The sequence below is a fragment of the Pseudomonas sp. RIT409 genome (genome assembly GCF_003052515.2).
In the GTDB taxonomy this organism is placed as follows: domain Bacteria; phylum Pseudomonadota; class Gammaproteobacteria; order Pseudomonadales; family Pseudomonadaceae; genus Aquipseudomonas.
In genome coordinates this window covers 1-112,112 of record NZ_QARE02000014.1, presented here as the reverse complement: position 1 = coordinate 112,112, position 112,112 = coordinate 1, and the positions used below count along the sequence as shown (strand labels likewise).

Here is a 112,112-nt window from a genome sequence, read left to right as displayed (position 1 = left end):
CCGCTGGTGTCTTGCTGCCGATGTAAATGCCCATCGGGCCGTGCAGTCGGCGAAGCGAGGCATCGGTCTCCCCGAAATGCTCGATCAGACGTTCACGCCGCAGCTGGCTATTACGCCGCGATCCGATGGCACCGATGTAGAAGGCCGGGCTCTGCAACGCTTCCAGCAATGCCAGGTCGTCCAGCTTGGGATCATGGCTCAAGGCGACGATGCAGGTGCGCAGATCGACGGCGAACTCACGAACCACGTCATCCGGCATGCCTACCCGGCACTCGACCCCGGCAACGGCCCAGGTTTCGACGTACTCGGGGCGCGGGTCGCAGACCGTGACCTTGAAGCCATTGAACAGCGCCATCGTCGCCAGGTATTCGGCCAGCGCACCGGCACCGATCATCAACAATCGGTACCCCGGCCCCAGCGTGTTGAGCATGTGCTCGCCATCGAAGCTGAATTGCTCCGGCTGGGCGCTGTGTTCGAGGGCAATCGCGTTAGTGTCCAGGCGTAACCGCCGTCGCACCAACTGACCTGTGTCGAGCCGCGCCAGCAGTTCATCGAGGGAGCGCCAGTCGGGGGTGAACTCGAGCACCAGTTCCAACGTGCCCCCGCAGGGCAAGCCGAAGCGATGGGCTTCGTCGGCACTGACGCCGTAGCGCACGACGTCAGGCTGACGGTCCGGCAGCCCGCTGCCACCATAGGCCGTGGTGTAACGGTGAATCAGATCGTCCTCGATGCAGCCACCGGACACACTGCCCACCACCCGCCCGTCGTTGCGCAGCGCCATCATCGATCCCACCGGCCGCGGCGAAGAGCCCCAGGTGCGGGCGACGGTTGCCAACAAGACCCGGTGGCCCGACGCGAGCCAGTCGCGCGCGGTGCGTAACACCAATAGATCGATGCTTTCCATCTGACGTCCTCAACGCATGTGCAGAATGATCGGGCTGCTGCTGGCCGGATCGGTGTGCTCTCGCAGTTTGCCAACCGATTGTGCATCCACCGCCGTGCCGTGATTGCCCCAAGTGGTGCGAATGAACGTCAGGACCTCAGCGATTTGCTGATCCGACAACTGCTCGCGAAACGCCGGCATGCGATAGGCATCCGGTACCCCTGCCGCGACCACCCGTTGCGAGCCGTTCAACGTGATGTTGATCGCTGAAGCCGCCTCCTTCGCCAGCGCCGAAGTGGCGCCCGCCAATGGGGGCATCGCCTCAGGCTGGCCCTGTCCGTCCACCCCGTGGCACGAAGCGCAGCGGGTAACATAAGTGTGAGCGCCGGGCGTGTCCAATCGTTCCGCAGCGGAGACGGCCTGATACTGCCAAGGCGTGCCGTCACGCTGGCTATCCCCCGGCAGCGACTTGAGGTAGCGGGCGATGGCAGCAAGGTCGTTATCGCTCATGAACTGAGTCGAGTTGTTGAACGCTTCGGTCATCGAGCCGAACACCACGGCGTGCTGGTTGCGACCGGTTTTGAGGAACTGCACGATCTGCGCTTCGCTCCAGCGACCCAGCCCCGTGTTGGGGTCGTCCCGCAGGCTTGGCGCGTACCAGCCATCCAATAATGCACCGGCCAGGAACGGCTTGCCGGACTCATCCAGCGCCTTCTCATTGAATGCCAGGCCACGCGGCGTGTGGCAACTGCCACAGTGACCCGCGCCTTGCACCAGGTACGCGCCCCGATTCCACAGTTCATCCTGTCCGGACTTGGCCACATATGGCGTGGTGTCAGCGAACACACCATTCCACAGCGCGATCGGCCAGCGCAAATTCAAGGGCCATGGAATCGAGCTGGGGATATTGGCCTGCTTGACCGGCGCGACCCCTTTCATGAAGAAGGCGTACAGCGCACGCACATCGTCATCATTGAGCTTGGCATACGACGGATACGGCATTGCTGGATACAGGCGTCGGCCGCCCGGCGCGACACCGTGGCGCAGGGCCCGATCAAAATCGGCCAGGCTGTAACTGCCAATCCCGGTTTCTTTGTCCGGGGTGATGTTGGTGGCATGAATCGCCCCCAAAGGGGTGGCCATTTCCAGGCCGCCTGCGAAAGGCGCGCCATTCGGCACGCTGTGGCAGGCCACGCAGTCGCTGAGCCGGGCGACGTACTCGCCACGGCTCACCAGGGCAGGGTCGATGTCGGCGACCGCAGTGGGATCGTTCTGCAACGACGAGGCGGGTTCGCGGGTGACGTACCAGGCCAGCAGCATCGCCGCGACCAGGCACACCACGACCACTCCCCCAGCGGTTCTTGCGAATCGGCTGTTCTTCATAGGCATTGCTGTAGACGCTCCCTGCAGGTCAGGTAAAAGAATGTCGGCTCAGTGGCAGGCTGCGCACGCGCTGCCCGGTCAAGGTCGCCACCGCATTGGCCACGGCAGGCGCCACCGCAGGCAGCGGCGGTTCACCGATGCCGCCCATCTTTTCCCCACTCTCGACCACCTTCACATGCACCCGTGCCATGCGTGACGGCGGCAGGATCGGGTACAGGTCATAGTTGCGGCCTTTCGGTATGCCATTGACGTAAACCACCTCTTCCACCAGCGTCTGCGACAGCCCGAGTGCCACCGCACCATTGACCTGCGCCTCGACAATGGCCGGGTTGACGATGTTGCCAGGGTCAATGGCCTGCCAGATGTCATGCACCACGACCTGGCCGTCCTTGATGGACACTTCCGCGATCACCGCCGTCTGCGTCCCGAACGGTGACGCCATGGCGACCCCGCGCGCACGCCGGGTGCCGTCCTCGGCGGTGAACGGTCCGCGCTTCCAGCCGCCCGACAGCTCGCCGACCGCGGTGAGCAAGGTGGTCAAGCGTGAGTTGTCGCGCAGCAGATGCTTGCGCAACTCGAAGGGATCCTTGCCGCCCTTGTCTGCCAGTTCATCCAGGAACGACTCATAAAAGAAGTCGTTGAGTGAATTGCCCACGGAGCGCCAGTAACCCAGCATGACCGGGCCCTTGACGTAGATCTGCGCGATCCGTTTGTTGGGGATGGCGTACGATTTGCCCGCCAGGCCTTCGAGGGCGGTGGGGTCGATCTTGTCGCCCTGCTTGCCCGCCAGTGCTTCAGTCGGGCCTTCCGTCGCGCTCACCGCTTCGATTGCGACCGGCCAACCGTTTTCGTCCAGCGCTCCACGGAAATTGACCGCCGCGATGGGGCGCATTGCATCGCGCAAGAACTCTTCCTCGCGGCTCCAGATCAACTTCACCGGCCGGCCCACCGCCTTGGCCAACTCAATTGCCTGCGGGTAGGGGTTGGCCGATTCGTACAGGAAATGGCGTCCGAAAAACCCACCCAGCAGCGGCGAATGCAATGTGATTTGCGCCGGGTCGAGCCCGGTGCGTTTGGCAATGTCCGCTCGGAACATGTCCGGCGCCTGGTTGGGCAACCAGATCTCCAGCGAGCCGTCGGCGTTGAACCGCGCCAACGCCGAGGACGGTTCAAGCTGGGCATGGTTCAGGTACTGGTTGTGATAAGTCGCTTCCACTGTCGATTTGGCCTTGGCCAGGACGCCCGCGACATCCCCCTCTTTCTCGTCGTCGCGTGCCGGGCTTTTTTCCGCGGCCAGACGCTGGACGTACGCGTCACTGGAAAAGTCGGCGGGCATCGTGCGCCCGCTCGCATTGGCCGGGGCCTCCTGCCAGTCGACCTGGATGGCTTCCACCGCCCGTTTGGCCGTCCACCAGCGCTCGGCAACGACCGCTACAGCGCCGGGCAACCGGTGCACCGAGTGCACGCCTTTCATGGCCTTGACCTGCTCTTCATTGCGCAGATTGCCCACGGTCATGCCCAGGCGCGGCGCATGCTGGACCGCCGCATGCAGCATGCCATCGACCTTCATGTCGATGCTGTACAGCGCTTTTCCGGTGGATTTGTCGTAGGCGTCGAGACGCTTGACCGGTTTGCCGATCCAGCGGAACTGGCTTGGGTCGCGCAGTTGCACACTGGCGGGGTCGGGCACAGGCAGGTCCATGGCCCGCTCGGCCAGTTCGCCGTAGGTCACTGAACGGCCGGAGGCCGCGTGCACCACTTTACCGGGCTCGGTGGACAGCTCGCTCACCGGCACGCCGAGCTTTTCCGCCCCGGCCTGGAGGAACATGGCGCGGGCCAAAGCGCCCATGCGCCGCATAGTCGGGTAACTCATGCGCACCGACATGCTGCCGCCGGTGATGCGCATGCCGTTTTCCATCACGTAATAGGCATCACCAGGTGGCGCGGCGTCGACGAAGAAATTCGCCGGATCGACATCCAGCTCTTCCCCAACGATCTGCGCCATGGCGGTGAAGGTGCCCTGCCCGCCCTCGATGAACGGGCAGCGCAAGTGCACGGTGTTGTCCGGGCGGACTTCCAGGAAGGCCGGGACTTGCGTGCCCCGCTCCGTCGCGTTGCCGGCCGCGGCGGCCTGCACACGGGAGGCGCCCAACGGCAAGCCAAAACCCAGCACCAGGGCGCCGAGCGCGGAACCGGTGAGAAAGCGACGGCGGGAGAAATTAACCGGCCCCGTCAGTGGTTGACCCAGCGCCTGCTCGATGGCATCAAGACGAGCGTTCATCAGGCTTCCCCCTTCGCCAGATCGTGCACGGCGGCATGAATAGCGTTATAGGTGCCGCAGCGACACAGGTTGACCATGGCCGCCTCGATCTGCGCGTCGCTGGGTTTGGGATTGTGTTTGAGCAGCGCCGTGGCCGCCATCACTTGACCGGACTGGCAGTAGCCACACTGGGCCACTTGCTGATCGACCCACGTTGCGACGACGCGCTTGCCGACCTCGTCCGACTCGATTGCCTCGATGGTGGTGATTTCACGCCCCACCACCCCGGCAACCGGCGTGACGCAGGAGCGCACCACGTTGCCGTCCACCAATACCGAGCACGCACCGCATTGCGCCAGGCCACAGCCATATTTGGTGCCGGTCATACCCAAATCGTCGCGAATCACCCACAGCAAGGGCGTGTCCGCATCCGTATCGACCTGATAGGTCTTCTGGTTGATTCGTAGTTCCATGGTTCACCCGCTGATCATCGGTTATGTTGCGTTTTGTCATTCGTGACCCGCGTCGAGGCGGATCATCGGTCATACGGATTGCGGCCTAGGCCGTTTCACTGTCCAGGGACGATTCATCGACCCGCTGGCCCCGCCGTTGGGCGATATCCAACCGGGGGGCCGCGCCGAACAGGCGACTGTATTCTCGGCTGAATTGCGAAGGGCTTTCGTAGCCGACCGCGAAAGCGGCACGGGACACCTCGAGCCGTTCGCTGAGCATCAGGCGCCGCGCTTCATTCAGCCGCAGCCATTTCTGGTATTGCAGCGGGCTCATCGCGGTGAGCTGGCGAAAATGGTGGTGAAACGTGGGGGCGCTCATCTGCACCCGCGCGGCGAGCTCTTCGATACGCAGCGGCGCGGTGTAATTCAGCTTGAGCCAGTCGATGGCCTTGGCGATGCGGTAACCCTGTCCGTCCACGGCAGCGATTTGCCGCAAGCGAGCGGCCTGATCGCTGTGCAACAGGCGGTAGTGAATCTCCCGCAGCACCAGCGGCGCCAGCACTGGGATGGCTTGGGGTTCATCGAGCATTTCCAACAGCCGGGCAAGCGCCCCTTCCAGCACCGGCGACAAACGACCGATGCCCACGCCCGTCCCCGCAGCCCGCGCTTGGGGCGCGGGCGTGACGCCTGCGGCAATCACCTCGGTCAACAGGGTCACGTCGAGCTTGAGCACCAGTCCGACGCAGGGCTGCTCCGGGCTTGCAACGAGCACCTGACCATTGGCAGGCAGATCCAGGGAAGTCACCAGAAAATGCGACGGGTCATAGCTGTACGCTTCACCGCCGATCCACAATTGCTTCGCACCCCGTGCGACGAGAATCAGGCTCGGCTCGACCAGGCATGTCGCTGGCGGCACTGGCTGGTCGCGACGAAACAGCGCCAGCCCGGGGATCGACGTCTGGATGTCGCCCGGCTCGCGGATACGTGGGTCGATGAGCTTGGCCAGTGACGAGGCCTGGTGCACGCGGGGGTGAATCATCGTTCGAACTCCTTTGTGCAGACTCTAGTCTGCAATCCCGGCGTTTCCTATCCGTGCGCCTGCATTCTCAGAGGATTAGGCAAGCATTCCAGAGGATTGAACTACGGCTGGGTTGATCCGCATGAACGCACTGCACGCCACTCGAGGAATCAGTATTGCCGGGCTGTAAGCCCTGCCACCCATCAATCGCGTTGAACGCCTGACAGCGGTTCCGATCCATTGAGACAGCGGTTCAACCCACGCGGCCGCACGTTGCGGACCGCAAGAACCCTTTCTCGCTCATCACCCTCGGGAGTTTCCATGAACTATAAAACCTACCTGACTGCGTTTTCGCTCGTGGCACTGTGCGCTGTTTCCAGCATCAGCCAAGCGGCCGAGGAGCCCACCGTCAAGATGGACCGGCCTGGCGCGGGCGTTCGGGAGATCAAAAAGGGCGACAACGTGCCTGACGAGTATCAGCGTGAAAGTATGGCGATCAAGGACTGGAAAAGCCGCAAGCTGACAGCGCCAGGGGAGCATGAGCAATGGGTAGAGATCGGCGGTAAATACGCGCTGGTCAATATCCCGACGGGCACCATCAAAGAGATGGTCAACAAGAAATAGCGTCGTGGGTACACCACCCACAGGCTGCGGAGCTTTTGCGCAGCCGCGTGCCGCCTGCTGGTCAGGCGGCCTTCATTTCGCGATGGCTCAAGCGCGCCGACCTGTCCTTCTGCTCTCTCTGCCGTGGGTTTGGGCAAATCGAGTACGCAGTTGAGCCACCAACTCGGCAATGGCCCGACTGTTGTCCAGCGATGCGGCATTGATTCCACCTGTCACCAGGTTGGCGCCGGTGGCGGGATCGACGAGCTCGATCGTCAGTTCATTGGAGGCGCTTGCCGTGCACCGGCATTCCAGAGGCAGGAAGCCCGATTCGATGATGTGACGCAGTTCAAGCAGAGAAATAGCCATCGCGATTGTCCTTGTTATGTCGGCAGTACAGCGTCAGGTTCATCCCTTGAAATCTTTCGGCCCGGCTCATCGGGCACCGTTCGGCCTTCCGCTGGCCTTTATCGATTATTTATGTACCCGCCGTAGCATGGATGCGCATTGATCGGCATCAACGTCTTGGGCGGGGGAACTGTTTCAGCGCTGGGGTGGATGCTCCGAGGACACCGAGTTGTTGGCGTCTACGTCAGACATGTCCTCGTCCTCCAAAGCCGCCTCATCGTCCGGCTCGAGCGGAACATGGGCGTCCTCGGTCGCTGGATCGGGGATTACGTCCGGCCTGCCGGATTCGAGCGGTTCAATGGAGTCGACCGCGTTTTCGCTGCCACCGGGAATGCCTGTTGATGGGCTCATATACACCTCTTGGTTCAGGGTTGGGTCGTGCTTAATGGTTTCGAATCACCCCCGCCCCTGTCGTTCAACGAAGTTCCCGAACGGTCGTACCGAGCATGTTGCTAAACATGTCGCCAAACCTGTCCGAGCTTTGAGTCCGAGCTTTCAGTCCGAACTTCGCCCTGCCCTGCCCCTCAGATGAGGAAGTGGGCCAGTTCGAGAGGTATACGCAATGGGAGCGCTGAAAATTGCCACGTTCAACGTCAACGGTATTGGCGCGCGCCTTCCCAATCTGTTGCGGTGGCTGGAGCGTGAACAACCCGACATCGTCTGCCTGCAGGAGCTCAAGGCGCCAGACAAGGCCTTTCCTGCCCGGGAGATCGAGGCAGCGGGCTATGGCTCGCTCCACTTGGGTCAGCCTTCCTGGAACGGCGTTGCCATTCTGGCGCGCGACACTGAGCCCTTGCTGATCCGCAAGGGGCTGCCTGGGGAAGAAGCCGATACCCACGCGCGCTACCTCGAAGCAGCGGCTCACGGTGTCATTGTCGCGTGCCTGTATTTGCCCAACGGCAACCCCCAACCAGGGCCGAAGTTCGATTACAAACTCAGGTGGTTCGAACACCTGATCAAGCACGCCGAAACGTTGCAGGCGAGTGAACATCCCGTGGTCATGGCGGGCGACTTCAACGTGGTGCCCACTGACGACGACATTTACAACCCGCGTTCATGGCGCAAGGACGCTCTACTGCAACCTGAAAGCCGCGAATGCTTTCAGCGGCTGCTGGCCCAAGGCTGGATCGACTCGGTCAGGCATCTGTATCCGGAGGAGCGCGTCTTCACATTCTGGGATTATTTCCGGCAGCACTGGCAAAAAAACTCCGGGCTGCGCATCGACCATCTGCTTCTCAACCCCGTACTTGCCCCGCGTCTCGAAGACGCCGGGGTGGACGCGTGGGTGCGGGGAGAAGCGCATGCGAGCGACCATGCGCCTACCTGGATCCGCCTCGAAGGGCTGTAGTGGCGGGGTCGTCAAACGGGTCAGGGCTGGCGCTCGAGCGTATCGGTCTCGGCGTTCGTCACAGCAGGGCCCAGCAAGCGGTAATAGCGCATGTGAAACCGCGACTCCTCCTCACGCCCCTCAAGTCGCGCACGCAGGGCCGTATCCAGATGCCACTGGCGAATGCGGCACAGGCTTTCGATCTGGCGTTTGGATCGGGTGCTGTCACTCATCGGGCTCTCCTTGCCTCAATTCTTGGGGAAGTCGGCGGACGGCTAGACACTTGCCTTCAGCCCGTCGCAGTCGTAGGAATGACCTCGGTCCGTTCGCGGCGGTTCAGCCACGACTTCAGCCGAGACGACGGATGGCGCTCCCCGCCTGCCTAGCGCCTTCGCCGCTTGCGAAAGGACCGACACGAGCAGGCACCTCCAGGGTCGGCAGGCGCTTGCTCATGGCCTGAGCGATCAGGCGGCCGGTTTCAGGATGACCTTCGTCCACCCTTCATCCCGCGCATCGAAGTGCTTGTACGCATCAGGGCCTTCCTCCAATTTCAGGCTGTGCGAAATGATCTGCGAAGGCTGGGCGCGGCCATGGTGAATCAATGCCGCCAACCGCCGGTTGTAGGCTTTCACATTGGCCTGGCCGGTGCGTACCTGCTGACCCTTGAACCAGAACGTGCCGAAATCGAAGGCCATCTTGCCCTCCTTCGCCAGCGCGTTATTGGCGCCCGGATCCTGTGGAACGAACACGCCGACTGCGCCAATCCCGCCCGTGGCCTTGGTCGATGCCACGAGATTGTTCATGGTCAAATGATTCGCTTCGTGCCCATGCCTGTCACAGCATTGATAACCCACGCATTCACAGCCCCGGTCGGTGCCCCGCCCGTTGGTCAGATTGAGGATCTGCTCGACGGCCTCCTGCTCCAGACCGGAGATCGGGGTAGCGCCCATCTGCGCAGCGAGCTTGAGCCGGTCAGGGTGGGTGTCGACCACAAAGACTTGAGACGCCCCTTTGATCATCGCCGCATGGGCGGCCATGAGCCCTACCGGTCCGGCTCCGTAGATGGCAATCGTCTCGCCGGGCAGCAGACCGGCGAGCTTCGTGGCATGCCAGCCAGTGGGAAAGATGTCCGAGAGCAGGACGTAATCGTTTTCTTTTTCTTGCGCATCTTCAGGAAGCACCAGGCAATTGAAATCCGCGTAGGGCACGCGCAATAACTCGGCCTGCCCACCTTGGTACGGCCCCATGTCGGCAAACCCATAGGCGGCGCCCGCCGTTCCCGGATTGGCCGTCAGACAGAATCCCGTCAGCCCCTTTTCACAGTTCTCACAGAAACCGCAGCCGATGTTGAATGGCAGGCAGACGCGGTCGCCCACCTTGACTCGGTCGACACCCAGGCCGACCTCCACCACCTCCCCGAGGTTCTCATGCCCGAACACTCGGCCGGTTTCCATGGACGTGCGGCCTTCATACATATGCAGGTCAGAGCCACAGATGTTCGTGGTGGTGATGCGCACCACGACATCGGTGGGTTTTTCGATTTTCGCATCGGGCACGTTTTGCACGCTCACGTCGCGCGGCCCGTTGTAGACGATGGCTTTCATAAGACACTCCCGTTCAAACACCAAAAGGTTTGTCGGCTCACAAGGTATCTGTCCGGTGGGGGCGGCAATTGGGTCAACGATTCGTTCAGGCATATGACGAGTGGCGCTCTTTTTTTTTCGGCCCCGCGGCGCAACCAAGTGAATTTGCATCGAAAGCAGGGATCTATGATCGGATTGATCGCCGGCCGTTTAAGAAATAAACGCCTTATGCGCCGCAACACTTCGCCATGAAAACGCACAAGGACTGAACATGGATTCGCTCAAACGTGACGACCACTCAACCGCTGAAAGCGACGTGTGGTTTTTGTCGGATACCAGCGAAGTCTCAATCCTTCTGCGCCGCTTGAGTGCGCAGGATTGCCCTCTCGGCGCGCCCGCTGCCTGGTCGAGGAGCCTGCAAACCCTGGTCGCGACGATGTTGCCGGTCAAGGCCCAGATCGTGCTGTTTTGGGGGCCGGATTATGTGGCGCTTTATAACGACGCCTACGCTCCGACCATTGGCGCAAAACACCCGCGAGCACTGGGGCGTCCTGCGGTCGAGAATTGGAGCGAGCTGTGGGACGACCTTGAGCCACTGCTGCGCGGCGTGCGTGAAACCGGGGAGACGTTCAGCGCGAAGGATCGCCCTTTCTATATTCAGCGCAGTGCCCGGGGCGAGGTCGTGTACTTCGATGTGTCCTATTCGGCGGTGCGCGCCGAAGACGGCTCGATCGGCGGCGTCCTGTGCATCGTCACCGAAACGACCCAACGTGTTCAATTCGAGGAACTGCAGGCATTTCTCGTGCAACTTGGGCACTCGTTCCCCGCGTTCGTCGAGCCGGAACAGATCGAAACCCACCTGCTGAATGCGTTGAGCGCCAAGTTGCGGCCGGGGATGCTGTGCCTGGGGCGTACGGAAGACAATGGCGGTACATTCTTGCCGGCGCAGGTTCACGAAGGGGGAAGGCTGTTGCGGCACTGCGTCATGCCGGCCTGGCATGGCCTGAACCTCCAAAGGCTGCGCACCGGTCAGGCGCTCTACTATTGGAACGATGATGTGCACGTGGACGAATCGGTGCACGCCCCCTTCTTCCTCGAACAGGCCATCCCCGCGCGAATCGACATCCCGTTACTGCGGGACGGCCGGCTGGCAGGCGTGCTGACCTTCAAACCCGACCCGGCGAACGAATTCGGCCCTCATCAACTTCGCCTGGCCATCGAAGCTGCGGGGCTGGCCTGGCTGTGGATGAACCACGCCAGTGCAGAGATGGCGGTGCGTGTCAGTTCACGTCAGCTTTCAGCGATGTTCGATCAGGCAAGCGCTGGCATCGCGGTCTGCGATGTGAGTTCGAAACTCGAGCGTATCAACGAGCGTTACTGCCAGATGCTGGGGTGCTCCGGCGATGCGACGACCCTGGGTAGCCTGGACCGTTTGATGCGAGGTGAGGCGTTCAGCCCCATGCGACCGGAATTCGAGCGCGCGCTTTACAGTGGCGTGCCGTTCGAAAGCACACAACGCTACCGACGCCAGGATGGAACGGACGTCTGGATTCAGAACCATGTGACCCCCATCAGAGACGGCCGCGACCGCTATTCCCGATTGCTGTGCGTAGGCATCGACGTCAGCGCCCGGATCGAGGCGGAGAACGAACTGCGGCGGTTGAACGATGAATTGGAACGGCGCGTTGGTGAAATGGTGGCCGAGCGCGAAAAAGCGCTGGCGCAGTTGCACGAGTCTCGAAAGATGGAAATGGTGGGGCAGATTGGCGGTGGCGTGGCCCATGACTTCAATAACTTGCTCACCCCCATCATCACCTCGATGGAGCTGATCAAGCGTCGCGTCACCGACGAACGGATCTCCCGGCTGGTGGACGGTGCCTTGCAAGCGGCGGACCGCGCGCGGGTCCTGGTGGGTCGCCTGCTGACCTTCGCTCGCAGGCAGACGCTCAGACCCGAACCGACCCAGCTTGCGCGGTTGATCCATGACTTGACCGACCTGATCGAGCGCTCTCTGGGCCCCACGATCCCAGTGACCCTGAACATCGATGCTGAGCTGCCCAATGTGTTGGTCGACGCCCACCAACTGGAGCTCGCCATCCTGAATCTCGCAGTGAATGCACGCGATGCCATGCCCCAGGGGGGACACTTGGTGATTTCGGCGACCCACGCCACCGACGCCGCGAGCAAAGGGCTGGCAGACGGAGATTACGTCAAATTGTCCGTACAGGATAACGGCTGCGGAATGGCCGAGGACGTGCTGCGCAAGTGCGTGGAACCGTTTTACTCCACCAAGGGCGCTGGAAAAGGCACCGGGCTAGGCCTTTCCATGGTGCAGGGGCTGGCGCTCCAATCGGGCGGTGCGTTCGATCTGACCTCTCGGCCTGGCGCTGGCACCACCGTCAGCCTCTGGTTACCGACCACCTGCGAAGCGGTGAGGCCCGAAGAGCATCCTCAGGTCGAGGCTCCGACGGCGCAGGCCAAGACCCATATTCTGTTGGTGGACGACGAAAACCTGGTCAGGCAAAGCACCGCATTGCTGCTGCGCGACTTGGGCTATCAGGTCACCGAGAGCAGCAGCGCCACCGAGGCGCTTGCAAAGGTCGCGGACGGCCTGCTACCCGACCTGCTGTTGTCCGACCAGGTCATGGCGGATCGGTCGGGACTTCAATTGGCGCACCAATTGCGCGCGCAATTCCCGCACCTGCCTGTCCTGATCATCACCGGGTACACCCACATCGAACTGCCCCACGGTGAGGGGTTCGAACTGCTGACCAAACCCTTCAGCCGCGAGGACATCGCGTCGAGAATTCTTCATCTGCTCAAGGGGCGTGAAGCGGCGGGGTGAATGGCGCTGACACCGCGGATGCGGCAACGCCTGGTGCTCCAGAGTGCCGACGTGCAGGAGAATGACAAGCGTGTGGTACGCGCAGCCGCAGCGCTTATCACCTGAAGGTCGAGACAACATTGACAGCCCAAGGTCTCACTGGCTATAACTGCCTTGTTGTACGACAACATATGATTCAAAGCGACAACATTTCCAAAAAATAAAAACAGTGTCGGCCACCCCCATGAATCCAGACTGCTTGCTCATTAGCCCTAATCCCCGGCCTTTTCACGCTTTTTGGCGAAATGGCGAGCCTCCCGCAGTGAAGCCCCTGGCCAGCGCACTGCCCATTCCACCACCCTCCACTTGTTAGACGTCTGACTCCGAGAGCCTACTCGGGCCAATCTGCACATTCTCGGCACACGGCCGAGAGACCATCACACCTCCAAGAACAAGAGTGATGTCATGAACCTCAACGAGTCCACTCACCCGCAAAGCATGACCCAAGCGGCAACCCGTTCCATCGGCAAATACCGTTGGACGATCTGTGCGTTGCTGTTCTTCGCCACCACGGTCAATTATCTGGACCGCCAAGTGCTGAGCCTGCTGGCGCCAGACCTGTCCGCTCAATTCGGCTGGAGCAACACCGACTACGCCAACATCGCGTCGGTCTTCCAGTTTGTCTACGCTATCGCGATGGTCTTCGCAGGCCGAGTGGTCGACAAGATCGGGACGAAAACTGCGTACATGGTGGCCATTGGGGTCTGGTCGACGGGCGCTGTGATGCACGCCTTTGCGGTACCGCTGGGTCAAGGCATCGGTGCGATCGCCGGCGCGTTGGGCCTGGCGGCGATCCCGGTGTCCATCGCAGGTTTCATGTTGTCGCGGGCGGTGCTGGCGATCGGCGAAGCGGGCAACTTCCCCATCGCGATCAAAGCCACGGCCGAATACTTCCCCAAGAAAGAACGCTCATTCGCCACGGGCATCTTCAACTCCGGGGCCAATGTCGGGGCGATCGCTGCGCCCATCTGTGTGCCGCTCATCGCGGCGGCATGGGGTTGGGAAGCGGCTTTCATCGTGATTGGCCTGCTGGGTTTCGTCTGGCTGGGCTTCTGGCTGGCGCTGTACGAAAGACCGGATCAGCAAAAGCGCCTGACCGCCGACGAGTTGGCTTATATCCGCAGTGACGAAGCCGAATCCACCCAGCCCCTCCCGGCTTCGAACGTGCCTGGCCGAAAGGTCTCGTGGTTCAAACTGCTCACCTATCGTCAGACTTGGGCCTTCGCGTTTGGCAAGTTCATGACCGACGGCGTGTGGTGGTTCTTCCTGTTCTGGCTCCCGACCTACCTGGCTGCGCAGTACGGAATGAAAGGTCCCTCCATCGTGATGCCGTTGTTCGTGCTGTACAGCATGACCATGGTCGGGAGTATCGGCGGTGGCTGGTTCCCCAGCTATTTCATGGCACGCGGCGACAAACCTTACGACGGCCGCATGAAGGCGATGCTGGTGATCGCGCTGTTCCCACTGCTGGTACTCCTGGCGCAACCGCTGGGCTACATCAGCTTCTGGGTGCCCGTCTTGCTGATCGGCATCGGCGCGTCCGCCCATCAGGCATGGTCCTGCAACATTTTCACCACGGTTTCCGACATGTTCCCGCAAAAAACCGTGGCCTCCGTGGTCGGCATCGGCGGCATGGCGGGTGGCCTGGGGGGCGTGGTCCTGACCAAGATTGGGGGCTGGGTATTCGACTATTACAAATCGATCAACGATATCCACACCGGCTACATGATCATGTTCGCCATCTGTGCACTGGCGTACCTGGTGGCCTGGGGCGTGATGAAGACGCTCGTCCCGCGCCACAAGGAAATCACGGACCTCTAAGGTGCCCTGCCCGACCGATTACACGGCAATGCCGTACCGACACGCGGGGGTGTTCTGCCCCCGACGACAACAAGAAGGAAAGAGCGATGACCCGATACAAACTGCTGCTGGGCTTTCTGGGCGTGTTTTCCGGATATGTGTTCGCCGCGCCGTCCGCCGACGAGCAAGCCGTGGCCAAGGCGGTCGACAACATGACCCAAGCGATGCTGCACAAGGACACCAAGGCCCTGAGCGCCCTGACGTCCGACAATGTCACCTACGGCCACTCCAGCGGCAAGATCCAGAACAAGGCTGAATTCATCGCCGACATCGAGACCGGACGCAGTGGGTTCAAGACACTGCAGATGTTGAACCAGAAAATCACCCTGGACGGCGACGTCGCCCTGGTGCGCAACCACTTTTCCGCACAGGCCGTGAACAGCGGCGTGGAAGTCCCCACCGAGATCGAGAACTTCCAGGTCTGGCAGAAGCAAAAAGGTCAGTGGTTGCTGATCGGACGACAAGCCTTCAAGTTCTGACATTCCGCCCCGTATGAACTGATCGGCAGTGAGCAGTCAGCCTCCCTGCCGGTGAGTGCGTGCATCCTGAGTCTCCCGGCACCGACACCTCAGATCGGCGTCCCCCATACTCACGCCCGCGGCTCACACCGCCGCATCACCGATTTGAACGATCCGCCCTGCCGAGATATCGCCCACGATGGCACTGAGCCGACTTTCTTCGCGCTGGAACATCGCGATCATCCGCTGCAACGCCTGGGCATCCGGTTCATTGCCTGCCTGGCTCAACCGCTCGGCAATTCTGACCAGTTCTACCGCTGACCACTTGAGATCGGCTGCCAGACCTTGCAGGTCCCTGCGCAGCGTTTGCGTGGTGGTGTCCATCATGACGCTCCTGTTCATTTCTTCAGATGCATATCGGCAGCGAACCGAGAGGGTTGCATGTCCTTCGTCGGTTCGTAAACGCGAGGTTCACGCCTCGCGGCCTTGATCGCCTTCGCAGGGAGGGCGCGTGCCCTTCTGCTCGATGGCATGGCTGTACGCGGCGTCGGCGTAATCCAGCATTTCGTCGAGTTCGCTGGCCGTGATGATACCCAGCCTGGCCAACGCCATGGCATGCCCGGTGAGTTCGCCGCTCCAATGCTCAATCGCCAGCTCCCGACGCCCCTCGTGGTTCAACAATATGTTCCACAGTTCCAGCTCCCGGTCCCTGACCTGTTCATCCCCCATGACGCTTCCTCCTTCAATCAACGGGCCTGCACCACCAGGACTGGGCATACCAGACCTCCCCTTCGAGCTGAATGCCGCTGAGGGTGAACCCCTCCCGCGCCATGGCCGACAGGCTCGCGTCGTAAAGCTCCGGCAGCAGCAGCTTGAAATCACCGTGGGTCGCCCTGAGGGTGGCGACGTTCGAGTGCCGGTGCAGGGGCTCGCACACACGGTTGGTGATGGTGAGCTCGCCGTGGATCACGGTCGTGCGTTTGGGCGGAACCATCGGCAGCGCCTTGCCGTTGCTGCGTCGGGGGGTGATGAGAAATTGCATCGAAGTCACTGCCGCTGTACTGTACACATATACAGTTAACTAGACCCCTGAGCGGTGGTCAATGCTGTATGGCATGAGTGGCGTAATGTGAGGTGACCAACATGTGTGGCGGTGTCGAAGCGAAGGACAAGAACCGAGCGTATGAGCCCGTGCGCGTCTACTTCCCCAATCCGATGGCTGCGCTGCCGGTGGTGCTGGAAGATGGTACGGATCTTGGGTGGGTACGCTGGGGGCGACGCAAGGAGCAGCCGGGCTGGGGCCCACAGGGTGGCTGGGCGAAGCATGAAACCATAGAACGAGGCGGCTGGGAAAAGTATCACCCGCAACGTGCCATCGCGTTGGTCAGCCGCTTCATGGAAAAGGACGCTGAACGGGTGTCCCACTGGTTCGATATGAACGACGGCTATGGCCTTGAGTGCCTGGTGATCGGCGAGGCGCAGGAGCGACGGGTTTACGTGGTCACCCGCGCACCGCCTGCGGCGTACGAATGGCTGCACGACCGTTGGCCGGCAGTCACGCCGGTTCCTGGAAATGACCGTGAAATGTGATTTCGGCCGCTTGCCCCGCGTCAAGTGAGCTATTGCCCCCACCGCTGTCGGGGGACTGATGACAGGGCCCTCCATGCAAACGCTGTTGAACGACATTCTTGATGAAGTCCGTCCCTTGATCGGCAAGGGCAAAGTGGCTGACTACATACCCGCGCTGGCCGACGTACCGGCGCAGCAGCTAGGCATTGCCGTGTATGGCAATGACGGCAGCTACCACTGCGCAGGCGACGCGCTGGTGCCTTTTTCCGTACAGAGCATTTCCAAGGTGTTCAGCCTGGTTCAAGCGATCGGCCACTCCGGCGAAGCCATCTGGGAACGCCTGGGCCACGAGCCCTCAGGCCAGCCGTTCAACTCGCTGGTGCAACTGGAGTTCGAGGGCGGACGGCCGCGTAATCCGTTCATCAATGCGGGCGCATTGGTCATCTGCGATATCAATCAATCGCGCTTTGCGGCGCCGACGTTGTCGATGCGCGATTTCGTGAGGCGCTTGTCGGGTAATCCTCACGTCTTGATGGACGCCCGGGTGGCCGACTCGGAGTACCAATTTCGCGCGCGCAACGCGGCGATGGCGTACCTGATGCAGTCGTTCGGCAACTTTCATAACGAAGTCGAGACGGTATTGCGCAGCTATTTCAGCTATTGCGCGCTGCGCATGAGCTGCCTGGACCTGGCCCGTGCATTCTGTTTCCTGGCCAACGACGGCTTCTGCAAGCACAGCGGCGAGCAGATCCTGACGCGCCGCCAGACTCAGCAGGTGAATTCGATCATGGCCACCAGTGGGCTGTATGACGAGGCCGGAAATTTCGCCTACCGCGTGGGGTTGCCCGGCAAGAGCGGCGTAGGAGGCGGGATCGTCGCCATCGTACCCGGGCAGTTCAGCGTGTGCGTGTGGTCACCGGAGCTCAATGCCGCAGGCAATTCCCTCGCCGGAATGGCCGCGCTGGAATTGTTGAGTTCGCGCATCGGCTGGTCGGTGTTCTGAAGAGCGCCCCGGCTCTGTTCCGGGGCAAAGACAGCGCAGCGGGGGCGGGGCTGGTCGGTAACTATGGAAAGACTCACCGTCGGACGACCGTCTGCTTCTTCCACCCAGGCTCCCATTTCCCTGTAAAATGGTTGCACTTGGCCATGAGCATGTCGTGCATGGTGGGGCTACCAGGACGACTTATGAGTGATCACAAACCGCAACGCAGTTTCACCTCGATCAGCTGCGCTGAATGCCGGAATCTGAGTGACCTGGGTTTCAACTTCACGATGGCCTTTCAGCCTATCTTCGACGTACGCACCGCGCAGCCGTGGGCCTATGAGGCGCTGGTGCGGGGCATCAACGGCGAATCGGCAATGAGCATCCTGGCCCAGGTCAATGACGATAACCGGTATCGCTTCGATCAGGCTTGCCGGGTCAAGGCGATCGAACTCGCGGCTCAATTGGGTTTGCCCGCGCTTGCGGACTGCAAGCTCAGCATCAACTTTCTGCCCAATGCCGTCTACCGGGCCGAAACCTGCATTCGCGCCACGCTGGAAGCCGCACGCGCCTTCAACTTTCCAACCGAGCGCCTGATGTTCGAGGTGACCGAAGGCGAGCGGGTGGACGACCCCGAGCATTTGAAAGCCATCTTCAATGAGTACGAGCGGCAGGGATTTACCACTGCCATCGACGATTTCGGATCGGGCTATTCGGGCCTCAACTTCCTGGCGATGTTTCAGCCCAATGTGTTGAAAATCGACATGGCGTTGACCCGGAACATCGACTCCGACCCGGTGCGCAAAGCCATTGTGGAGGGCATCGTGCTCGTCTCGAGAAGGCTGAACATCACGGTGGTCGCCGAAGGTATCGAAACCGCTGAAGAACGCGATTCGCTGCTGGTCCTGGGCGTCAACCTCATGCAAGGCTACTTGTTCGCCAGGCCACAGGTGGGCGCGTTGCCGAAGATGCTGGCCCAATAAAGCCCTGCACCTCTGCAAGGCAGTGTCGCGAAACGTCATGCCCCGCGTCGCAGGCATCGAGAACGTTTACTGACGAAACAGGGTCACAACAGCTGACTGCACAGGGGTGACGAGAATGATGGTGAATACGCTGGTGTTTCTGACCACGCTGATCGGCATGGAAGGATTTGCCTTCGTCGCCCATAAATACATCATGCATGGCTGGGGCTGGGGATGGCACCGCTCCCACCATGAGCCCAGAACGGGGTGGTTCGAGAAGAATGACCTGTATGCGGTGGTGTTCGCCGCTTTCGCCATCCTCCTCATCGCAATGGGCAACCAGGGCGTGCACCCGCTGGAATGGATCGGCGCCGGCATGACGGCCTATGGGTTTCTGTACTTTTTGGCCCACGACGGGCTGGTGCACAAGCGCTGGCCCTTGCGCCACGTGCCGCGCAGCGGTTATTTGAAACGCCTCTACCAGGCGCATCTGATGCACCATGCCGTGGCGGGCAAGGAGCGGTGCGTATCGTTCGGTTTCCTGTATGCACCTTCTATTTCATCGCTTCGGGCTCAACTGCGGCGTTTGCATGGGGGGGCGCTGGAAAAGCGTGACGAGGACGCTGCCAACCGTCAGCAGGGCGGTCAGGCCAGCGACGGCCTCGGGAACTGACGGCGCGCCAAAGCCCGGTCACGACCAGCCGGAGCTTGTCAGGCTTCGACGTCGATACGCGGGTATCCCACGCCCGGCTGCCCCGCTCCTTCACCTTGACACCAATCTCCCGGTACACCCCGCTGGCCGTCGCCACTGCCCAGGCCGAGCGCCACGGCAAGGCCGTCAGACCGGCCTGGGCACTGGCGTAAAAAGGCTCGGCCAAGTCCACCAGGCGGCGGGCCAGCACGGCCAGCGCCGGTCGGTACTGGGGTTCGGCAAGGTGCTGCTCGGGAATCGACAGTTCACGCAACCAGTCGTCAGGCAGGTAACAGCGGCCAACGCTCGCATCTTCAATGATGTCGCGAGCGATGTTGGTCAGTTGAAAGCCCATCCCCAGGTCGCAGGCGCGATCCAGAGTACGTTCATCGCGGACGCCCATGACCTGCGCCATCATCAGCCCGACAACGCCGGCCACGTGATAGCAGTAGTCGAGCGTGTCTTCGATGCGCTCGTAGCGCCGCTGCTGAACGTCCATGGCGAACCCGGCCAGGTGCTCCAACGCATAGGTCTCGCGAATGCCATGGCGGCGCACCACCTCGCGGAACGCGGCGAATGCTTGACTGTGGACGGGCAGCCCGGCGTACACCGCCTGGGTCTGGGCCACCAGTGCCGCCAGTCGCGCGTTGACCTCTTCCTGCTCCACAGGCGCGGCCAGGTGCCCTGCCTCCTGGCCGTCGATCACGTCGTCGCAATGCCGACACCAGGCATAGAGCATGACTGCGCTACGCCGGGTGGCGGGGTCGAACAGGCGCGACGCGGCGGCGAAGCTTTTCGAGCCGACGGCAATGCTTCGGGTCGCATGATCGAGCAGGGCTTGGTCGTCATTTTCGGCAGCTATCATGGGTGCAAGTCCTCCAGCATGAGACCGGCAGTGGCCTTGGCGGACCCCACGACCCCCGGCACCCCCGCGCCGGGATGCGTGCCTGCGCCGACCAGGTAGACGTTGCCCAGCGCCGCATCGCGATTGTGCGGCCGGAACCAGGCGCTCTGGGTGAGGATCGGTTCGAGGGAAAATGCCGACCCGAGGTGCGCATTCAGCTCACTCTCGAAGTCCGCCGGCGTGAAGATCCGACACGTGACCAGATCCTCCCGCAGTCCGGGCATGTAGTGTTTCTCCAGGTAATCGAAAATCCGGTCACGGTAGCGCGGGCCTTCGATCGTCCAGTCGATGGGGGCATTGCCCAGGTGGGGTACCGGCGACAGCACGTAATGGCTCGAGCAGCCTGGCGGAGCAAGGCTGGGGTCCGTCACACAGGGCGCGTGAAGGTACAGCGAAAAATCTTCGGCCAGCGCCTGCCCGTTGAAAATGTCCTGGATCAGCGCTTGATAGCGTGGCCCGAAGCAGACGGTATGGTGCTGCAATTGAGGCTGCGGGCGCTTGAGGCCGAAGTGGATGACGAACAGTGAGTTACTGAACCGCTTGCGCTTGAGCCGGGCACTTTCCTTCTCGCCGCGGGCGTGCCCACCGAGCAAGGTGGCGTAGGTGTGGACCACGTCTGCATTGGAGGCGACACAGTCGGCGGCGAACTGTCGGCCATCCGCCAGGTGTACCCCGGTGGCGCGGTTGCCGACGGTGTCGATGCGGGCCACGTCAGCGTTGAGTTCGATGCGCCCACCGATGTCCTCGAACAGGCGGACCAGCGCGTTGACCAGCGCCCCGGTGCCGCCCCTCGGAAACCAGACGCCCCACTCTCGCTCCAGGGCATGAATCAGGGTGTAGATGGACGACGTGGCGAACGGATTGCCACCCACCAGCAGGGAGTGAAACGAAAACGCCTGGCGCAGCTTGTCATCCTCGATGAAGGCCGAGACCTTGGCGTACACGCTGCGCCACGCCTGAAGCCGCGCCAGTTGCGGCCCGGCGGCCAGCATGTCGCGGAACGACAGGAACGGGACGCTGCCCAGCTTGAGGTACCCTTCGCGGAACACGGCTTTGGAATAGGCGAGAAAGCGCTGATAACCTGCAACGTCCCTCGAGTTGAACTGGGCGATTTGCCGATCGAGTGCGGCCTGGTCATTGGCGTAATCGAAGCTTGATCCGTCCTCCCAGCGCAGCTGATAGAACGGCGCGACAGGCAGCAGTTCGACGTAGTCGGCCATCGTTCGACCGGCTGCGGTGAACAATTCTTCGATGGCCGTCGGGTCGGTGATCACCGTAGGGCCCGCGTCGAAGGTAAAGCCCTGATCCTGGTAGACATAGGCGCGCCCGCCGGGCTTGTCGCGCTTTTCCAGCAGCGTCGTCTGCACCCCCGCCGCCTGCAGGCGGATCGCCAAGGCCAGCCCTCCGAATCCGGCGCCAATCACAATGGCTTTTTTTGCCTCGGTCATTCTCGATTCTCGTACTGTCTGGGGTGGTAACGGAACATCGCGCGAAGCGCCTCGTCAACTGGCACAGGTGGCTTGCCGGAGACAATCCGCAGCTTGTCGGCGAGGCTGCTTTGTTCGGCATAGAAACGTTGGATCAGGCCCTCGGGAAGCCCATAGAAACGCTGCATCACCTTCCAACGGTGATCGGGCCGCCCCGCCAGAAACAGCATGCGGTTGAGCAAGCGATAGAAGCGTTGGCGGTGCCAGACCCGAGCGGCATGAGTCCGTATGCCCTTGGCCAGGATCCTGGCGTCAAGCTGGCGCTGTTCGGCGATCCAATCGGCCAGGCGTACGGCATGGGGCAACGAGTAACCGGTGGTGCAGTGGAACAGGCCTGCGCGCAGACCCGATAACGGCTGGCCCTGGGTGTCGCTCCAGAACCGAGAGAAATCACCGGCCAAAGTGATCGGCAGCACCCCATGCTCCTCACGCAGGCAAGCCGCGACAGCCCAGCCCCGAGCCTCCACATACTCGGCGATGTGGCTGCGCAACTGTTCGGCGGACAATGCCTGGCGATCCACATAGTGCGTATCTTCCACCAGCACCGTATCGGCACTGAACGGCAGGACATAGACGAATCGATACCCCTGGCCCTGGGGCACTCGGGCATCCATGATGATCGGCGCCTCCAGGCCATGGGGCGCGTGCAACTGCAGCAACTGCCCCAGGAACGCCTGACGACCCAACACCATCTGAGGACTGGCCTGAACGCCGCGTCCGTCGATGACCGCGCGGGCCTGCAGAGACTCTCCATTGGCCAGCGACACGGAAGTCGGGCTGAGCCGAGTGATCGCCACGCCCGTGCGCAAGTCATCCCCCAACGCGGCCCCAATGACGTCGGCAAAGCGCTCGGAATCAATGCTGGCGTAGCCCGAAGACAGGCGCCGGGATCGACCGGGAAAATGGACGTCGTAACACGGCCAGCGCTGCACCACCAGCGGAGCGATCCAGCGGTGTTGGGCCGGGTTCAGGTCGCCGTCGTGAAACGACCAGGTGTGGTTGCCGCCGATGCGCGGCTGCGCCTCGATGCACAGCACTCGCCATTCGGGACGCACGTGTTTCAAGCGCCAGGCGATCAGCCCGTTGGCCAGTCCTCCACCCGCCAGGATCAGGTCGTAGGTCATGGAATGGCCTCCACAGGCACAGGCTTGCCGGTCCGCACCACGGCTTCGACGATGTCGGCAGCCCGTGAAGTCCCCCCTGCCCGATCCAGCTCTGACGCCAGCCGATGCAACGCCTCTTTGGGGTGCTGCAACAAGTGGGTGAGCGCGGTGTGAATCGAGCCCGCTCGAGCCCGGCGACTGAGGCGCAAACCTATGCCCGCGTGGATGACCCGCGCGGCCACGCCCGGCTGGTCGAAGCCGATGGGCATCACCAGCACCGGCGTACAGGCCTTGACCGCATCCATCACGGTATTGAGCCCGCCATGGGTGATCGCGATATCGGCGTGTTCCAAGGCCCATTGCTGAGGAGCAAAATCGGTGACCCACGTCGCACCGCTGCGCCGTAGCCGCTCTTCTTGAGCCGTTCCAAGGCCGCCGCAGTGCGCGATCAACAGTTGAGCCCCGAGCCGGGCGCAGGCTTTGGCGATCTGCTGGAACATCCCCATTCGGCCACCCTGCAACGTCCCCAGGCTGGCGAACACGAAGGGGCGCTGCGGATCGATCGCCCATTGCCCCTGCGCCGGTGCATCGGAACTGCGCAAGGGCCCGACGGCGTGAAAGGTCGAAGGCAACTGCTGGCGAGGAAGGTCGAACCCGGTGATCGTCTGGCTAATCTGGGCGTAAGGCGACAGGCATTGGTGAAGACCGTCGCGGGGGGCGATGGCGAGTTGTTGGCAGGCTTGGCGAATGACCCCGCGCAAGGGCCACATCAGGCCATCGTAAACGCGCTGGCTGGCGACATACAGGCGACGGCTGCGCTCATCCTGGCCGTAGGCGAACGGCATCACAGGCAATGGGATGTCGGGCTCGCGGTTGACCGGCAATGCACAGGCCACCGACACGAACGGCATTCCTATGGCCTCGGCGACCAAACCGCCAGCGGCCTCCATCTGATCGCACAGCAACGCGTCGACCCCCGCGTGCGCGAGCGCCGTTGGCAGCTCGTGGCACAGCATCCGAGTGGTCCGGCATAAATCCCGGATCACGCCGCGCAAGCGCAGCGGGTTATTGGAGGTCGCCGCCCGCCGCAACACAGCGTCAAGGCTACCGGGTGGATGACTGACGGCGCCCAACGCATGAAACCCTATACGCGGGTCAGCCAGCCAACGCCGTGCGTCGGCCGGTTGGAAAAAGGTGACACGGTGACCGCGGTCGATCAACGCCGAGGCAAGCGCCTGCAGCGCCTGGGAATGGCTGTAGAAAGCGGGCGCTACGACGCCGAAGTGGCTCATGGGAACAGCGACAGTGTCGGGTCGGCTGGCAGCAGACGCGCGCGGCGTAACGCCGCGAGATTGGCCGAACCGGTACAAAAACACGCAATCCGAAGCTGCCGAATGACGATGCGGAAATGCTCGATGACCGCAGGCGTGGACAGCGTAGCTTCGCGCAACACACCCGCCGCCTGACCGATGACATCGGCGCCCAGGCAGATCGCTTTGGCCGCGTCGACGCCGTTGCGAATCCCGCCCGAGGCGATCAGGGGCATCTGGGGCAATGCGCGGCGGACACTCTGCAGACTGATGGCGGTGGGGATGCCCCAACCGCTGAACGCTTCAGCCACTCGCCGGTCTTCGGCCCGTACCGCCCGAGCGGCTTCGACCGCCGCCCAACTGGTGCCCCCCAGGCCGGCCACATCGATCACCTGCACGCCCGCATCGGCCAGCGCCACCGCTACCGGCGCGGAGAGCCCGGCTCCTACCTCCTTGACGACCACTGGCACGCCCAGCGTCTGGACCGTGCGTGCAATCGCCTCCAGCACCCCGCTCCAGTTTCGGTCGCCTTCGGCCTGCACGGCTTCCTGCAAAGGGTTCAGGTGGATGATCAAGGCATCGGCATGCAGGCTGTCCACTGCTCGGCGCGCCAGGTCCAGGCCGTCACGCTCCAGCAATTGCGCCGCGCCGATGTTGCCAAGCAAGGGAATGTCGGGCGCCAGCCGACGGAGTTCGCTCGTCAGCCCCTGGTCATTGCCACTTCTCAGCCCGACGCGTTGCGAGCCCACCCCCATGGCGATGCCCAGCTCCTGAGCGGCCCCGGCCAGATGCCGGTTGATGGCCGTTGCACGCTCGGCGCCCCCGGTCATCGAACTGATCAACAGCGGTGCGCGCAGCGTTTTCCCCACCAACGCGCTGCTCAGATCGATCGCGTCGAGGTTCAACTCGGGCAAGGCACAGTGTTCGAATTGCAGCGCATCGAGCCCGGTGCCCCGGCCACGAGGACCCGCGCGTCGGTCGAGCACGATGTTCAAGTGGTCATCCTTGCGTCTACTCAAATCGCTATTGCTCATTACAAGCCCCGACTGGCTGGAATCATTTCGTATACGGCGTGGTCATTTCATGAGAAAACTTATACAAACGCCTCGACAGTACACGTTTTGTACAAGATTGGCTCAACTGAGGCACCTGCGTTGCGAAGTCGTTCCCCGACTTGTAGCGTGACAGGTCTACGCAACCGTTCCAGTCGCGACAGTAAAGGAAGATACCCCGATGAGTACGGACTCCGCTGCCATCCTCGACCTCGGCTTCACCGAGCGTCTTTCTGTGGTGCGCGCCGCCATCGAGCAGCGTCTCGATGAATTGCTCCCAGAGAGTGGCAACGAACGCGATCTGGTGGCGCTGGCGATGCGTGATTCGGCGCTCGCGCCCGGCAAGCGGATGCGCCCGGTGCTGCTGATGCTCATTGCACAGGGGCTTGGCCATGAAGGGACGGCGGCGCTGGATCTGGGTTGCGCGGTCGAGCTGATTCACGCGGCTTCACTGGTGCTGGACGACATGCCGTGCATGGACAACGCGTCTTTGCGGCGTGGCAAGCCAACGGTGCACCTGAAATTCGGCGAGGACGTGGCGATTCTGACCGCGGTGGCGCTGTTAAGCCGCGCGTTCGGCGTCATCGCGTCGATCGCCGACCTGGCGCCGACGATCCGGACTCAACTGGTCGAGCTGGCTGCGAACGCAGTGGGCATGCAAGGGTTGGTGCGCGGCCAGTTCCTCGACCTGCGCGACGGGCAGCACAGCCGGAGTGCGGAAGACATCGCCATGACCAACGACCTCAAGACCGGTGTGCTGTTCGGTGCCATCGTCGACATGGCCTGGTTGATCAGCCACGGCGCCGAAAACGCCCGTGCCCCGCTGCAGAACTTTGCGATGGAACTGGGTCAGGCATTCCAGATGTATGACGATCTGTGCGATGGCTGCAGCGACACCGGCAAGGACTCGGGCAAAGACCTCGGCAAGTCGACCTTCGTCTCGGTCTACGGCGAGGAAAAGGTCAAGGCCCAGTTGCACCTTCACCTGACCAACGCCGAAACCCACCTGCGCCAGGTGTTCAATGACGCCCATATGATCGAGGGCTTCATGGCCATGGTGTTCAAGAAGCGGTTTTGATCAACCGTTCAGGGCTGGGGGCGCTCGGCGATGGCCTGCTTGAGCGCCGCGCCATCAGTGAACCGCTTCTCCTGCACCACTGCGCCGCCCTTGAGCGCCAGCCATTGGACCGACTCCCGATCCCCGTTGTACTCACTGGCGACCCGGCCGTCGCGATCCAGCAGAATCCGGTAGTTGGCCGAGCGCATCGCAGGCACGGCCACCAGCTTGATGACTGACGGCATTTTTTCGATGTCCGCGACATAGATCACGTGGCGCGACTCCAGATAGCCTGCGGGCGCGTCCTCGATCGCCGCGTTGACCATTTTCGCCGCTGCCATGCTGCGCGCGACCAGCAGCACCTGAGCCTCGTCATCGAGGGTGTAGGCCTTGTCGTTCTGATCCAGCAATGTCCATTTCCGGACGGGCTGATGAGCGTTGTCGGCCAACGCGCTGAAACACAGGAAAGCCCCTGCCACGAGAACAAGTCGGCGCATCGTAAAGACCCTGGATAGCCAAAAGGACCTCCATCTTAAGGCAGCGAAGACCTTTTGGCCCGCCCGGATCGAGTAGGTGCCTGTCGGTGGTTCCTTGGCTTTCCCGCGATCGCGATTGCTGAGTCAGAACAGGGTTGTCTGACACGCCGCTGTCGCGGGCAAGCGCGCTCCTACAATCGACTTCGGATCTGCGCTGTCGCCCTGCACGTTGGGCGCCGGTTTTGAAAAATGCCGGAATCTTCCCATGTAGACACGATCTTCCTGATAGCCATGAAGTCAGGTAATGGCGTTCGCCGTTGCCGGTTCATGCCACTCAAGCAGGGAGCACCGCATGCCAATGACACCCCCCTCATCCCGGCCAACGCTCAAGCGCGCCGTCACAGGTCCCATGCTGCTACTGTTCATCCTCGGCGATGTGCTCGGAGCCGGCGTCTATGCCCTGGCGGGCACCATCGCCGGCGAAGTGGGCGGGGCGATCTGGGTTCCCCTCCTGATTGCGCTGTGTTTTGCCTTACTGACGGCCGGCTCCTACGCCGAACTGGTGACCAAATACCCCCATGCAGGCGCTTCAGCGGTGTTCGCGGGCAAAGCGTTCAACTCACCGCTGATCGCCTTTCTGGTAGGTTTCTGCATGCTGGCCGCAGGCGTCACCAGCGCAGCGGGCCTGTCGTTGGCGTTCGCCGGGGACTACCTTTCGGCATTCGTGCAGGTTTCGCCGCCCGTTGCGGCCCTGGTGTTTCTGGGGCTTATCGCACTGCTCAATGCCCAAGGAATCAAGGAATCCCTGTCGGCCAATCTGGTGATGACCCTGATCGAGGTGTCGGGGCTGCTGATCGTGATGGTGGCGGCCCTCTGGTTTTTCCGCACGGGTGAGGCTGATCTTTCACGGGCGTTGTCCTTCAAACCGGGGGTCAACCCTGCGCTGGCGGTGCTGAGCGCCGCGTTGCTGGCGTTCTATTCGTTTGTCGGCTTCGAGACATCCGCCAACCTCGCGGAGGAAATCCGCGACGTGCGCAGGACCTATCCTCGCGCACTGTTCGGCGCGCTCTTGCTCGCAGGCGCCGTTTACATGGGGGTCGCCATAGCCGCTGCGTCGGTGATGCCTGTGGAGCGGTTGCTGACCTCGTCCGCCCCGCTGCTCGAAGTGGTCAAAGCCTCGGGCCTGGGCGTCTCCCCACGCCTGTTCGCGTTCATCGCGTTGGTGGCCGTGGCCAACGGCGCGTTGCTGACGATGATCATGTCGAGCCGACTGGCTTACGGAATGGCGCGCCAGGGATTGCTTCCACGCGCACTGACGCAGGTCTTCCCGCAGCGCCGCACCCCGGGCATGGCGATTCTCGCCACGTCGGTGGTTGCGGTGGCGCTGACACTGACAGGCTCCCTGCAGACGCTGGCGCAAACGGTAGTGCTGTTGCTGCTTTTCGTGTTCATCAGTACCAATCTGGCGGTCTTGGTCTTGCGCAAGGACAAGGTGCAGACGCCCCACTTCAGAGTGCCGACCTGGATGCCTGTGCTGGGCATCGTGTCCTGCCTGCTGCTGTTGAGCCAACAGAGCATGGGCACATGGCTGCGCGCCGGGGCCCTGATCCTGGTCGGCGTGGGGCTGCACGCGGCAGCACGGGCGGGCGGCGTGAAACCCGTGGTCCCTACCGACATTGAACCGGCCCACGAGAAAACATCATGAACCTTCGTCATGCCACGCACGGCCCTTCCCGCTTCAAACTGGCATACCTGAGCCTGGGCTTCGCTTCGCTGGCGGCGTGCGGATCTCACACGTCGCCTTCCCCCGTGGACGCTCCCGGCAAGCCCACCGCCCCCACGATCCAGGCCCTCGACACAGGCGCGCACCTGTTGCAAAGCCGACCGCCGATCGATCGACTGAATGCCTATCTGGACGGCTTCCATTTCTACAATGGCCACCAACAGGCGCAGATGGAGGCGCACCACTACTGTTCGGTGCTCAATGACGACGTGATCCAATGCGTCATCTTCGATGGCAACACCCAAGACGCGAAGCTGATGGGGGTGGAGTACATCGTCAGTGCCGCGCTTTTCGCCCGATTGCCCGAGGGGGAAAAGGCGCTCTGGCACAGCCACCGGCATGAAGTGACATCAGGGCAGTTGATCGCGCCGGGTATTCCCGAACCTGCCGAACATGCGCTGATGGAAAAGTTGGCGAGCACCTACGGCAAAACCTGGCACACCTGGCATACCGATCAGGACAAGACCCTTCCGCTGGGCATGCCGCAATTGATGATGGGCTTCGTCGCCGATGGTCAGGCCGATCCGCGCATGGTCCGCGAACGGGATCGCCGGTTTGGCGTCAGCAGTGATGCCAAGCGGGCCGCACGGTCAGACATCACGGCCCCTGAACCGCTCCCGGGCGCAGATGCCTGGCGTCAGGGCAACGTGATTCAGATCAATGACCCGACCGGCACGTCGCACGCGGGGCGCACGCAGGCCCCTTAGAACGGACAGAGAGGCGCCAGCACAGGCGCCCTGACGTGCACCCGAGTCGGCGATCAAAACGAGGGCGGATCGAAATACACCAGCTCGGAACTGGACAGTGTCGATTTGACCTGTACGGTGCCCTCATCGGCCAGGACCTCCAAGGCCCCGGCTTCCAACCCGGCATAGACTTTCCTGGCGACCAGATCAGGACTCGACTTGGGCATGTCGAACCCCTTGGTCATATCCGTGTCGAGGAAGCCCACATGCAGCGCGACGACCTGCGTCCCCTGGCTCTTCAACTGCAGGCGCAACGCGTTGGTCACGCTCCATGCTGCGGATTTCGACGCCGCGTACGCCGCCAGCATCGGAACGCTCAGCCAGGTCGCGTCGGATAGCACATTGATGAATGCGCCCCCGCCATTCGCGGCGAGCACAGGGGCAAACGCCTGCGACACCCGAATGATCCCGAAGTAGTTGGTCTCCATCAGCGTGCGCGACAGTTCGTCCATGTTCTGATCGAGCGGGCCGTTCATCAAACTGACGATGCCGGCGTTGTTCACCACCAGGGTGACGTCTTGGCACATCGCAGCGGCAGCCCGGACCGACGCATCGTCGGTCACGTCCAGTCTGACGGGGGTCAGACCGGGGACGTCAAAGCCCTCCGTATTGCGCATCCCCGCGTAGACTTTCGAAGCGCCCAAGGCGTGAGCGGCTTTGGCGAATGCCAGGCCGAGGCCCCGGTGGCATGCGTGCCTCATGCAGGGTGGATCGCTCGGCAGACCACCGCTGCCGAGCGAAAGCCCGCTCGCCCCTTCAAGGCTCAAGCGCTACAGGGCTCGGACCACACGAATAAGCGCGTCTTATCACTCTCATTGATAAGTATTATCGAACCGCTCGCCTGTGGCGCGCGGCAGGCTGAAACCTACAATCCTCGCCAGTTCGTCTCCCCGCTTCAGTGCCTGCTTTCAGGCCACATCTCCCACTTGGAACCATGCCCATGCCAAGCGCCAGCCAGGCCTCCCAAGGCCGTCCCGAACATGATCAACAAAACGTCAAACAGCAGTGGTTAGCCATCCTTTCCGTGGCCGTCGGCGCCTTTGCGCTGGTGACCAGTGAATTTCTTCCTGTCGGGGTACTCAACGATGTGGCCCGGGATCTGGGCATCAGCGCCGGCCATGCCGGTTTGATGGTGACCCTGCCCGGCATCATGGCCGCCCTCGCCGCGCCCCTGTTGTCAGTGGGCATCGGGGCACTGGACAGGCGTTTTCTGCTGATCGGCCTGACGCTGATCATGATCGTCGCCAACCTGACAGTGTCTTGGGCCAGCGATTTCAACCTGCTGTTGTTCGGGCGCGTGCTGCTGGGTATCAGCATTGGCGGGTTCTGGGCGACGGCCATTGCCCTGAGCGGGCGATTGGCACCGCGGGGCGTCAGCGTCGCGCAGGCGACCTCGATCATCATGGTCGGCGTGACCCTCGCCACGGTGCTGGGAGTGCCAGTCGGCACCTGGCTGAGTGAGCTGATGGGCTGGCGCATGACCTTTCTGGTGACCGCGCTGGTGGGCATACCAGTGTTGTTGGCGCAGCTCTTCCTGTTGCCACGCCTCAACCCCGACAAGGCCATTCGCATCAGCGACCTGCCCGCGCTGTTCATCAATCCGCAAGCGCGCGTGGGGTTGATCGCCGTATTGCTGATCGGCCTGGCGCATTTCGCTGCCTACACCTACGTCGCGCCGTTCTTCAAGCACAACGCCGGGTTCGATGGGCCCACCATTGGCTCGTTGCTGCTGCTCTACGGGGTGGCTGGGGTGTTCGGCAATCTGTTCGCAGGCTTCGCCGCCAATCGCAGTGTGCGCCATACGTTGCTGCTGGTGGGCCTGATGATCGGCATCAGCACCGTCCTGTTCCCGTACTTCGCCACTCAGCTGACGGGGGCAGCGATGCTGATTGCGCTCTGGGGCTTCGCCTTTGGCGCCTTCCCAGCGTGCGCCAGCATCTGGATGTTCGTGGTCGCGCCGCAGGACGTCGAACGCGGCATGCCCCTGTTCGTCGCCATGTTTCAAGTGATCATCGCAGTGGGTTCATTCTTCGGCGGCCAGATCGTCGATCAGATGGGCAGTTCGGTGCTGATGAGCCTGGCCACGGCGCTGGTCGGCTGTGGCCTGGTGACCGTGCTGGTGCTGGGCCGCCACGTCAGTAACCACCTGGCCGGCGGTGCTGACGATCAACGTGCCGTCATCAGCCATCATTGATGACGACGTGCCCCGGCCCCTCGGATTCGCTTTGAAGGGGCCGAGCGCGTCAGACAGCCCTGCGCTTCACTCTCGACGCCAGTTTTTCCAGGCCTCATAGCGATTCAGCAAAGGCTGCACGCTGATGCCGTGGATCACGATACTCAAGGCCACCACGGACAGCACCAGGTTCGTGCCCAGCGCCGCATCGCCTGCGCCCAGCCCATGATTGAGCGAATAGAACAGATAGTAGAGGCTGCCCACGCCCCTGATGCCAAACCAGCCGAGCAGACTTCTCTGCCGGAGATTCAACACCCCTTGGGAAGGCATCAAGACGCTGCTGACCGGTCGCAGAAACAGAAACAACGCGGCCGCCACCCACAGCGCCCGGATGTCCCAGTGCTCCAGCACCACGACGCCGAGCAGGGTCACCAGAAACACCTCCAGCGCACGTTCGACCAGGCTGCCGAACGCCAGCATGTCACCTAACATGATCCCGGCGGCGACCTGCGACGTACCGAGCGACCCGATGTCGCCCTTGACCGCATGTTCGGGGGCCAGATGTTGGTGGCCGACCACCGGCTGCACCAAGTGCTCGGCAGCGGGTTCCTGAGGGTCGGACGACGTCTGCACTTCGGTCTGACGCAACCCCACCCCTGCGGCGAACACTGCCAGGAAGCCATAGCCATGCAATGCCTCGGCCAGGACGTAGGCGATGGCGATCAATGCCAACGCCAGATAATCATTGGGTGATACGGTACTGTCGTCATGTTGCAGACGCAGGTACAGGGTGAGTTTTCCCAAGCCGCGCCCCAGCCAATAGCCACACAGCAACCCCGCCGAGACCGACCACAGCACGTCCCGCAGCAGCCAGTCGCTCAGCCAATCGCCTTGTGGGTTTCCCAGCAGCAGCAGGCCCAGCAGCACGAAAGGGAACGCCACGCCGTCATTCAGACCGGCCTCGCCGGAGAGGCTGAAGCGCACCGAGTCGGAATCCTGCGCGTCCATGACCTGCACCAGCGTCGCCAGCACAGGGTCGGTAGGCGCGAGCATGGCCCCGATCAGCACCGACAGGCCCCACCCCAGGCCCAGGCCCATGTGCAGCAGCACGCTGACGCCGCCGATACAGATCACCATGACCGGCCCCGCGAGCCAACTGGCGGCCCACCACCTGCGGTTCTGTAAAGGAAGGCGCAGTTTCAGTCCGGTGAAAAACAGCGAAAACAACACCGCGACTTCGGTGAGGTGCTCCATCCAATGGCTGGCCTGACCGATATCGAGGCGCAACAGGCCCAGGCCGGTTGTGCCAAGCCCCATGCCAAGGCACAGGCACACGACAGAAGACGTGACCGGAATCCAGCGCAGGTAGGAAGAGGACAGCGCGAGCAGCAACAGCACAGCGCCGAGCATGGCAAACCAGACTATAAAGGTCATCCGTCATGGAACCTGATCGAGTAATGAATTCCCTTTTCGACTGGCGGATGCGTGGCATCGTTGCAGGAATTATCGATACACGGCTGTCACGCCACCTGCCGCGTGAGCTGCTATCTTGACATCATCCCTCGCGAGGCGTATTTCGGTGCGTCGCTTCCTTACCTTGAAGGCGGCAGAGTGCAGGTCGAATCGCGTGAGCCGAACATCCCCGTGTTATCCGGATTTATTGAACCTATGGCCGACGCCAAGCTCTCTCAATGACTAAAAAGGCTTCCCGCCTCCCCAGGAGTCATCTACATGGCAGCACTGCATCAAAACACCCTGAACGCTATCGCCCGCTCCGAACAGCAGTTGTCGGAAAACTGGTGGGCGGCGCTCGAGGCCAGTGGCTCCACGCGTAACCTCAAAGCGGAAGACGTACGTCAGCAAATCGCCGAATTCCTGCAACTCGTTGTGTCTGCGCTGACAGGTGGCGCTTCGCAAACGATCAGCGCCAGCGAATGGAACGACACCCGGCTTTTCCTGGAAAAGCTTTCCAGTCAGAGAGCCCTGGCCGGACAGGATTCCGAGCAGACCGCTCAGTTCATTTTTGCCTTGAAAGGCCCGCTGTTCTCCATCCTGCAAGCGGAGTACCGTGACCAACCCGAGGTGCTGGCTGAGCAGCTCTGGGAAATCTCCCAACTGCTGGACTTGCTGGCCTTGCACACCATCCGCACCTTCCAGAAATCCCGCGAGGCCGTCATCAAACGACAGCAAGAAGAACTGCTGGAGCTTTCAACGCCAGTGGTCAAACTGTGGGATGGCGTCCTGGCGCTGCCCATGATCGGCACGCTCGATTCCCAGCGCACCCAGATGGTCATGGAATCGTTGCTTCAGCGCATTGTCGACACTGGCTCGCAGATCGCGATCATCGACATTACCGGCGTGCCCACCGTGGACACCCTGGTTGCGCAGCACCTGCTCAAGACCGTGACCGCGATCCGACTGATGGGTGCCGATTGCATCATCAGTGGCGTGCGCCCACAGATCGCCCAGACCATCGTGCACCTCGGGCTCGATTTGCAAGGCGTGGTGACCAAGGCCAACCTTGCCGATGCGCTCGGCCTGGCCTTGCGTCGCCTGGGCCTGGCCGTCGCCAAGTCGTCGGTGTAACCCATGGAACGGACACCGATTCTACAAATGGGGGACTTCCTGCTGGTCACCATTCAGGTCGACATGCACGACCAATTGGCGATGACATTGCAGGATGACCTCTCGGAACGGATCAGCAAGACCTCCGCGCGCGGCGTGCTGATCGACATTTCGGCGCTGGACATGGTGGATTCGTTCATTGGCCGAATGATCGGCATGATTTCCGGGCTGTCCCGCATCATGGATGCAGAGACCGTGCTGGTAGGGATGCAACCGGCAGTGGCGATCACTCTCGTCGAACTGGGCATGACCCTGCCTGGTGTCAGCACCGCGCTGAATGTCGATCGTGGCATGGCCTTGCTCCGCGAGCGGGCATACCTCCAATGACCGTGCAGAGCAGCGGCACCCAAGAGATTCGCATCGAACAGGATGTCGTGCTGGCTCGCCAGTTCGTCCGCAAGCTGGCTCAGGACAGCGGCATGCGCCTGATCGACCAGACCAAGCTGGTCACCGCCGTGTCGGAGCTCGCGCGCAACACCATCGTCTACGGCGGCGGTGGCGCCATGGATTGGGAAGTCCTCGAGGACGCCGGCCGCAACGGCCTGCGCCTGACATTTCGTGACGAGGGGCCCGGCATTCCGGACATCAAAATGGCGATGACCGATGGTTGGTCATCGGGCAAGGGGTTGGGCCTGGGCCTGACCGGCGCAAAACGCCTGGTGGACGATTTCGAACTGGACACGGCGCCGGGCAAAGGCACGCGAGTGATGATCGGAAAATGGACCTGACGCTCAATGGAAGCCTGACCCAGGTCTTGCGTATCGAAGACGACAGTCAGATCGGACACGCACGGCGAACTGCGCAGAAGCTGGCCGAGAGCCAGGGCTTCGACACCGTCGACGTCGGCCGGGTCGGCCTGGTGGTGACTGAGCTGGCCAGCAACATTCTCAAGCATGCCGTCCATGGCACCATTCATCTGCGCGTCCTGCCCGGCCCCTCTGAGGGGGTCGAAGTGCTCGCGGTGGACCGTGGCCCGGGCTTCGATCCGGCGCGGTGCCTGCCTGATGGTTTTTCGACTCGAGGCACGCAGGGCATCGGGCTCGGTGCCGCGCTGCGCCAGGCCCAGGTATTCGACGTGCACACGGACGCCCGAGGCTCGGTCGTGCTGGCGCGCTTTTACCCCCGCAACTCGGCCATCGAGGACCTTCGCTACGGCGTCAGTCAACATTCGCTCCACGACGACCCGGTCTGCGGCGACCTCTGGGCGGTCTGCGTTCGTGACGAGAAATGCGTGGCGCTGGTCATCGATGGCCTGGGCCATGGTCCTGCGGCCGAACAAGCGGCGCGGGCAGGCGCCAGCGCTTTCCTGCGTCACCCCACCGACGAACCCGCCAGCCTGCTGGACGACATGCACCACGCCATGCGTGGCACCCGCGGCGGGGCCGTGGCAGTGGCTCATTACGACGGTGAGCACCGCCAGTTGCGCTTCAACGGCATCGGCAACATCGGCGCCCTGCTGGTCGGCAGCGAGAGGCCCCGGGGCCTGCCATCGCATCCGGGCATCGTCGGCCTGCAATATCGACGGGTCGCCTCGGTGGCCTATCCTGACTGTGCCGGACAGTTGCTGATCCTATACAGCGACGGCCTGCAGTCACGCTGGAATTTGCGCGACTACCCCGGCCTGACGTTTCGCCACCCGGCCATCATCGCTGCCGTGCTGCACCGCGACTACTGTCGGGGCAAGGACGACGTGACCGTACTGGTCATCGCACTGGAGAGCTCCCATGACAGGACCTGACACCCAAGAAACAGGCGGGGCGTCGGACGAAGTCGTGCGTTTGCGCGCCGAAGCGGACGCGCTGCGTGCCGAACTGGACGAGACCAATCAGGGCGTTCTGGCGTTGTATGCCGAACTGGACAACCAGGCGGAACAACTGCGTGAGGCTTCCGACCTGAAAAGCCGCTTCCTGTCTTACATGAGCCATGAGTTCCGCACCCCGCTGGGCTCGATTCTGAGCATCGCCAGCCTGCTGACCGATGAGCTGGACGGCCCGTTGAGCCCGGAGCAGCACAAACAGGTCACGTACATCAGCACCTCCGCGCAGGAGCTGAGCGATATGGTCAACGACCTGCTGGACCTGGCCAAGATCGAAGCCGGCCGGATCTCCATCTCACCCGCCTGGTTCGACATGCTGGATCTGTTTTCGGCGCTGCGGGGCATGTTCCGCCCCATCGTCGACACCTCGGCCGTCGACCTGATTTTCGAAGAGCCCGCCGGCTTGCCGCAGCTGTACACGGACGACAAGAAGCTGGCGCAGATACTGCGCAACTTCATTTCCAACTCACTCAAGTTCACCCAACGTGGCGAGGTGCGCATCTCGGCCGGGCTGGAGAATGACCGTGAAGTCCGTTTCGCCGTGAGCGACACCGGCATCGGCATTCCCGAAGAACTTCACGAAACCTTGTTCGAAGATTTCGTTCAGGTCGACTCACCGCTGCAGAAGCGGTTACGGGGCACCGGCCTGGGCTTATCGCTGTGCAAGCGTTTTGCCGAGCTGTTGGGCGGCCGCGTGGGCCTGACCAGCCAGCCTGGCCAGGGTTCGACGTTTTACGTGATCATCCCCTTGGCGTTGGCGCAGGAGCAGGCAAATGCATAGAAACGCGCGTCTGCTCATCGTCGACGACAATGTCGCGACCCGCTACGCCCTGCGCCGTCGGATGGAACGGCACGGCTTCACCGTTGCCGACGTCGGGACCGGATCGGAAGGGTTGGCACTGATCGCGGCCGACCTGCCCGACGCGCTGATCCTCGATGTCAACCTGCCGGACATGAGCGGCTTCGACATCGTGCGCCTGCTGCGCTCGGTGCCTCGCACGGCGCTGCTGCCTGTCGTCCATGTCTCGGCGGCTTCGATTCAGTCCGGAGACATCGTCACGGGCCTGGAAGCCGGTGCCGATGCCTACCTCGTTCACCCGGTGGACCCAGACGTGTTGCTGGCCACGATCCGCACCTTGCTGAGGGTGCGCGACACGGAAAGCGCGCTGCGCGAAAGCGAGGACCGCTTCCGCGAAATCTTCGCCAACGTTGCCGCGCCGATCGCGGTAATGGGCGGCGACCTCAGTGTTCACGAATGCAATCAGGCGTTCGCCCGTCTGTTGGATGATTCACCTCCCGGCCAGCCGATGACACCGCTGTTCCGCGATGGGCAGGCGCTGCAACTGACAGGCCTGCGCGAAGCGATCAACACAGGCGAGCGCTGGCAAGGCACCTTGAGCCTCTGGGTCAGGGGTGACCTGCGCGAAACGGAGTGGCGCGTTTCGCCTTACCGCGCCAGCGGCGCGAGCCTGGTGTTCATTGAAGACGTGACCGAGCACCACCTGCGCGAGCAGTCCCATCAGCAAGCACTCAAGACGGTCAATCATCAACTGGCCCTTGAAGTCGCCGAACGCGCCAAAACGGAAGAACGGCTGCTGCAGGCACAGAAGATGGACGCCATCGGCAAGTTGACCGGCGGCATTGCGCATGACTTCAACAACTTGCTGACCGGCATCATCACAGGCCTGGAACTGATCAAGAAGCGCACGCTGGATGCACAGCCGCAGAAATTGCTCACCTATGCCGAAGCCGCGCTGTCATCGGCCAAAAGTGCAGCGAGCCTCACGCTTCGCCTGTTGGCGTTCGCCCGCCAGCAACCGCTCGATGCCCAACCTTGCGACGTCAACGCGCGCGTGCGCTCGCTGGAAGACCTGCTGAGCCGTACCATTGGCGAGCGCATCAGCCTGTCGCTGGAACTGACCTCACGCAACGCGATTGCGATGGTCGACACCGGTCAGTTGGAAAGTGCGATTCTCAACCTCGTCATCAATGCACGGGATGCGCTGCCCGATGGCGGCACCATTCGCATCAGTACATTCGAAACCTGTATGCGGGGAGATCTCCAACTCGCCGACGGCCCCTACATCGCCCTGACGGTTAAGGACGATGGCGTGGGTATCGATCCCCTTGTAATCGACAAAGTGTTCGACCCCTTCTACACCACAAAGCCTGTCGGTCAGGGCACTGGGCTGGGCTTGTCGACCATCTACGGTTTCGCCCGACAATCCGGTGGGGATGTCAGGCTGCGCAGCGTCTTGTCACAGGGCACCGAAGTGACGCTGATGCTGCCTGCCGCCGAGCAGCAATCCGTCGCGGAGCAGCCTCCTGCGGAACCCGCCTCGGCTGGCACCGGCGAACACATTCTGGTCGTTGAAGACACTGACTCGGTGCGTATGTTCGTGACCGAGGTGCTGACCGATGCGGGCTACCGGTGCAGCGCGGCGGCGGATGTCGAAACGGCGCTGGATATCCTGGGCCGGGACCCTTCCGTCGACCTGCTGCTGACCGACGTCGGCCTGCCGCGTATGAACGGGCGCGAATTGGCCGATGCAATGAGACACCAGCGTCCTGACGTACCCGTATTGTTCATGACCGGTTACGCCGAAAACGCGTTGAATCGTCAGGCCTTTCTCGGCGACCGAATGGACCTGATCACCAAGCCCTTCCAGATCCCCGAGTTACTGGGCAAGTTGAAAAGCGTGCTGAACGCCAACTCGGCTGAGGCTGGGTAAACGCTCACGTCTTTGCAACTGAGCTTCGGCAACGCCCAAGGCGCGCGACCGCATCCTCCATGCAGCCGCGCGCAGAGCCCGAATCCCTCGATTAGAGAATCGGCTTGCCGCCTGTCACCGCGTACCGCGAACCGGAGATGTAGCTGCCCTCATCCGAGGCCAGCAGGACGTAAATCGGCGCCACTTCCACGGGCTGGCCCGGACGCCCCAGTGGGGTGGTCTCGCCGAAATGCTCCACTTCCTCGGTGGGCATGGTCGATACGATCAACGGCGTCCAGATCGGCCCAGGCGCGACGCTGTTGACCCGAATGCCCCGCGGCCCGAGCATCTGCGCCAGCCCGGCAGTGAAGTTGGCGATAGCGCCCTTGGTGGTGGCATACGGCAAAAGCGTGGGTTTGGGCGAATCGGAATTGACCGAACTGGTGTTGATGATCGAACTGCCCGCTGCCATGTGCGGCAACGCGGCCTTGCACAGGCGAAACATTGCCGTGATGTTGATATCGAAGGTCTTGACCCATTCTTCATCGGTGATTTCTTCGATGGTTTCGTGGCTCATCTGGAACGCGGCGTTGTTCACCAACACATCGATGCGCCCAAATGCATCGACGGTCTTCTGGACCACATCGGAGCAATGGGCCTTGTCCGCGAGGTCGCCCGGAATCAGAACACATTGCCGCCCCGCCTCTTCGACCCAGCGTGCGGTTTCCTTGGCGTCCTCGTGCTCGTCCAGGTACGAGATCGCGACGTCCGCGCCTTCGCGGGCAAATGCGATGGCCACGGCGCGGCCAATCCCGCTGTCAGCTCCGGTGATCAGCGCAATCTTGTTCGCCAGCCGACCGGACCCCTTGTAACGGTTCTCGCCACAATCCGGATAGGGCTCCATTCTGCCCTGGTCGCCTGGTACCGGCTGCTGTTGAGCCTTGAAAGGCGGTTTGGGGTAATCGGTCATGTCGTTCTCCTTGTGTAAGGTCACACGCAACGTGCATGCGTTATGGGTGGACTTGGCGAGCCGGCCAGGAGTTCGCACTCATTCACCCACTGCTCGATGAAACGTTCGCAGCGCGCCGATCATGCAAAAAGGCGGAACGATTCAAATGCAGATGCACTCCCACGCTGTGCCCTACCCCTTGAACCAAACCCATGTACCGAACCCATGAACCGCGCTTTTCGCAACCTGACAGACGCATGCCCGGCACTGCCGCTTGGACAGCCAAGCGGCATCTCGAAGTTGCCTGCGCGGGTGCACGAAAGCGATCAATCACCGGGTAACCGGTGTGTTCTTGACCCCACATTCCGCCACGAGGCTCAGCCATGATTGGTGTTGTCATCCCGGCTCACAACGAAGAACGCTACCTGGAGGCGTGCTTGCTCAGTGTCCTGACGGCCGCCGCGCATCCCACCCTGGCTGGGGAGCCTGTGAAAATTGTCGTGGTGCTGGACAGTTGCTCCGACGACTCTCTGGCCATCGCTCGGCGCTACCCAGTCGAAGTCGTCGAAGTGAGTGCGGGCAACGTGGGCGCCGCACGGGCCGCAGGGGCCCAGATCCTGATCGACGCCGACGCGCGGTGGCTGGCGTGCACCGACGCCGACAGCACCGTGCCGTTCAACTGGCTGGCTGCCCAACTGGCCCATCAGGCGGACGCGGTCTGTGGCGTCGTCGACGTAGACGATTGGAGCGAATACAGCACGGACGTGCGCCAGCGCTACGAAGCGGCCTATTCGGACCGCGACGATCATCGGCATATCCATGGCGCGAATCTGGGCGTGACGCGCGCAGCCTACGTGCTGGCGGGCGGTTTTCCGGCCATGCCCTGTCACGAAGACGTTCATCTGGTCCAGGCGCTTCAAGCGCTCGGCGCCAACATCGCCTGGAGCCGGTCGGTTCGCGTGCGCACCAGCGCGCGCATGGACTTCAAGGCACACGGTGGATTCGGAAGCTATCTGCAGACGCTCGCTGGCGGCCTGGAGGGAGGTGCGGCATGACCTCCCTCGACCCGTCGGCACTCGAAACGCTACTTCGGCCTGTGGCTGAGGCTGACACCCGCGATCACTCTGCCACGCAAATTGCCGAGGCGCTGCGCGCGCTGCATTCGGCTTCACTTGACCGGTTGCCCTTCCCCGGCGCCGGCGCCACGCTGGAGCGTTGGCAGCGACTGGCACAGGTGGCAGCCGCCGACCTGTGCCTGGCCAAGCTCTACGAATCGCACACCGACGCGCTGGCCATTCTCCATGAATGCCAGGCGAACGTACCCCAAACGAAGGGGCTGTGGGCGGTCTGGGCGGCAGAACCGCCTGACGCCCGGGTGCGGATTACCGCCCAACACGGCCACGTGCTGCGCCTGAGCGGACGCAAGGCCTGGTGCTCCGGCGCGCGGCAGGTGGACCATGCGCTGCTCACCGTATGGGACGACGCTCAACAGCCCCGTCTGGCGGCGATTGACCTTGACCGTCACGAAGGAAAAGTCATCGTCGACCAGTGGCAGGCCGTCGGCATGGCCGCTACGCAAACCGTCGACCTCGAACTGACCGATTACCCTGCCGTGCTCGTGGGCGAACCGGGACAATACGTCAATCGCCCCGGCTTCTGGCACGGCGGCATCGGCATCGCGGCCTGCTGGTACGGAGCGGCGTTGGGCCTTGCGGGTCACCTGCATCGGCGCTGCCAGTCATCCCACGTTGACCCTCACGCCTTGGCGCACCTGGGCGCAGTGGACGCTGCACTGGCCGGCGCTCGCGAGCTGCTACGCGCCAGCGCTGCATGGGTCGATGCCAACCCACATGCCGACGCATCACGTCAGGCGTTCCAGGCACGGGCCCAGGTCGAGTACGCCGTTCACCAAGTGACGGACCATGTGGGCCGAGCGCTGGGCGCCGCGCCGTTCTGCCGCAACGGCCATTTCGCTCGGCTCGCAGCGGACCTGCCGGTCTTCATGCGGCAGAGCCATGCGGAGCGCGATCTTGCCCAACTGGGGCAATGGGCCGCGGCGGGGAGTGACGCCTCATGGATGCTGTGACCTTTGAAGAGAACCCGATCCAAGGGCCAGGCACGCCCCTCGCCGCATGGCAGCACTCCCGCGCTGTGGCCCGTACGCCCTGGATCGAGGTGCTCACGCTGCGCAACAACTTCGAACGCCTGGTGGTGGTAGCGCCGCACCCAGACGATGAAATTCTCGGTTGCAGCGCCCTGCTTCGGGCGATGGCGGGTGACGAGGCGCGCCTGGTGATGATCGCGGTCACCGATGGCGAAGCCAGTCACCCCGAATCGCTGGAGTGGACGCCGGAAGCCCTGCGGCGGCAACGTCCCGAGGAGAGCCGCCTCGCGTTGGATCGTCTGGGGTTGGACAGCGAGCGAGTCGTGTGGCACCGGCTGGGCCTTCCGGACAGCGCGGCCGCTTCCCGAATCGATCGGCTGGAGCAGCACCTGCGCGCCGTGTTGCAGCCTGGGGATGCCGTGCTCACGACGTGGCGTCATGATGGGCATTGCGACCACGACGCCACAGGCCAGGCATGCGCGCGGGTAGCGTCAGAACGAGGTCTGCCGTTGATCGAGGTGCCGGTCTGGGCCTGGCACTGGGCTGATCCGGAAGATGAACGGCTCCCCTGGGCGCACGCGCGCAAGATTGCGCTGGACCCGCCCACCCTGCAGAGCAAGCACGCCGCCATCGCCGCCCACGTCACCCAGTTGACGCCCCAGGGCACACAACCGGCTGTCTTGACCGAAGCCACCTTGCAACGGCTGCTACAGCCCTTCGAACTGGTGTTTTTGAGCAGGTGCTCCCATGACGGTGAATGAAGCCTATTTCGACCAACTCTTCACGGATAGCGATGACCCTTGGTCCTTTCGCACACGCTGGTACGAGCACCGCAAGCGCGCCTTGATCATGGCCACGCTGCCCCGTCAGCGCTACGACCGAATCTTCGAGCCCGCCTGCGCCAATGGCGAGTTGAGCGGACTCCTTGCGCAACGGGCAAGGCACTTGCTTTGCCAGGACGTCAATGCCAAAGCCGTGAGCCTGGCCAGGGAGCGATTGAACGAATTTCCCCATGCCCGTGTCGAGCAGGCCACGCTACCGCGGGATTGGCCGCAAGGCGCCTTCGACCTGATCGTGCTCGGTGAGATTGGCTATTACCTGTCCACCGATCAATGGGACGCCGTCATTGACCAGACCCGCGCCAGCCTGACACCAGAAGGTGGCGTGCTGGCGTGCCACTGGCTACACCCCATCGACGGGTGCCCACAGACAGGAGGGGCAGTTCATCGACGATTGCACCAACGGTTGGGCATGACGCGTCTGGTCGTTCACCAGGACCAGGACTTCCTTCTCGAATACTGGACCGCGGCGCCTTTCCATTTCGACCTCACGGAAACTTACCCGGCCTCCGGCCCCAGGGGTTGAGCAGCGTACCGGCGGCCAGGGAAGACGGACGATTACGAGGTTTCGATCACCTCTTCGCGAGCGGCTTTCAGCGTGTCAAATGCGCGCTGCGCCTGCTCGACGGCCGACTGATACTCCACTGCCCATTCGAACAGCGCTGAAAACGGCTTCTGGAGTGAACAGCCCAGCGGCGTAATCGCATACTCCACCGCGATCGGCGATGACGTGATCACTGTTCTCGTCACCAGCCCGTTTCGTTCCAGCCGTCGCAGCGCTTCGGTCAACGCCTTGTGGGTGATGCCGCCCAGCCGTCGCTTGATGGCATTGAAACGCGACGGGCGGGTGCAAATCACCGTCAGGATCAGCACCGACCACTTGTTCGCGATCTGATCAAGAACCGGACGCGTCGCCAATACGTCGGCGAACACCTGTTCAGGGGGTGGGGTGAGTGTGGTTTCCATGGGTATACCTAGGCTCCTGAAAGTGCGTAATTGACACCAAGTATACGAAATATATCGTAATCCTCAGCCCACACTGGAGGATTACCGATGACAAAACTAGAGGGAAAAGTGGCCTTGGTCACTGGCGGCAACAGCGGTATCGGACTGGCAACTGCCAAGCGCTTCGTCGAGGAAGGTGCCACCGTTTTCATCACTGGCCGTAATCCGGACTCACTGAACAACGCGCTGGCCGAACTCGGTGAACGCGCCCAAGGCATCCACGCCGATGTCACCCACGAACAGGACTTGGCGTTGATCCTTCAGGCCATCGAACAGCACGTGGGGCGGTTGGACATTCTTGTGCTGAGCGCCGGAATTTCCGAGCACTCCCTGCTTTCGGAAACGTCCGCGGCGCATTTCGACAAGACGTTCGATACCAACGTGCGAGCGCCACTGTTCATTCTGAAAAGCATGCTACCGCTGATGCCGCACGGCGCCAGCGTAGTGTTGATCGGGTCGATTGCCGGTTTCATCGGCACGGCGGGCTATGGCGTCTATGGCGCCAGTAAGGCTGCATTGCGGGCATACGCTCGAACCTGGACACGCGAGCTGGCCGAACGGGGCATCAGGGTCAACGTGGTCAGCCCGGGGCCGATCGACACGCCCATGTTCGCAGGCGCGTCCGAGGACGTCAGAAGGTCGCTGACCGACCTCATCCCGCTCCGGCGCCTCGGCAGGCCGGAAGAAGTCGCTGCGGCGACACTCTTCTTGGCCAGCGACGAGAGCAGCTACATCGCAGGTTCGGAACTGTGCATCGACGGCGGTATGGGTCAGGTGTGAAGTCAGAGCCTTGTTTCCGGCCCGCATTGAGGCCGGAGACAAAGCGTCGAGAGCCCTGACATGGGCGGATGGGGAACGTAACGGTATCGCCATCTAGAACCACGGGAGGTGAACGACGACGCAGGGGGGCGATGCGACTCAGGTGTTTTCTATCTCTGAGCCCGCGCGCCCTTGACCTTGCTCGCTAGGCGAAAGCGACCCCGCGGCCTAACGCCTTCTGATACTGCTCCAGAAAGAAACTCCATTGTGCGTCGCTCCAATAGGAGTGCCGGCGCAGTTGCGTCACGTCGTGCCGCGCCGCCCGCATCACTGAATTTCTAGGGCGGGACTTTTCGAGATCCAACAACGCCAGGTCGAAGCGAACGTCTTGCTTGGCTGCATCGGCGTTGATGAAAATGTGCTTGGACCGCATGCACCCGTGCTGCTGACGTCCGCGGTGAAGCCTGGCGAGCAGTACGGCAAGGTTGTTTAGCAGCGTCAGGTGATCTTCCGGCGACAAATCCGCCTGGGCATCATCGGCAAACCATGAATCGAGGTCCGTGAAACCTTCGAGATTCCGCGTCACCAGAAGCCCTTGCCAAGTCCCGGACACTTTGCGAGCGCCATAGAAAATTGGCTGTGGGGCCTTGACGCCCAACGCCTGCAGCCTGTCCAGCGCGGCGCCTTCGCGCATCACGGTAGGGCGCCCGAACGGATAACGCAGGCTTCGGAACGTATGTCCCGTCTGCCGTTTTACATAAACGATCGATCCATCATGGACCACCCGCTGAACCCCGCTCGTCCCGCTACGGCGCACATTGGGCTCTTCTACCCACGGTCCGCTCGTGTTCCACCAACGATCAAAGTCTTGAGCGACAAGGCTACTCATTGTTTTAAATTCCTTTCGATGCCTGCTCGAGGGACCGGAATGCGCCCTCCACTACGCCATCAGCCCAGCGTTTTAGCATTATTTCCTTCACAATGCCTGTTTTCCTTTAGCAGGCTTTCAATTCCTCCGATCCATCCTCAGGAGCAGCCGATGAACGGTTCGAAACAGCCAGAAGGATTGCAACTGCCGGCACGCCGGGTGCCCTTCCCCGCGTCGGTCAGCAACGAAGCTCGCGCAGCACTGACTCGGCTGGTGAGCCCAGAGGGCGTGCCCTATAACGCAGGGCATGTCTTGCCTGACCTGACGGACCATGATGCATGGCGGGCGCTGCAACGGGCCATCGATGCCCAATATGAGGCAAGGGTCGATACCCGTGCCACCGACCTGCACTCAACGGTCGAAACGGTGCGGATCGGGCCGGCGACGGTGCATATCGCAACCCCAGCGGCGAGTTCACCATCTCCAGCGGCTTACCTATATCTTCACGGCGGTGCGCTGATCAGTGGCGGCGGAAAGGCATGCCGCGAGGCCGGACGCATCCTCGCCGATCGCCATCAGATTCGCTGCTACGCCATCGACTACCGAATGCCGCCCGACCACCCTTACCCGGCGGCACTGGACGATTGTCTGGCGACGTATGAGTACCTTCTGCAACGTTACAGTCGAATCATCGTCGGGGGCCAATCCGCAGGAGGCAACCTCGCCGCAGCGCTGGTTGCGCGTGCCCGTGACGCGGGGCTGCGGCTGCCGGACGGTTTGGTGCTGCTATCGCCTGAAGTCGACCTGACCGAGTCAGGCGACAGCTTCGCGGTCAATCGTCTCATTGACGTGCGGCTGCCGGATTCACTGATGGCGTGTAACCTTCTCTACGCCAATGGCGCAGACCTTTCCCATCCCTATCTGTCCCCGCTTTTTGCCGACCTCCATGGCTGGCCACCGAGTTTCCTGCAAGCCGGTACGCGGGACCTGTTTCTGTCCAACACGGTCCGCATGCATCGACGGCTCCGTCAGGCGGGCGTGGCCGCCGAGTTGCACGTCTTCGAGGCCATGCCGCACGGTGGGTTCGACATGGCCCCGGAAGACGAAGAACTGAATCAGGAGGTTGATCGTTTTATCCAGGCGATAGTTGCCAACCCAGTCTGAAGCGCCTGGCCGCGTCCCAGAATAAGGTTGCATTAGCGACCTACCTTCTAGTAGGTTTGCCTCATAAACGGTGAATGCTCGGCAGGTGTTTCATCCCGCGCCAACCGTACCGCGTGCTGGAAAAATTGAATAACCCACAGGAAACCGACGATGAAGTGGCCTTCCATCAACGAAATCCGCGTCTTCACCCCACTGCCCGAGGGTTATGTTTGGGATCTGCTAAGCCCCGCCGAAATCGCTACCGCCATTGAGTTTTTCAACACCTGGTTGCCGTCGATCACGGTCGGGTCGGCCAAGTCATTCCTCGACCCCGGGTTCTACGTTAAGGACGTGCTGGGGAGCGACCGAAGCAATACGCCGTTCCTCGTGGTCGTTGTCCGACACGCAGGTGAGATCGTCGCCATCGCAGCGTGGGAGAAGGTGGACGGCCCCGACATCATCTTCGGTCGGCTCGGCGCCGTTTCAGCGGCCCATCGCCACTCGAATCTGGCGGTCGCCGCTCAAGAACTGGGCACCCAAATGGGCCAACAAATGGGCGCCGGGTTGATCTACGGCATGGCGACTACCCACGCGCCCTACATGCAACGAGCATTGGAACGGGCGGGCTACATCGCCTCAGGCATCCTGCCTGGCTTTGATCGCGAAGAGCTGCAGCCCAGTGTGATTCGACGTGTCTTCGAGGTGATGTACGTGAAGCGGCTCGCGCCCCACGAGGACTTTTTGACGCCCTCACGGGTGAACCTGACGCCAGCCGTCGCCAGGCTCTACGACGAGATTTTCAGCCAAGACCCGAGCTTTCTGCCTCCTCCATAAGCTCGCTTCATCGAGCCCTTCATCACAGCGCTTTGGCGATCGCCTTGCCCAATAGCTCCAGGCCAAGATCGATTTCGCTGTCACTGACCGTCAATGGCGGAGCGATGCGGAAGACGCCGCCCATGCCAGGCAACTGCACGATGTTCATGCTCAGGCCCAGGTTCATGCACTCCCGAGTGATCGCAGCACCCAGTTCGGGAGCGGGCAGTTTGCTTTGGCGATCGGCGACAATTTCCATCCCCAGCAACAGACCGCGCCCCCGCACGTCGCCTATGCAGTCGAAACGCTCCTGCAGTCCCCGCAGCCCTTTTTCCAGATACGCGCCTGCCGTTTTCGCCCGCGCCACGAGGCCGTCTCTTTGGACGATTTCCAACACTTTGAGGCCCACAGCGGCGGGCAGAGGATCGGACACGTGGGTGGTGTAGAACAGAAAACCCCGTTCGTGACATAACGCTTCGATAGGCGTGCTGGTGATGACCGCAGACAGCGGCAGCCCGGCGCCGAGGGTCTTCGATAACGTCAGAATGTCGGGAACCACACCGTCCCGCTCGAATGCATACATCAGGCCGGTCCGGCCTATACCGGTTTGCGCTTCGTCGAGAATCAGCAACATGCCGCGTTCTTCGCACTTGCGCTTGAGGGCCGCCAGATAACCGAGGGGCAAGTCGATCAACCCACCGGAACTGAGAATCGGCTCAGCGATGAACGCTGCGAGGCTGCCGCTGGATTGGCGGTCGATCAGGGCGAAGGCGTAGTCCAACTCGCCCTGCCAGTCCATCTCACCCTCTTTTACGAAGTGGGGGCGATAAGGGTATGGCGCAGGGATGGCGAAGGACCCTACCGCAGCCGGACCGTAGCCTTTGCGGCCTGCACTGTACGTCGCCGATGCCGCACCGCCCGTCATGCCGTGCCAGGACTGGGCGAAACCGACGACCTCATATTTGCCGGTCGCGAGCTTGGCCATTTTGATCGCCGCCTCGTTCGCTTCACCGCCGGTGCTCAGGAACATGCTCTTGCAGAGTGTCTGGGGCAGTGTCTGCGCCAGGGCCTGCGCCAGGTCGACCACGGGCCGGCTCAGCATTCCGCTGAACAGGTGATCCAGGTCGCGGATATGGCCTTGCACCACTTCGCAGATCTCCGGGTGACCATGGCCGAGTAACGAACTCATCTGCCCGGACGTGAAATCGAGGATCGGCTGCTGGTCGGCGTCATAGACGAAGCTGCCCTTGGCGCGTTCGATGATCCGGGACTCGAACCGGCCGCCATAGCGAATCAGATGGCTCTGGGCCTTGTGCCAAAAGTTTGGGTCCACATTATTCGACACGTGAGTCTCTCCAGAAAGATGGCCGGAGACGGATGCCGGCGGTCAGTGCGTTGGAGAGGAGTCTAGGCGCTTGAAATACTCAACCAAAACGAATAGTTCTTATGCTTGAATTCAGCAGAACTTATACCTCAAAGGGCATCACGTTGAACGCCTACCTCGACCTGGACCTGCTCCGCACCTTCGTCATGATTGCCGAGACCGGCGCGCTCAGCCGGGCGGCAGATCGCGTGGGCAGGACCCAGGCGGCCATCAGCATGCAAGTCAAGCGGCTGGAGGAAACCGTCAATCAACCCTTGTTGCTGCGCACGGGCCGTGGCGTTCTGCTGACTGCGCACGGCGACCGACTGCTCGCCCATGCGCAGAAGATCCTGCGGGCGCACGATGAAGCCATCGCCGAGATGTCTGGCCGAGGGTTGTCCGGGCACATCCGGCTGGGATGCCCGGATGATTATGCCGCTGTCTTTCTACCACCGCTGCTGCGTGACTTCGCCGCTCGCCATCCGCAAGTCCTGGTCGAGGTGTACTGCGCCCCTACCCCGCGACTGCTCGAGCGGCTGGACGACCATCTGCTGGACATCGCGATCATCTCCCTGCCGCAAAACGCTGCGAGCAATGCTGTCATCCGCTACGAACCCCTGGTCTGGGTGGGTGCGCGAGGCAGCGATGCACCGCAGATGACGCCCTTGCAACTGGCCCTTTCCGACCCGGACACGCTGGACCATCAGGCAGCCATCATCAGCCTGGAAGGCATCGGACGCCCGTTCCGTCTGGCCTATGCCAGCCAAAGCCTGACAGGGCTGATCGCCGTTGTACGTTCCGGGCAAGCCATTGCCGTACTGACGCAGACCGCCGTGCCTGCGGATTTACATGTCCTGCCTGCTGACAGCGGGCTGCCGGTGCTACCCAACGTCGCGATTGCGTTGAAGACTGACCAACGCCAGCCGTCGAGCCTGGTGACCGCGCTGCGGGAGCATATCCGTTCGGCGCTGCCCTACCTCTGACGCGAAGCACCCGACGGCATCAGGCGCTGGCTGCCCGTTGCCGGGGATGCCCCGTCACACCAGCGCCGCAGCCGTGGCTCTGGAGCGCCAGGCAAACGCCAGGACCATCAACAGCCCCAGCCCCGCCATGGCGGCTCCGGCCAGGGAAACCGCCGGGTAACCGAGGCCGGCGTCGATCACGGCGCCACCCACGGCGGCACCGATGGCGTTGCCGAGATTGAAGGCACCGATGTTCACCGCAGAAGCCAGGTTGGGCGCATCTTTTGCCGCTTCCATGACGCGCATCTGCAGTGGGGGAACCAGGGCAAAGCTGGCGATTCCCCAGATCAGGATCGCGACCGCGGCCGGAAGTGGCCACTGCATCAGCACCGTGAAGGCGAGCAAGACGACGATCAGCACGCTCAGCGAGACGATCAGGATGCGGTCGACCGAGCGGTCTGCGGCTTTGCCACCCCACACGTTACCCAGGGTCAATCCCACGCCGAACAGCACCAGCATCGCGGTGATGAAAGCAGTGGACGCGTGGGCCTCGGCGTTGAGCATCGGCGCGATGTAGGTGAAGACGGTAAACATCGCACCGGAGCCGACCACCGTCAGCGCCAAGGCGCCCAGTACCGGACCGCGACCCAGTACGCGGATTTCGGCCAGGGCGCCGCCGCTTTGCGGCAAAGGCAAATTGGGCAGCGCCCACCACAAAGCGAGCATCGCGATAACCCCAAGCAAGGTGATGCCCCCGAATGCGGTGCGCCAGCCAAACAGTTCGGCAAACCAGGTCGCCAGTGGCACACCGCCGATGGTCGCTACGGTCAGGCCAATGAACATGGAGGCGACCGCCCCGGCTCGTTTTTCCGGGGCGACCACGCTGGCGGCGACAACGGAGCCCACACCAAAGAACGCACCATGATTCAGTGAAGTGACCACCCTGGCGATCATGAGGCTTGAGTAATCGGTCGCCAGGGCCGACATCAAATTACCCAAGGTGAAAATGGCCATGAGCCCAATCAGCAGGTAACGACGGGGCACCCGGCCTGTGGTCAGGGTCATCAGCGGCGCGCCGATCAGTACGCCCAACGCATAGGCACTGACCAGTAAGCCTGCGGCGGGAATGGATACGCCGAGATCGGCAGCGATGCCCGGCAACATGCCCATGGGGGCGAACTCGGTGACGCCGATACCGAAGGCGCCCACGGCGAGTGAAACGAGCGGAGGGTTGATACGCATGGAAGGCTCCTTATCTGTGCCGCCAATGCTACAATCCGGCGATTTCAGGCAGTAGCCATGATTTCTGGCAATCACCTTTGCGTAGGGAGCACAAATGGACCTTAGCGGAAGGTCGGGGGAAATGGCCGTGTTCGCTGCGGTGGCACAGGAAGGCAGCCTGTCTGCCGCCGCCCGCGCGCTTGGACTGACACCCTCAGCCGTCAGCCGGATCATCGCCCGGACCGAACAACGTCTCGGTGCTCGCCTGCTGTTGCGCACCACTCGGGCCAGCACGTTTACCGCCGAGGGCGAGGCCTTCCTGCGCGGCGCCCGACGCATCCTGGCCGACATGGCCGAGGTCGAAGCAGCCATTGCCGAGCAAGGCGTACCCCGCGGCCGATTGCGGGTCAGTGCCGCCCTCGGTCATGGCCGAATGGCGATCGTTCCTCTGGTGGCGGCCTTCAGCGCCGACTACCCGAACATCGTCGTCGACCTCACGCTCGGTGACGAAGTGGTCGACATCCTCGGGGGCCAGGCCGACGTGGCCGTGCGCTTCGGTCATCTACCCGACAGCCCGCTGACTGCGAGAAGGATCGGCGGCACCGACCAAGTCGTGGTGGCCTCGCCTGACTACCTGCGGCGCCGTGGCATTCCTCAGGCACCTGAAGACCTGCTTCAACACAATTGCCTGCGCTTCAATTTCCGGCGTGCCGAACCGAATTGGCCGTTCATCCGGGATGCAAAGGTGTTTTCACTCAAGGTCAGCGGCAACATCGAATGCAGCAGCGGTGAAGCCCTCGCGCAGCTCGCCCGGGTAGGCGCCGGCATCGCGCGCATTGGCCGGTTCACCGTCAGCGAGGACCTGCAACACGGCGACCTGGTGCCGCTTCTGGAGGCCTTCAACCCTGGGGATGAGGAGCCTATTCATGCGGTATTCGTAGGCGGCACGACGATGCCGGCACGTGTCCGGCTATTCGTCGACTACCTGGTGGCCCATCACCGGATCTAGGCATTTGCTCGGCATCCGGAAGGCACCCATCTGGTGCCCAATGTGGCCGATTCAAGCCCAGGCGTTGGGGCTGTAGCGCCCTCCTCAATGACCGCGACCCGCGCGCGCCCCCGATCGTCAGGCCCGCTCAAACCGGCGTTTGTGGCGGCGTGAAGTAGGCGGACTCATCGTCACCGGAATCACTTCCCGTCGCGGTGTAGTAGCTGGATGCGCCGTCGTCCGAGGCCTCATCAGGCTGCACCGCAGGTTGGCGCTGGATGTCGGCAGGTGCCGCTGAAGCACGCGAACCGGGCCGCACCGCCTCTTCGGAAGATCTGCTGGCGATCGTTGACTGCGCCTGCTCGCCGTCCCGTCTGGTCCGACTGTTGACCGAGGCAGCGCTGAGAGAATGACGCGGTGTGTTATCCGCGCTCATGATGCGGTTGCTGGTCAGGCTGGTGCGCGGAAGCGAACTGGCGTCGGAAGCAGCCCGCTGAGACCGCTGACTGGACGATCTGCTGCTCCGACCAGTGGCCTCTTCAGCGACCTCCTCGGGCTCTTCGGGCACCGAGCGAACGGACGCTGTCTCACCGGCCGCCGGTTCGGCGGTGGTCTTGCCTCGCGACCTCAAATCATCGACCAGTTGGTCTGCAACCGCGACGCTCGCGGCGTTGCCACCGAACACCACCGCGCCGCCGACTGTGTTGATGGCGTGTTTGGCCAACGACCCCAGGGCCGGGTGGTTACTCAATGCATTGACGGCAGCACCTTTGCTGGCCTCCAACACGGTGAAGCCACCGGTCAACGTAGAGACGTTGGCGGCGCCGGCAGGGGTGAAGGTGCCTTTGGCCGTTCTCGAGATCGCCCCCAACGGATCGTTTATCAAGGTGCGGCCTGCGTCGGCCAATCGCCCGCCTGCATTGGCAAGGGGCGTACGCGCGGTTTTTGCTTCGCGCAATGCCTGGAAGGTGTCGAACCATTCGGTTTCGTCATTGAGGTCCTGCTTGGGCTCCGTATCCCGACGCCCCAACAGGAGCGCGGGACCACTGGTGTGCTGCTCGGTACGGCGATTGTGGGCCAGGTAGCCCGAACCGGCGCCCGCGGCGAGCCCGCCTGCGATGGCAATGGCGGTATCCACAATGGGTTCGGCCGCCGGAGCGACTTTGGCGAGCACCGGAGAAAGAACGGTCCTGGCGGTATTACGAACAGTGAAGGTCTGCGCTTCTTTTGCGTTTTCGATGGCCAGGTTCGCTTTGGTGTCGATGGTCGCCAACGCGGCGTTCAACGACTCGTGAAGTTTGTCCGAGGGGGCGTGCAGGTAATAGGCATCTTCTCGAAGTTTTTTGATGGAGGCGCCACCCACCTGATCCATTGCAGATGCCGTTGCGAGCGATATCGCCCCAATAGCAGCGGCTTTGGCGACCGGGTTCGGGATTTTCGCACCGATCCCCGTAATGGCGGGAATGGCGGCTTGAAGCGTCGACGCCACTGCAAATGGCACGCCGCCCACCGTGCCCGATCCGATGGACGCGTTACGGTCCATCTTCTCGCCTTTCTCCATGACCGATCGAAGTTCCTCGAACGAAATATTCTCCTGCATCAGCTTGTTGACGCGGCTCTCAATGATCTGAGTGATCTCGCTGCGATGCGGTGATTCCGCGTCCAGGTGCTCCAGATAGGGCGCGAACTGCGTGCGCAGGTAGTCCGTCAGCAAATGCCTCATTTCGCGGGATTCGCTCGTTGCCGCTGCAGCCACCTGCCCCGATTGGGGATGACCCTGCGCCACGGAAGCGTGATCGCTGATCGCCGGCGACCCTGATCGGTCTTGAAGCTCTATGGAGGGTGGGGCACTGGGGGGTTGCTGGCCAGACACGCGCATGAAGAAGTCCTCTTGGTTACCGGAAAGCAGTCCGTCATCGCTGCTTTGCGCGATGGTTTCAACCTGCTGTGTGGCCGACCGCGCGGTTCCGGTTCCTCTAAAACGAGCGCTATTTGACGGTTGTGTTGCAGAAAGATGACTTTTTACACACCCGGTGCAGGTACTTGTCGATCACTTGGGCGCCGCTCACAGCCATGGGAAGCCCGGCGTCATTGAAAAAACCACTCATACAGCACTTTCCCACCGACACTTAACGGCGAATCGATGGGATACACCACGTAGTACCCTTTGCCCGTGATCAAAGTGCAGTCGAATAACTGAACCAGGCGGTGGCTTTCCAAATCCTCCTCTATCAGCCAGGGGCTGGTCAGCACCAAGCCCTGGCCTCGCCTCGCGGCGTCGATGGCCAACTCGGACTGGTCGAAGCGTACACCGCCTGCCTTGCCAGAGAGGGATGCCCCCGATTGCGCCAGCCAACGAGACCAGTTCGCGTGGGATGTCGTGTGAATCAGCGTCGCACGGCGCAGGTCTTCCAGCGCAAACAGCTGAAGACGCTCGCGGTAATGGGGGCTGCAATAAACCCTCACCTCATCATTCAAAAGAAGGCGGCTGTGAAGCCTGTCATCCTGGCCATCGAAGTGGCGGACTGCGAGGTCATAGGTGCCCGCACGCAGATCGACCGCCTCGGCGTTGGCGTTCAGGTGGAGCTGTAAGTCCGGCAGGTGCTGGATCAGGTCGGGCATGCGCCGCGCAAACCAGGTGCTGGCGAATGCCGGAGGCAGACTCAGGGAAACCTCGAATACAGACGTGCCACGCAGCCGGGCATGGATGTCATCCATTTGCGCCAAGGCAGGCTGGATCTGCTGCCAGTAGCGCACTGCTTCCTCGGTCGGTTGCAACTTGCGAACGCTGCGGATGAACAACTGCGCCCCGAGCCACCCCTCCAGTTTGCGCAGCTGTTGCCCCACGGCGCCGGGGGTCACGAACATCACATCGGCGGCCGCCTTTGCACTCCCCGTGCGCATGACGGCATCAAAACAAGCGATGGCCTTGAATGGCGTATCCGGTCGCATGGCGTAGTTTTTCTCTTGTATAGAGACAGAAGGGATGATTTGTAGCGCGCGAGCGGCGCCGAGACAATGGCTGAATCACAGGCCACAGGACAATCCACCGTGTCAGCGAGAAAACCAGTAGATGCCATTGCAGCCTTGGTCATGGTGACCCTGTGCCTGACGTGGGGGGCTCAACAGGTCGCGATAAAAGCCATCGCAGGGGCGGTAGACCCCATGATGCAAGTAGCGCTTCGCTCGGCGGTCGCCGCTGCCCTCGTCTGGCTGTTCGGTCGGGTCATCGCGCGGGAAGCCTGGCTGCCCCACCTCTGGCGTCGTTCAGGATTGGTGGTCGGCCTATTGTTCGCGGCGGAGTTTCTCTGCATTGCGCAAGGCTTGCGCTGGACGACGGCGTCGCACATGGCGGTGTTTCTCTACACCGCTCCCCTGTTCGCAGCCGTCGGGCTGCATGTGCGCCTGATTGAAGAGCGACTTGGCGTGCGCCAGTGGGTAGGTGTTGGCACGGCATTTACCGGAATCGCGATCACGTTTCTGGCGGGGAGCCATGAAGGTGCCGACGAGCCGGCACTGGCTCACCGACTGCTGGGGGATACGCTGGGGTTGTGCGCGGGTGCCGCTTGGGGCTTCACGACCGTGGCGGTGCGTTCAAGCAAGCTGAGCGATGCACCCGCCAGCCAGACGCTCTATTACCAGCTCATGGGGGCGGCGTGGGTCCTCTTACCCTTGGCTTTGCTCGCCGGGAAAACCCGACTGCCTGCATTCGACGCCATGGTTTGGGGGAGCTTGCTCTTTCAAACCCTGGCCGTCTCGTTCGCCAGCTACCTGATCTGGTTCTGGATGCTCAAACGCTACCTGGCGGCCCGGCTGAGCACCCTGGCCTTCATGACTCCGCTCTTTGGCGTACTGCTGGGCGTCTGGCTGCTGGACGAGACCGTCTCTAAAGGCTTCATCGCTGGCGCCCTTCTGTCTCTTGCCGGCCTGTTGATGGTGAACATCCAGCGCAGAGCCGATCGCCCGCTGCCCACACCCCAGTTGGCTGGCTCAGCGGAGAAATCGCGATGATCAACGTTACGGGGGAAGCAAACCGTCAGGTGCGCGACGTCCCTCCAGAACGGCTTACCCACTCGATGCGAACGGCCTCTTGTACATCCCGGCAGTGGGTGCGAACGCTTCACGCCGAGAGCACGCTCGCGTCGCTGCGACAACCTCAGCCTCCAGCCAGATCAAACGATCAACTGGGCAGACCTGTAATCAGCACGTTCTTATCGGCCTCTTGGTACCGCCTTTCGAGTTCGTGGGCCAGGCTGGACTTGGCTTGAGCCTCGCCGTGCACCAGACGGATCTCTTTCGGCCACTCTTTCATCCGTAAGACGAAATCGAGGAGATCGGCCTGATCGGCATGCGCCGAATAGCCCCCCACGCTTTCAATTCCCGCTTTGATGTCGATGCGCTCACCGTCGAGGACCACAAACCCGCCTTCCGGCCCATGGGTCTGGATGTCCCTGCCGGGGGTGCCTTTGCCCTGATAACCGACGAACACGACGTTGTGCCGGGCATCGCCCAATAACGCCTTGAGGTAATTGACGATACGGCCCCCCGAGCACATGCCATTGCCGGCGATCACGATGGCGGGTCGTGCGGTGTCATTCAGGTGTTCGACGATCCGCATGTGTTCGTCATGGCTGTCTACCGTGATCAATTGCTTGAAGGACAGCGGTTTGCGCCCTGCTTTGAGTCGCTCCAGCGCGTCCTCGTCCCAATACCCCTGCAGTGCCTTGTAGGTGTCGGTGAAGCGGCTGGCCAGCGGAGAATCGAGAATGATCGGCAGCTGCGGCCAATCCACATCCGGCCGATCATGGGCCGTTGACGTTGGCTCCTCGCGCTCTGGCGCCACCGCCCTTTGCATCTGCTCGTGGATGATGTCTTCCAGTTCGTAGAGCAACTCCTGAGTGCGACCGATGCTGAACGATGGGATAAGCACAGCCCCGCCGTCCGCCAGCGCCCGCTCGATGGCCGCGCGCAAGCGTTCCTCACGGTGCGTTCGATCCTCGTGCAATCGATCACCGTACGTGCTTTCCAGGATCAACAGGTCGGCGCGTTCCGGCGGCACCAGATCGGGCAAAATCGGCGAATGCGCCGCACCCAGATCGCCGCTGAACACGATGCGCCTGCTTTCCAGGTTCGCCTGGCCCAGCTCCAATTCGACGTAGGCCGCCCCCAGCACATGCCCTGCCGGTTGCAGGCGGACCTGACAGGTTGTAGCGCCGTCGTCGTGGAGGGTGAACCAGTGGTTGTACGGCAGCGCGATAAGCCGTTGCTCGACGATGGACAGATAGCGCTCCAACTCATGTGCGTCATCGCCTATCGCAAGGTGAAACGCGTCTTCGAGCACGATGGGCAACAGCTTCGCGGAGGGTTCACTGCACAGGATCGGCCCGTCGAACCCCGCCGCCAACAGGTTCGGAATGCGCCCGACATGGTCGATGTGCACGTGGGTGACCACCAGCGCTTTGATACCGGTGATCGAGAAGTCCAGCCCCAGGCGATCACCCACCTCATCGGCTTCCAGCCCTTGAAACTGGCCGCAATCGATCAACACACTCGTCTCGTCGTCCATCCAGAATTGGTGGCATGACCCCGTTACGCCCTGGCCCGCGCCATGATGGACGATTTTTGGAGGGTTCATCGGTGCTCCTTGGCCTGGGACACAGGCGTGAGTTCAGACTGGGCAGCGAAAGCGCGCTGCAGATGGCATCGTTAACGGATTCGGGGTCGGTTACGGACGCGAGGCGATTTCATCCAGATGATCGAGCAAATCCAACGCATCTTCGTACACCCTCAGTGCCCCTGCCCGCTCCAGCTCACTGATGTCATAGCCCCCCGACAGCAGGCCGACGCCGGTGGCCTTGCAGCGACGGGCCGCGAGCATGTCCCAGATGGCGTCGCCGATGACCAGGCACTCCTCGATCGGCACCTTCAGGCGCCGAGCGGCCGCGATGAACAGATCGGGATCGGGTTTGCCGTATTTGACGTCATCACGGTTGATCAGCAAGACATCTTCCAGCTTGAGCCCCAGCGCCTTGAGGTTGATCGTCGCGGTCTCGCTTCCGCCACTGGTTGCGATGCACCACTTTGTCCCGTTTCGTGTGAGCGTTTCCAGCAACTCATTGGCACCCGGCAACGGTGTGATCTGACCCTGAAGATCGCGGTACGCCTGAGCGTGAAGATCGCTCAGTCGCTCGGCCTGTTCGGCGGGAATCTCCAGGCCCGTTTCCCGGGCCAGCGACTTGAGCATCAACCCGCCGCTCATGCCGATCTTCCGGTGTATACGCCACATGGCGAGCGGGATGCCCTCGGCGTCCAGCGCTTGTTTCCACGCTGCAACGTTCTGGTAAACACTGTCGGTCAGCGTGCCATCCAGGTCGAATATGAAAGAAGTCGTCGGGCTCATGGTCTTGCTCCAGTACAGTGGCAGGCATACGCATTCGAGAACCGAAGTGGCGAAGCGTTCCGCGTTTCGCTCGGGAACGGTAGGCCTTCTGGAGACCCTGGTGAGATCAGGGAGCAACCGGCGCGGGAAACGTCGCCGCCGCCCAGCGCTAACGAGGCTGAAAAGGCCCGTGATCGATCGGTGAGGATGCACCGGTCATCTGTGCAGCGAGCAACTTGGCGCTGCCCAGTGCCAGCGTGAAACCCAGCGCCCCCTGCCCGACGTTCAACCAAAGATTGCCCATGCCCTGCGCGCGACCAATCAGGGGTTTGCTATGCGCCGTGCTGGGCCGCAAGCCCGCCCATGCCTGGGCCCGCCCAAGGTCCAGATCAGGGAAGGTTTCAGCCACCTGCTGTTTGAGCAGGCTGATGCGTGCAGGGTCGACATCGGCTCGGCTCACCCCCATGTCGACCATCGCGGCAATCCGCAACTGCCCACCCAAGGGCGCATAGACAATCTTGCGCGCGGCGTCGGTGATGCTCAGGTGCGGCACTTGGATGGCGGTGTCCAGCGGCACGCTGAGGCTGTAGCCCCTGAGGCCATAAAGCGGCAACCTGATACCCAGGGGCTTAAGCAACGGCACGCTGAACATCCCTGCCGCCACCACCACCGCGTCAGCGGGCAGATCACCTTGATCGGTTCGCACTGCGACCACTCGCTGCCGCTCACCTACCAGTGCGCGCACTTCCCGGCCCAGTGCCAAGGTGACGTTGGGCAGTTGCGTCAGCAACCTCTTCAACGCCTGACAGAACCGATAGCAATCCCCGGTCGCCTCCCCTGGCGTGTAGATTCCGCCCGCCAGCTGCCCAGCCACGGATTGCAGCGAAGGCTCCAAGTCGACGCAGGCAGGACCATCGAGCACGCGCTGGTCGGCGCCCAGTCCCCGCTGCCAGTCAACCAAGGGAACGGCTGCGGCCAGCGCGGCGGCGTCGCGATACACAACCAGCTTGCCCGTGCGGATCAGGTCGAAGTCCAATGGATGGGCGGCGAGTAACTCATCGAGCGCATCGCGGCTGAAGTAGGACAGGCTGAGCATTTCACCAATGGTGCGGCGGACCTGCGCGTCGTTGCAGGCGCGCAGGAAGTGCAGGCACCAGCGCCATTGCAGCGGGTCGAGGCGCGGTCTGAAGCGCAGCGGAGAATCGGCACGCAAGAGCCATTGCGGGAGCTTGGCGATCACACCCGGATCGGCAAGCGGTGCCACATAGCTGTAGCTCAACTGGCCGCCGTTGGCAAAACTGGTTTCCTGGGCGACGTCGGTGTGACGGTCGACCAGGGTGACGTTCAAGCCTTTTTGCGCCAGATACCAGGCGCTGGTCAGCCCGACCACCCCTGCTCCTATCACCACTACCTGCACAGGTCATTCCTCATTCGTTACGTGTTGCGAAGGCGGCTAGAAATCATGCTGACGCTGCCCTCGACGCCTAATCCACGATAAGGGCACGCTAGCGCCTGAGCATGCGCCCGTGCCGCCGTTGCACCTTGCCGTCCTCGTAACTGACCACGCCATTGACCACCACCAGGTCAATGCCGGGTGCCTGTCGGCAAGGGTCGCTGTAAGTCGCCACGTCTTCGATACGCGCCATGTCCACCAGGGTGAGGTCGGCGAACGCACCCTCGCGTACGACGCCGCGGTCCTGAAGGCGAAAACGCGCAGCCGAGAGGCCGGTCATCTTGCGCACCGCTTCGGCCAGGTCGAACAATTTCAGGTCTCGGCAGTAGTGCGCCAGCACCCGAGGAAAAGTGCCCCACAATCGCGGGTGCGGATTGGGGTCGTTGGGCAGGCCATCCGAGCCGACCATGGACAATGGATGCGCGAGGATCCGACGCACGTCGTCTTCACTCATCATGTGGTAGATCGCCCCGGCAGGCCTCAGCCGCTCGGTCGCTTCCACCTGCGACACGCCCCACTGCGCGGCGATGTCCTTGAGCGTCTGTTTCGCCATCTCCGGGTGCGGGTCCGACCAGGTGATGTAGATCTCCATCTGACCGTCCACCCGCCAGGCATCCAGCGTGGTGGAGCTCGCCGAATAAGGGTAGCAATCGCAATGACAGGGCTGTTCGCGGGCGGCTTTTTCAAGGGCGGCGAGGGCCAGCGGTGCCCGCCCCCAGTTACCCGCGCCGGCACATTTCAGATGGGAAATCACCAGCTCCGCACCGGCATGACGCGCCGTGGCGAACGACTCCTGCAAGGAGTCCAGCAGACCGTCGTGTTCATTGCGCATGTGGGTGGTGTACAACGCGCCATGGGCCCCGACGATGTCCACCAGGCGCTGCACCTCGGCCATCGGCGCCTGTTTGGCATTGGTGTACGCGAGTCCCGAACTGAGCCCGATGGCGCCAGCGTGCAAGGCGTCGTCGAGCGTTTGACACATCGCCTCCAGCTCGACCTCGAGGGCAGGACGATCGAACCGCGGCATGACATTCGCACGCAGCGCGGTATGGCCGACCAGCGCGGCCACATTGACGCTCGGCACCGCCTGCTCGACGGCCGCAGCGTAGGCGTCGAACGTCGGGTAGACGAAAGCCTCCTGCCTGCCCAGCAGGTTCATCGGGTCTGGAGGAGGGCCTGGGAGCGTGACGGGTGATGCACTGATGCCGCAGTTGCCGACGATGACCGTGGTCACGCCTTGAGCAATTTTCGCCAACATCTCAGGGGTGCGGATGACATGGGTGTCGTCGTGGGTATGCACATCGATGAAACCGGGCATCAGGCAGCGACCATTGCCCTCGATGACCCGCTGGGCCTGAGCGCCGACGAGATCGCCAATGGCGACGACCCTGTCGTCGCGGGTCGCCACATCGGCGAGGTACGGCTCGGCCCCCGTACCGTCTACCACCGTGACGCCTCGGAACAGCAAATCGAACGTCATGCCTGGCTCCTTTGCCCTGTCGCGAAATCCCAGCCCTTGCCCGACACCGCATCCATCAATTGCCGGGTATAGGGCTGTCGAGGGGCAGCCAGTACCTGGGCTGCCGGCCCGTATTCAATGACCTGGCCGCGCTGCATCACCAGCACGTCGTCGCACAATTGCGCGGCCACCCGCAGGTCATGGGTGATGAACAGAATCGCCACACCCATGCGCTGCTGAATGTCGTCGAGCAGCTGCAGTACCTGCGCTTGAATCGACACGTCGAGCGCCGAGACGGCCTCATCGGCGACGATCACATCCGGCTCCATCGCCAGCGCGCGGGCGATGGCGATGCGCTGTCGCTGCCCTCCGGAAAACTGATGGGGATGGCGCTCGATGGCATCGGCGGGCAGCCCGACCAGCTCCAGCAACTCTTGAGCCCGCGCCCATGCCTGGGCCAACGGCATGCCGTGGTTCATCGGCCCCTCGATCAGACTTCTGCCGATGCTGATGCGCGGATTGAGGGACCGGTTGGGGTCCTGGAAGATCATTTGAATGCGCTTGCGGTGAGGCTTGAGGCCCGCTGGCGAGAGCTCGGAGATGTCCTTGCCGGTGACCCTCACCGCCCCCTGGGTCGGCGCCAGCAAGCGCATCACACAGCGGGCCACCGTGGATTTGCCCGATCCACTCTCGCCGACGATGCCCAGCGTGCGGCCGCGTCTGAGGGTGAAGGAAACCTCATCCACCGCCCGCGTGCCTTGACGGGCCTTGCCGAACCACCGCCAAGTGCCGCCCGCAGGTGGATACACCTTGACCAATTCACTGACATCGAGCACGACCTGGGCGCTCTTGACCTCTGCGCGCGCAGCGCGGGGCTTGAGGCTCGGAACAGCCGCGAGCAGGGACTGGGTGTAATCCTCACGAGGCCGAGCCAATACCTCGTCTACCGCACCCGACTCGACCATCTGCCCCTGGCACATCACGCAGACCCGGTCGGCGATGTCCACCACCACACCCATGTCGTGGGTGATGAACAGCACTGCGGTTCCGTGCTTGCGTTGCAGCTCGCGGATCAGCTTGAGAATCTGCTGCTGCGTGGTCACATCGAGCGCGGTGGTCGGCTCGTCGGCGATCAGCAGCCGGGGTTCGAGCACCAGCGCCATGGCGATCATGATGCGCTGCCGCTGCCCTCCGCTCAGTTGATGGGGATAGGCGTGGTAGACCCGCTCGATGTCGGGAAGATGCACCTGCGCCAGCGCGTTCATGACCTGCTCACGACGTTGCGCGGCCCCCATGGTGGTATGCGTCTGCAGCACTTCGTCAATCTGACTGCCCACGGTGAGCACCGGGTTGAGCGCAGTCATCGGCTCCTGGAAGATCATCGCCATCCGACTGCCCCTCAGGGCCTTGCGCCGGCTGTCGCTGACCTGGAGAACATCTTCGCCTTCCAGCAGGATTCGGCCGCTGGTCGCACTCAATACCCCTTTTGGCAGCAAACCGAGGGTGGCCAGCGAAGTCACCGATTTGCCGGAGCCGCTCTCCCCCACCAGGCACACGGTCTCGCCCGGGCGAATGTCGAAACTGATGTCCCGCAGGATCGGCTTGCCCTCTGCCGTGTTCACGCACAGGTGCTCGACCCGCAGAATGTCCTTCGGCTGCTCGTTCATGCCGCGTTCCTTTTGCTCATGCGCGGGTCCAGCGCGTCACGTACCGCGTCGCCCAGCAGGTTGATCGACAGGATGCACAGCGACAGCGCCAGGCCGGCCCATAGCACCAGCGAAGGCTTGAGCTGGAAATACACCCGGCCTTCGGAAATGATGTTGCCCCACGTCGGGATCTCGGTACCGATACCGGCCCCGAGGAAGGACAGAATCGCTTCGGTGAGGATCGCCGACGCGCAGATATAGGTGCCTTGTACGATCAGCGGGGCAAGGGTATTGGGCATCAGATGCCGGGTGAGGATTTTCAAAGTGGAAGTGCCCATCAGCACCGCCGCCTCGACGTACGGTTCTTCACGTGTCGATAACACGCGTGACCGCACCAGGCGCACCACTTGGGGAATTTCCGGGACCATGATCGCAATCATCACGGTCCAGATGCCGGCGCTGCTCAGTGACACGATGGCGATGGCGAGCAAGATGCCGGGAATCGCCATCAGCCCATCCATCACCCGCATCAGCAGGGCGTCCAGGCCCCGGAAGTAGCCTGCCATCAGCCCCAAGGGCAGGCCGATCAGGATGCTCAACACCGTGACGCCGACGCCAACGGTAAGCGAGACGCGTGCGCCGTAGACGATGCGCGAAAACAGGTCGCGGCCGTAGGCGTCAGTGCCGAGCCAGAATTCGGCGCTCGGTGGCTTCAGGCGAAAAGCGGGCGCCAGCGCCACCGGATCGTGAGTGGCAATCCACGGAGCGAAGATCGCCATGCCGACGATCAATGCCAGCACCACCAGTGCCACCGCAGAGGTGAACGGCATCCGCGGCACACGGATGAATCGGCGGCGCGGCGCAGGCAGGCTCAGGGAAACGGGTTTGCTCATGGCCTTGCCCTCAGTAACGGATGCGTGGGTCGCTGATCGCGTACGACAAATCGATCAGCAGGTTGATGACGACGTACACACCGCTGGTCAGCAAGATCATGCCTTGAATCACCGGGTAGTCGCGGGCCAGTACCGCATCGACGATCAGCCGCCCGAGCCCCGGAATGTTGAACACGCTTTCGGTGACCACTACACCGGAAATCATCAAGGCGAAGCCAGTACCGATGACGGTCAGGATCGGAATCATTGCGTTGCGCAGGGCGTGACGGAACAGCACCCGGATTTCAGCCACGCCTTTGGCCCGGGCGGTGCGGATGTAATCCTCGCCCAGCACGTCGAGCATGCTGGCGCGGGTCATGCGCGCCACCAGCGCCACATAGACCGAAGACAGCGTCAGCGCCGGCAGCACGATCCTTTGGGCGAACGGGCCGAGACCGTCGCTGATACTGCGAAAGCCCTGCACCGGCAACCACTTCAGTTCCAGCGCGAATACCGTGATCAGTACATAGCCGATCACGAACACCGGGATCGAAAAGCCCAGCACAGACGTCGCCATCACCAGGTTGTCGATCCAACTCCCGTGCTTCCATGCCGCCAGGACCCCCAACGGCACCGAGATCAGGATGGTGAACACGATGGCCACCAGCGCCAGACTCAGCGTCGGTTCCAGGCGCTGGCCGATCATGCTCAGCACCGGGGTATGGGCCATCAGCGAGGTGCTGAAGTCCCCCTGCAGCAGTTGCCAGATCCAGACGAAGAACTGGCGGTACAGCGGCTGGTTCAGGCCCAGGCTTTCACGAATCGCCGCCAGTTGTTCGGGGCTGGCCATGTCCCCGGCAATGATCGCCGCAGGATCGCCCGGTGACAGGCGCAGCAGCAGGAAGACGAACAGGGCGACCACCAGCATCACCGGAATCGCCGCCAGCACACGGCGCAGAAAATAACCCAACATCGAAGCCTCCGAGGGCAGGAATCATGGCGCCGCGGTCAATCGGCTTTTTCGACATTCCAGAACACCGTGGACGGCCCCGTCATCAAGTGGCTGATGCGGCTGTTCCAGGCTGCGACGTCGAAGTACTGGCCCAGCGGGATGTAAGCGACCTGGTCCATGGCGCGCTTCTGGATTTCCACCGCAATTGCCTTCTGCTTTGCAGGCTCGGTGGCGGTGGCGAAATCCACTCGCAACTGGTTCATCTGCGGATCGGTTGGCCAGCCGAACCAGGCACCTTTCTGCCCGCTGCCGTCGAGCATCGGATTGACCACCGGGTTCCAGATGGTTTCTGCGTTCCAGTAGGTGAAGAACAGGTTCCAGCCCCCTTGGGCGGGCGGATTCTGATTGGCCCGCCGTGAGACCAGGGTCTGCCAGTCCATGGGCTGCAGATCGACGTTGAAACCGGCCTTGCGCAGCGCTTGCGCGGCAACGACCGGTTGCGGTGCCTGGCTCGGGACGTCGGTCGGTTGCATGATCACCACCGGGGTGCCGTCATAGCCGGCCTTTTTCAGCAGCGCCCTGGCAGCCTCCAGATTACCGCCGCTGGTGAGGGATTCGCCGCCCGCCTCGGTCTCAAGGGTGGTGCCGCAGCCGAATACCGACGCACATTGCTTATAGAACTCAGGATTGCCCACCAGCGCTTCGAGCACATCTTTCTGGTTCATCGCCAGCAAGGCCGCACGACGGATGTCAGGGTTGTCGAACGGTGGATAAAGGAAATTCATCCGCCCTCCGGTCATTGAACCGAGTTTGCTCAACACGCCCGACTTGAGGTGATCGTCGGCTTGCACCATGGGCAGCAAGTCGATGGGCAATTGCTCGATGAAGTCGATATCGCCGGACGCCAGCGCGTTGATTGCCGTCATGCGGTCAGGCATGTTGATCCACTCGACGCGATCCACCTTGACCACCTTGCCCCCAGCGGTGCCGCTGGCCGGCTCCTTGCGCGGTACATACTGTTTGAATTTTTCGTAGACCACGCGGTTGCCAGGGTCGAATTCCTTGGCCACGAATACATAGGGACCGGACCCGGTGTAGTCGGTGATGGTCTTGCCGTCGGGAATGCTGGCGACCCGCTCAGGCATCATGAACGCCGCGACCGAAGACGGCTTGGCCAGCAGTTGCAGGACATACCCGAAGGGTTTGGCCAGCGTCAGGGTGATGGTCTTGTCGTCGCTGGCGACAATGCTGGCGGTGTATTTCATCATCAGTTGACCACCAACATCGAAGCGCGCCCAGCGCTTGAGCGAGGCCACGCAATCAGCGGCGGTCACCGGTTTTCCATCGTGCCAGAGCAGGCCATCGCGCAGCGTGAAGGTGTAGGTCAGGCCGTCCGGCGACACGGTCCAGTCAGCCATTTGCGGCTGGGGCACGAAATGCTCATCCATGCCGATCAAGGTGTCGTAGATCATATACGCGTGATTGCGCGTGATCTGCGCCGTGGTGGCGATGGGATCGAGTACTCGCAACGACGACGACATCACTGCGTGCAGCGTCTTTTCGGCGGCCTGGGCGTACGGTGCACTCAGCGCGGCCACCAGGCCGACAGGCAGCAACAGGCGGGCGATCAGGGCGCGGGATGGACGTAATTTCATGCTCAACATTCCTTACAGATGGCTACGTTCGGTGTCGGCAGTCTTCCTGTTGGGTGCTAAAGGCTGTGATAGACCCGGCGCGTCTGCGCACGCCTGGGCCGTGAGGTGCAGCGGCTAGACCAGCACCGCCAGGGCGTGGTCGATATACAGCTGGCGCAGGCGCTGGGTCAGCTTGCCGGGCTTGCCGTCGGCCACAAGCTGACCGTCGATGCTCACCACGGGGTAGATGAACGAGGTGGACGAGGTAATGAATGCTTCTGCCGCATTGGCCGCTTCTTCAAGCGTGTAGGCCCGTTCCTCGAACCGCAGGTCGTGCTCCTTGACGAGCTCGATCAAGGCGGCACGTGTAGTACCGGGCAATAGTGCGCGCGACAATTCGCGAGTCACCACCGCCCCGTCGCGGGTGATGATGAAGGCATTGTTCGAGGTGCCTTCGGTCACCCAGCCGTCCTTGACCAGCCACGCATCGTCGGCACCTTGGGCTCGGGCCTGCTCCTTGGCCATGCAGGCGTACAGCAATTGGGTCGTTTTGATATCGCTGCGTCCCCATCGCAGGTCGGGCAAACCGATGATGTTCATGCCACGTTTGGCCAGCGGGCTGTCCAGCACCGTTTTGGCCTGGGTATAGAGCACCACGGTCAACGGGCTTCCTGCGGGTGGATAGAAAAAATTGCGGTCTTCGACGCCCCGCGTCACCTGCATGTACACCAGCCCTTCGGTTAACTGGTTACGCTCAATCAGCTCACGATGAATCGCGAGCAACTGCGCAGCGTCCAAGGGCAATTCAAGGGACATTTCCCGCAACGACCGCGCCAGGCGCGCCGTATGCAAATCGAAGTCCACCAGCTTGCCCTGCAGCACGGCCGTCACTTCGTAAATGCCGTCGGCGAACATGAAACCGCGGTCGAAGATTGAAATGCTCGCCTCGTTTTCAGCCACGAAGGCGCCATTGAGGTAAACGCTGCGCATGGGTCGCTTCTCCCGTTCGAAGACAGATCAGGGGCGCTGGACGCCGGTCTGACGCGTAATGATGCCGTAGTGTTCGATGCGCCGATGACGGGCGAAATCAAAGATCGTGGTCTTGCCGAAATTGCACAGGTCCATGTCGCAGGCATGCACGATCAATTCGTCGCCCTGCCCTTCGGCCTTGGCCACCACGAACCCGTTGGGATCGACGATCACGCTGCCACCCATCAAGGGGAAACCATCCTCGATACCGGCCTTGGCCACACCCACGACCCACGTCGCGTTCTGGTAGGCACCGGCCTGCATGCACAACTGAGAATGAAACAAGCGCTGCTCCTCGCCCTCACTCTGGCGCTGAGAGTTGATGGAGGGCGTGTTGTAGCCCAACAGCACCAGCTCGACGCCTTGCAGGCCCATCACGCGATAGGTCTCTGGCCAGCGACGGTCGTTGCAGATGCACATGCCCATGACGGTGTCCTGGGTCTCCCAGGTTGGAAAGCCCAGGTCGCCCGGTTCGAAATAGCGTTTTTCCAAATGCTGGAAATCACGTTCGGTGTCGAATTCGACATGGCCTGGCAAATGCACTTTGCGGTATTTGCCAATGATTTGGCCTTGGCGATCCGTGAGGATCGACGTGTTGTAGTGGTGACCTTCAGGTGTCAATTCGGCGTATCCGAATGAAATCGCGATGCCGTGTTCCCGGGAAAAATCGAACAGGGGGCGAGTGACATCACTGGGCATTTCACGCTCGAACCAGGTGTCGACCTCGTCCTGGTCCTCCATGTACCAGCGAGGGAAGAACGTGGTCAGCGCCAGTTCCGGAAATACCACCAGTTCACAGCCCTGCTCCCGAGCCTGTTCCAGTAACGCCAGCATGCGCTGGACCACCTTGGCCCTGGACTCACTTTTCTGGATGGCCCCCAACTGGGCACCGCCGATGATGATTTCGCGCATGTCGCCATTCCTCCACGAGACCGGCTTGGTGCCGGCAGACCTGTTGCACTGCGTGGGGTCATTGTGTGGGCGCTGGAACGGGTTGTCGCATGCCAATACATCGACCGTCATTAACCGGTTGTTAATCCATGCCAAAGAGTTCGAAACCGCTCGATGAGAGCGTCTGGCGCAGGTGCTCGACGAAACTTTGAGCGAACTGCGCCAACGGCTCACGGCGCAGGTGCACGAGACTGACCGTCAGGCGCTCGTCCGCCAGCAGCGGCAATACGGCCATTTGTTCGCTCCCTGACGCGCGCCAGGAAATCTCGTCGACGACGGAAAAACCGACCCCGTTTTTCACCAGGGCACACGCATGGTGAGGCGAGTCGACATCGATATCCGGCCGGTAAGCCCAGCCCCTGCGCTCGAATGCCGGCTTCACGAAACTGAAAAACGGGGTATCGGCCGGATAGCCCACGAAGGCCGATTCGGACAGCGCGTGCGACAGCTCGGCGGCAGGCACACGGGTCAATTCGTGATCGGCCGGGCAAACCACCAGTACACGTACCTCGCTCAGAGGGACCGCGCGCAGATTGGGGTGATCGATGGGAAACAGTGAAATACCCAGATCGGCCTGTTGATCCAGCAGGCGGTCGCGCAACAGGACATGGCGCAGGCACTCCAGACTGACGCGGATATCGGTGCTGCCCCGCCTGAAGCTGGCGACCGCATCCGGCACGAGCTGATGACCCAGGCTTGGGCTGCTGGCAATCCGTAGCACGCCATGACGTTGCTGCACCAGATCGTGCAGCGTCGTGTTGACCCTCTGGATGTCGCGGTAGACCGACTCGACGTCGGCAAACAGGCGGCGGGCCTCCGGCGACGGGTAGAGCCGACCCTTTACCCGCTCGAACAACTGAAAGCCGATGCGCGCCTCGGTGTGCGACAGCATGCGACTGATCGCAGGCTGAGACACCAAGAGCAATTGCGCGGCACCGCTGATCGACCCGGTGATCATCACGGCGCGAAACACTTCGATCTGCCGCAGATTGAGCGACTGCATGTGGGCGCACTCCTCGCTGATGTGCAGAGATCCTGGGCGGGAAGTCCTTAACAGGACGTTATGGGGTATTAGCAATTAGTGTGCCAAAAATAAAATAACGTAGAGATTTTCGCTGACAAGCCGCGAAAGACCCGGCAATAATGCGCCCACTTCTTCAGAGACCTGCGCCGTGCCCGTCCCGCAAACGATCCTGCCTATCTTTTTATTGATCATTCTCGGCTACCTGTTGGGCCATCGCGGGGCACTGGATGCGCACACCAACAAAGCGTTGGGCGGCCTGGCGTTCAAGCTGTTCATGCCAATGGTGTTGTTCACGGGAATGGTCGACGCGCCGCTCCATGACGGGCTGAATGGGAAGGTCTTGCTGGCGTACTTCGTGCCAGCCCTCATCGTTTTCACGGTGGTCAACTTCATCGCTCATGCCTTCCTGAAACACCCTGCACCCTTTGGCCTGACGGCAGCGTTCGGCAACAATGCGTTGATCGGCATCCCCATGGTGGCCGGCCTGTTCGGCAGCAGCGGCCTGGTACTGGTCTTCACGGTGCTGGCGGTGCACAGCCTTCTGTTGTTCAGCTTCCAGAGCCTTTATGACAGCCTCGCCAGCAACGAGCCGTTCAAGGCGGCAACGCTGATTGCAAGCCTGGCCAACCCCATGATCGTGGGCCTGATGTTGGGGGTAGCGGTCAATCTCTCAGGCCTCGCACTGCCGACTTGGAGCCTGCAACTGGCCCACTGGCTGGCGCAGGCGGCGCTGCCATGCGCGTTGATCGTTCTAGGTGCAAACCTCTCGGGCTATCGCCTCCGCCCGGGGGCCTATGCGATCGGGATCACCCTGGCCAAGCTGATCCTCTTGCCCCTATTGGTGCTGCTGGCCTGCATGGCGATGGGCATTGCAGGCACCCCCCGCGGCGTGCTGGTGCTGATGGCGGCCAATCCATGCGGGGTCAACGTGCTGGGTTTCGCACGCTCGCTGGAAGACAGCCAAAAAACCAGTTCGGCCATTTGCCTGTCGACCATTCTTTCGGCGCTGACCCTCCCCCTGTGGATGTGGATCAACAGCGAGCTGTGAGGGGGATCGCAGGAACGCTCGCACGTGGAAACCTTCGCGACGCTGCCAAATCATCGAGGGATTCGACGGGTCAGCGATTTCCCTCGGTGACCTGCCTCTGAGCCTTGGCACGCTTATACTGCCGGACATCAATCCCCCATTTTTTCAGCCGAGACGCCAACGTCGTGGGCTTCAAACCCAGCAGTTCGGCAGCACCACCCTCCCCTGACACCTGCCTCCAGTGCGCATGACATGGCCGTTCTGTACTTTTTGATGACGGTCCGACCCGCCGTGTCAGGAAATGAGATGGGGAGCCATCAGCTCTTCGAACCACTCGGTAAAGGCGAGGAGTCGCTGCGTTCTCTGGCGGCGGTGCGGATAGAGCAAAGAGACTGGCATCGGCTCGGCAAGGAATTCAGGCATCACTTCGATCAGTTCTCCACTCTCCAGCAGGTGCTTCACGTCGAAGCGGGGTACCTGAATCATCCCAAGCCCGGCACGGCAGCAGGCGATGTAGCTCTCCGCATCATTGACGACCACCCGGCTCGGCACAGGCATCGTCTGCCGCCTGCCATCGGCCGAGCAATATTCCCAAGGCAGCTCCCTTCCGGTGGTGGGCGATGCGTAGCCAATCGCCCAATGTCCGGAGGCAAGGTCTTTCGGTTGCTGCGGTGTGCCGTGTTGATGCAGATAGGCTTTGCTGGCGCAATTGATCAACGTGATCGCCCCCAGGGGTCGCGCGGCCAGGCTGCTGTCCTGCAAGGCACCCACCCGTATCGCGCAGTCGACGCCTTCGCGCACCAGGTCGATTGCACGATCGTTGGAGCCGAGTATCAAATTCAGTTGCGGATGGCGCCGCAGCAAGCCAGGCAAGGCGGGCGCGATGAGACGCCGAGCGATACGACTCGGCGCATCGACCCGGAGTTGGCCTGCCACTTGGCGCTGGGGACAATGAAAGAGTTGCTCGACGGTCTCCGCATCCGCGAGCAGTGGTCGCAAGCGTTCGAGCAATTGTGCGCCATCGGCTGTGAGATGGACCTGGCGTGTCGTGCGGTTCAACAGGCGCACGCCGACGTTCTCCTCCAGTTGCTGGACGGCCGCCGACACACTGGCGCGAGGCAGTGCCAATGCATGGGCGGCCTTGATGAAGCTGCCCATTTCGGCGACCCGTACGAATACGCGGTATTGATCGAGTTTATCCATACATGCACAGTCCGAGACGCTGATCACGGGGGTCCGGCACGGCCCGGCGTTGGCCAGAACCCCATTGCGCCGGACAACCTGTTGGCTCGGTTAGCTTACTTGGTCGTGTAGCCGCCGTTGATCAGAATGGTTTGGCCGGTGATCCACCAACCGTCGCTCACCAGGTGGCGAATGAAGGGCACCACATCCTCGATGTCCGTAAGGCCGGTTTTGCTCGACGGCGAAAGCGCAGCGGCGGTCTTGTGGTACGCCACGGCGTCGGGGCCTTCTGCGGGGTAGAAAAAAGGCGTGTCCATTGGCCCGGGGCCGACGGCAGTCACCGAGATGCCGCGCGCACCGAACTCCTTGGAGGCCGCGCGGGTGAAATGCTCAACGGGCGCTTTGGTTCCGGCATAAGCGGCGTAAAACGGGGTGAACGCACCCAGCAGTGAAGTCACAACGGTGCAAATCTTGCCGTTGTCGTTCAGATGCTTGCCGGCTTCCTTCAGGAAAAAGAAGGCGGTTTTGGCGTTGACGGCGGTCATTTCATCGTATTCCGCCTCACTGATCTCGGCCATGGGCTTCTTGAGCACCTTGCCAACCGTGTTGATCGCAATGTCCGGCCTGCCTACCGCGGCGATAACATCGGCGAACAGCTTCTCGACGGCGCCCGCGGTCTTCAGATCAGCCTGAAACGACACGGCGTGCGCACCGCTGGCCAGTATGGCCGCCACGGTTGCCTCGGCGTCGGGCTTTGTCGACGCGCTGTTGTAATGAATTGCGATTGCCTTGGCCCCTTGCGCCGCCAGGTCCCGAGCGATCAGGCCGCCCAGGTTTTTGGCGCCGCCGGCGATGAGGACGACCTTGCCTTTGATGGAGTGGTCTGCCATGGAAAATCTCCTGCACGGGTGTGAGAAGCCTGAGCATAGCTATCCCCATACGTTGGATAAATCGGGCTTCACTGGATGGATTATCCATAAAAGCCGTCCAATCCTGAGGCTTACTGGCGCTCGTCGGATTCCGCTTCTTCAGCACGGCGATGACCGATGGTCCGAATCTCGAGTTCCATGGCCAGATCATGCAGTGAACCACTGTTGCGCCGGAAACTTCCGCCGATAGACAGGTAAGCGTGTGCGATTCACGCCCGTACTCGAACCTGCTATGTGGACCTCCCCGGCAATGACCAGATCACTGAAATTCAGCCATAAGATTCTCCTCGCCGCCTCCCTCGTCGTTATTGCTGCTTTTACGCTGTTCACACTCTACAACGATTACCTGCAACGAAATGCCATCGCCAATCAGCTGAAGGAAAGCCTGGGTGAAACCAGCGCAGGCACGGCTGGCAACATCCAGAGCTGGCTGTCAGGGAGGATTTTGCTGGTGGAAAGCCTGGCCGAGAGTCTGGGCAGCGCCTCAACGGCGGATGCTCAAAATCTCGCGCTGAAACAGAAAACCTTGCTCGCCACCTTCATGAACGTCTATGAAGGCCAGGGAGACGGCGCGTTCATCATGCAGCCGCCGGATGAAATGCCTGCTGGCTACGATCCACGCACCCGGCCTTGGTACAAAGATGCCGTCAGCGCAGGGAAGACGACGCTGACCGAACCCTATCTGGACGCCGTCACCAAGGGCCTGATCATTACCATTGCCACGCCGGTCAAGACTGCCAGCGGCCAGCAAGGCGTGGCTGGCGGCGATCTGAGCCTGGAAACCCTGGTAAAGATGATCAGTTCGCTGCGTGTGCAAGGTGACGGCTACGCGTTTCTGGTGGATGCCACTGGACGCATCTTGGTGCACCCGGACACGTCCCTGGTCATGAAAACTCTGGCGGAGGTATACCCCACTGACACCCCGAAGCTCTCATCGGAGATCAGCGAAAGCGTGCTGGCCGGCAAAACCCAGATTCTTTCGTTCGCACGGGTCGATGGCTTGCCTTCGGTCACTTGGTATGTCGGCGTAGCGGTCGACAAGAGCCATGCGTACGGCATGCTCAAGGAGTTTCGCAACTCCGCTATCGTCGCCACCCTGATTGCCGTGCTGCTTATCATTTCGCTGCTCAGCATGCTCCTGAGCGTCCTCATGCGCCCTCTGAATCTGATGGGCAAGGCCATGCACGACATCGCCGCAGGAGAAGGCGACCTGACCAAGCGCCTGGAGGTTCAGAGCCAGGACGAATTCGGCTACCTGGGCAACGGCTTCAACCTCTTCGTCGAGCGCATCCATCAGTCGATGCGGGACGTGGCCGCTTCTACCGTGCAGCTCAATGAAGTCGCCCTCAGGGTGGTGAGCGCTTCGAACTCATCGATGGTCAACTCCGACCAACAGGCCAACCGGACCAACAGCGTGGCCGCAGCGATCAATCAGTTGGGCGCCGCAGCCCAGGAAATTGCTCAGAACGCTGCACGGGCATCGGGCCATTCCAGCGACGCGCGGAACCTTGCCCGCGATGGTCAGGAAGTGGTGGGTCAGAACATCCAGGCGATGAATCGTCTGTCGACACGGATCAGCGGCGCAAGCGAGCAGATCGAACAGCTGAACACCAAAACGGCCAACATCGGCCAGATTCTCGAAGTCATCACCGGCATTTCTCAACAAACCAACCTGCTGGCCCTGAACGCTGCGATCGAAGCCGCACGGGCGGGTGAAGCCGGGCGGGGTTTTGCCGTGGTGGCCGATGAAGTGCGCAGCCTGGCTCACCGCACGCAGGAGTCGTCGAGCCAGGTTCAACGCATGATCGAGGAGCTGCAGTTGGGCGCCCGTGAAGCCGTCGAGATCATGAACGAGAGTCAGCGGGAAAGCCGCGAAAGCGTGAGCATCGCCAACAGCGCTGGCGGCAGCCTGGAGAGTGTCACTGTGCGGATCAGCGAAATCGACGGTATGAACCAGTCAGTCGCTACGGCGACCGAGGAGCAGATCGCGGTGGTCGAGGCCATCAACGTCGATATCACGGAGATCAATACGCTCAACCAAGAGGGCGTGGAAAACCTCCAGGCGACGTTGCGCGCCTGTACCGACTTGGAGCAGCAGTCGGCACGTCTGAAACAGCTTGTAGGGAGTTTCCGCATCTAAGCCTTGAAAAGCCCCCTGAAAGAGGTCGCAAAGTGCGGCCTCTTTTCTTAGCTCCGTTACCGCATGGACAGTTGAAATCGATCGAGCCACCAGCACGGGCCACTGCCGTCGAAGCAGCGGCCACCACTGAAGGTCTTGGGCCTATCGCCATCGACTAAGGCTTTGGCAGGACGCCTTTCTCTGCAAGACGCTTCAGCGCATTCACCATGATTTCTTCGTTATTCACGACCTCCGTGAAACCAGCGCGGCGGATTTTGTTCATGTCCGAGATCATGTCGAATTCAGTGTTGAAGACGAAATCTCCGAACGGCCACCCCACCAGGTTTTCATAGGGCAGCGTGCTCAGCTCATGCTCGGATGCCAGTCGCTCCCAGTCCTTCGCTTTGCCGGGCATGTGCCTGGCGAGGGAAAACGGCTGGGGCCCAGCGACTTGCATGTCGAGCGCTTCGGCGACCTTGGCCCAGAGACGCTCCCAGCGAAACGGCTCGCCGACCAGGTTGAAGGCCTCATTGCGCGCACTGGGGGCCAAAGCTGCCCACATGCTCGCACGGGCCAGCCAATGGGCGTCGGTCACTTGGGCGACGACCTCCCGATACGTGCGCATGGAGCCGGGGAACCGTAGGGGCAAACCTGCCTGCTTGCTCAGCGCTGCAAACACGCCTATCACCATCGCGATGTTCATCGGGTTGCCAGCGATATCCCCTACCACCACATCAGGCCTGAGAATGGTCCAGTCCAGGCCGTCGCTCACCTGCCTCTCTTTGAGAAGATCCTCTTGGGCGTAATAGAAGTTGGCAGCCAGATGACGTGGGTCATCTTCGTAGAACGGTGCAACGCTGGCGCCCAAGTGAACGCCGTAGACCTTGGCCCCCTGATAATGCACAACCCGCTGCAGCGCAGCCCCGTTGGCCTTCAGACCGTCAAGCACGTTTTCAAGCATCACGGCGTTGATTTCGGACTCGCGCGCCAGATCAGCGTCGGCTCGAAGCGCCGCGTAGAACAGGTGTGTGGTGTCCGATGCGGCCTCCAGCGCCTTGCGAGTCGCTGCAGCATCGGTCAGGTCGCAATCGATGGCCTGCACATCCGGCACGCTCGTCTTGCGAAGGGCCCGTACATGCCATTCAGGCGCACAGGCGAGCGTTTCGACCAGCGCGCTGCCGATGATCCCGCTGGAGCCCACGACTAGTGCTACATGTTGATCTCTCATTGCAAAATCCTCGGTCATGTCGAAAGACTGGTATCTCGCTGTACGACCATTACCCTCGGCAGGGCGCACAATGGTTTTTTCGCACGGCCGATGAAACAACTCACTCCATAGGGGAAGCAGGATGTCAACAGAAGATGAGCCGTTGCCGATCCTGGCGTCAGATGCGCCTTTCAGGAACAGGCCGAGCAATTACCCTGAACCCTTCGCTTCTATGATGAAGAGCCGATCGAAGCAGCCGCTGGGCGATGTCTTCGGGCTCAGGAATTTCGGCGTCAACCTTATTCGCCTCGCACCCGGCGGGATATCCGCCCTGCACCACCGTCACACTCGACAGGATGAGTTCATCTATGTTCTCGAAGGCACTCCCACGCTGCACCGAGGCGATAAGACGCACGCGCTTGGGCCCGGAATGATAGTCGGGTTTCCCAGCGCAGGCTTGGCTCATCACCTGGAAAACCGCTCCAACACCGACTGCGTGGTCCTTGAAGTGGGTGATCGCAGCGCGGGTGACAGCGTCGAGTACCCTCATGATGACCTGAAAGCAGTGACCGGGCCGGAGGGCAACTGGCTGTTCGTGCACAAGGATGGCACTCCCTATCAATGAGCGCGCCGATGATTTTTCGACACACCCATGGATAATGAACGCCAGTCGGATGAACGTCAGAACCAGATAGGACGTGATCGTCAGCCGCAATCCGGCTGCGCGCGTGGCCAAGGCGAGCACCAGGGCCCTTATGGAGCTGATCTTGTCGATCCAACGCCCGGCGAACGGCGCGCGGCCGTGGGCAACGATTATGCGCAACGCTTCCAATCCTACCTGAAGAAGCGCCAGGCCCTGGTGGTGTCAGCCTGAGCCAAACTTGGACGGTAACCATCCGGGTGCAGGACGTTGGCAAAAGCGCATCCGTTTCTGCTCGAAAGCTGCCCGTTTCTGCTTTTTGCTTGCCGAGCGGATCCTCTGCCGTCAGCATGCTCGACATGAACGCTCAACTGAACGAACTCAGATTGCTCGCCGCCAAGGCTGAAAATCGGCGGACCGAAACCGGCATTCCTCGCGTAGCCATGGTCAAGGGCAGCATCCCCGAGCACCTGCTCTCGGCGGTCTACGACCCGATGATCAATGTGATCCTGCAAGGCAGCAAAAGCATGACGGTGGGCGATCGCACGTTACGGTACGACCCCGCGACCTACTTCGTGATGTCCATCGACTTGCCCGCCCTAGGCTCGGTGCACCCTGCCGAATCCGGAGAGCCTTACCTTGCCGTCAGTTTGACGCTCGATCCGATCGTGCTATCGACGCTGTTCGCCGACCTGCCCAAACCTGCGCGCCGAGACGAAACCCCACCCGGATTTTCAGTTGCCTCGATGACCGACGATCTGATGGACGCCTGGGTCCGAATGCTCAGGCTCATGGGAGACCCGGCTGGCATCGCGGCGCTGGCACCGGTCTACGAGCGAGAGATCATTTTCCGTGTCCTTCAGGGGCCACTTGGCTGGATGCTGCGCGAGATCGCAGCACCTGACAGCGCAATGGCCCGGGTCAGCCTGGCAGTGCAGTGGATCCGCCGCGACTTCGCCCAACCCATCGGCGTCGAACGCCTGGCCGAGCGGGCGTCGATGAGCGTCTCGGCGTTCCATCGCCACTTCAAGGCCGTCACCAACCTCAGCCCGTTGCAGTACCAGAAGCGGGTGCGTCTGCTTCAGGCCAGAACGCTGATGACGGCAAATGCAAAGAGCGTCATGGCGGCGGCGTTCGAGGTCGGCTACGAAAGCGCAACTCAGTTCAGCCGGGACTATGCGAAAGCCTTTGGCCTTCCTCCCTCCAAGGATGCGAGCAGACTGATAGGCCAGGCCAAGGCAATGGCAGGCGATGGAATGTGAAGCGAGCCGCTGCTGCGAGGACGTCTCGCACGAGAGGTCGTTTTCGGCCCATCGAAACAGAGCCTGAACACACAGGCCAACAGATCCAGGAATAAAGAGGTGATGCGTTGAGTACCGAACCCCAATCACGGCTCTTTTTCGCTATCGGTTGCTCCACGCCGTTGAAGAAGGAGATTTCCAGGTGGCGCACCTCGCTTTCATTGCGCGTTGGCCGACCAGTGCCCACGGCCAACTTTCACCTGACGCTGCTATTTTTGGGAAGTGTCGATAAGGCCAAGATCGCGGACCTCTGTACAGCGGCGTCCAACGTCAAGGTGCCGGAAAGAAAGCTCACTGTACTTCTGGATCGCCTTGAGGTTTGGCGCAAATCGGGCGCTTTGGTGCTGACGCCCGAAAACCCTCCGCAAGAGGTCATGCGGCTGGCGTATGCGTTGGAACAATCCATGCTGCCATTCGGCAACGACCAAGAGCAGAAAGAATTCCGACCTCACCTGACCCTGGCGAGGGACTATCGCCTCCCCGTTCCCGAGGCACCCGATGAGCCGGCATTCATGCTTCGCGCCGACCGCTTCGGGCTGTATCAATCCAGCAAAGGGGAATACCGGCTCATTGCAGAATGGCCCCTTGTTTCAACTGGTGGAGAGGCGTGAAGACAATTGTCGAGAGAGCTGAGCGTGGCAGTGTGCGCAAAACCAGCGGAAAGCAATCATGAACCCTACCACCCCTGATGGCCGGTATGTGGTCGTCAAAGGACGGCTGTGGCGTTGTTCGAATCCTGCGCTCGACGAGCGTGAGCGACAGCCTCTGGTGGATGAACTGATGGACGCCAGACGCGCAGTCAAAGCGGCCAAAGCGTCCGGTGACCCGAGCGAGATGCGCGCTGCGCGCAACCGCGTTCAGGCTGCCAAAGTGAAACTCGGAGAACGCGGCCCTGTCTGGTGGGATGACGGAGCGCCAGACCTGAATCGGCGTATGGCTAAAAACACGCACTACGCCGATTGGTATCAATCGTTGACTGTCGAACGCTCGGAGTAGTCAGAACGGACTTTTCTGTCGCGCGGGCATCCAACGCTCAGAAGGCCTGACGGCCCTACCCTACCCACGCCCGCAGAGGACAGTAAATGACGTTCTATATCTTTCTCATCGCGTGCTGCGCTGCGGCCAGCACCGGCATCCTCTTCAAACCGGGAAGCTGGTATGCAGCCCTTCAAAAACCAGGCTTCACCCCACCGAATTGGGTTTTTCCCATCGCGTGGACAACGATTTACCTCCTCATCGCTTGGGCGGGGTATCGGCTCACCCTGCTGCCAGGCAGCGAGGTGGCGCTGGCGCTGTGGGCCGCCCAGATCGCGTTGAACACCTTGTGGACGCCGGTCTTCTTTGGGGCGAACCGTATCGTCGCAGGCATGGTCATCCTTACGGCCCTTTGGCTGGTGGTCGCGGCCATGACGCTGCTCGCGTTGCAGCTGGACGTCATCACCGGCCTGATCTTGTTCCCTTATCTGGGCTGGCTTTCAGTCGCCGCGGCACTGAATTTTTCGATCCTGCGGCTCAACCGATAATGATGAGTCGCTGCATTGCTCTAACCTTGCCGGCGAAGTGCCCACTCGGGTCAGGACGCCTGCGATGCGACGCGCTCCCTATCTTTGCGTGGCTTCACTCGCGCCGCTTGGTGATCGCATCAGCAGCGACGGTGCTGTTTGTGGTGCCGAAACGTTGGAGGATATAGGTGCTCACCGCAGCCAGTTCCTCGTCGTTGTAGGCCTTGGCGAACGCGGGCATTCGTTGCTCGACCCGGGTCGCAGGATGCCCCTGCAGGATCACGCCTATGAGGTTGTGAGCCCCAGGGTCGTTCACCGTTTTCAGCCCCAAGAGCGTGGCCACAGGCGTCTGATTACCGTGCCCGTCCGGCCGATGACAGGCCGCGCAGGCATCGGCGAACACTTTCTGGCCCAGGGAGGGTTGGACGCTGGGCTCAACCCGCACTGCGGGGTCAGGCCTGGTCACACCCTCATCGCGGGCGGGTGACGATTTCAAATAGACGGCGATGGCGTTGAGGTCCTCTGTGCTCAGGTATTGCAGGCTGTTTTCAACCACTTCTGCCATCGGCCCGCTCGCGACCCCGAAACCTGGGGCCGAGCCTGTGCGCATGAAGTTCACCAAGGCCTGTTCGTCCCAGGCGCCGATGCCGTGCTTGACGTCGGAGCTGATGTTGTAAGCGTTCCAGCCTTCGATGACGTTACCCGCCAGGCTGTGACCGCTGTCCAGTGCTTGCATCAGGTTGCGCGGTGTATGGCATTCGCCGCAGTGACCCGGGCCTTCCACCAGAAAGGCACCTCGGTTCCATTCAGGGGACCGTTTCGGGTCCGCAGTAAAGCGCTCGTCGTCATGAAAGAGCACGTTCCAGATCGCCATGCCCCATCGCTGGTTGAAGGGGAATGTCAGCGTGTCCGGCTTGTTGGGTTGCTTCACCGCAGGCTGACTGAAGAGATAGGCCTTGATGGCGAGTATCTCGTCGCGGGACATTTTCGTGTAGGCCGTATACGGAAACGCCGGGTAGTAGTGCTTGCCGTCCTTACCCACCCCCCTCTGCAACGCGCCTACGAAGTCGTCGTCGGTCCAAGTGCCGATACCCGTTTGCGTATCAGGGGTAATGTTGGGGGCATACAACGAGCCGAAGGGAAGCTTGAATTCCAGGCCACCGGCGAAAGGCTTTCCGCCTTGGACCGTGTGGCAGGCAACGCAATCGGCCGCACGCGCGAGGTATTCCCCGCGCTGTAGTTGAGCGTCGTCAGCGAGAGCAGGAAGGCTCGCGCCTACCAGCAGTGCCAGTCCCAGCTGTCTGCTTAGCGTGATCATCAGCCTCTCCTCAAACCGTGTAGTAACCGAAGCGTGCCAGCGGTAACCGACGGATCCGGATTCCGCTGGCATCGTGGAGGGCGTTGACGAGGGCGGGCGCAATCAATGCTGTCCCTGCCTCTCCCACTCCCCCGGGCGCCTCTACGCTGGGAATGAGGTGGACTTCAACCGGTGGCGCGTCGCTCATGCGCAGCACCCGGTACTGGTGGAAGTTGGTCTGCTGGACCTGGCCTTTGTCGATGAGAATTTCGTTGAACAGGGCCGCCGACAACCCAAACAATGTTCCGCCTTCAATCTGAGCGATCACCGAGGTCGGGTTGTGGACGAACCCGCAGTCCACCACGCTCACGAGACGCTTGATGCGAATACCCTTTTCACCCTGCAGGTGCAGTTCCACCAAGGTCCCCACGTAGCCACCGAAGACATGGCTGACGGCGACTCCACGGCCTGTGCCGGCAGGCAGCGGTGTGCTCCAGTCCGATTGTTCAGCCAGCACCCGAAGCACATTCTGCGCCCTGGGGTGTTTGCTCATTAATGCGTGCCGGTACTGCAGCGGATCAGCCTTGGCGTTGCGTGCCAGTTCATCGATAAAGCATTCGTGGACATAGGTTCCCCGCAGTTGACCGACGCCACGCCACCAAGACACCGGGATCGCCTTGGGTTCCTCACGCACGTAATGCACTTGCAGGCCGGAAAGGTCGTAGAGGGGCTCGACCGAGACGTCGACCGCATCGAAGTCGATGCCGTCAGGCGGCAATCCTCCCATGTAGCGGGCCACAACCGACGCCCCTGCGATCCGGTGTTGCCAGGCCACGGGGGATTTATTCGCATCCAGCGCCGCTTCGATCCGGTCCACGTAATGCGGCCGGTACATGTCATGCGTCATGTCCTGTTCGCGACTCCAGATCATCTTGATCGGATAAGGCACCTGTTTGGCGATCTTCACGGCTTGTGTGATGAAATCAAAATCCAGCCTGCGGCCGAACGCACCCCCTATCAGCTGATTATGTATCTGGATCTGCTCGGGTTTCAGGCCCGTTACAGCCGCTGCCGTCATCTGGGCCAGCCCCGGGACTTGTGTGCCGACCCAGAGGTCGCAGTGGTCAGCCGTGACGTGAGCGGCACAGCTCATCGGCTCCAGAGGAGAGTGAGAAAGAAAGGGTTGTTCGTAAACCGCCTCGAACCGGCTGACCGCATGACCCAGTGCAGTGCCGACGTCGCCCTCTTTCTTGGCGATGACCCCCTGCGCACTGCTGGCGGCTTGCAGAGCGGCATCCAGTTGGTCTGAAGTGACACCCGCGTTCTCGCCATAATCCCATTCGACTTTCAATGCGTTCAGTGCCTGCTGGCAGGCCCAGAAGTTCTCGGCGGTCACGGCCACCGCGTCATCCAGGCGCACGATGTCGCGTACACCCCAGACCTTGCGTGCTGCGCTGTCGTCCAAGGACCGCAGTGTGCCGCCGAGCACCGGGCACGTTAAGGTCGAGGCAATCAGTGCACCCGGAATTTGCAGATCAATCGTGAAGCGGGTTTTACCGTTGACTTTGTCCGGCGTGTCGATCCGAGGCGTAGGCTTACCCAGCAGCTTGAAGGCCTCGACGGGCTTGAGGGCAACGTCAGTGGGCACCGGCAGCTTGGCCGCTTCCTCGACAAGCTTCCCATAACCGGCCGAGCGCCCGTCCGGACCGATGATCCGGCCCTGTTCCGCGTGGCATTGGGAGGGCGCAACGCCCCACCGTTGCGCCGCTGCTTGAATCAGAAGCACGCGCGCCGTCGCACCTGCGCGGCGCAAGGGTTCCCAGGTATAGCGCGTCGATGTCGAGCCGCCTGTGGCCTGGAAGGTAAGCAGCGGATCGGTGTAAAGCTTGGCGTCTGGCGGGGCCTCCTCCAGATCAACCACGTCCAGGCCCACTTCCAGTTCCTCGGCGACCATCATCGCAATGCCGGTGTGGATGCCCTGCCCCATCTCGATCTTCGGTGAGATGACCGTCACGCGGCCGTCGGCCCCGACGCGCACGAAGGCGCCAAACCCTTGGTTGATGTCACCCAATCGCGGCGCGGTGATGGCTTTCGCTGCGCCCTGGGCCTGCATTGACGGTAGCCAGGTGGCCAACACCAGCCCACCCAGCGCGAGACCGCTGCCTTGCAATAGCTGCCGACGGGACAGACCTGCCGTTGGCAGTGGAGTGTCAGAGTGACTCATAGGGTCACCGCTTTGATGGCGGCGCGTATGCGCGTGTAGGTCGCACAACGACAAAGGTTGCCCGACATGGCGGAATCGATGGCCTGATCATCGGGTCGGGGGGTGTGCTGCAGCAACGCACTGGCCGCCATGATCTGGCCGGACTGACAGTAGCCACACTGCACCACCTCATGGGCCAGCCATGCCGCCTGCACTGAGCGGCCCACGGGCGTTTCACCGACGCCCTCGATCGTAGTGATCGCATGGCCTGCGGCTGCGCTCACCGGCAGCACGCATGACCGAACAGCCATTCCGTCCATGTGAACGGTGCAGGCACCGCATTGCGCAATGCCACAGCCATATTTGGTGCCAGTCAAACCCAAGACATCACGCAAGACCCAGAGTAAGGGCATCTGGTCCGGCACATCCAGTTGATGGCTCTGGCCATTGATATTCAAGGACTGCATCACGGTTTCCCCTATCGTCTAGCGCACTGATGTTTTTCTCATGGGTACGTGCGTGGTTGGGTATGCCCACCAGGTTTCCGAAGCCGGACCTGCGGGATACCGGGATTCTATTCGCCCGGCGACGGGGCGCAATTGATACCGCGGTATAGTTGCGAGGTGTTGGTAATCGGCGTATGTCGCCTCGACTTGCCTGGTCAGCACGCGTTTGTTTCAGGCCAGCGGACGACCACCTATCCCACCGTATGAGTTGATCCGGGCAGCGGTATCGACCACATTCCACTTGAACGCTGAAGTGTGCAGTCCACGCACAGGGGTATTACCGGGTGAGCATTGACTGCGGGTTTTTCAACGAGCGATGCGTATGACACTGGCCCACTGCCTCACTTTCGGCATCGGCCAGATGAACCCACTCAGGAATCGCGATGAGTCATGATCGGCAATCGAATGGTGCGCTGCGTATCCTGAGTGTTGCGTACTTTGTCCAGGCAACCGGTGCGCTTTCTGTCATCGGAAGCCTGGAACCCATCGGGCAGGAATGGCATCTTGGCCACGCTGAAACGGCCTATCTGATGACGGCTTTCGGCGTCACGTTTGCGGTGGCTGCCCCCCTGCTCCAAGTGCTGTCAGGTCATATACCCAGGCAACGTCAGGTGTTGCTCGGCCTCCTTGGCTTCGGCCTCGGCGCCTTGTTGTTCGCGGCAGCACCCAATTACACGGTCCTCATCCTCTCCCGAATGATCATGGGCTTAGGGGCTGCCTTCATCGGGCCGGTGCTCGCGGCGTTAGGCTCGAGCCTGGTGACCAGCGAACGGCAGGCCAGCGCCATCGCGATCGTCCTGCTCGGGTTGAGTGTGGCGGGGCTGGTCGGCATCCCATTGTCGAGTTGGGTGGCTTATCAGGTAGGGGTTCGCAGCCTCTTCCTCGCGATCAGTGCAGCTGCACTGATCACCGCGCTGTTGGTGGCCTGGCAGGTTCCGAATCGCAGTCCGGGTCAACGGGTTGCCTTTCGAACACTCATCCTCATGTTGACTCAGCGTCACTCGTTGAGCGTTTTCGGCGTGGCGTTTTTCGCCACTGCAGCGGTCTACACCACGTATTCGTTCATCGGCCCTGTTGTGCACGATGTCTACAATGGCAGCGCGCACGACGTTTCCGTAGCGCTGTTGGTGTTGGGTGTGGCTGGCGTGATCGGCAATCTCCTCGTCACTCGCCTCTCGCTGCGTTACACCGCCGACCGTCTGCTGATCACCAGCATGCTCGTACTGGCGCTGCTGATGCTGATGCTTGGCGCAGGCCCTCACCGGCTTGGCTGGTTATTTGCCATGCTGGTGATGTGGGCCATCGCCACAGACGTCGTCTGGCCCTCACAACAGCGCAGAGTCATTGAGCACCTGGCCGACTACCGCGGGGTCGCGCTGGCCCTGACAGCCGCGTTCGTATTCTGCGGTATCGGCGCCGGCGCAGCGTTGGCTGGCTGGGTCTACCCGGTTGGGGGACTCGCAGGTTTGATGATCACAAGCACGCTCCTACTGATGCTGGCCTGCGCCTGCTTGCTTATCTCCGCACGTCTCAAACCGCTTTCCCCCTGATCAACACGGCTGTAGTCGATGTTTGATAGACGTCTGCCGGGACGTTTCCTGAATGATGCAAAGAGGCTAGTCGCCCCAGCACGCTGCCCTTAACGATCTGCGAGGGGTGGCTACGGGCATCGCCCCGGCTTTTGCGCACTGAGCCGAGAACAATCCGACCGCCAGCGTCGGAATCGAACTCACGAACATCCCACTACCCTCCAAGCGCATAACGTCGGCAGTGCTCCAAGTACCCTTGTTCATGACTCCCCACCAGCTGAACGACGTTGGTCCATAGCCAGGAGGGTGCGTCCAGGGTCTGTGAGCGATTCAACTGCAGCTCTCTCATCCAGGACGCGCGAGTCGCAAGATCCATCTGCCTTGCATGGGCGTGACCGACAACCCTGGAGAGGTACCCAGCGGCCTGGATCGCCTCTGTCTCGCTGATCTGATCCAGCTCGAGCTTCATGTCCTGGGGGAGCAATTCGCGCACGAAAAAGCCGTTCTCGCCCATGCGGGTAGCGACCATGCGATTGCCCAGCCCTGGCGACAGATGCCGAGCGCCTTCGACCACGCGTTTGGCATTATCACGCGGCATCGAGGTGCGTGGCGCACGAGGCGCCGCGGCGGCAACTGCCTGCTTGATGTCCAACAAGCAGTATTCGAGATCGTCCCCTTCGCCAATCCCCATCAGCACCGCATACCTCAGCAACCCTAGTGAGCTGCAGCCTTTCACCCAATAGGCCGAGTCCAACATCTCGATCTTATCGTGGTGAGAACGCCCCTTGAGCGACGTCACCAACGCATGGATATCCTGGGCCTTGCAGAGCTCACGAAGTGCCGAACGCTCGTCTCGGGACAGTGGCCAGAAGTGCTTGCCCAGCGGAAAGGTCGGCTTGGTGTTTTCAATCCGTTCCTGGGCTAGGTGTTTCCAGGTACGCCGCACAGCAGTGCGCATGCCAGCCTTGACCTGCGCCGGCCGTGGTGGCTCCTCATCGACGCTTTCCTCGAAGGCCACCTCGTACCCCCGCATCATTTCTTCGAGCATTCGCGCCGTGGTCACGCCGGGCAAATCCGAGCCTCTGGCAGCCGTGGCCAACGACAAACCCAGCCTCACCAGATCATGAGCCGGATTGCCGACAACCGTCTGATCCAGATCGCGGATGTGGATGTCGATGGCGCCCTTCAGATCACCCGTGGGGCCGAGATTCCCTGCATGACAATCTCCGCAGATCCAAACCGGCGGACCACTGGGCAAACGTCGCCCCGATTGGCTGTGAAGCCAGTCGTAGAACTGCACTGTGCTGCCTCTGACGTAAGCGTGCGCCGATCTGGCCATTTTGAGGTTTCGAAGCTCATTGAGAAGTTTCAAGCGGGCGGAAGGCCGGGGTGGTTTTTTCATAAGAGGTCATCAGTGGGACATACCCCTACGACTTCAGTGGTGCATGAATGTTGCGAAATGTTTCTGCGTTTCGCGGATGATTTTGACCATCGCCCTCCCCGGCCCTTCCAGCGAGGGTCGCCCCGCTCCCGGTGAGCGCTCACGAAATGATCAATCGCGGTCGGTCGCCCAGAATCAGGGTCATATCCGACTTCAATGATCAGTGAGCGACTGGCCGCTCCTTACTTGTCGCCTCGTAGAAAAGTTGCGATTAATACATCAATCAATTCACTTTACCCTTAACCCTCGCCCCATTAGTTTTCACATCGCGCCTACATGTTCACTCGTCCCATTATCAATGGCGACAGACACTTGATCGCGCTCACCTAGACGACGATGGTGCCATTGTCGCAGACGTATTCTCAGCAATCGCCGCAGGGCAAGGATTTATCTGCTCTTGAAACTCAATGGAGGCGGCGTACGGCAGTGTGGTCCCGGGGATAATGCCCGCGACGAGCTTGGACTTGTCGCTTTTCTTGGATGATTTACCCGCAACCCCAATCAACAGGGGTTTGCGGGCACCAAGCATTACGTCGATTATCTGCGCGTGCATTGGACCATTCCAATGTCCGTTTCCATCGAGTGGAAGCAGCACAGCGGCATACTCTGTCGTGTACATGTTCACTGGCTCACCCTTTTCACGTGACGTGACCGTTGAACCACAAAGCACATCCTCAGGTTTCAGTGTGAGAGCGGGTCGGTAGTGACCAAAGCTGTACACAGTTAGGATAAGTGCCTTACTTGTCAGCACGCCTAGGCCTGCCTCTGCGTGACACACAGCTTCACTGCCGTAGCTAAGCGCACAGAAGTTGGTTTCGGAGATGTTGATGATATCGCCAGCGTTGACACCTAGCTCCTGGCTGATCTGATGCTTTGCTTCAGGCGACTGGTAGGGAACTGCGCATCCGGATAAAGCGATGCAAAAAACAAGGGGGAGCATTCGTAAGGTACGCATGAAAGATCCTGGAAAATTCTACGAGGCTACCCTCGCATTTGCCTCCCGACAACGGTCAGCGAAGGGCAGACTCAATGAATGTCCCGATTCACATCCGTGCACCGGCGTATTAGCGCAAGAGTGCTGCTTGGTATGCTGGTGTGTATACAAATGCAGCGTCAACGTCTGTTAGCGTCGGCGACCGCTTCGGGTCGAGACCGGCCACTTAGATGAATGACCCAATTGGCTGACTTGCCCGGCACATACTGATTGAGACAAGCCGTCGCGATATCAGCAGGAGGGGAACGACTACCCCCCTCAATTCAGCCTGGCGACTACCCGGCAGCCTTACCTCCCTATGAAATGGACTCGTCATCGCCAGCAGCACGACGTGCATCAAACAAGCGATTAAGTTCACCCAGGCTGATGGCGCGAAACCGCTCCACCAGCATCGACTCCGCTTCCCGCAATGCGTCGTCGACCGCAAGATTGACCACCTGCTCGATCATGCAGTCGGGGTTGGAACGCTCGTTGCCGATGGCAAACAGCGAAGGTTGCCCCACCGCTTTATAGACGTCCAGTAGCGTGACTTGCTCAAGGTCACAGGTGATCACCCAGCCTCCACCATGCCCTTTCTCCGAATGAACGTAACCCGCGTCCCGCAAACCAGACATCGTTCTGCGAACCACCACCGGGTTCGTTCCAAGCATCTCGGCAATCCGGTCCGACGTGACGGGCCCGTCGTGGCGCACCATGTGCACCAGGATGTGTAGCATTCGCGAAAGACGGCTGTCGTTGCGCATTGTGTGCTCCTGTGTTTCCAACTTGGCAAAAAGCTTAGACTCATGATACTTATAAAGTTACATGAACTTCGAGGACCCCGCGATGCGTGAATTTGAGAATCCCGATCATTGGGACGTCGCTGCAAAGCACTACCAGCAAACGGCGCATCCCTTCACTGCACAGTTCGCAGAAGCGGCACTGGCACGGATCTCGCTAACTCCGGAAAGCAAAGTGTTGGATGTTGCCACTGGCACCGGAGCCCTGGCATTGGCAGCCGCACGAACCGGCGCACAGGTACTGGCAACGGACTTTTCCCCCGCCATGGTGGCATGTGTGAAGAACGCAGGACTGCCCAATGTCGAGGCCCGGGTCATGGACGGCCAATCGCTCGGTCTGCCAGATGCAAGCTTCGACGCGACGTTCTCGATCTTCGGTGTGATCATGTTTCCTGACTGGCGCAAGGGCCTGGCCGAAATGCACCGCGTCACCGCCATTGGGGGATATGGCATTGTCGCAACGTGGCAAGAAATGGGTGCGGCGACGTTTCTTTTATTGGGAAATGTCAGGCGAAAGCTTTTCCCGGATCGCGAGGGCATGGTGATGCCCGAGGCGGTAAAAGCGTTGGGCAACACACTGGATTTCGCCCGCGAATTAATCGCCGCCGGGTTTCGGGATCCTGTCATCGAGCGCGTGACACATGACTATCAGCTGGATGTGAAGTCGCTCGATAACCCTGACACGCTGTTTGGAATGTCACCCGACTGGACGAGCCTGACCGATATGGAAAAGGCAACAGTAATTGCGTACGTCAGGGAAATGGCTGGCGATAATCCTGTCTTGCCCATTCCATCTACCGCATTGATCGCGGTTGCGCAGCGGTAACTAACGATCCAACGGCAAGTGCTCAGTGGCGTATCGCGAAGCGCTCATCGCTGCGGCCGCTAGCCCTGCGGCCATCCATGCGGGCTTCAGACGAAACCCGCCTGACGCTGACGCAGCACCGCCAGCTCCTGCTCGGCGCGGGCCACATTCAAGTAACTCTCTATCACGCCCATGAGTTGGTCATCGCTCAGCGTTTTTCCGTTGACCCGGTAGCCCACGGACATGATACGTACCTTGGGCGTACCACCCGTGCGCGTCAACAGGGCTTTGGAAAACTGGAAGCTGACCTTGCGTTGGTGCGCGTTCTCGCCGGAGTCAGGGCCGAGTTCGAGCATCAAAGATTCCACCCAGCCGCCGTTTTTGTAGCTCACATGCCCCACCTGGAGCAGATCGATCGGCCGCTTCAGGTTGTGCACACGTAGCTGACGGTGATCAAGGGTCATGAACACAAACTTGCCTGAGTGGCGGTTGGCCCAGCTGGCAGCAACCAATACGGCAACCCCGACCAGGCAGAAAATCAAGCCAGTCACGCTTCCCTTGTCACCCGGACGGTGCTCCCCGCCCATGTCACGCAGCACCACCCAGGCCAGGAGTGCCATCACCAGCGCGGCAATGGGCAGGACGTATTTCACGCTGGGCGAAGAGGTGAACTCGGTCCTGTCGGGCACCGACTCGATGAAGCTTTGCAAGGTGTCAGCGGCGTCCTCGGCTTCGGTGCGTATGGCCTGGTTGTATTCGTCGGTCAGCGACGCAGCAAGATCGGTAGCGCTGCCAGGTTGGTAGGGTTGATTCATGGGTAGAGTCTCCGTACCGCTCACGCGGCGTGTGTCGTTTCGGTGAGCAATTGATTGAACCACTGGCTGTCGGCCTCGCTGGCCGGACGGGACGCCTGACGCAGTAAGTCGTCGTCCAGTGCCACCTTGAGGTGGTGTACGCGCTGCAAGGTGGGTGGATGAGTGTCGAAGGGGTGCTCGACACGGTGTTCGAGGGTGTGGGGGCTGAGCGGCAACGCGTGCTGCCCCAAGTGACTGTTGAGCGCTTGCACAATGTTGCCGGTCTGCGGGCTGGCCAGCAGCAGGTCGATCAGCTCGGACAACGCACATACTCGCAGCAAGGCAATGGCGAACATACGGGCGCCGGCCACGCTTGCCCCCACTTCGTCGGCGGCCAGCTCCTGCCGTCGGCTCCAGTGATGGAAGGCATGATCGAATTGCTCAAGAAAGTACAGCGATACCCAGATGCCCGGCCCGACCAGCAGGGTGTCGCTGTCATTGTCTTCGAGCAGGGTGTGGATGCGTGACCGCACGCTGTGGAACAGTGACGACAGCTGCGAGCCCTTCTTCGTGTCGCCGGACGCGAAGTGCCCCAGTTCGTGCCCCACCACCGCAGCCGCTTCGTCCTGGCTCATGGCCGAGGCGTAAGTGAGCGGGATGTACAGTGTGTGCCCAAGCAACGGCGCCTGCGCCGACTGCAAAAACACCTGGCTGCTGGTCACGAACCAGGAGCGATCGACGCCCACCACGATATGGTCCGGGGAAGGCACATTGGCTTTGCGGGCAATGCCATCTACCCAGCGCCACAGACCCGGTGCGTGCTCGCGTGGCAACTCACGCCCCAACAGCCCAATTGCAGGTGCCTCCAGCGGTGTGAGCCGCTTAAGGATGCTGCGCAGCGCCAGCACGCCACCGGTCAATACCCCCCACAGCGGCAGAGTGAACAGCAGCGCCATAGCCCCACCCCGGTCCCAGTGACTGTAGGCCCAGGCCATTTCGTAGAGCAGACACAGGCTGATACCCGCTATCAACAACGCCACATCAAGGAAGATCAGTTGGGTGACCCCCCGCCAGGCCTTCGTCAAGTGCTGCAGCATGTAGTCCTGTGAACGCATTGAGCGCAGGGCGTCGTACTTGAGCTTGGTCAACAGCGCCACACCAGTCAGGGCGGCTGCCAGCGCACAGAGCTCAGCCAGGTGCGCGAGGCCCCCACGCAGCGTCAGCCAGCCGTGGTCCTGCACGATACGGGCAATCTCCTTTTGCATGTACGGCACGATGGACTCGGCCCCTACATGGCCTCCGGTCAAGCGGTGGTGAATGGGCAACAGATGTGCGGGGTCTTTCACGGCGGCCACGATCCAGTCGCGCATTTGCTGCTCGTCGCTCAATGCCCAATGCACACGACCGTCTTGCAGCAGTGCATAGAGCATCAGCCCCAGCGGGACCAGAAACAGAAACGCCAGCAGCCGCAGCCTGCGTGATGGGGTGGACATGATCACTTCTGGTTCAGGTAATCGGTGAGGAACGCCTGGGCGTCGCCCTGTGACGACAGCCCTTCACTGTAGCCCACGTTCAATTCCTGACTTTCACCGGGCAGATACAGCTCGCCATAGCCGTCCTGAAGGATCAGCGCCACGAACTTCTGGCCGTTGGCCTCGGTGCTGTAGCGCGTGCCCTTGGCGGTCTTTTCCACGTTCATTTTCTGGATGCGCTGGTTCCAGTCATGGTCCACCCCTTCCACCTGCACCAATGCCTCGTTGGCACCGCGGGCACCGATGCGCAGCGTCCATACCTTCACGCCTTGCTCGCCCTGATAAGCCATGACCTTGTCGGCCACTTCCGGGCGGGCGTCATCGGCCAGGGTGATAGCGGAAGTCAGCAGCAGCGCGCCAAGGGTGAGTACGCGTACGCAGGTGCTCAGGAACATGCCAGTGTCCTCGGTAACAGAGTGAGGACACCTGATAAGCCAGAGTCGCCGCATCGGCAAGATGGCTGACCGCGTCACACAAGTGAATGGCCACCGGTCACAGGTATTGATTAAAAAAGCATCACCCGCACTATACTGCGGCCCCGTTGTCGGATTGACGTCAAATAGCCGTTAGCCAGTATTGAATGCCATGCAGAGCTGGACCCCTTACCACGACACCGAAGTGTTCTTCGATGGCCCACAACCCCTGAGCCGGTCGAACATCCTCGACGCGTCCGCGCGGGAGATCATCGGCAGTGCCAGCGGCCACTATCAAGCGCGAACCGTGCGCCCGTCGATGCAGTATTTCGACTGCGACCTACGCTTTACCGAGCCTCTGCGCATCCACAAGGTGCTGCCCGACAGCCTGTGCATCGTGCAGGTACTCGAAGGGGGATGGAGCCACAGTATCGATCGCCGCACGCCCAATCACTATACGCCGCAAGCCACGGTCAGCCTGGGCCTGAGCGAGCCGATGGAAGCGGTCGACATCCTGCCGGCCGGCAGCCACGCACGGCTGGCGGGGCTGCGCATTGCTGGCTCGTTCATTCATGAACAGGCCGAGGAAGGTGACACCACACTGTTGCCCCTGCTGCGTCTGCAACAGGACGGGGTACGTTTCACGCCACTGCCCCGCTGCATGGCGCTACGCTCGCTGTTCGAGCGTTTGTACCAGACGCCCTACCACGGCGCACTGGGCAGACTGCATCAGGAAAGCCTGACCCTGGCGGTACTGGTGGAACTGGCCGTGCACCTGGGCGGCCCGCAAAGCCGCCTCCAAGGCCAGACCCGGGCCCAGCGCGAGCTGGCACACGAAGCCCGGCAACGGCTCGAAGACAACCTTGCCCATCCACCGGCCAGCCAAGAGTTGGCACGCATGCTGGGTGTAGGGGAAACCACACTGCGCCGCGCCTTCAAGCAGGCGTTTGGCAGGTCGATGCTGCACTACCTGCGCGACCGTCGCCTGGAAGTGGCTCGCCAGTTGTTGCGCGAACGCAAATGGCAAGTGGCGCAGGTCGCGTACCGTGTCGGCTACGCAGATCCGGCCAATTTCACCCATGCCTACAAAGCACGGTTCGGTTATCCGCCGAGGCTGGAGTGAGCGGCGCATTGCAGGTAGACGCCAAGGTCTCGATTAACCGAAACACCCTCGGAATCACCTCTTTCGCGTGTAAGCGTTGAACCACACCGTCTTGGATCACCTGCCCCGTACACCCAAGCCCATCCGCGAGCTTCAAGTAAAGCTGGGCAGGAAGACACCCCGGTTCGTATTGCCGAGAATGCACACGGACATCAATTGCGCGTTGGCTCAGGTGATTCACCCAGTGCTTGTCGCAAAAACTCGACCAGCGCTCGCTGCAAGCCGGTCAACGCGCCTTCGCGGCTGATCAGCGCCAGCTCGGTCGGCGGCAATTCGGGGAGGTCGGTGCACAGCGCGAACGCAACCCGCCATGGCCGCTGCGCACATTCGTGTCGAGACCCTTCTGCTCTGCGACTTCCATGGCCAGGTGCTCGCTGGCCAAGCCAATACCCCACGACATGGCGCAACGCGCTTACGAGCAAATGCGCCATGGCGCCCCTGAAAGCGCCCGGGCGCATTTGGCGAGCGCCATGCGACGCTTGGCGTAAGCGAATCGTGCCGTTCGGCTTCACAGCCAATCGGAAACACATGAAGCCAGCGCAGGCCTTCGCTCAAGGGTGCAACGGCAACCCTTTGATCGCTTTGTCGACCGCTTTCCTGGGGCCTCTGAGCGCCAAGCCCACCAGTTGAAGGTTATCGGGATCTTCCTCCAGAAATACCGCTCGGTTGGCTTCGTCATGGCCGGTGGAAAACATCGCGAACACGTACGGCAGCATCGTCAGCGCTTGCTCCAGGCCTATGCGATGAGCCTTTTGCAGGCCGTCCAGCCCGGCTTCGAAAACAAGCATGGGTTGGATCGACATGCTCCCGTATTCGTGTCCGCGCGCATCCACATACGGTTCGCCCAGGATCTCGGGCGCTGCGGAGGCGATGCCGGTTGCGAGAAAGGCCACGACATTCATCCTTTGCCAGTGGGCAAGGTCGTTGCGGACAATGAAAGCGATTTTGGTATCAAACATGGGCAACTCCTCAAGGCTGGCTGGCGATGATGGAGTGGGCTGCCTCCGTCAGTCTGTAACGTTCGTGCAAGCACGCTTCGGGGATTGGGGGGCGGCACCGCAGAGCGCGCAACGCGAGTTTGCGTTGAGTAATACACCCCACTTGGTGTCTACCCGGTAACGCGCACTCATCCTGACGCTATGATTGAATTGCCCAGGGAGGTTTCGATGCCAGGACGCAAGGAAAAGCACTTCGCCGCAGGAACCGCCGCAGAGGAAGGCTTGATGCCGAGCGGACGCCGCGCATCGGCCGTATTCCGCATGACGTTGACCTTCATGCTCCTGATGGTCGCGAGTTTTCTGACGGTGGAGGGTTGGCGGTCATGGCGCGACTATCGCCATGCGTATGTCACCGCTGAGGACTCTGCGAAAAACCTCGCCCGCGCGACAGCACAACATGCCGAGGATGCTATTCGGCAGGTGGATGTGCTGACGGCTGAACTGCGCGAACGGGTGGAGGGCGATGGGCTGCAAAACATCGACATCCCCCGCATACGGGCATTGCTCGATCAACAAACCAGGATCATGCCCCAATTGCAGGGCCTGTTCATTTATGCGCCCAATGGGGACTGGATCGTCACTAACCAGTACATCACGCCCGAAACGGCGAACAATTCCGACCGCGCGTATTTCAACTACCACCGCACTCATCCCGGGAGGGACATACGGATCGGCGAAGTGGTCAGAAGCCGATCCTCCCGTGAGCTGGTCATTCCCGTGTCTCGCCGCCTCGATAAACCCGACGGTTCATTCGGGGGCGTTCTGCTGGGCACCCTCAAGGTGAGCTATTTCCTGGATTTCTACGGTGATTTCAAGATTGACGACAAGGGCGCCCTGGTATTGGCGTTACGCAGCGGTGAAGTGCTCGTGCGTCGGCCTTTCATCTCCCCTGCAACGGAGCAAAGCCTGGCCCGGAGCGAGATTTTTACACGTTATCTGCCCCAATCCAGCGAGGGGGTCGCGGAAGTCAGGGCCGTCATCGACAACACGCGAAGGCTGTACGCGTACCGCGCGCTGACCTCCTATCCCCTGGTCGTGGAGGCCGGGCTGTCCCGCGAATCGTTCATCGGTCCATGGCGCCATGACCTGTTCAAGACCGCGATGGTGCTGCTGGTGCTGATGGGCTTTCTCGCGAGTTTTGGCGCGATCGTGCTGGCGCAACTGCGAGCCAGATTCCGACTGGAACGGGAAATCAGGGTGGCCCACCAGACGCTTCAGGACATGGCGCTGACGGATAGCCTGACAGGATTGGGTAACCGTCGAAAACTGGACATGGTCCTGGAGCAGGAGATCGAGCGGGCCAGGCGCCAGGGAGAGCCTTTGGCGCTGATCATGCTGGATGTCGACTATTTCAAACGCTTCAATGATCGGTACGGCCATCCTGCCGGAGATACGTGCCTGCAGCAGGTCGCGCAGGCCATCCGAGGCACGCTCAAACGGCCGGCCGATCTTGCGGTTCGCTACGGGGGCGAAGAGTTCACCGTGCTGCTGCCGGGAACGGATGCCACAGGAGCGGGCCAAGTGGCGGAGGACATGATCCAGCGCGTTCGCGCCTTGAACATCGATCATGCCGACCACCCGCTCGGCATTGTGACAGCGAGCGCTGGCGTCGCGGCGGTGACGCCCGCGAAGGAGCCCACCAATGCCGCAGGCATGATCAAGTCAGCCGACGCTTTTCTGTACATGGCCAAGCACTCCGGCAGGAATCGCTGGTGTTCGGACGAAACTCTTCACAAGGGAAACGCCGAAACGCCCCTCCCCGCCAAGGCGAAACTTGCCAGTGAGCCCGATTGAAGCAGCGCTGCCCGTCGAACCTGTTGCAAGACTCGCAGGTGCCTGGGCCGCGCCTGCTGTCCTTGACGCCGATCCCGACCTGTCGTGCCGGGCCTTCCAAGCGCACAGCGGGGCATCGTCAGATGCCATCCGCGTGCGGCTTGCGTTCCACGTCATGAGGTTTTGCCTGCCCAAAGGTCCACGGGCCCCAGCCGGTCGGCCATCTGGGTGTCGAGCATCCAGCCGGGGTATTCAGGCGGCAGTTCACTGACGGCGTCGAGCTTGGCGATCTCATCCTGGCTCAGCTCAATGTCGATGGCTGCGAGGTTGTCCTCCAACTGGTCGAGGCGCTTGGCGCCCACCACGATGGACGTCACGACCGGCTTGGACAGCAGCCACGCCAAGGCGATGCGCGCTGGGCTGCAACCACGCGCTTCGGCCAGCGGTTTGAGCACATCGATGACGTCCCAGGCGCGTGCCTTGTCGACGATGGGAAAATCGAAGGTCGAGCGGCGGGAGCCTTCCGGCGTTTGCTGGTCGCGGCTGAACTTCCCGGAAAGCAGACCTCCGGCAAGCGGGCTCCAGACCATCAGTCCCATTTTCTCGGCGTCGAGCAACGGTTTGAGCTCTCTTTCGAGATCCCGCCCCACCACGGAATAGTAGGCTTGGAGGGTGTTGAAGCGTTCCAGATTCAGCCGCGCGGAAACGCCCAAGGCTGTCGCGATCCGCCATGCCTGCCAGTTCGACACGCCCAGGTAGCGCACCTTGCCCTGCCGTACCAAGTCGTCCAATGCGCGAAGGGTTTCGTCGAGGGGCGTCAGCGTATCGGTGGCGTGGATCTGGTACAGGTCGATGTAGTCCGTGCCGAGCCGTTTCAGGCTAGCGTCGACCGCATCCATGATGTGCCCACGCGACGCGCCCACGTCGTTGCGGCCTGGCCCCATGCGGCTATAGACCTTGGTCGCCAGCACCACTTCGTGGCGGGCGATGCCCAGATTCTTGAAGGACTGGCCAAGGGTGCGCTCGCTTGCCCCAGCCGAGTAGACGTCCGCCGTGTCGAAAAAATTGATCCCCGCCTCGACGCTGGCTTTGACCAACGCATCGGCACCAGCCTGGTCCACATTGCCAATGTGTTCGTATACACCGGTCCCGTCGCTGAACGTCATCGTGCCCAGGCACAGTTGTGAAACCAGCAGGCCGGTATTGCCCAATGTCTTGTATTTCATCTGATTTTCCTCCCAGGACGATGCTTGTCTTCATTCGAAAAAACGTGGCGTGTCTGAAGGCCGGGGCGCGCCAGACGCGACTCAGGTGTTCGGCTCGGAAACGGCCATGCAGTAGTGATTGCCCGACTCCCGCAGCCGGGCCACGTCCCGTCCCGGGGGTGCGCCGAACATCCGGCAATAGTCGCGGTTGAATTGCGAGGGACTGTTGTAGCCGACCCGGGCCCCGGCACTGGCGGCGTCGAGACCTTCGGCCAGCATCAACCTTCGCGCCTCTTGCATGCGCAACTGCAGACGAAACGCGAGGGGACTGAGCGAGGTCACCGCACGGAAATGCAGGTGAAAGTTCGACCGGCTCATGGCCGCCACTTCAGCGGCGTCCTCGATTCGGCAAGCCGTGTGGAAATGGCGTCGTATCCAGGAAATGGCCCGACTGATCTGCTGGAACTGACTCTGGCTGTGGACCATGTGCCGCAGCAGGCTGCCGCTGGGTCCGGTCAACAGCCGGTAGTAGATTTCCCGCAAGATAAGCGGCGCCAGCGCCGGGACATCCTGTGGCGCATCGAACAATGCCAACAAGCGGATGGCGGCATCGGTCAATGCTGGCAGCGCGTCGTAGATCGCCAGCCCCGCCGGGGGCGAATCAGGGTTCAAAGACGAGGGATGGAGCGCGGCCAGTTCCGCGATCTCTTTTTTGTCGAGATTGATCTGCAAGCACAGATAAGGCTTTTCTGCACTGGCCTCGACGACCGAACCCATCACCGGTTGAGCGATCGAGGCGATCAGGTAGCGGGTACAGTCGTAGGTCAAGGCGGTGGTGCCCACGCTCGCCTGTTTGCGGCCTTGCGCGACGAAGCAGACGGTCGGCTCGTAGATGACGGGCATCGGCTCGCTGGGCGTCGACCAGCGAATCAACTTCACCGCTGACACGGGCGTGTCGAATGTGCCGTCCCCGATGGTCTGACGTGAGATGAGGTTCGCCAAGCGTGCCTGCGGCGACATACCGTGCCCTCCTGTGATGACGTCCAGCGTTGTCTCACGCTTTCGGCACATAGGACAGGCATTGGTTCGCCTCGGTGGAGGATCGTGCAATCATCCCGGACAACCGTGCTACTGGCTCATCGATAGGGCATCGTGTCGTGCACGTGATGGGGCCGCGCTTCGCGGTGACCTGCTCCACTGGCCCGTGCAAAGGCGCAGTGGGCATCACGTCATTTGTGCAGGATTGCCTGATGAATCGCGTCCAGCGGCAGAATGCGCTGCGCGGCGTTGAGTTTGATGGCTTCCTTGGGCATACCGAACACCACACAGCTGGCTTCGTCCTGCGCCACGGTGGAGGCACCGGCGTCGAGCATTTCTTTCAGCCCTCGCGCGCCGTCGTCGCCCATGCCCGTCATGATGATGCCGGTGGCATTCTTGCCGGCCGATTTGGCCACCGAGCGAAACAGCACGTCCACCGAAGGCCGGTGACGATTGACCAGCGGACCGTCGATCACCTGCGCGTGATAGAAGGCGCCGCTGCGGGTGACCATAAGGTGCTTGCCGCCTGGCGCGATCAGGGCCAGCCCCGGATGGATGCGGTCGTTGTTCCGCGCTTCGCGGACTTCCAACTGGCAGATGCTGTTGAGACGGTCGGCAAACGAGGCGGTGAATTTCTCGGGCATGTGCTGCACGATGACGATCCCGGGGCAGACCCGCGGCAATGCGGTCAGCACGGCCTCCAGTGCCTGAGTGCCGCCGGTCGAGGTGCCGATGGCGACGAGACGTTCGGTGGTCTGCGCCATGGCCTGGCCATTGGCGGCCGGCAGGATCGCATCGGCCGTGAGCTTCCCGGCCGGCACCACCGGTGACGCGGCACGGACACTGCGCCTGCCCAGGTTCTTGACGTTGGAAAGCGCTGCGGCGCGAATCGCCGCGACCAACTCGCTCGCCGACTCGAGGAGGACATGCTTCAACCCTGTTTCCGGTTTGGCGATCACTTCCACCGCTCCGGCCGCAAGCGCTTGCAGGGAGGTTTCCGCCCCCTTCTGCGTGAGCGACGAGCAGATCAGCACCGGGGTGGGCCGCTCGCTCATGATTTTCTTCAGGAAGGTGATGCCGTCCATGCGCGGCATTTCCACGTCCAGCACGATCACATCCGGCCATTCCCGCGCCAGTTTGTCCATGGCGAAAATCGGGTCGGAGGCGGCCCCCATCACATGGATATCCGGCGTGTCATTGAGAATCGCCAGCATCACCTGACGGACCACGGCCGAGTCATCGACCAAGAGCACGCTGATTTTTCTGTTAGGCATTGTCTCGAAGTATTCCCATTGGTTTGTGCCGCACCCAGACGTTGCCGTTCCACAGGTCGAACATGATGGTGCGGTAGCCCGTACTGCCCAGGTCCTGGGCGATGAGCTTCAAATGATGGTGCTCGGCAAGGGCCAGCGCCGCCCGCACATTCTGACGGGCGACATCCTGCATGGGGAGCGTGGGCGGCTGGCCGGGAAACATTTCGCCGCCGCCGAACAGCTTGACCTGATAATCCTCAGCCCGCGTACCGTTGGCGCGGGCATGACGCAACAAGACTTCAAGCGCTTCGTCGGCATACCGGCCATCGAGGGGTTGAGCATGGCGCGCACGCGCCGGGAGCATGAAGTGACACATGCCACCGATGTGCCGCTGCGGGTGCCAAAAGGTAATGGCCACACATGAGCCTAGCAAGGTACGCAGGCGAGTTGGCTGGGTGGCGAAGCTCACGTCGCCAGGTGCCAGGATCACTTCGGCCGCGCCGACAGGCTTTCTCATGGCTTGCGGTAGATGGACGGCGCCACCAGCTTCAACGTGTCGTTCACGCCGTTGAGGCTTTCGGAGTGGCTGATGATCAAATAGCCGCCTGCTTTAAGCAGCGGCAGCAGGCGTGCGACGACCTGACTTTTGGTGTGGGGGTCGAAATAGATCATCACGTTGCGCAGGAAGATCACGTCGAACTCGCCCAGATTGGGCAACGCTTCGTTGAGGTTGACCTGAATGAAATTCACCCGGTTACGCAGGCTGCGTTCGATCAGGAACGTGCCCTCCTGGCGGCCAATCCCCTTCAGGCAATATCGGGTCAACAGCGACTGCGGCAGGTTGCCGATTCGCTCCATGCGGTAGTGACCGGTGCGTGCCTTGGCCAGCACTTGGGTGCTGATGTCCGAGCCGATCACTTCCCATGGCGTGGTGCCCAGCGCCTCGGCCAGGGTCATCGCCAGGCTGTAGGGTTCCTCGCCCGACGAACTGGCCGCACTCCAGATGCGGAACACTTTGCCGGGGGCCGCACCGGGCAGTACGTGCCGGCGCAGAAACTCGAAATGCTTCGGCTCACGGAAGAAATAAGTTTCGTTGGTCGTCAGCAGATCGAGCGCCACCTGCAACTCGTCCTTGCGCTGATCGGTCATGATCAGCTTGAAATAGTCGCCATAACTTTTCAGTTCATAGTGTTTGAGGCGCTTGAACAACCGGCCGGCGACCAGCGCTTTTTTGGCCGGCGACAGGTTGATCCCCGCAGCCCGGTGCAACCAGGCCTGGAACTGGCTGAATTCACGGTCATCGAGCGATGCGTTGTGTGGCATGGCTCGACCCTAGCGTGGATTGAAATCGAGAGCAGGCGTTTGAGCGGCCTCCGCAAGACTGGACATCTCGTCGAGGGAGAGCACCTTGTCCACCTCCAGCACGATCACGAACTTGCCATCGACCTTCGCCATCCCACCAATGAAATCGGCACGAATACGTGCGCCGAAGTTGGGCGGCGGCTCGATCTGCGCGTCCGGAATCTCTTGCACCGCCGAGACGGTGTCGACCAGCAACCCGACATCCTGCGCCTGACCCGTTCCGGAACCTGCCTCGAGGATGATCACGCAGGAGCGTCGAGTGATCGCTGAGTTCGCCCGGCCAAAGCGGGCCGACAGATCGATCACCGGCACCACCGCACCGCGCAGATTGATCACGCCGCGCACGAAGTCCGGCATCATCGGCACCACGGTCAGGCTGCCATACTCGATAATTTCCTTGATCCCGAGAATGCCGAGGGCGAACATTTCACCCCCCAGCATGAAGGTCAGGTACTGCGCGCCTTCGTCTTCGCCAACCGCTGCATCACGCGTCGTCATCACTGCGCCCATTTCGTTCTCCTTGTGACCCGCTCGCGTCTGCGATCAGAAACGGGTGAATTCCGACTCGTCCAATGTACTTTCCATGGCGTAGGCCACGGCCTTGCGCGGCGGCTGCACCTTGCGCACGGGCTGACGCGGCATGCTTGCGGCACCGTCCTGCGGGCCGGCCGGCGCGGCGGCGCGAGGGCTGGAATCCAGGACGAAGAAGCTCATGGCCTGCTGCAATTGTTCCGCCTGACTGTTCATCTCTTCGGCCGTGGCCGCCAGTTCCTCGCTGCTGGACGCGTTTTGCTGGGTGACCTGATTGAGCTGGGTCATGGCGGTGTTGATCTGAGCGACGCCCGCGGCCTGCTCTTCCGAAGCCGCACTGATCTCCTGCACCAGGTCGGACGTCTTGTTGATGGACGGGACCATTTCCCCCAGCAACTGACCGGCTTTTTCCGCCATGTCGACACTGCTGGACGACAGCTCGCCAATTTCCTGGGCCGCGACCTGGCTGCGCTCGGCCAGCTTGCGCACCTCAGCGGCAACAACGGCGAACCCTTTACCGTGCTCCCCGGCCCGAGCGGCTTCGATCGCCGCGTTCAGCGCCAACAGGTTGGTCTGGTAGGCAATGTCGTCAATGATGCTGATGCGCTGGGCGATTTTCTTCATCGCCACCACGGTCTGTTGAACCGACTCGCCGCCCTCGGTGGCTTCCTTGGCCGCCTTGCTGGCCATGCCATCGGTCACCTTCGCGTTCTCGGTGTTCTGATTGATGCTGGCGCTCATCTGCTCGATCGACGCACTCGTCTCCTCGACGCTGGCGGCCTGTTCACTGGTGGCTTGGCTCATCGATTGGGCCGTGGCGCTGACTTGCTCCGACGCGCTGGCCAGATTGTCGGCCGCGTTGCGGACTTCTCCGATGATATGCGTCAGCTTGCCGACCATGTTGCGCATGGCGTTGAGTACCATGCCGGTTTCATCTTTCGCACCCGGCTCGATGTGAGCGTTCAGGTTGCCTTCGGCCAGTTGTTCGGCCGCCCTCGCGGCTTGGCGCAGCGGACGAGAAACGATCCGTGCGATCAGCAGCGCCAGTGTCAGGCTGATCAGCAGCGCCACTACCAGCGCCACAACGATCGATAGCCGTGAGTTTTCGTACAGCGCGGTGCCTTTGTCGCCGGCTGCGGTGCCGCCTGCGGCATTCAGTTCGACCATTTTCTGCAGACGGCTCGTGAGTTCGTCGTAGTGAGTCTTGGATTCCCCACTGAAGACCGTTCGCGCCTGGTCTGTCTGGTTCTGCCGGGACAGCTCGAACAACCGCTTGCTGGTGGCCTGGTAGGCACTCCATGCGCTGGTGACACTCGCCAGCAACTGACGGTCTTCGTCATTCGAGAGCAGTTGCTGGTAGGTGTTGACGCGGGTTTCGAACTGCTGCGCCGCGTCTGCCGCTTCGCGCTCGGCCTGGACCTTTTCATCGCTGCTGTCGGTGCCCAGATGCCGGTACTCTTGCAAGCGGTAGCTGGCGATGAAGAAACGCATGCCCGAGGCGGCACGCATCGACGGCATCCAGTTGCCTCTGATGTCCTGGGCAGCCTGATTGACGGCACCCAGTTGGAGGATGGCGTATCCCCCCATGGCGGCGGTCAGCACCAGGACCACCAGGAACGAGCCAACCAACTTGGTTGAAATCTTAAGATCGTAAAACCATTTCATCGAAAATCTCCTTGTAGTGCACACACGTCAGCGGGCAACGACCGATGCCGGTAAAGGCGACGGGCTGGTGCGGGCTTCAAGTTGTACGATTTGATTGAGCAGCGCGGGTACATCGAGGATCAGCGCTACCGCTCCGCTGCCCAATATGGTCGAGCCACTGATGCCGCGCAGTGCACCGAACAGCTTGCCGAGGGGTTTGATCACGGTCTGGAATTCGCCCAGCAGGTCATCGACGACCAGCCCGGCCTTGTGCTCGGCATAGCGCACCACCACCACGTTCTGGCGACGGGCCGGAGGGCCTTCGTGGCTGAAATGAGCGCGCAGGTCCACCAGCGGCAACACTTCGCCACGCAAGTCCAGGTAACCCTGCTGGCGACCGGATTCACGCTGGTGTTCATCCAGTTCAATGCATTCCTGGACCATGTCCAGCGGAATGACGTAGGTCGAGCGGTCGATACCGACCAAAAAGCCGTTGATGATTGCCAGCGTCAGCGGCAGCCGGATGCGCACCAAGGTGCCCTGGCCCGGTTGGCTGTCCAGCTCGACGTTGCCGCGCAACAGGGTGATGTTGCGCTTGACCACGTCCATGCCGACACCGCGGCCGGACAGGTTGGTCACGGCTTCGGCGGTGGAAAACCCCGGCTCGAAGATCAGGTTGTAAATCTCCTGATCGGTGAGGACTGCACCGCTGGCCACCAGCCCTCGCGCCTGGGCTTTTTCCAGGATGCGTTCGCGGTTGAGACCTGCGCCGTCATCGGCGATTTCGATGACGATGCTGCCGGAGTCATGGTAGGCATTGAGGCTGAGATGGCCCTTGCTCGACTTGCCCGCAGCACGCCGTGCATCGGCACTTTCGATACCGTGGTCCATGGCGTTGCGCAGCAGATGCATCAACGGGTCGCCGATCTTTTCGACGACCGTCTTGTCCAGTTCGGTTTCCGCTCCGCTGATGCTCAGCTCGATGTCCTTGCCCAATTCCTGGCTGACATCGCGCACCACGCGCCGGAAACGGTTGAAGGTGTCGCCAATCGGGATCATGCGCAGGTGCAGGGCACCGTCGAGTATTTCTTCTACGAGGGTCGAGACCGTCGACGTCGCCTCTTGCAACGGCGCGTGATGACACGACCGCGCCAGCAGGTTGGCGCCGGCACTGGCAATGACCAGTTCACCGACCAGGTTGATCAGTTCGTCCAGCGTGTCGGCGTTGACCCGCACGAAATTGCCATCTCGGCTGCTCGCGTCGCGGGTGGTCGGCGAGCGTTGCGCGAGCGCTGCGGAGGGACTTTCCTCGACCGGTGCAATCAGGGGGTGGTCAGCGCAGACGGTATCGGCCACAGCGTCCTCGATGGCCACGATGCTGACCTCGCAGTCGTCCCGCACAAAGTCGAAGACCTCGTTGAGGCTGGCGTGGCTGGCTGCCGACCGCAGATCGATCTCGAAGCCCAGATAGCAGCTTTCCGGGTCCCAGCTTTCCAGCGCGGGCAGAGTGTCGGTGAGGGTCGTCACCTGAATCATCTCCCCCAGGGTGCCCAGGTAGCGCAAGAACGACAGCGGGTCCATGCCGTTACGGAAAACGTCCACCCCAAAGCGTAACGACAGGTGCCACAGCCGTGCTTCGCTGCTCGGCTCACTCGCAACGGCCAGTACCTCTCGATTGGCCTCGTGGGTGGCCTGGTAGGCAAGCAGCGCCTGCCGCAGCGCCCCCTCGCGCTCAAGGGCGGCGGGCGTGAGCGTCTCACCTTTGGCGGCGACGGTATCGATCAATTCCAGCATGTGATCGCCGGACCTGAGCAGCACGGCGATCAGCGTGTCGTCCACCTCGACGCTGCCATCGCGCAGGCGGTCGAGCACGTCCTCGACGATGTGCGTGAAACTGACCACAGGTTCCAGGCCGAAGAGGCCGGCGGAGCCCTTGATGGTGTGTGCGGCGCGGAAAATCGCGCCGATGCTGTCCTGATCGTCCGGCTCGCTTTCCAATTGCAGCAGGGATTGCTCCATGACTTGCAACTGTTCGCGTGCTTCGACGATGAACGTCTGCAGTGCCTGATCGAGATTGATGCTCACCTGGACTTCCTTTGTCTGTCTCTGGTCGGTGGTCAAGCTGCTACAGCGCAGCACGGCCACACAGTTGCAGCGCCTGAGCGACTGCCTGGCTTTGCCCGGTCAGGCGCAGCGCGGTGCCCTCGTGGACGCTTTCACGGTGGATCACGGCCAGCCATTGCACACCCGCTCCATCGATTTCCGTGACCTGAGACAGGTCCAGCGCCAAGCTCGGGGCCGAACCAACGTGGGGCAAGAGCGCTTCGGCGAGTTCGGCGACGGTGTAAATCGTCAACTCGCCTTCGATGGCCACCTGGATCGTGTCATCGACCAATTCGTGAGTGATCGGCATGGCTGCCTCCCTGGCGCAACGTGTTAGGGCAGAATGAGTTTGGAGACCGCCGCCAGCATCTGCGCCGGCTGAAACGGCTTGACGACCCAGGCTTTGGCGCCGGCCGCCTGGCCTTCGGCCTTCTTCGACTCCTGCGATTCGGTGGTCAGCATGATGATGGGCGTGAACTTGTAGCTGGCCAGCTTCTTGACCTCCTTGACGAAGGTAATGCCGTCCATGTTCGGCATGTTCACGTCGCTGATGATCAGGTGCACCTTCTGACCGGTGAGTTTGCTCAGAGCATCCCGACCGTCACAGGCCTCGATCACGTCGTAACCTGCGCTTTTCAAGGCAATACCGACCACTTGCCGAACGCTGCTGGAGTCGTCGACCACTAATACATTCTTCGCCATGGTGTGTTCCTAAAAGAAGGTGATGTCTTGAGTACTGGATTGCGTCGCGGCCTCACCGTGGTGAGTGCGTCGCTGTTCGTCGGTGGCGTAGGTGGCCTCCATTCGGGCGAGCCACTGGCGCGCATCGATGGCCACGGCCTGATCGGGCGACTGACTGGCCTGCACCAGATGCTCGTGCAGCGCGTGTATGTTGTCGCGCACGTGGCTGAGGATCTGGCTGACCCGGTCCTGGAATTGAAGGTTGACCAGCACCTCGGTCATTTCATCGCGAATGCCGTAGCTCTCCTGTTTGAGCAGATCGGCGGATTCAGCCAGGCTGGCGGTGATGGTCTGAAAGCGTTCGAGCACCGATTGGATGCTTTTCTCGGACGAGGCCACTGAGTGGCTGTCCTGGTCGGCGCTGCTGGAAGCGGCGTGGACCAATTGCGTGATCGCGGTATTGATGATGTCGACTTTGGCGGACATCTGCTGGCCGGTCTCGCTGGACTTGCTCGACAGGCTGCGCACCGCATCGGCGACGACCGCGAACCCTCGACCGGCCTCGCCCGCGCGCGCCGCTTCGATGGCCGCATTCAGGGCCAGCAGGTTGGTTTGCGCGGCAATGGCCGCGACGTCGGCGGCCATCGTCCGCAGCTCGCCCGTATAGGCTGTCAGGCCGCGGACCTGGGCCAGGGTCTGGTCACGGCTGGTCTGGCTGGCCTTGAGGGAATCGATCACCTGGCTCAGTTCGGTGTCGCTGGTGGCGAGCACCTTGAGCGCCCCTTCGGAGCCTTGCCCGTCCAGCTCACCGGCGGCTTGCTGCGAAGCCTGAACGGTGTCCTGCAAGCGCTCGGCGATGCCGGTGAACCGGCTGGTCAGGCTGACGATCGCTTCTTCGGTCTGCTGGCGCGAACTTTCTACCTGCCGCGACCAGATGGGCATCGCGCCCAGCAATACCTCATCCAGCTGGGTGCGTGAGGCCGAGCCACTGTGCTGTGCATGCGAACCGGCCTGAGTCTGTCGCGCCTGTTCCATCGACTGGAGCACGGCTTTGTGCCTCGATGCGCTCAAGGCACAGGCGATCAGGCTGATGGCGATCAGAGCGGCAGACGCGATCCAGTTGGCGAGGGAAGTGGACTGCGCGAGGATCCACGCCACGGCGGGAACGACCGGAATGAATGCGACCCCGCTGAAGAAGCGCGGGTGATCGGAAAAGGCTGGACGGTCGTGTCGAGACGAGGTCATGGAGTTCGTTCCTTGAACGTTGTTGCAGACATAAAAGTGACATACAGGTTATCTGCCCACTGTGTCGCAACTTGAGACTCGTCTGTGTACCTTCCGTCCGGTTCATGACCTGTCGAGGCGTGAGTGATCGCTCACGCCGCGGCCTGGTCCCTCATGTCGGTGTCCAGTTCTCACCCTTCTCGGCCATGACCCTGGCCGACGTGTCAGCGCTGCGCGCGCGTTCGCCTTTGAGCTTGAAGGACTTGGGTTCGAGCTGATCTTTGCCGTACTCGAAATTCACCTCGCCTTGCAGACGCTCCACACTCAACGAGCTACTGCTGCTGTAATTCACCCAAGGGGTGGGAAGCACGAAAGAGTCCTCCTTGGTGGCTGCCTTGAACACAGCGATGCTGCTGATGCGCAAGTTATTGCGGTCGGTAACCAGCCGCTTCAGTTGCTCATCGTCCAGGGTGCCATTGGCGGCGGCGGTTTCGATCTGTTCCTTGATGTCGTCTCGCAATTCCAGGATCACTTCAGCCCGGGTACCACTGCCCTTCTGCAAGGTGTCGAGCAGCGACTTGAGATGCGGATCCTTGGCCATCAGGCCCTGGATGATTTCCGCATTGCCTTGATGCCCCTCTCTGAAATACTGCGTCGCCCAGTCGACAGCGCGCTTGGTGTTGCTGGCCGAGCCGACGCGTCGAATGTTGTTGTGGGTGATCGTCATGTCCATCATGGTCATCAGCACGCCACCCTGTTCTGCCGCGGTGACCTGGCGCTGCATCTGGCGCAAGCTTTTCAGCGCCGCGTACTGACTGTCGTCCACCGTCGCGGCCTGCCCTCCATAGGCGGTGCTCAATGCAGTGAAGCGCGCCAGAGGGTCCGGTTTGCTGGCCTCGTCGGCCTTGGGAAGGGGCTCGATGTCGGGAAACGCTTCCTTGAGGCTTTTTTCCAGCGCATCCACTTCACTCTGCTGCGGCGGCAAGGCGGCCTTGAACCTGGAGTCGAAGGACTTCCCGGTCTTGGAATTGAGCACCAGACTCGCACTGATGCCCATGGGAATACCGCCTGAAATGAACGCGCCGTCGGGCTGGGCGACAAACGCCGTGTCGAACAGCCGCGCGTAACCGTTGAGTTTGGTCTGCTCGAAGAAACGCGCGCGGTTATCGCTGCTGATGCGCGTGTTCAGGCCATCGTCGCCGCGACCGGCGGTGCGTTGACGCTCGACGCCAAGCAGGCTTTGAGTGGCGACCAGACCGGCACCGAAACGCATGAAGCCCGAGACCGGTTTGGCTTTGGTCTGCCCGACGCTGACGCGAAACTCTGCAGCGGCAGTGGTTTCGACGTCGAGGTTGTATTTCTGCCCGGTGCGCACTTCGTGCTCGACGCCGCGGTCGATCAGCGCCATGGGCCGCAGCCCTTCCTGGGTCGGGTTCTTGCTGCTGTTCAGTGGCGCGGAGGTGAGGTCGTGAATGAACGCGTCCAACTCGTCCTCGCGCACGAAAAAACTGAGCGCCTGGGTTTGAGTGAATTTGTTCTTGACGTCCAGCGAGCCACCGAAACGGCCACCCACTGTCGTGTGCCGTTCATGATCACTGCCAGAGCTCGAAGTGTGCACCTCCGTGCTCCCCGGGACGTTGCCCGCGTTGCCAGCGTCCTTGCCGGTGACCACGCCGCCAGCGATCATCGACGTCCCCACGGTGAGCGCTCCGTCACGACCAATCGACACCTTCAGCCCTCGGTCAAAGCGTGTAAGGGTCAACGCGTAGGTGCGCTCGGGATCGACGCTCACCCGAGGCCCCAACACCGCAATACCCGCGTCGAACCCCAGGGTCGCCGCGCCACCGCCGCTGTAGACGCGGTTGATCTTGATGTTCTCTCTTGGCTCCAGCTCGCGGATGGCCGTCAGCAATTTTTCACCGATGCGCGCCTGATCGGTTTCCAGCCCCTGGCGCAGGTTCATCGACACCGGGTGATGTTCTTTGCGCAGGTACTTGAGGATGCTCTTGAGTGCGTCGTAGTCGGCTTCCAACTGGGTATGGTTGTTGAATCCGGCGTCCGTCAGTTGCTTGAGCTGATTATTGCCCCACTGCCGGTTGTGCAGGTCCGCCAGATTGGCGGCGACCGTCTGCACGGGATCCGGCTGCGCATTGGCAGCGGCGCCGGCCTGCGCGGTGGGTTGCGCTGCGCCGGCCAATGCCGTTTCCAGAGCGGTCAGTTGCGCCTCGATGTCATTAAACAGCACCGCGTTGTGCGCCAGCCGCGCTTTGACCAGCGACATGTCGTCGTGACCATCACGGCGACTGCCTGGCAATTTGCTGGATGAGCGTTCGATCACGACATGGTTCGACCTCATCTGGTCGAGCAGTTGGCGGGCGGGGTTGTCACGCGGCAACCCTGCCTCCTGAAGCACACCGTGCAGTTGTTCGACGAAGTTGTCCTGCGCGCGGGTCGACGGCCGATAGCCAGGGTTGGGGCCACTGTTGAGGTTCAACGGATTGCGAGTACTCAGGCCGATGCCAGGTGAATGCTCACCCAAGGTGCGTAGCTGCAAATGGAGACTATCGGTGACCTCTTTGCTCAACCACTCGAACAGTTGCAGAAGCTCCTGAGTGGCCGGGTCCTCATGTTGGGTCTTGAGCGCCTGAAGGCGATCGCCGATAGATGGCGTCGGCAAACGGGTGAGGTTGCCCGAGTCGCGCTGTTCCGTCCGGAGTTGATCGAAGGCCTGCAGGGCGCCCTCTTGCGCCTGGTAGACCTCACTCAGCCCGGCGCGGCCTCGGTATTTATGCTCGACGTAATCTTCCGCCACCTTGAGCATGGCCGGGGTTTTCAAGAGTCGGCTGGGTAACAGGTGCGCCTTCAGAAACCCTAGCTGGGTGGGCGCCAGCTCCTTGGCGTGCAATTGCTGAGCGTTGCCACGACCAAACACCGTGGTGTCGAACTTGGCCGTAGGGTCGAGTTTAGGCAGGTGCCCTACGGTGGGTACGCCAAACAACGCTTCACGATCCTTCAGCGCGCCGAAGCTCCCATGATTGGATGGGGCATTGGCTGTGCTCGCCTTATCGCGGCTCCAGGCGTTGCCGTCCAGCGCGAACTCGCCGTCGGCGGTTCTGGCCAAAAGCTGCCCGTCGCTGCCGGTGCGCATCTGAAGGATGGCGCCGCCTGTCAGGCCCGTAGTGGGGACTGCCTGCCAGGCGTCCGCTCGACGTGGAGTGATGTCGTTCGATGCCCAGGTGGCACCGTCCATTCGATGGATGCTGCCGCCACTGAGGGCGAACAAGTCCTTGCCACCGGTGGCAAGGGCGGTGACCTTCCCGCCTCCCGGCGTCGCGGGCAATTGATGCCGGGGACGCTTCTGATCGTGCACCCGCAGCTTGCCTTCGCTCAGGGTGACGAAGCGCTGATCGTTGAGCACCGCAATCTTTTCGGCCTTGATGCCTCCAAGCCCCGGCATGACCGAACCGGCCTTGACCTCGGTGGTCCGTCCCGGCAGGTTCAGATCCGGACCGTCATTGAATTGATGGCTGGCCGATTGCTCATTGACCGCCAACGGCTTGACCTCGCCCTCCTTGGTCACAATGTAAGCGTTCTTGTCTTGACCGATCTGCACGTCTTGCAGGTCTTTTTCCTTGGCCTTTTTCCACAGGCCGGTTCGGGCATCCAGCAGCATCAACTGCTTGTCGTGTGCGGCAATGCTGCCGTAGGGCAAGTGCAACTGCTCATGGGTCGGCGGCTTGACGTCGGGCAGCCCCCGTCGGCTGTCCAGTGTCAGGGCCTGTGTCATGTTCCAGCCAGGCTGGAAAGCAGGACGGGCCTGGCTGCCTTCCTGCATCGGACACGCGTGTTCCTGACCGTTGGCACCCTTGACCTTGGCATGCAGGGTACCGTCGCTGTCGGTGAACAGCCCGGTGAAACGATGGGCCCCGAGCGACGCCGCCAGCGAAGGTTGCTCACGAACCTGGCTGAACGACAATGGCAACTGGTTGATATCGGCGCTCAGCAATTTGCCATTGGCGGTGGCGACAAACACGGCGTTGCCGGCGACGGCCAACGCTTTGGGTTCATCGCCGCTGCCGAGCGGGCCAGTGCGCCCGGCAATGGCAAAGGGCTGAACCTGGCTGGCCGCATCGCCCCGCAGCAACTCGATGTTGAATGTCTCGTTCTCCTTGGTAATCGCCAGGTGATCGCCGCTTGCCGTTCTGGCGACGTCGCTGGCCTTGTGCAGGAAGGCCAGAGGTCGTTGGGGGTCTTGCAGGGCGCGCACCTTGCCGTCGTCATCAATGCCGTACACCGCATCGCGCCCCAGGCTGTGCAGGCTGCTGTAATCGCGGGCCGCGTCTTGCGCCTCCCACCCCGACGCCGTGAGCTGGTAAAGCTTTTTATCCTCCGTGCGCCAGTGTTTGCCATGCCCCTGATGCACGCCGTTGATCTGCGCCAGCAGCCCTGACTCTGGCAGCTTCAGGCCGGTGCCCGTGGCCGTCGCTGCGGTCTGACCAACCTGAATGCCGTGGTTGCCGACGCTCAGGTGACCGTTGTCCGGTGGCAGTGGACTGCTCAGTGCAACGCTGCCCTTGAGCAGGGTGATCGCACCGGGACCGGCGTGGGCATGCACCAGCCGGTTGTCTGTGTCGAGCAGCAGGTGATGCTGTGCGTCAAGCAACTGGAAGCGATTTTCCGGTTTGCCGAGCACCGCCTGGACCAAGTGATCCAGCGGTTCGGCACCCATCTGCAGTTGGTGATCGTGCAAGGCCATGGTCATGGTCGGCCCGGCCAGCGGCGCGTTCGCTGCCGCCGTCGCAGCCGGATTGGGCACAGGCGGCGGAGGCGTGGGAGGCGTTGGCTGCCGTCCGAGTTGTGCCAACTGCTGACGCAGCGAACTGATTGGTGGACGCGTGGGCAAGGGACCAGGCGTTGACGAAGCCAATGCCTGATGGATAGAGGGGCTGTGAGCGGGTTCTTCCATACGGTCGGACAATTCACCCAGCCGGGCGCGGGTGGCGGCAGCGTCCAGCGCTTGCTGACGCAACGGGCTGTTGGCCGCGTGTGATGGCAACCGACCGGGCGCCGGCGAATCCATCGTCTGCCCTATCGAAGTGCCCTGGTCCGGGGCTTCCATGCGGTCGGACAACTCACCCAGCCGGGCGCGGGTGGCGGCAGCGTCCAGCACTTGCTGGCGCAGCGGGCTGTTGGGCGCATGGGATGGCAACCGACCGGGCGCCGGCGAATCCATCACCTGCCCTATCGAAGGGCCCTGGTCCGGAACCTCCATGCGGTCGGACAACTCACCCAGCCGAGTGCGGGTGGCGGCAGCGTCCAGCACTTGCTGGCGCAACGGGCTGTTGGGCGCATGGGATGGCAACCTACCGGGCGCCTGCGAATCCATCAATTGCCCTATGGAAGTGCCCTGCTCCGGAGCCTCCATGCGGTCGGTGAGCAACCCCAGTGCGCTGTCCGGCACGCTCCCCGACGAGCGACCAAGATGGGGCGCCGACGCGCTCGACCTCACCGAGCGTGGCACATCTCGGGCGTCCTGGCCGCGACGTTGACGGGAAGACGGCAAATCCAGACTGGCACTGCGTCCCATCGTCGCCAGTGACGTGCTGCCCGGTGCGACGCATGGGCTGACGCCGGAACGCTGTGCCACGGAGCGGGTGCCACCGTCCATTGAGGGGGTGGTACTGGTGATGGCAGCGGTTACAGGTCGCGTGACGGGGGGCAACATCGGGAACCACCTATTCCATGTATTCGGTCCCCTTGAGTGGCCCACGGTCGATGACGGTTCCACGAAGCGGTTCGTGAGTCGGCGTCATGCTTGCCAATGGATCGGCCCTCGGTGTCGGGACCTGTATGGCCCAGTGATGGGTGCCGTTGAGATTGGGGGCAGATCCGTTTGCGCGTGGGCTGGGAGCTGGGGTTTCGCTCTTTGCGGGCGACTCTATTTTGTTCTTGCCAAAAA

105 protein-coding genes (1 of these 105 running past the window's edge) are annotated in these 112,112 nt (G+C 61.9%); 41 read left to right on the top strand and 64 right to left on the bottom strand.

The window, feature by feature from the left end:
- From DBP26_RS18010 to DBP26_RS17990, 5 genes are all read right to left on the bottom strand, one after another.
- On the bottom strand, positions 1-904 hold the 5' portion of the coding sequence (locus DBP26_RS18010; protein ID WP_108238801.1) for an XdhC family protein. It extends 119 nt beyond the left edge of the window; the window shows 904 of its 1,023 coding nt (coding positions 1-904); it begins with the start codon at positions 902-904; its stop codon lies off the left edge, out of view.
- A gap of 9 nt (positions 905-913) precedes the next feature.
- A complete protein-coding gene (locus DBP26_RS18005) occupies positions 914-2,266 on the bottom strand; it encodes a cytochrome c (RefSeq protein ID WP_108238802.1) in 1,353 nt (450 codons plus the stop codon).
- Positions 2,267-2,294: 28 nt separating this feature from the next.
- Positions 2,295-4,547, bottom strand: coding sequence for a molybdopterin cofactor-binding domain-containing protein (locus DBP26_RS18000; protein WP_108238803.1), 2,253 nt, complete (start codon positions 4,545-4,547; stop codon positions 2,295-2,297).
- The gene (locus tag DBP26_RS17995; protein WP_108238804.1) at positions 4,547-4,999 is read right to left on the bottom strand and encodes a (2Fe-2S)-binding protein; all 453 of its coding nucleotides are present in this window, start codon (positions 4,997-4,999) and stop codon (positions 4,547-4,549) included. Before DBP26_RS17995 ends, DBP26_RS18000 begins: the two co-directional genes overlap by 1 nt.
- Positions 5,000-5,084: 85 nt before the next feature.
- Entirely contained in the window at positions 5,085-6,017 is a 933-nt protein-coding gene (locus tag DBP26_RS17990) for an AraC family transcriptional regulator (protein ID WP_108238805.1), read from the bottom strand.
- A 300-nt stretch (positions 6,018-6,317) separates the two neighbouring features.
- Here DBP26_RS17990 and DBP26_RS17985 point away from each other — a divergent pair, with 300 nt between their 5' ends.
- Complete coding sequence (locus DBP26_RS17985) at positions 6,318-6,620, top strand: RcnB family protein (RefSeq protein WP_108238806.1); 303 nt, start codon at positions 6,318-6,320, stop codon at positions 6,618-6,620.
- Positions 6,621-6,707: 87 nt separating this feature from the next.
- On the opposite strand, the gene DBP26_RS17980 is transcribed toward DBP26_RS17985, so the two are convergent.
- On the bottom strand, positions 6,708-6,968 hold the full coding sequence (locus tag DBP26_RS17980; RefSeq protein WP_108238807.1) for a DUF1652 domain-containing protein: 261 nt from the start codon (positions 6,966-6,968) through the stop codon (positions 6,708-6,710).
- Positions 6,969-7,142: 174 nt separating this feature from the next.
- A complete protein-coding gene (locus DBP26_RS17975; protein WP_108238808.1) occupies positions 7,143-7,358 on the bottom strand; it encodes a hypothetical protein in 216 nt (71 codons plus the stop codon).
- A 211-nt stretch (positions 7,359-7,569) separates the two neighbouring features.
- On the opposite strand from DBP26_RS17975, the gene xth reads away from it, so the two are divergent.
- Positions 7,570-8,355, top strand: a complete 786-nt coding sequence (xth, locus tag DBP26_RS17970) for an exodeoxyribonuclease III (RefSeq protein WP_108238809.1) — start codon at positions 7,570-7,572, stop codon at positions 8,353-8,355.
- 20 nt (positions 8,356-8,375) lie between these two features.
- Here the strand turns inward: xth and DBP26_RS17965 are convergent, their stop codons facing one another.
- Positions 8,376-8,567, bottom strand: a complete 192-nt coding sequence (locus DBP26_RS17965; protein WP_108238810.1) for a hypothetical protein — start codon at positions 8,565-8,567, stop codon at positions 8,376-8,378.
- A gap of 231 nt (positions 8,568-8,798) precedes the next feature.
- A complete protein-coding gene (locus DBP26_RS17960) occupies positions 8,799-9,938 on the bottom strand; it encodes a glutathione-independent formaldehyde dehydrogenase (RefSeq protein WP_108238811.1) in 1,140 nt (379 codons plus the stop codon).
- Positions 9,939-10,188: 250 nt separating this feature from the next.
- Between DBP26_RS17960 and DBP26_RS17955 the strand changes: the two genes are divergently transcribed.
- The 3 genes from DBP26_RS17955 to DBP26_RS17945 all read left to right on the top strand — a co-directional run bounded on the left by DBP26_RS17955 (position 10,189) and on the right by DBP26_RS17945 (position 15,140).
- Positions 10,189-12,762 (top strand): ATP-binding protein, encoded by a 2,574-nt coding sequence (locus DBP26_RS17955; RefSeq protein ID WP_108238812.1) that lies wholly within the window; start codon positions 10,189-10,191, stop codon positions 12,760-12,762.
- Between the two features lie 444 nt (positions 12,763-13,206).
- A complete protein-coding gene (locus DBP26_RS17950) occupies positions 13,207-14,622 on the top strand; it encodes an MFS transporter (RefSeq protein ID WP_108238813.1) in 1,416 nt (471 codons plus the stop codon).
- An 86-nt stretch (positions 14,623-14,708) separates the two neighbouring features.
- Positions 14,709-15,140, top strand: a complete 432-nt coding sequence (locus tag DBP26_RS17945) for a nuclear transport factor 2 family protein (protein ID WP_108238814.1) — start codon at positions 14,709-14,711, stop codon at positions 15,138-15,140.
- 123 nt (positions 15,141-15,263) lie between these two features.
- Here DBP26_RS17945 and DBP26_RS17940 read toward each other — a convergent pair whose 3' ends face one another.
- The 3 genes from DBP26_RS17940 to DBP26_RS17930 all read right to left on the bottom strand — a co-directional run bounded on the left by DBP26_RS17940 (position 15,264) and on the right by DBP26_RS17930 (position 16,161).
- Complete coding sequence (locus DBP26_RS17940) at positions 15,264-15,506, bottom strand: hypothetical protein (RefSeq protein ID WP_108238815.1); 243 nt, start codon at positions 15,504-15,506, stop codon at positions 15,264-15,266.
- Between the two features lie 84 nt (positions 15,507-15,590).
- Positions 15,591-15,848: a hypothetical protein gene (locus DBP26_RS17935; RefSeq protein WP_108238816.1), complete on the bottom strand. Its 258-nt coding sequence runs from the start codon at positions 15,846-15,848 to the stop codon at positions 15,591-15,593.
- Positions 15,849-15,861: 13 nt separating this feature from the next.
- The gene (locus DBP26_RS17930; protein WP_108238817.1) at positions 15,862-16,161 is read right to left on the bottom strand and encodes a hypothetical protein; all 300 of its coding nucleotides are present in this window, start codon (positions 16,159-16,161) and stop codon (positions 15,862-15,864) included.
- Between the two features lie 101 nt (positions 16,162-16,262).
- Between DBP26_RS17930 and DBP26_RS17925 the strand changes: the two genes are divergently transcribed.
- From DBP26_RS17925 to DBP26_RS17910, 4 genes are all read left to right on the top strand, one after another.
- On the top strand, positions 16,263-16,709 hold the full coding sequence (locus DBP26_RS17925) for a hypothetical protein (protein ID WP_108238818.1): 447 nt from the start codon (positions 16,263-16,265) through the stop codon (positions 16,707-16,709).
- Between the two features lie 73 nt (positions 16,710-16,782).
- Entirely contained in the window at positions 16,783-17,691 is a 909-nt protein-coding gene (gene glsB, locus DBP26_RS17920; protein ID WP_108238819.1) for a glutaminase B, read from the top strand.
- Positions 17,692-17,873: 182 nt separating this feature from the next.
- Complete coding sequence (locus DBP26_RS17915) at positions 17,874-18,653, top strand: EAL domain-containing protein (protein WP_108238820.1); 780 nt, start codon at positions 17,874-17,876, stop codon at positions 18,651-18,653.
- Positions 18,654-18,768: 115 nt separating this feature from the next.
- Positions 18,769-19,305, top strand: coding sequence for a sterol desaturase family protein (locus DBP26_RS17910; RefSeq protein ID WP_108238821.1), 537 nt, complete (start codon positions 18,769-18,771; stop codon positions 19,303-19,305).
- On the opposite strand, the gene DBP26_RS17905 is transcribed toward DBP26_RS17910, so the two are convergent.
- The 5 genes from DBP26_RS17905 to fni are packed head-to-tail and all read right to left on the bottom strand — an operon-like array spanning position 19,187 to position 25,161.
- A complete protein-coding gene (locus DBP26_RS17905; RefSeq protein ID WP_146749646.1) occupies positions 19,187-20,188 on the bottom strand; it encodes a phytoene/squalene synthase family protein in 1,002 nt (333 codons plus the stop codon). The genes DBP26_RS17910 and DBP26_RS17905 overlap by 119 nt on opposite strands.
- Complete coding sequence (locus DBP26_RS17900) at positions 20,185-21,675, bottom strand: phytoene desaturase (protein ID WP_108238822.1); 1,491 nt, start codon at positions 21,673-21,675, stop codon at positions 20,185-20,187. Before DBP26_RS17900 ends, DBP26_RS17905 begins: the two co-directional genes overlap by 4 nt.
- On the bottom strand, positions 21,672-22,838 hold the full coding sequence (gene crtY, locus DBP26_RS17895; RefSeq protein WP_108238823.1) for a lycopene beta-cyclase CrtY: 1,167 nt from the start codon (positions 22,836-22,838) through the stop codon (positions 21,672-21,674). Before crtY ends, DBP26_RS17900 begins: the two co-directional genes overlap by 4 nt.
- Positions 22,835-24,109 (bottom strand): glycosyltransferase, encoded by a 1,275-nt coding sequence (locus DBP26_RS17890; RefSeq protein ID WP_108238824.1) that lies wholly within the window; start codon positions 24,107-24,109, stop codon positions 22,835-22,837. The genes crtY and DBP26_RS17890 overlap by 4 nt, the downstream gene beginning before the upstream one ends.
- Positions 24,106-25,161 (bottom strand): type 2 isopentenyl-diphosphate Delta-isomerase, encoded by a 1,056-nt coding sequence (gene fni / locus DBP26_RS17885; RefSeq protein WP_108238825.1) that lies wholly within the window; start codon positions 25,159-25,161, stop codon positions 24,106-24,108. The genes DBP26_RS17890 and fni overlap by 4 nt, the downstream gene beginning before the upstream one ends.
- Before the next feature lie 199 nt (positions 25,162-25,360).
- Here fni and DBP26_RS17880 point away from each other — a divergent pair, with 199 nt between their 5' ends.
- A complete protein-coding gene (locus DBP26_RS17880) occupies positions 25,361-26,257 on the top strand; it encodes a polyprenyl synthetase family protein (RefSeq protein WP_108238826.1) in 897 nt (298 codons plus the stop codon).
- 8 nt (positions 26,258-26,265) lie between these two features.
- Here DBP26_RS17880 and DBP26_RS17875 read toward each other — a convergent pair whose 3' ends face one another.
- Positions 26,266-26,733 (bottom strand): hypothetical protein, encoded by a 468-nt coding sequence (locus DBP26_RS17875; protein ID WP_108238827.1) that lies wholly within the window; start codon positions 26,731-26,733, stop codon positions 26,266-26,268.
- A gap of 331 nt (positions 26,734-27,064) precedes the next feature.
- On the opposite strand from DBP26_RS17875, the gene DBP26_RS17870 reads away from it, so the two are divergent.
- Complete coding sequence (locus tag DBP26_RS17870; protein ID WP_256600763.1) at positions 27,065-28,417, top strand: APC family permease; 1,353 nt, start codon at positions 27,065-27,067, stop codon at positions 28,415-28,417.
- Positions 28,414-29,202: an OBAP family protein gene (locus DBP26_RS17865; RefSeq protein WP_108238829.1), complete on the top strand. Its 789-nt coding sequence runs from the start codon at positions 28,414-28,416 to the stop codon at positions 29,200-29,202. The genes DBP26_RS17870 and DBP26_RS17865 overlap by 4 nt, the downstream gene beginning before the upstream one ends.
- Positions 29,203-29,255: 53 nt before the next feature.
- On the opposite strand, the gene DBP26_RS17860 is transcribed toward DBP26_RS17865, so the two are convergent.
- A complete protein-coding gene (locus tag DBP26_RS17860; RefSeq protein ID WP_108238830.1) occupies positions 29,256-29,942 on the bottom strand; it encodes an SDR family oxidoreductase in 687 nt (228 codons plus the stop codon).
- Between the two features lie 239 nt (positions 29,943-30,181).
- Here DBP26_RS17860 and DBP26_RS17855 point away from each other — a divergent pair, with 239 nt between their 5' ends.
- Positions 30,182-31,435, top strand: a complete 1,254-nt coding sequence (locus tag DBP26_RS17855; protein WP_108238831.1) for an MFS transporter — start codon at positions 30,182-30,184, stop codon at positions 31,433-31,435.
- A 66-nt stretch (positions 31,436-31,501) separates the two neighbouring features.
- Here the strand turns inward: DBP26_RS17855 and DBP26_RS17850 are convergent, their stop codons facing one another.
- Complete coding sequence (locus DBP26_RS17850; protein WP_108238832.1) at positions 31,502-32,848, bottom strand: cation:proton antiporter; 1,347 nt, start codon at positions 32,846-32,848, stop codon at positions 31,502-31,504.
- A 297-nt stretch (positions 32,849-33,145) separates the two neighbouring features.
- Here DBP26_RS17850 and DBP26_RS17845 point away from each other — a divergent pair, with 297 nt between their 5' ends.
- The 6 genes from DBP26_RS17845 to DBP26_RS17820 are packed head-to-tail and all read left to right on the top strand — an operon-like array spanning position 33,146 to position 38,587.
- Positions 33,146-34,000 carry an STAS domain-containing protein gene (locus DBP26_RS17845; protein WP_108238833.1) on the top strand — a complete coding sequence of 285 codons (855 nt, stop codon included), beginning with the start codon at positions 33,146-33,148 and terminating at the stop codon, positions 33,998-34,000.
- Positions 34,001-34,003: 3 nt separating this feature from the next.
- Positions 34,004-34,366, top strand: coding sequence for an STAS domain-containing protein (locus DBP26_RS17840; protein ID WP_108238834.1), 363 nt, complete (start codon positions 34,004-34,006; stop codon positions 34,364-34,366).
- On the top strand, positions 34,363-34,767 hold the full coding sequence (locus tag DBP26_RS17835) for an anti-sigma regulatory factor (RefSeq protein ID WP_108238835.1): 405 nt from the start codon (positions 34,363-34,365) through the stop codon (positions 34,765-34,767). The genes DBP26_RS17840 and DBP26_RS17835 overlap by 4 nt, the downstream gene beginning before the upstream one ends.
- Entirely contained in the window at positions 34,764-35,777 is a 1,014-nt protein-coding gene (locus DBP26_RS17830) for an ATP-binding SpoIIE family protein phosphatase (RefSeq protein WP_108238901.1), read from the top strand. The genes DBP26_RS17835 and DBP26_RS17830 overlap by 4 nt, the downstream gene beginning before the upstream one ends.
- Positions 35,764-36,636, top strand: a complete 873-nt coding sequence (locus tag DBP26_RS17825; protein WP_108238836.1) for an ATP-binding protein — start codon at positions 35,764-35,766, stop codon at positions 36,634-36,636. The genes DBP26_RS17830 and DBP26_RS17825 overlap by 14 nt, the downstream gene beginning before the upstream one ends.
- On the top strand, positions 36,629-38,587 hold the full coding sequence (locus DBP26_RS17820; RefSeq protein WP_108238837.1) for a response regulator: 1,959 nt from the start codon (positions 36,629-36,631) through the stop codon (positions 38,585-38,587). Before DBP26_RS17825 ends, DBP26_RS17820 begins: the two co-directional genes overlap by 8 nt.
- Positions 38,588-38,678: 91 nt before the next feature.
- On the opposite strand, the gene DBP26_RS17815 is transcribed toward DBP26_RS17820, so the two are convergent.
- Complete coding sequence (locus DBP26_RS17815; RefSeq protein WP_108238838.1) at positions 38,679-39,536, bottom strand: glucose 1-dehydrogenase; 858 nt, start codon at positions 39,534-39,536, stop codon at positions 38,679-38,681.
- Positions 39,537-39,898: 362 nt separating this feature from the next.
- Here DBP26_RS17815 and DBP26_RS17810 point away from each other — a divergent pair, with 362 nt between their 5' ends.
- Genes DBP26_RS17810 through DBP26_RS17795 form a run of 4 tightly spaced genes read left to right on the top strand, consistent with a single transcriptional unit; the run spans position 39,899 to position 42,984 of the window.
- Positions 39,899-40,570, top strand: a complete 672-nt coding sequence (locus DBP26_RS17810) for a glycosyltransferase (RefSeq protein ID WP_108238839.1) — start codon at positions 39,899-39,901, stop codon at positions 40,568-40,570.
- Positions 40,567-41,601 carry an acyl-CoA dehydrogenase family protein gene (locus tag DBP26_RS17805; protein ID WP_108238840.1) on the top strand — a complete coding sequence of 345 codons (1,035 nt, stop codon included), beginning with the start codon at positions 40,567-40,569 and terminating at the stop codon, positions 41,599-41,601. The genes DBP26_RS17810 and DBP26_RS17805 overlap by 4 nt, the downstream gene beginning before the upstream one ends.
- The gene (locus DBP26_RS17800) at positions 41,589-42,380 is read left to right on the top strand and encodes a PIG-L family deacetylase (protein ID WP_108238841.1); all 792 of its coding nucleotides are present in this window, start codon (positions 41,589-41,591) and stop codon (positions 42,378-42,380) included. Before DBP26_RS17805 ends, DBP26_RS17800 begins: the two co-directional genes overlap by 13 nt.
- Positions 42,367-42,984, top strand: a complete 618-nt coding sequence (locus DBP26_RS17795; RefSeq protein WP_108238842.1) for an SAM-dependent methyltransferase — start codon at positions 42,367-42,369, stop codon at positions 42,982-42,984. The genes DBP26_RS17800 and DBP26_RS17795 overlap by 14 nt, the downstream gene beginning before the upstream one ends.
- Positions 42,985-43,016: 32 nt before the next feature.
- Here the strand turns inward: DBP26_RS17795 and DBP26_RS17790 are convergent, their stop codons facing one another.
- Positions 43,017-43,424: a helix-turn-helix domain-containing protein gene (locus DBP26_RS17790; RefSeq protein WP_108238843.1), complete on the bottom strand. Its 408-nt coding sequence runs from the start codon at positions 43,422-43,424 to the stop codon at positions 43,017-43,019.
- Positions 43,425-43,511: 87 nt separating this feature from the next.
- On the opposite strand from DBP26_RS17790, the gene DBP26_RS17785 reads away from it, so the two are divergent.
- Positions 43,512-44,243: an SDR family oxidoreductase gene (locus tag DBP26_RS17785; protein WP_108238844.1), complete on the top strand. Its 732-nt coding sequence runs from the start codon at positions 43,512-43,514 to the stop codon at positions 44,241-44,243.
- 184 nt (positions 44,244-44,427) lie between these two features.
- On the opposite strand, the gene DBP26_RS17780 is transcribed toward DBP26_RS17785, so the two are convergent.
- Entirely contained in the window at positions 44,428-45,111 is a 684-nt protein-coding gene (locus DBP26_RS17780) for a lipopolysaccharide kinase InaA family protein (protein WP_108238845.1), read from the bottom strand.
- Positions 45,112-45,261: 150 nt separating this feature from the next.
- Here DBP26_RS17780 and DBP26_RS17775 point away from each other — a divergent pair, with 150 nt between their 5' ends.
- Entirely contained in the window at positions 45,262-46,254 is a 993-nt protein-coding gene (locus DBP26_RS17775; RefSeq protein ID WP_108238846.1) for an alpha/beta hydrolase, read from the top strand.
- A 150-nt stretch (positions 46,255-46,404) separates the two neighbouring features.
- The gene (locus DBP26_RS17770; protein ID WP_108238847.1) at positions 46,405-47,067 is read left to right on the top strand and encodes a hypothetical protein; all 663 of its coding nucleotides are present in this window, start codon (positions 46,405-46,407) and stop codon (positions 47,065-47,067) included.
- Between the two features lie 22 nt (positions 47,068-47,089).
- On the opposite strand, the gene DBP26_RS17765 is transcribed toward DBP26_RS17770, so the two are convergent.
- Positions 47,090-48,391, bottom strand: a complete 1,302-nt coding sequence (locus DBP26_RS17765) for an aspartate aminotransferase family protein (protein ID WP_108238848.1) — start codon at positions 48,389-48,391, stop codon at positions 47,090-47,092.
- A gap of 101 nt (positions 48,392-48,492) precedes the next feature.
- On the opposite strand from DBP26_RS17765, the gene DBP26_RS17760 reads away from it, so the two are divergent.
- Entirely contained in the window at positions 48,493-49,392 is a 900-nt protein-coding gene (locus tag DBP26_RS17760) for a LysR substrate-binding domain-containing protein (protein ID WP_177411082.1), read from the top strand.
- 54 nt (positions 49,393-49,446) lie between these two features.
- Here DBP26_RS17760 and DBP26_RS17755 read toward each other — a convergent pair whose 3' ends face one another.
- Positions 49,447-50,613, bottom strand: a complete 1,167-nt coding sequence (locus DBP26_RS17755; protein WP_108238849.1) for an MFS transporter — start codon at positions 50,611-50,613, stop codon at positions 49,447-49,449.
- A 94-nt stretch (positions 50,614-50,707) separates the two neighbouring features.
- Here DBP26_RS17755 and DBP26_RS17750 point away from each other — a divergent pair, with 94 nt between their 5' ends.
- Positions 50,708-51,601: a LysR family transcriptional regulator gene (locus DBP26_RS17750; RefSeq protein WP_108238850.1), complete on the top strand. Its 894-nt coding sequence runs from the start codon at positions 50,708-50,710 to the stop codon at positions 51,599-51,601.
- Between the two features lie 127 nt (positions 51,602-51,728).
- Here DBP26_RS17750 and DBP26_RS17745 read toward each other — a convergent pair whose 3' ends face one another.
- Together DBP26_RS17745 and DBP26_RS17740 are read right to left on the bottom strand one after the other, a co-directional pair.
- Positions 51,729-53,303 (bottom strand): hypothetical protein, encoded by a 1,575-nt coding sequence (locus DBP26_RS17745; RefSeq protein ID WP_108238851.1) that lies wholly within the window; start codon positions 53,301-53,303, stop codon positions 51,729-51,731.
- Positions 53,304-53,668: 365 nt separating this feature from the next.
- Positions 53,669-54,532 (bottom strand): LysR substrate-binding domain-containing protein, encoded by an 864-nt coding sequence (locus DBP26_RS17740; RefSeq protein WP_108238852.1) that lies wholly within the window; start codon positions 54,530-54,532, stop codon positions 53,669-53,671.
- A 99-nt stretch (positions 54,533-54,631) separates the two neighbouring features.
- Here DBP26_RS17740 and DBP26_RS17735 point away from each other — a divergent pair, with 99 nt between their 5' ends.
- Complete coding sequence (locus DBP26_RS17735) at positions 54,632-55,591, top strand: DMT family transporter (RefSeq protein WP_177411081.1); 960 nt, start codon at positions 54,632-54,634, stop codon at positions 55,589-55,591.
- Between the two features lie 169 nt (positions 55,592-55,760).
- On the opposite strand, the gene DBP26_RS17730 is transcribed toward DBP26_RS17735, so the two are convergent.
- From DBP26_RS17730 to DBP26_RS17680, 11 genes are all read right to left on the bottom strand, one after another.
- Positions 55,761-57,215, bottom strand: a complete 1,455-nt coding sequence (locus tag DBP26_RS17730) for an MBL fold metallo-hydrolase (RefSeq protein ID WP_177411080.1) — start codon at positions 57,213-57,215, stop codon at positions 55,761-55,763.
- A gap of 90 nt (positions 57,216-57,305) precedes the next feature.
- Complete coding sequence (locus DBP26_RS17725) at positions 57,306-57,980, bottom strand: HAD family hydrolase (RefSeq protein ID WP_108238854.1); 675 nt, start codon at positions 57,978-57,980, stop codon at positions 57,306-57,308.
- Positions 57,981-58,128: 148 nt separating this feature from the next.
- Complete coding sequence (locus tag DBP26_RS17720) at positions 58,129-59,376, bottom strand: D-amino acid dehydrogenase (RefSeq protein ID WP_108238855.1); 1,248 nt, start codon at positions 59,374-59,376, stop codon at positions 58,129-58,131.
- A gap of 88 nt (positions 59,377-59,464) precedes the next feature.
- A complete protein-coding gene (locus tag DBP26_RS17715) occupies positions 59,465-60,892 on the bottom strand; it encodes a D-aminoacylase (protein ID WP_108238856.1) in 1,428 nt (475 codons plus the stop codon).
- On the bottom strand, positions 60,889-62,538 hold the full coding sequence (locus DBP26_RS17710) for an ABC transporter ATP-binding protein (protein WP_108238857.1): 1,650 nt from the start codon (positions 62,536-62,538) through the stop codon (positions 60,889-60,891). Before DBP26_RS17710 ends, DBP26_RS17715 begins: the two co-directional genes overlap by 4 nt.
- A complete protein-coding gene (locus tag DBP26_RS17705) occupies positions 62,535-63,410 on the bottom strand; it encodes an ABC transporter permease (RefSeq protein ID WP_108238858.1) in 876 nt (291 codons plus the stop codon). The genes DBP26_RS17710 and DBP26_RS17705 overlap by 4 nt, the downstream gene beginning before the upstream one ends.
- A gap of 10 nt (positions 63,411-63,420) precedes the next feature.
- Positions 63,421-64,362, bottom strand: coding sequence for an ABC transporter permease (locus tag DBP26_RS17700; protein WP_108238859.1), 942 nt, complete (start codon positions 64,360-64,362; stop codon positions 63,421-63,423).
- Between the two features lie 35 nt (positions 64,363-64,397).
- On the bottom strand, positions 64,398-65,996 hold the full coding sequence (locus DBP26_RS17695) for an ABC transporter substrate-binding protein (RefSeq protein ID WP_108238860.1): 1,599 nt from the start codon (positions 65,994-65,996) through the stop codon (positions 64,398-64,400).
- Positions 65,997-66,110: 114 nt separating this feature from the next.
- Positions 66,111-66,965 (bottom strand): D-amino-acid transaminase, encoded by an 855-nt coding sequence (locus tag DBP26_RS17690; RefSeq protein ID WP_108238861.1) that lies wholly within the window; start codon positions 66,963-66,965, stop codon positions 66,111-66,113.
- Between the two features lie 27 nt (positions 66,966-66,992).
- Entirely contained in the window at positions 66,993-67,916 is a 924-nt protein-coding gene (locus DBP26_RS17685) for an N-carbamoyl-D-amino-acid hydrolase (RefSeq protein WP_108238862.1), read from the bottom strand.
- Between the two features lie 121 nt (positions 67,917-68,037).
- Positions 68,038-68,958: a LysR substrate-binding domain-containing protein gene (locus tag DBP26_RS17680; protein ID WP_108238863.1), complete on the bottom strand. Its 921-nt coding sequence runs from the start codon at positions 68,956-68,958 to the stop codon at positions 68,038-68,040.
- Between the two features lie 169 nt (positions 68,959-69,127).
- Here DBP26_RS17680 and DBP26_RS17675 point away from each other — a divergent pair, with 169 nt between their 5' ends.
- Positions 69,128-70,027 carry an AEC family transporter gene (locus tag DBP26_RS17675; protein ID WP_108238864.1) on the top strand — a complete coding sequence of 300 codons (900 nt, stop codon included), beginning with the start codon at positions 69,128-69,130 and terminating at the stop codon, positions 70,025-70,027.
- A 273-nt stretch (positions 70,028-70,300) separates the two neighbouring features.
- Here DBP26_RS17675 and DBP26_RS17670 read toward each other — a convergent pair whose 3' ends face one another.
- Together DBP26_RS17670 and DBP26_RS17665 are read right to left on the bottom strand one after the other, a co-directional pair.
- Positions 70,301-71,209 (bottom strand): LysR family transcriptional regulator, encoded by a 909-nt coding sequence (locus DBP26_RS17670; protein WP_108238866.1) that lies wholly within the window; start codon positions 71,207-71,209, stop codon positions 70,301-70,303.
- Positions 71,210-71,304: 95 nt separating this feature from the next.
- Entirely contained in the window at positions 71,305-72,078 is a 774-nt protein-coding gene (locus DBP26_RS17665; protein WP_108238867.1) for an SDR family oxidoreductase, read from the bottom strand.
- A gap of 289 nt (positions 72,079-72,367) precedes the next feature.
- Between DBP26_RS17665 and DBP26_RS17660 the strand changes: the two genes are divergently transcribed.
- Positions 72,368-74,257, top strand: a complete 1,890-nt coding sequence (locus DBP26_RS17660; RefSeq protein ID WP_108238904.1) for a methyl-accepting chemotaxis protein — start codon at positions 72,368-72,370, stop codon at positions 74,255-74,257.
- A gap of 154 nt (positions 74,258-74,411) precedes the next feature.
- Here the strand turns inward: DBP26_RS17660 and DBP26_RS17655 are convergent, their stop codons facing one another.
- Positions 74,412-75,464 carry an SDR family oxidoreductase gene (locus DBP26_RS17655; protein WP_108238868.1) on the bottom strand — a complete coding sequence of 351 codons (1,053 nt, stop codon included), beginning with the start codon at positions 75,462-75,464 and terminating at the stop codon, positions 74,412-74,414.
- A 121-nt stretch (positions 75,465-75,585) separates the two neighbouring features.
- On the opposite strand from DBP26_RS17655, the gene DBP26_RS17650 reads away from it, so the two are divergent.
- The 6 genes from DBP26_RS17650 to DBP26_RS17625 all read left to right on the top strand — a co-directional run bounded on the left by DBP26_RS17650 (position 75,586) and on the right by DBP26_RS17625 (position 78,907).
- Positions 75,586-76,068, top strand: coding sequence for a cupin domain-containing protein (locus DBP26_RS17650; RefSeq protein ID WP_108238869.1), 483 nt, complete (start codon positions 75,586-75,588; stop codon positions 76,066-76,068).
- Between the two features lie 27 nt (positions 76,069-76,095).
- Entirely contained in the window at positions 76,096-76,317 is a 222-nt protein-coding gene (locus DBP26_RS17645) for a hypothetical protein (protein ID WP_108238870.1), read from the top strand.
- Between the two features lie 125 nt (positions 76,318-76,442).
- On the top strand, positions 76,443-77,345 hold the full coding sequence (locus DBP26_RS17640; RefSeq protein ID WP_108238905.1) for an AraC family transcriptional regulator: 903 nt from the start codon (positions 76,443-76,445) through the stop codon (positions 77,343-77,345).
- 107 nt (positions 77,346-77,452) lie between these two features.
- Positions 77,453-77,995 carry an RNA 2',3'-cyclic phosphodiesterase gene (gene thpR / locus DBP26_RS17635; protein WP_108238871.1) on the top strand — a complete coding sequence of 181 codons (543 nt, stop codon included), beginning with the start codon at positions 77,453-77,455 and terminating at the stop codon, positions 77,993-77,995.
- Positions 77,996-78,053: 58 nt separating this feature from the next.
- On the top strand, positions 78,054-78,380 hold the full coding sequence (locus DBP26_RS17630) for a hypothetical protein (RefSeq protein WP_108238872.1): 327 nt from the start codon (positions 78,054-78,056) through the stop codon (positions 78,378-78,380).
- 86 nt (positions 78,381-78,466) lie between these two features.
- Positions 78,467-78,907 carry a TspO/MBR family protein gene (locus DBP26_RS17625; protein ID WP_108238873.1) on the top strand — a complete coding sequence of 147 codons (441 nt, stop codon included), beginning with the start codon at positions 78,467-78,469 and terminating at the stop codon, positions 78,905-78,907.
- A 94-nt stretch (positions 78,908-79,001) separates the two neighbouring features.
- Here DBP26_RS17625 and DBP26_RS17620 read toward each other — a convergent pair whose 3' ends face one another.
- From DBP26_RS17620 to DBP26_RS17610, 3 genes are read right to left on the bottom strand one after another with little or no spacing between them, the layout of a single operon-like run.
- On the bottom strand, positions 79,002-80,204 hold the full coding sequence (locus tag DBP26_RS17620) for a cytochrome c (protein ID WP_108238874.1): 1,203 nt from the start codon (positions 80,202-80,204) through the stop codon (positions 79,002-79,004).
- Positions 80,205-80,214: 10 nt separating this feature from the next.
- Positions 80,215-82,407, bottom strand: a complete 2,193-nt coding sequence (locus DBP26_RS17615; RefSeq protein WP_108238875.1) for a molybdopterin cofactor-binding domain-containing protein — start codon at positions 82,405-82,407, stop codon at positions 80,215-80,217.
- Complete coding sequence (locus DBP26_RS17610) at positions 82,404-82,853, bottom strand: (2Fe-2S)-binding protein (RefSeq protein WP_108238876.1); 450 nt, start codon at positions 82,851-82,853, stop codon at positions 82,404-82,406. Before DBP26_RS17610 ends, DBP26_RS17615 begins: the two co-directional genes overlap by 4 nt.
- A gap of 422 nt (positions 82,854-83,275) precedes the next feature.
- On the opposite strand from DBP26_RS17610, the gene DBP26_RS17605 reads away from it, so the two are divergent.
- Positions 83,276-84,442, top strand: a complete 1,167-nt coding sequence (locus DBP26_RS17605) for an MFS transporter (protein ID WP_108238877.1) — start codon at positions 83,276-83,278, stop codon at positions 84,440-84,442.
- 193 nt (positions 84,443-84,635) lie between these two features.
- Here the strand turns inward: DBP26_RS17605 and DBP26_RS17600 are convergent, their stop codons facing one another.
- The 3 genes from DBP26_RS17600 to DBP26_RS17590 all read right to left on the bottom strand — a co-directional run bounded on the left by DBP26_RS17600 (position 84,636) and on the right by DBP26_RS17590 (position 87,599).
- The gene (locus tag DBP26_RS17600; RefSeq protein ID WP_108238878.1) at positions 84,636-85,823 is read right to left on the bottom strand and encodes a DUF2252 family protein; all 1,188 of its coding nucleotides are present in this window, start codon (positions 85,821-85,823) and stop codon (positions 84,636-84,638) included.
- Between the two features lie 361 nt (positions 85,824-86,184).
- Positions 86,185-86,817, bottom strand: a complete 633-nt coding sequence (locus DBP26_RS17595) for a hypothetical protein (RefSeq protein ID WP_108238879.1) — start codon at positions 86,815-86,817, stop codon at positions 86,185-86,187.
- 335 nt (positions 86,818-87,152) lie between these two features.
- Positions 87,153-87,599, bottom strand: a complete 447-nt coding sequence (locus DBP26_RS17590; protein ID WP_108238880.1) for an Rrf2 family transcriptional regulator — start codon at positions 87,597-87,599, stop codon at positions 87,153-87,155.
- Between the two features lie 82 nt (positions 87,600-87,681).
- Here DBP26_RS17590 and DBP26_RS17585 point away from each other — a divergent pair, with 82 nt between their 5' ends.
- On the top strand, positions 87,682-88,461 hold the full coding sequence (locus DBP26_RS17585; protein WP_108238906.1) for a class I SAM-dependent methyltransferase: 780 nt from the start codon (positions 87,682-87,684) through the stop codon (positions 88,459-88,461).
- An 86-nt stretch (positions 88,462-88,547) separates the two neighbouring features.
- Here the strand turns inward: DBP26_RS17585 and DBP26_RS17580 are convergent, their stop codons facing one another.
- Genes DBP26_RS17580 through DBP26_RS17570 form a run of 3 tightly spaced genes read right to left on the bottom strand, consistent with a single transcriptional unit; the run spans position 88,548 to position 91,161 of the window.
- A complete protein-coding gene (locus DBP26_RS17580; RefSeq protein WP_108238881.1) occupies positions 88,548-89,255 on the bottom strand; it encodes a hypothetical protein in 708 nt (235 codons plus the stop codon).
- Between the two features lie 20 nt (positions 89,256-89,275).
- A complete protein-coding gene (locus tag DBP26_RS17575) occupies positions 89,276-90,727 on the bottom strand; it encodes a M48 family metallopeptidase (RefSeq protein WP_108238882.1) in 1,452 nt (483 codons plus the stop codon).
- A gap of 2 nt (positions 90,728-90,729) precedes the next feature.
- Positions 90,730-91,161: a hypothetical protein gene (locus DBP26_RS17570; protein ID WP_177411079.1), complete on the bottom strand. Its 432-nt coding sequence runs from the start codon at positions 91,159-91,161 to the stop codon at positions 90,730-90,732.
- 190 nt (positions 91,162-91,351) lie between these two features.
- Here DBP26_RS17570 and DBP26_RS17565 point away from each other — a divergent pair, with 190 nt between their 5' ends.
- Positions 91,352-92,302, top strand: a complete 951-nt coding sequence (locus DBP26_RS17565; protein ID WP_108238883.1) for an AraC family transcriptional regulator — start codon at positions 91,352-91,354, stop codon at positions 92,300-92,302.
- 191 nt (positions 92,303-92,493) lie between these two features.
- Here DBP26_RS17565 and DBP26_RS17560 read toward each other — a convergent pair whose 3' ends face one another.
- Positions 92,494-92,772 carry a hypothetical protein gene (locus tag DBP26_RS17560; protein ID WP_177411078.1) on the bottom strand — a complete coding sequence of 93 codons (279 nt, stop codon included), beginning with the start codon at positions 92,770-92,772 and terminating at the stop codon, positions 92,494-92,496.
- Between the two features lie 120 nt (positions 92,773-92,892).
- Positions 92,893-93,300: a DUF2000 family protein gene (locus DBP26_RS17555; RefSeq protein ID WP_108238885.1), complete on the bottom strand. Its 408-nt coding sequence runs from the start codon at positions 93,298-93,300 to the stop codon at positions 92,893-92,895.
- Between the two features lie 264 nt (positions 93,301-93,564).
- Between DBP26_RS17555 and DBP26_RS17550 the strand changes: the two genes are divergently transcribed.
- Positions 93,565-95,133, top strand: a complete 1,569-nt coding sequence (locus DBP26_RS17550; protein ID WP_108238908.1) for a sensor domain-containing diguanylate cyclase — start codon at positions 93,565-93,567, stop codon at positions 95,131-95,133.
- Positions 95,134-95,285: 152 nt separating this feature from the next.
- Here DBP26_RS17550 and DBP26_RS17545 read toward each other — a convergent pair whose 3' ends face one another.
- From DBP26_RS17545 to DBP26_RS17490, 12 genes are all read right to left on the bottom strand, one after another.
- Entirely contained in the window at positions 95,286-96,338 is a 1,053-nt protein-coding gene (locus DBP26_RS17545; RefSeq protein ID WP_108238886.1) for an aldo/keto reductase, read from the bottom strand.
- 81 nt (positions 96,339-96,419) lie between these two features.
- On the bottom strand, positions 96,420-97,337 hold the full coding sequence (locus DBP26_RS17540; protein ID WP_108238887.1) for an AraC family transcriptional regulator: 918 nt from the start codon (positions 97,335-97,337) through the stop codon (positions 96,420-96,422).
- Positions 97,338-97,546: 209 nt separating this feature from the next.
- On the bottom strand, positions 97,547-98,629 hold the full coding sequence (locus tag DBP26_RS17535; RefSeq protein WP_108238888.1) for a chemotaxis response regulator protein-glutamate methylesterase: 1,083 nt from the start codon (positions 98,627-98,629) through the stop codon (positions 97,547-97,549).
- Positions 98,622-99,125, bottom strand: coding sequence for a chemoreceptor glutamine deamidase CheD (cheD, locus tag DBP26_RS17530; protein WP_108238889.1), 504 nt, complete (start codon positions 99,123-99,125; stop codon positions 98,622-98,624). The genes DBP26_RS17535 and cheD overlap by 8 nt, the downstream gene beginning before the upstream one ends.
- A complete protein-coding gene (locus tag DBP26_RS17525) occupies positions 99,122-99,931 on the bottom strand; it encodes a CheR family methyltransferase (protein ID WP_108238890.1) in 810 nt (269 codons plus the stop codon). The genes cheD and DBP26_RS17525 overlap by 4 nt, the downstream gene beginning before the upstream one ends.
- Positions 99,932-99,940: 9 nt before the next feature.
- On the bottom strand, positions 99,941-100,480 hold the full coding sequence (locus DBP26_RS17520; RefSeq protein WP_108238891.1) for a chemotaxis protein CheW: 540 nt from the start codon (positions 100,478-100,480) through the stop codon (positions 99,941-99,943).
- Between the two features lie 33 nt (positions 100,481-100,513).
- Positions 100,514-102,166, bottom strand: coding sequence for a methyl-accepting chemotaxis protein (locus DBP26_RS17515; protein WP_108238892.1), 1,653 nt, complete (start codon positions 102,164-102,166; stop codon positions 100,514-100,516).
- Between the two features lie 27 nt (positions 102,167-102,193).
- The gene (locus tag DBP26_RS17510; protein ID WP_108238893.1) at positions 102,194-104,230 is read right to left on the bottom strand and encodes a chemotaxis protein CheA; all 2,037 of its coding nucleotides are present in this window, start codon (positions 104,228-104,230) and stop codon (positions 102,194-102,196) included.
- A gap of 40 nt (positions 104,231-104,270) precedes the next feature.
- Positions 104,271-104,558, bottom strand: coding sequence for an STAS domain-containing protein (locus tag DBP26_RS17505; protein WP_108238894.1), 288 nt, complete (start codon positions 104,556-104,558; stop codon positions 104,271-104,273).
- 23 nt (positions 104,559-104,581) lie between these two features.
- Entirely contained in the window at positions 104,582-104,950 is a 369-nt protein-coding gene (locus tag DBP26_RS17500; RefSeq protein WP_108238895.1) for a response regulator, read from the bottom strand.
- Positions 104,951-104,959: 9 nt separating this feature from the next.
- Positions 104,960-106,174 carry a methyl-accepting chemotaxis protein gene (locus DBP26_RS17495; protein WP_108238896.1) on the bottom strand — a complete coding sequence of 405 codons (1,215 nt, stop codon included), beginning with the start codon at positions 106,172-106,174 and terminating at the stop codon, positions 104,960-104,962.
- 151 nt (positions 106,175-106,325) lie between these two features.
- Positions 106,326-111,878 carry an AvrE-family type 3 secretion system effector gene (locus tag DBP26_RS17490; protein WP_108238897.1) on the bottom strand — a complete coding sequence of 1,851 codons (5,553 nt, stop codon included), beginning with the start codon at positions 111,876-111,878 and terminating at the stop codon, positions 106,326-106,328.
- Positions 111,879-112,112: the final 234 nt, after the last annotated feature.

What these genes read in the sequence shown, in the direction of transcription:
- DBP26_RS17880 (WP_108238826.1), top strand. Translation starts at nt 25,361, where the DNA reads ATGAGTACGGACTCCGCTGCCATCCTCGACCTCGGCTTCACCGAGCGT.
- DBP26_RS17705 (WP_108238858.1), bottom strand. Translation starts at nt 63,410, where the DNA reads ATGAGCAAACCCGTTTCCCTGAGCCTGCCTGCGCCGCGCCGCCGATTC.
- DBP26_RS17560 (WP_177411078.1), bottom strand. Translation starts at nt 92,772, where the DNA reads ATGGCGCATTTGCTCGTAAGCGCGTTGCGCCATGTCGTGGGGTATTGG.
- DBP26_RS17545 (WP_108238886.1), bottom strand. Translation starts at nt 96,338, where the DNA reads ATGAAATACAAGACATTGGGCAATACCGGCCTGCTGGTTTCACAACTG.
- DBP26_RS17665 (WP_108238867.1), bottom strand. Translation starts at nt 72,078, where the DNA reads ATGGCAGACCACTCCATCAAAGGCAAGGTCGTCCTCATCGCCGGCGGC.
- DBP26_RS17835 (WP_108238835.1), top strand. Translation starts at nt 34,363, where the DNA reads ATGACCGTGCAGAGCAGCGGCACCCAAGAGATTCGCATCGAACAGGAT.
- DBP26_RS17805 (WP_108238840.1), top strand. Translation starts at nt 40,567, where the DNA reads ATGACCTCCCTCGACCCGTCGGCACTCGAAACGCTACTTCGGCCTGTG.
- DBP26_RS17785 (WP_108238844.1), top strand. Translation starts at nt 43,512, where the DNA reads ATGACAAAACTAGAGGGAAAAGTGGCCTTGGTCACTGGCGGCAACAGC.
- DBP26_RS17595 (WP_108238879.1), bottom strand. Translation starts at nt 86,817, where the DNA reads ATGCGTACCTTACGAATGCTCCCCCTTGTTTTTTGCATCGCTTTATCC.
- DBP26_RS17940 (WP_108238815.1), bottom strand. Translation starts at nt 15,506, where the DNA reads ATGATGGACACCACCACGCAAACGCTGCGCAGGGACCTGCAAGGTCTG.
- fni (WP_108238825.1), bottom strand. Translation starts at nt 25,161, where the DNA reads ATGAGCAATAGCGATTTGAGTAGACGCAAGGATGACCACTTGAACATC.
- DBP26_RS17670 (WP_108238866.1), bottom strand. Translation starts at nt 71,209, where the DNA reads ATGGATAAACTCGATCAATACCGCGTATTCGTACGGGTCGCCGAAATG.
- DBP26_RS17680 (WP_108238863.1), bottom strand. Translation starts at nt 68,958, where the DNA reads ATGCAGTCGCTCAATCTGCGGCAGATCGAAGTGTTTCGCGCCGTGATG.
- DBP26_RS17550 (WP_108238908.1), top strand. Translation starts at nt 93,565, where the DNA reads ATGCCGAGCGGACGCCGCGCATCGGCCGTATTCCGCATGACGTTGACC.
- DBP26_RS17975 (WP_108238808.1), bottom strand. Translation starts at nt 7,358, where the DNA reads ATGAGCCCATCAACAGGCATTCCCGGTGGCAGCGAAAACGCGGTCGAC.
- DBP26_RS17555 (WP_108238885.1), bottom strand. Translation starts at nt 93,300, where the DNA reads ATGTTTGATACCAAAATCGCTTTCATTGTCCGCAACGACCTTGCCCAC.
- DBP26_RS17860 (WP_108238830.1), bottom strand. Translation starts at nt 29,942, where the DNA reads ATGAGGCACGCATGCCACCGGGGCCTCGGCCTGGCATTCGCCAAAGCC.
- DBP26_RS17690 (WP_108238861.1), bottom strand. Translation starts at nt 66,965, where the DNA reads ATGCGCAGCGTTTACCTCAATGGCGCCTTCGTGGCTGAAAACGAGGCG.
- DBP26_RS17580 (WP_108238881.1), bottom strand. Translation starts at nt 89,255, where the DNA reads ATGAATCAACCCTACCAACCTGGCAGCGCTACCGATCTTGCTGCGTCG.
- DBP26_RS17850 (WP_108238832.1), bottom strand. Translation starts at nt 32,848, where the DNA reads ATGACCTTTATAGTCTGGTTTGCCATGCTCGGCGCTGTGCTGTTGCTG.
- DBP26_RS17855 (WP_108238831.1), top strand. Translation starts at nt 30,182, where the DNA reads ATGCCAAGCGCCAGCCAGGCCTCCCAAGGCCGTCCCGAACATGATCAA.
- DBP26_RS17775 (WP_108238846.1), top strand. Translation starts at nt 45,262, where the DNA reads ATGAACGGTTCGAAACAGCCAGAAGGATTGCAACTGCCGGCACGCCGG.
- DBP26_RS17630 (WP_108238872.1), top strand. Translation starts at nt 78,054, where the DNA reads ATGAACCCTACCACCCCTGATGGCCGGTATGTGGTCGTCAAAGGACGG.
- DBP26_RS17820 (WP_108238837.1), top strand. Translation starts at nt 36,629, where the DNA reads ATGCATAGAAACGCGCGTCTGCTCATCGTCGACGACAATGTCGCGACC.
- DBP26_RS17695 (WP_108238860.1), bottom strand. Translation starts at nt 65,996, where the DNA reads ATGAAATTACGTCCATCCCGCGCCCTGATCGCCCGCCTGTTGCTGCCT.
- DBP26_RS17930 (WP_108238817.1), bottom strand. Translation starts at nt 16,161, where the DNA reads ATGCAATTTCTCATCACCCCCCGACGCAGCAACGGCAAGGCGCTGCCG.
- DBP26_RS17965 (WP_108238810.1), bottom strand. Translation starts at nt 8,567, where the DNA reads ATGAGTGACAGCACCCGATCCAAACGCCAGATCGAAAGCCTGTGCCGC.
- DBP26_RS17945 (WP_108238814.1), top strand. Translation starts at nt 14,709, where the DNA reads ATGACCCGATACAAACTGCTGCTGGGCTTTCTGGGCGTGTTTTCCGGA.
- DBP26_RS18005 (WP_108238802.1), bottom strand. Translation starts at nt 2,266, where the DNA reads ATGAAGAACAGCCGATTCGCAAGAACCGCTGGGGGAGTGGTCGTGGTG.
- DBP26_RS17700 (WP_108238859.1), bottom strand. Translation starts at nt 64,362, where the DNA reads ATGTTGGGTTATTTTCTGCGCCGTGTGCTGGCGGCGATTCCGGTGATG.
- DBP26_RS17745 (WP_108238851.1), bottom strand. Translation starts at nt 53,303, where the DNA reads ATGAGGCATTTGCTGACGGACTACCTGCGCACGCAGTTCGCGCCCTAT.
- DBP26_RS17640 (WP_108238905.1), top strand. Translation starts at nt 76,443, where the DNA reads ATGAACGCTCAACTGAACGAACTCAGATTGCTCGCCGCCAAGGCTGAA.
- DBP26_RS17610 (WP_108238876.1), bottom strand. Translation starts at nt 82,853, where the DNA reads ATGCAGTCCTTGAATATCAATGGCCAGAGCCATCAACTGGATGTGCCG.
- DBP26_RS17685 (WP_108238862.1), bottom strand. Translation starts at nt 67,916, where the DNA reads ATGCGCGAAATCATCATCGGCGGTGCCCAGTTGGGGGCCATCCAGAAA.
- DBP26_RS17500 (WP_108238895.1), bottom strand. Translation starts at nt 104,950, where the DNA reads ATGGCGAAGAATGTATTAGTGGTCGACGACTCCAGCAGCGTTCGGCAA.
- DBP26_RS17525 (WP_108238890.1), bottom strand. Translation starts at nt 99,931, where the DNA reads ATGCCACACAACGCATCGCTCGATGACCGTGAATTCAGCCAGTTCCAG.
- DBP26_RS17495 (WP_108238896.1), bottom strand. Translation starts at nt 106,174, where the DNA reads ATGACCTCGTCTCGACACGACCGTCCAGCCTTTTCCGATCACCCGCGC.
- DBP26_RS17570 (WP_177411079.1), bottom strand. Translation starts at nt 91,161, where the DNA reads ATGTTCCTGAGCACCTGCGTACGCGTACTCACCCTTGGCGCGCTGCTG.
- DBP26_RS17565 (WP_108238883.1), top strand. Translation starts at nt 91,352, where the DNA reads ATGCAGAGCTGGACCCCTTACCACGACACCGAAGTGTTCTTCGATGGC.
- DBP26_RS17760 (WP_177411082.1), top strand. Translation starts at nt 48,493, where the DNA reads ATGCTTGAATTCAGCAGAACTTATACCTCAAAGGGCATCACGTTGAAC.
- DBP26_RS17840 (WP_108238834.1), top strand. Translation starts at nt 34,004, where the DNA reads ATGGAACGGACACCGATTCTACAAATGGGGGACTTCCTGCTGGTCACC.
- DBP26_RS17770 (WP_108238847.1), top strand. Translation starts at nt 46,405, where the DNA reads ATGAAGTGGCCTTCCATCAACGAAATCCGCGTCTTCACCCCACTGCCC.
- xth (WP_108238809.1), top strand. Translation starts at nt 7,570, where the DNA reads ATGGGAGCGCTGAAAATTGCCACGTTCAACGTCAACGGTATTGGCGCG.
- DBP26_RS17710 (WP_108238857.1), bottom strand. Translation starts at nt 62,538, where the DNA reads ATGAACGAGCAGCCGAAGGACATTCTGCGGGTCGAGCACCTGTGCGTG.
- DBP26_RS17810 (WP_108238839.1), top strand. Translation starts at nt 39,899, where the DNA reads ATGATTGGTGTTGTCATCCCGGCTCACAACGAAGAACGCTACCTGGAG.
- DBP26_RS18000 (WP_108238803.1), bottom strand. Translation starts at nt 4,547, where the DNA reads ATGAACGCTCGTCTTGATGCCATCGAGCAGGCGCTGGGTCAACCACTG.
- DBP26_RS17520 (WP_108238891.1), bottom strand. Translation starts at nt 100,480, where the DNA reads ATGGGCGCAGTGATGACGACGCGTGATGCAGCGGTTGGCGAAGACGAA.
- DBP26_RS17800 (WP_108238841.1), top strand. Translation starts at nt 41,589, where the DNA reads ATGGATGCTGTGACCTTTGAAGAGAACCCGATCCAAGGGCCAGGCACG.
- DBP26_RS17870 (WP_256600763.1), top strand. Translation starts at nt 27,065, where the DNA reads ATGCCAATGACACCCCCCTCATCCCGGCCAACGCTCAAGCGCGCCGTC.
- DBP26_RS17615 (WP_108238875.1), bottom strand. Translation starts at nt 82,407, where the DNA reads ATGAGTCACTCTGACACTCCACTGCCAACGGCAGGTCTGTCCCGTCGG.
- glsB (WP_108238819.1), top strand. Translation starts at nt 16,783, where the DNA reads ATGCAAACGCTGTTGAACGACATTCTTGATGAAGTCCGTCCCTTGATC.
- cheD (WP_108238889.1), bottom strand. Translation starts at nt 99,125, where the DNA reads ATGAGAAAGCCTGTCGGCGCGGCCGAAGTGATCCTGGCACCTGGCGAC.
- DBP26_RS17755 (WP_108238849.1), bottom strand. Translation starts at nt 50,613, where the DNA reads ATGCGTATCAACCCTCCGCTCGTTTCACTCGCCGTGGGCGCCTTCGGT.
- DBP26_RS17890 (WP_108238824.1), bottom strand. Translation starts at nt 24,109, where the DNA reads ATGAGCCACTTCGGCGTCGTAGCGCCCGCTTTCTACAGCCATTCCCAG.
- DBP26_RS17795 (WP_108238842.1), top strand. Translation starts at nt 42,367, where the DNA reads ATGACGGTGAATGAAGCCTATTTCGACCAACTCTTCACGGATAGCGAT.
- DBP26_RS17715 (WP_108238856.1), bottom strand. Translation starts at nt 60,892, where the DNA reads ATGACGTTCGATTTGCTGTTCCGAGGCGTCACGGTGGTAGACGGTACG.
- DBP26_RS17625 (WP_108238873.1), top strand. Translation starts at nt 78,467, where the DNA reads ATGACGTTCTATATCTTTCTCATCGCGTGCTGCGCTGCGGCCAGCACC.
- crtY (WP_108238823.1), bottom strand. Translation starts at nt 22,838, where the DNA reads ATGACCTACGACCTGATCCTGGCGGGTGGAGGACTGGCCAACGGGCTG.
- DBP26_RS17995 (WP_108238804.1), bottom strand. Translation starts at nt 4,999, where the DNA reads ATGGAACTACGAATCAACCAGAAGACCTATCAGGTCGATACGGATGCG.
- DBP26_RS17660 (WP_108238904.1), top strand. Translation starts at nt 72,368, where the DNA reads ATGACCAGATCACTGAAATTCAGCCATAAGATTCTCCTCGCCGCCTCC.
- DBP26_RS17515 (WP_108238892.1), bottom strand. Translation starts at nt 102,166, where the DNA reads ATGAAATGGTTTTACGATCTTAAGATTTCAACCAAGTTGGTTGGCTCG.
- DBP26_RS17655 (WP_108238868.1), bottom strand. Translation starts at nt 75,464, where the DNA reads ATGAGAGATCAACATGTAGCACTAGTCGTGGGCTCCAGCGGGATCATC.
- DBP26_RS17605 (WP_108238877.1), top strand. Translation starts at nt 83,276, where the DNA reads ATGAGTCATGATCGGCAATCGAATGGTGCGCTGCGTATCCTGAGTGTT.
- DBP26_RS17915 (WP_108238820.1), top strand. Translation starts at nt 17,874, where the DNA reads ATGAGTGATCACAAACCGCAACGCAGTTTCACCTCGATCAGCTGCGCT.
- DBP26_RS17905 (WP_146749646.1), bottom strand. Translation starts at nt 20,188, where the DNA reads ATGATAGCTGCCGAAAATGACGACCAAGCCCTGCTCGATCATGCGACC.
- DBP26_RS17955 (WP_108238812.1), top strand. Translation starts at nt 10,189, where the DNA reads ATGGATTCGCTCAAACGTGACGACCACTCAACCGCTGAAAGCGACGTG.
- DBP26_RS17825 (WP_108238836.1), top strand. Translation starts at nt 35,764, where the DNA reads ATGACAGGACCTGACACCCAAGAAACAGGCGGGGCGTCGGACGAAGTC.
- DBP26_RS17620 (WP_108238874.1), bottom strand. Translation starts at nt 80,204, where the DNA reads ATGATCACGCTAAGCAGACAGCTGGGACTGGCACTGCTGGTAGGCGCG.
- DBP26_RS17725 (WP_108238854.1), bottom strand. Translation starts at nt 57,980, where the DNA reads ATGAGCCCGACGACTTCTTTCATATTCGACCTGGATGGCACGCTGACC.
- DBP26_RS17780 (WP_108238845.1), bottom strand. Translation starts at nt 45,111, where the DNA reads ATGAGTAGCCTTGTCGCTCAAGACTTTGATCGTTGGTGGAACACGAGC.
- DBP26_RS17505 (WP_108238894.1), bottom strand. Translation starts at nt 104,558, where the DNA reads ATGCCGATCACTCACGAATTGGTCGATGACACGATCCAGGTGGCCATC.
- DBP26_RS17590 (WP_108238880.1), bottom strand. Translation starts at nt 87,599, where the DNA reads ATGCGCAACGACAGCCGTCTTTCGCGAATGCTACACATCCTGGTGCAC.
- DBP26_RS17730 (WP_177411080.1), bottom strand. Translation starts at nt 57,215, where the DNA reads ATGAACCCTCCAAAAATCGTCCATCATGGCGCGGGCCAGGGCGTAACG.
- DBP26_RS17645 (WP_108238870.1), top strand. Translation starts at nt 76,096, where the DNA reads ATGGATAATGAACGCCAGTCGGATGAACGTCAGAACCAGATAGGACGT.
- DBP26_RS17650 (WP_108238869.1), top strand. Translation starts at nt 75,586, where the DNA reads ATGTCAACAGAAGATGAGCCGTTGCCGATCCTGGCGTCAGATGCGCCT.
- DBP26_RS17935 (WP_108238816.1), bottom strand. Translation starts at nt 15,848, where the DNA reads ATGGGGGATGAACAGGTCAGGGACCGGGAGCTGGAACTGTGGAACATA.
- DBP26_RS17575 (WP_108238882.1), bottom strand. Translation starts at nt 90,727, where the DNA reads ATGTCCACCCCATCACGCAGGCTGCGGCTGCTGGCGTTTCTGTTTCTG.
- DBP26_RS17900 (WP_108238822.1), bottom strand. Translation starts at nt 21,675, where the DNA reads ATGACCGAGGCAAAAAAAGCCATTGTGATTGGCGCCGGATTCGGAGGG.
- DBP26_RS17985 (WP_108238806.1), top strand. Translation starts at nt 6,318, where the DNA reads ATGAACTATAAAACCTACCTGACTGCGTTTTCGCTCGTGGCACTGTGC.
- DBP26_RS17600 (WP_108238878.1), bottom strand. Translation starts at nt 85,823, where the DNA reads ATGAAAAAACCACCCCGGCCTTCCGCCCGCTTGAAACTTCTCAATGAG.
- DBP26_RS17750 (WP_108238850.1), top strand. Translation starts at nt 50,708, where the DNA reads ATGGACCTTAGCGGAAGGTCGGGGGAAATGGCCGTGTTCGCTGCGGTG.
- DBP26_RS17585 (WP_108238906.1), top strand. Translation starts at nt 87,682, where the DNA reads ATGCGTGAATTTGAGAATCCCGATCATTGGGACGTCGCTGCAAAGCAC.
- DBP26_RS17535 (WP_108238888.1), bottom strand. Translation starts at nt 98,629, where the DNA reads ATGCCTAACAGAAAAATCAGCGTGCTCTTGGTCGATGACTCGGCCGTG.
- DBP26_RS17875 (WP_108238827.1), bottom strand. Translation starts at nt 26,733, where the DNA reads ATGCGCCGACTTGTTCTCGTGGCAGGGGCTTTCCTGTGTTTCAGCGCG.
- DBP26_RS17865 (WP_108238829.1), top strand. Translation starts at nt 28,414, where the DNA reads ATGAACCTTCGTCATGCCACGCACGGCCCTTCCCGCTTCAAACTGGCA.
- DBP26_RS17845 (WP_108238833.1), top strand. Translation starts at nt 33,146, where the DNA reads ATGGCAGCACTGCATCAAAACACCCTGAACGCTATCGCCCGCTCCGAA.
- DBP26_RS17490 (WP_108238897.1), bottom strand. Translation starts at nt 111,878, where the DNA reads ATGTTGCCCCCCGTCACGCGACCTGTAACCGCTGCCATCACCAGTACC.
- DBP26_RS17540 (WP_108238887.1), bottom strand. Translation starts at nt 97,337, where the DNA reads ATGTCGCCGCAGGCACGCTTGGCGAACCTCATCTCACGTCAGACCATC.
- DBP26_RS17990 (WP_108238805.1), bottom strand. Translation starts at nt 6,017, where the DNA reads ATGATTCACCCCCGCGTGCACCAGGCCTCGTCACTGGCCAAGCTCATC.
- DBP26_RS17740 (WP_108238852.1), bottom strand. Translation starts at nt 54,532, where the DNA reads ATGCGACCGGATACGCCATTCAAGGCCATCGCTTGTTTTGATGCCGTC.
- DBP26_RS17950 (WP_108238813.1), top strand. Translation starts at nt 13,207, where the DNA reads ATGAACCTCAACGAGTCCACTCACCCGCAAAGCATGACCCAAGCGGCA.
- DBP26_RS17910 (WP_108238821.1), top strand. Translation starts at nt 18,769, where the DNA reads ATGATGGTGAATACGCTGGTGTTTCTGACCACGCTGATCGGCATGGAA.
- DBP26_RS17925 (WP_108238818.1), top strand. Translation starts at nt 16,263, where the DNA reads ATGTGTGGCGGTGTCGAAGCGAAGGACAAGAACCGAGCGTATGAGCCC.
- DBP26_RS17815 (WP_108238838.1), bottom strand. Translation starts at nt 39,536, where the DNA reads ATGACCGATTACCCCAAACCGCCTTTCAAGGCTCAACAGCAGCCGGTA.
- DBP26_RS17980 (WP_108238807.1), bottom strand. Translation starts at nt 6,968, where the DNA reads ATGGCTATTTCTCTGCTTGAACTGCGTCACATCATCGAATCGGGCTTC.
- DBP26_RS17790 (WP_108238843.1), bottom strand. Translation starts at nt 43,424, where the DNA reads ATGGAAACCACACTCACCCCACCCCCTGAACAGGTGTTCGCCGACGTA.
- DBP26_RS17960 (WP_108238811.1), bottom strand. Translation starts at nt 9,938, where the DNA reads ATGAAAGCCATCGTCTACAACGGGCCGCGCGACGTGAGCGTGCAAAAC.